Source organism: Ningiella algicola (assembly GCF_028401415.2).
GTDB lineage: Bacteria > Pseudomonadota > Gammaproteobacteria > Enterobacterales > Alteromonadaceae > Glaciecola.
Map to the genome: position 1 here is coordinate 4,075,515 of NZ_CP171821.2, position 101,986 is coordinate 4,177,500.

Sequence of the window (101,986 nt, forward strand, 5' to 3'; positions counted from 1 at the left end):
CGAACGAAGTGCACAGGTGACGCCTGAGTCCCTGTATCTTCAATATCAAATAGCCACTGGCCTAAATGACACGAAAACAGCAGTCGGCTATGGTGAAATTCTCAAATCCATGTTCCCAGAACATCCTAAAACGAAAGATTATGTCGCGGCGATGGGTAAGTTCAAACCCGCAGCAACCATAACCAGGAAGGTGCGTTCCCAGCCGTCTGAAGATGGCTTGCCTGATGCTGAACTTGCACGCAATGATATGATAGAAAATGATACCGCGAGCGCCCAAAGTAGCTTGAGTACCCCGCAGGTGAGCAGCAACATCACAGATTCTGGCGTATCAGACATTGCTGAATCATCGAGCAATAGCGCTGAACAAAGTGCGCAGCAAGTCAACGAGACTATTGTCCAAGCTAGTGATGAACTCGTGAATGACGTAGACGATACGATGGATTCAGACGCTTATCACACGGTCGTCAAAGGCGACAATTTATATCGTATTTCGCTTAAATATAACGTTAAGATGAACGCCTTGATAGAATGGAACAACTTAGATGACCCGGCTATTCAGTTAGGAATGGTACTGAGAGTAAAGGATCCAGTAGATAATGAGTGATAACGAAACGCTTGATCAACAAGAGCAGCCCAAGGAAACTAAAAGTTTAGGTGCAATACTTGCTTCTGCGCGCGAGCAACAAGGTCTAAGTCAACAGCAGGTTGCTGACAGCCTGCATTTGCGATTGAGCAGTGTGCATGCGATTGAGAGTGATAGTATCGAAGCTGACGTTTCGTTAACGTTTACAAAAGGCTATATACGACTTTATGCAAGATTGCTCGGTTTGAAAGTTGAGCCACTATTGCGCATGTTCGATAAGCTACACGCCCAAGACACGAAAGACGCGAAACTACAAAGCTTTTCAAAACGTGTCGCCAGAGAAGCGAACGATTCCCGTTGGAACATGGTGACCTATATTATTGCTATTTTGGTCATCGGCTCAGTGGTTGTATGGTGGGTAGATCAATCTCGGTTCAGTTTTAGCGATACCTTTAACGATGATGCCAGTAGTGAAAGCTCAGTGTCAGAGTCGTCTGGAGAGATTAGTATTTCTAACGACAATATTTCAGACAATAGAAGCAACATCGAAAGCTTGCCGGTGGATACTTTGCCTCAAGATGCGGAACAAAAGCTTGAGTCGCAAGGAACTGATTCAAGCCTAGACAATTCTGCTGATCCCTTTCAAATTGAAGACGCTTCGTCCGAAGACAGCCTAATCGTTGATGCAGATGACACTATACAAACGGGAGACACAAGCGCATCAGATGATGGCGTAATAGACGATACGCTTAATGCTGAAGTAGAAATTCGAGATCAATTGACGTCAGCACAAATCGCGTTGAGCGAGGGTACTGACTCAACGCCAGATGACATAGATAATGAAATTCGCGAAAGTAACGCTGATACGCTTGATAATGTCCAAAGCGAGCTGGACATGACGACAGGTGACGGTAGTGCCCTACAGAATGCAGACTTGCCCTATACCGTAAACGCTGATGGCACCGTCGATATGGTATTTACTTTTTCAAATGATTGCTGGGTTAGCGTCAAAGATGCCTTCGATGAAACGATTGCCGTTGGTGTGAAAGTAAAAGGAAGAGTGATGGAGGTGTCTGGCGTACCGCCAATTGCAGTCATCTTAGGTAATCCTCAATATGTAGAAATTGATTTTGGCGGTCAGAAAGTAGATATGAGCGGCTATGATGGAAGTCGTTCGGCCAATTTCCAATTGCCAATTCAGGGTGAATAATGTTTGCCGAAAACCCAATAGTACGAAGAAAATCTACCCGCATTAATGTTGGTTCTGTGCCAATTGGTGATGGCGCACCTATTGCTGTGCAGTCCATGACAAACACTGATACTTGTGATGTTGATGCGACGGTTAAGCAAATTAACCAAATTGTAGCAGTGGGCGGCGAAATTGTTCGGGTTTCAGTACCAACAATGGATGCTGCTGAAGCGTTTAAGCACATTCGCAAACAAGTGTCAGTTCCCTTAGTCGCAGATATTCACTTTGACTATAGAATTGCGCTGAAAGTCGCTGAATACGGCGTTGATTGTTTACGCATTAATCCAGGTAATATTGGCAATATGGAGCGTGTTAAAGCCGTCGTAGATTGCGCAAAAGATAAAGGCTTACCCATCCGAATTGGCGTAAACGGTGGTTCGCTGGAACGCGATTTACAAGAAAAGTACGGTGAACCTACACCTGAAGCACTTGTTGAATCAGCTATGCGTCACGTAGATATTCTCGACAAACTAAATTTTGACCAGTTCAAAGTGTCTGTAAAAGCCTCTGATGTGTTTTTAGCAGTTGGTGCCTATCGCCTTTTAGCAAAAAAAATCGACCAACCACTTCATTTGGGTATTACAGAAGCAGGGGGTTTGCGTTCGGGCTCAGTAAAAAGCTCCGTGGGCTTGGGCATGCTGCTTGCGGAAGGCATTGGAGATACCATTCGCATCTCACTTGCCGCCGACCCGGTAGAAGAAATCAAAGTGGGCTTTGATATTCTCAAATCTTTACGCATTCGTTCTCGTGGTATTAACTTTATTGCCTGCCCAAGTTGTTCCCGGCAAGAATTTGATGTGATTGCAACGGTTAACGCACTTGAGCAACGCGTAGAAGATATTTTAACGCCTCTGGACGTATCTATCATCGGTTGTGTTGTGAATGGTCCGGGTGAAGCTGAAGTGTCAGACTTAGGCCTCACAGGTGCACGTAATATGAGCGGCTACTATCTCGATGGAAAACGACAACGCGAACGCTTATCTAACGATGATTTAGTTGATCAGCTCGAAAAACGCATTCGCGCAAAAGCAACTGCTAAGGCCGCCTCGCTTGACCACGCGAAGCGTATACCGATAAAAAGCGCATCTCAATAGGCATTGTGTCCTTTCAATCATAATTAACTGTAAAACGAGTATCCAGTGGCAAAAACGATTCAAGCTATTCGAGGCATGAACGACTGTCTTCCTGACCAAAGTGGGACATGGCAAGTTGTTGAGCAACACATCCGCGATTTAACTAAAAGCTATCACTATAGAGAGCTTCGTACTCCCATTGTTGAAAGCACTGAGCTTTTTAAGCGCTCCATTGGAGAGGTGACCGACATTGTTGAGAAGGAAATGTATACCTTTGAAGATCGCAATGGTGACAGTCTTACGCTTCGCCCTGAAGGCACGGCCTGTGCAGTAAGAGCAGGTAATCAGCACGGCTTACTCTACAATCAGCAACAGCGCCTCTGGTACATGGGGCCAATGTTCAGGCATGAGCGACCTCAAAAAGGGCGATATCGACAGTTTCACCAATTTGGTGCCGAAGCCTATGGTTTTTCAGGGCCTGATATTGATGTCGAGATGATATTGATGGGCGCAAGACTGTGGAAAGCCTTTGGTATAGAAGATAAAGTTTCCCTACAAATAAATTCACTTGGCAGCAATGAAGCGCGCGCTGCATACAAAGATAAACTTACGTCGTTTCTAGAAACTATCGAAAGTGAGTTAGATGAAGATTCGCAACGACGCTTACGCAGCAATCCACTGCGTATATTGGATAGCAAACATCCTAAAACACAAGCATTGATAGCAGATGCCCCGCGGCTGATTGATCATCTGGATGAGACTTCTGAGGCGCATTTTTCATCGCTTTGCAAAATGCTCGATTACGTGGGCGTGAATTATACGGTGAACCCGTCGTTGGTTCGAGGCTTAGACTATTACAACTATACCGTATTTGAATGGGTCACTGATTTATTGGGTGCACAAGGAACAATATGCGCCGGCGGACGATACGACGGCTTAGTAGAGCAATTAGGCGGTAAGGCAAGCCCGGCAGTCGGTTTTGCCATGGGATTAGAGCGTTTAGTCTTACTGATAGAGGCAAGCCAAGACCAAAAGGCATTTGAAGTCATTACCGATGTCTATATTTGCTGCATGGGTGAGCAGGCGCAATTAATGGCCTTGGCACTGGCTGAAGAAATTCGTGATTCGCTTGCAACATTGCGTGTACAGCTTCATTGTGGTGCAGGAAACATGAAGAAACAGCTTAAAAAAGCAGACGCAAGCGGCGCACAGTTTGCACTCATCCTTGGAGAGCATGAAGTCGAAAATAATCGTGTTGGAGTTAAACATCTTCGCGATAACACTGCCCAGCAAGATATTGATAGACAAGGGCTGATAGAGTTGCTGTCGAAGATAGCCTAAAGATACGTATTTTGGCGAGATCGCATCGTCGAAATAGTATATACTTTCGCGAAATTTTTTGTGCCCTACGTTTTGGCGTATAAGCGTCAGCGTAAGCTTATGCAAAGATGGCGCACAAGCACTAGACATATAGTTAAAAGAATTGCTTAGAGGATAAAATGGAACGCTTTGAGACTGAAGAACAACAAATTGAAGCCATCAAACGGTTTTGGAAAGAGAATGGCACCATTATCATTGTGGGCGTGGTCATCGGTTTAGGCAGTCTATTTGGATGGCGCTATTACAATGACAGTGTCATCTCATCAAAAGAAACGGCATCCAGTGCATATCAGTCAAACCTTGAAAGCTTCATTGAGAGCGAAGACGCAAGCGCACTATCGAGTTTTGCATCGGAATTTGAGGATACCGGCTACGCGCCCCTTGCATCGTTGATTGTTGCACAAAAGGCTGTGCAGGACGAAGACTACGCAAGCGCGAAGACACATTTGAGCAAAGCGGCTGCTGGGAACGATGAAATTGCGGATGTGGCAAAACTGCGTTTGGCTAAGGTACAGCTTCAACTATCTGAATATGAAGCCGGTTTAAGCACACTGGATAGCGTTTTATCAGACGCATTCGCTGATCAAGTCAACGAACTGAAAGGCGACCTCTTATACGCCCAAGGTAAATTTGATGAGGCGAAATCTGCTTATAATCTTGCGCTAGCGGAACTTCCTAACGATCAATCGATCAAAATGAAAATCGATAATATTGCGTATGCAAAAACGCAAGCAGTGCAGTGAGCCCTAATTAGTGAATAAGAACTTATTGAACAAGAACTTAGTGGAAAAAAGCTTTGTGAATAAAAGTAGCGCAGTCCGCTTTTCTCTTCTCATTTGTAGCGTTTTCTTTTTAGGGGCATGCACAACCGTATCAAACTGGTTTAAAGACGAAGAAGAAATTGAAATACGCCAGTTACCCGAGATCACGCAGAGCTTCAGCACCGAAGTAGTCTGGGATACTGATGTTGGTGATGGGGTCGAAAATTACTTTTCACGCTTAAGTCCGGCAATCGGGAATGGTAAAATCTTTGCAGCAGATCGCGAAGGTACTATCGTGGCACTCTCTCCAGAAGACGGTGACGAAATTTGGGAAATTGATATAAGCATGCCGAGTAAAGAAAGCTCGATTGGCAATATGTATGGCCTATTTGCAGGAAGAGTGTCTGCCAAAATTTCAGGCGGTATTACGCTCGCCGGTAGTTCTCTGTATGTAGGCTCTGAGAATGGCGAAGTCATCGCCATTAACCAAGAAGATGGTGAAATTCTCTGGCGTACCAATGTCCCCAGCGAAGTTGTTGCCGCTCCAGCCGTTGATAGTAATGTTGTTGTCGTAAACACTGTCGCCGGAATTTTGCTCGGTTTAGATGCGAAAACAGGCGAAGTCAAGTGGCAAAATGAATCAGATGTTCCTCCCTTAACCCTTCGCGGGATTTCAGCACCTGCCGCTGCAAACGGAGGTGCAATTGTTGGTTTGGCAAGTGGGCGTTTGCAAGTGAGTATCTTAGATAGCGGACTTACCGCTTGGGAGCAGGTTATTGCAAAACCCGCAGGCGCCACTGAGCTAGAGCGAATTGTTGATATAGATAGTAAGCCCCTAGTATTTGGCGGAACGGTTTACGTAGTTAGCTACGGTGGTTCATTGTCTGCGGTTGAACTTCGTACCGGGCAGCCTGTTTGGACGCGCGAGTATGCTTCTTTTCGAGACGTCAGCATATTTGGAAATCGATTGTTCGTGACTGATAACAACTCAACCGTTTATGCCATTGACCGACGCAATGGTGTTGAGCTTTGGTCTAATAGTTCCCTGAGACGGCGTAACCTCACTGGCGCAACTCCGGTAGGTGAATATGTTGTCGTAGGTGATAAGTTCGGGTTCTTGCACTGGTTTACCCAAGACGAGGGTGAATATGTGTCGCGCATGGAAGTAGGAGATGACGATGAAGATGAGGGCATCTATATATCTCCAGTTTATCAATCTGGCCTTTTAGTGGTGCAGACTCGCGACGGTGAAATCAACTTGATTTCTACCCCCGAATAACTTGCCATGCTTCCAGTCATTGCCCTGGTTGGGCGGCCTAATGTAGGAAAATCCACGCTTTTTAATCGCTTTACGCACACCCGTGATGCTCTGGTCGCCGACTTTCCTGGTCTAACGCGCGATAGAAAATATGGTCAAGCTAAATACGAAGGTCGACAATTTATAGTAGTTGACACCGGCGGTATTACCGGTGATGAACAAGGTATAGACGCGGCCATGGCTGAGCAGTCTTTGCTCGCCATAGATGAAGCGGATGTGGTGCTATTTATGGTGGACGCACGTGCGGGCCTTACCCCAGCCGATACGGGCATTGCCAACCATCTTCGCAAACAAAATAAAACGATTCATGTTGTTGCCAATAAGGTAGATGGAATCGACGGTGACAGCGAAAGCGCCGATTTTTATGCGATGGGCTTTGAAAGTCTGTTTCAGATTGCTGCATCTCAGGGTAGAGGCGTTGCCCATTTACTCGACCGAGTGCTCGACCCTATTGAAAGCAAATTTCCGGATATGCAGGTACGGGCTCAAGAAGTGTTAGCTGAGGAAGACGCTCAAGCAAAGTTAGAGCGTTTGCAAAATCTTCCTATCAAACTTGCCATTGTTGGCAAACCTAACGTGGGCAAGTCTACCTTAACCAATCGCATTCTCGGCGAAGATAGAGTGGTGGTGTATGACGAGCCAGGCACCACGCGTGATAGTATTTTTATTCCCATGCAGCGAGACGAACGAGAGTACATTCTTATCGATACTGCAGGGGTGCGTAAACGCAAAAAGGTCAGTGAAGCGGTTGAAAAATTCTCTATCGTAAAAACCTTGCAGGCCATCGAAGAAGCGAATGTTGTTTTATTAGTAATTGATGCAAGAGAAGGGATATCTGACCAAGACCTCAGTTTATTAGGCTTTGTGTTAAATGCTGGACGTTCATTAGTGTTGGCAGTGAATAAGTGGGATAACCTAGATAGTGATGTAAAAGATGAAATCAAGCGCGAACTAGACAGACGCCTTGGTTTTGTGGATTTTGCGCGTTTGCACTTTATTTCAGCGCTTCATGGCACCGGTGTGGGGCATTTATTTGAATCGGTACAAGAGGCATATGCAAGTGCCACCGCACGTGTTAATACCGCAATGCTTACTGAAATCATGGAAATGGCGCAAGTAGACCACCAACCACCTCTGGTGAGAGGTCGCCGCGTGAAAATGAAGTATGCTCACGCCGGTGGATACAACCCGCCTGTGATTGTTATTCACGGCAATCAGGTAAATGACTTAGCAGACTCTTACAAGCGATATTTAATGAACTATTATCGAAAAGCCCTTAAAATAATGGGTACGCCGATAAAGATTGAGTTTCGCGAGGGTGCCAACCCGTTCGAGGGTAAAAAGAATCAATTAACACTTGCCCAGCAACGCAAACGCAAACGCCTGATTGGATTTCATAATAAGAAAAAGTAGTATTCGTCATAACCACTTAACTGGGAGTTAATGTATGGGACTGTTCGATGCAGTAATGGGCAACGCGAGTGAGGTTGATGCAGACGAAGTCGCACAAGAGCTGTCGCCAATATTGGCTGACAACGAAAGTGTGGTGAAAGCATATAAAATGGTACGAGACTTAAGCGTTTTTACCTCGAAACGACTTATCTTTATTGATAAACAAGGCGTGACTGGCAGAAAAGTTGATTATCTTAGTATTCCGTTTAAGTCTATCACTACCTTTAACATTCAAACCGCAGGGCGATTTGATACGGACTGCGAGTTGAAAGTTTGGACATCAGGACGCGACGAACCTATCGAGTTAGAAATTGCGGCTCGCCACGCCGCTGACATGCAAAAGTCTTTAGCGAATGCGATATTTGCGTAAACTAACTAAGCTCAACTTGGGATAAGCCACAGCGCCAAGTTGAGCTTAGTTAGAAAAACGTTAGCGCCGCATGGATTGCATAAAATCTGATTCAAGCGGCACGGCTATTTCAGTGATTGACTGCTCAACCAGAGCCAACATCATTTGCTTGGGTATATTGCCAGTAACTTTGACGAATTTATCGTGTTGTTTAAGCAGTATTTGCGTAGAGTAAATAGGGTCGATTTGGGTTTGTAAGGCAACTTCCATAGCGATGCCGTCTATCGACTTGTCCTTTGCAGCAAAGCGTGTTGTTTCAATATCAGAAATCACAAAATCGGTCAGCTCTGCCTCATCGATAAGTCTTTTTATTTCATCCCTTTCTAAAGTCATTTCAGAGCGCAGCAAATTCATGTCCTCATTATCAAACCCGTGAGCAGCACTTGTGTTCTTGGCGTCCTCATCATGAACAAAAGGGGAAACGGGATATACTGATATATCTACCACCGCATCGGCAAATTCTGGATGGACGTAGCGAGTGATACTTCCTTGGATCGGATCGTGAAACAGCGCGGTCTCTAGTAGGTGGAAGTCGCCCATATGTTCAGGTAGATGCATCTGGGTTAGATAGTCGCTTGCGCCAATACTGTTATATATACGCTGGGCTGAAAATACTTCTTCCGTTTGTGCCCGCTCTATCCATTGGTCGATGGAAGCCTGCAAGGCCTCGTTTAACCCGTCAACTTTCTCACCAACGTGCGCTTCTACGGTCATATCGTCGATAATAACGCCGCGCCAGCTAGTTGTTAGCTCTAGTATTAATACGGGATCTTTTTCGCCATTGGGCTCATGCTTCACGGCGCTACTGATCAACAATTCATAGTCTGAAAGAGAAAAGGCGTCGATCAACTCTTGACCAAGCGCGTGTTCAGAAAAATAATGTGCAAGCGATTCTGAGGTAAACACATTCAAATCGCAGCGGCGGGTTTTGCACTCGTTGATGGTTAGCTGGCTCAATTGCGCGGCATAGATTGGCCAATTATAAGTATTTTTGTGTAAAGGCGTATTTGATAGCGCAAAAAAGCTATTAATGCTTAAGGCGAGACAGCAGGCAATAGAGAATAAAATTCGAAATGATAACTGAGTAAACAACATAATGTACTACGTCCACTGTAATATTCTTCTAAGTGAAAGCACTTAGCCGAAATGATTGCGTTTATGTTCCTGAGCGCTCTTTTCAAAGCTTTGAAGATCTTAGCATTTGCAGCATTTTCACACAATCTTTACAATTTTAACTATTTCAATGTCTTAGCTTTTTGCCTCCGTTTTCATCACTTCGAGTACTTGTGAACGCAGTTCGCCATCTTGGATCTTAGTCACCAAGGTATCACCTTGAGATAGCTGTGACACGTGGCGCACAATTTCGTTTGACTCAGTAGTACTCGCTTGAGTTTGCTCTACTTCCTTGTAAGTGATGCTATAGCCGCGCGAAAGCGTCGCAAGCGGGCTAACTGAATTAAGCAAGGAAGATTGAGCTGCCAACTGTTGGCTTTTGCTCTCTAGCAACTCATTCTGATAACGGATAAGCGAAGTAAGGAGAGCACCTTGGCGCTGTTTTAATTCAGCGATTTTGCTGCTCGGTTCAAGCCTTGATAAGCGAGCACTTATGTTCCGATGTAACACACTTGCCGAGCTTATAGATGCTTCCATGGACCTACTCAAACGCGTACTAAGCTCAGCGTTTCGCCGCAATGATTGTTCAATGGCACGCTCTGGATGGCTCTGTTCAAGGCGCTGCGTTATATTGCGAAGTTTCAAGGCCTGTTTTTCAAGCATTCGGGCAGGGCTTATGCCGTCGGCCTTAGCCACTGCAATATCAAGACGCTGTTCGTTTTGTAATAGCCTTTGACGTACAGCATTGTGCAAGCTTTGACGCAGTTTTTCGATGCTGCGCTTTAACTCCTGACTGTCAGTGCTAATGGTTTCGGCCGCCGCACTTGGAGTAGGGCAGCGCATGTCAGCCACAAAATCTGCGATAGTGACATCCACCTCATGACCTACTGCTGAAACAATCGGAAGCTTGGAGTCATATATGGCGCGGGCAACGCTCTGTTCATTAAACGGCCATAAGTCTTCAAGCGAGCCACCACCGCGACCGACAATTAATGCATCCACTTCATTGCGTACATTAGCGATGCGAATTTGCTCTACGATGGTTTTCGCTGCTTGCTCTCCTTGCACCATAGAGGGATAAATAATCACTTCTATGGCTGGATTTCTGCGCGCAAGCACGTGCAGAATGTCGTGAATTGCTGCACCAGTAGGAGAACTGATAACGCCAAGCTTGGTAATGTGTGGTGGAATAGACTGCTTATGAGCCTGTTCAAATAAACCTTCTTCTTTTAAAGCAAGTTTTAGCGCCTCATACGCTTGCTTAAGTTGTCCAATTCCTTCTGGTTCAAGATGTTGAGCAATGAGCTGATAGTCGCCGCGTGCTTCGTAAAGGCTGATATTGGCTCGAACGACCACCTTATCGCCTGCTTTTGGCCGAAAGCTGCAGCGTTGGTTAGCGCCCTTAAACATCGCTGTTTTGACTTGTGCTTGACTGTCTTTTAGTGTGAAGTACCAATGCCCCGAGCTAGCCGCCACGAAGTTACTGATTTCACCACTTACCCACACTAAACCAATCTCGCTCTCAAGCACCCGTTTGGCGAAACGGTTAAGCTTGCTGACGGTTAAAATACTCACTTGACTTGAGGTAGCGAACATAAGCATGATTTTCCTGAATAATAATTCTTGATTGTAGTTTACCCGCCTATAAAAAAACACTACAATTACGTCGCAATTAAGCTCCTCCCAAAACAGGAAAAATTGCATGTTGCGCATCGAAAAAGAAGCACTCACCTTCGACGACGTACTATTGGTGCCCGGGCACTCAAATGTGCTCCCTCACACCGCATCACTTTCGACTAAACTTAGCAAAGGCATCACTTTAAATATGCCCTTGATGTCTGCTGCTATGGACACGGTAACAGAGGCGCCACTTGCAATTGCACTTGCTCAAGAAGGCGGAATAGGCTTTATACACAAAAATATGACGGCTGAGGCTCAAGCAGAGCATGTACTGCGCGTGAAAAAGTACGAAAGCGGTGTTGTTCAAGACCCCGTGACGGTCTCTAAAGATGCCACTATTGGGGATACCAAAGCACTTAGCAAAAAGCTGGGTTACAGCGGATTTCCGGTTATCGATAAAGACAACAATTTAATTGGTTTAGTGACAGGTCGCGATTTGCGTTTCGAAAATCGACTTGAAGAGCCTGTTAGCAAAGTTATGACGCCCAAAGACAAGTTAGTTACGGTTACTACTGATGCAAGCCCCGACGAAGTGATGCATTTAATGCACGAGCATCGAATTGAGAAAATTCTCGTGGTGGACGATGCCTTCAAGCTGACGGGACTTATCACGGTAAAAGACTTCCAAAAAGCTAAAAACAAACCCAATGCATGCAAAGATGCACAAGGCAGCTTGCGTGTTGGCGCGGCGGTTGGCGTAGGCGCAGGCACCGACGAGCGCATCAAGCTTTTGGTAGATGCTGGTGTGGACGTACTACTAATTGATACGTCGCACGGACACTCACAGGGCGTGATTGAGCGCGTAAAAGCCGTTAGGCAAGCATATCCTAACTTACAGTTGATAGCTGGAAACGTAGCCACTGCTGAGGGGGCAGCAGCGCTTGCTGCTGCTGGCGTAGATGCCGTAAAAGTCGGGATAGGCCCGGGCTCAATTTGTACAACGCGAATTGTAACGGGCTGTGGTGTGCCGCAGATTACCGCCATTGCGGATGCGGTTTCTGCAGTCGAATCAGAAGGTATCCCCATTATTGCAGACGGCGGGATTCGTTTTTCAGGTGATATTGCTAAAGCGCTTGCAGCAGGTGCAAGTTCAGTCATGGTTGGCAGTATGCTAGCAGGAACGGAAGAGGCGCCGGGCGAAGTAGAGCTGTATCAAGGTCGTTACTACAAGTCTTATCGTGGCATGGGCTCGCTTGGTGCGATGAATCAAAGTCATGGCTCATCTGACCGTTATTTTCAAGATAGCAATAACGCAGAAAAGTTAGTACCAGAGGGTATTGAAGGTCGAGTGGCCTATAAAGGGCCAATTGCTAACATTATCCATCAACAGCTTGGCGGGCTGCGCTCAGCAATGGGCTTAACCGGATGTGCAACTATTGATGAAATGCGCACAAAGGCGAAATTTGTCAAAGTGACCTCTGCCGGTATGGGTGAATCACATGTGCATGACGTGAGCATTACAAAAGAAGCACCCAACTATCGCTTGGGTTAAAACATCGGCGCTTCGCTTGACTTATGTTGATATGATTAGGTCTATTGATGTCATTAACTTGTTGTCTATCTGAAAGCGTTCAATCAGCAGCAAACTATCACTTACATTTTAGGAACACGCATGTCGGCAAATATCCATAGCCAGAAGATCCTCATTCTTGATTTTGGCTCGCAATACACTCAGCTCATCGCCCGTAGGGTAAGAGAAATAGGCGTCTACTGTGAGCTATGGGCGTGGGATGTAAGCGAAAAGCAAATTCGTGAGTTTGCGCCCGACGGTATTATTCTATCGGGTGGACCCGAGTCAGTGCCTGAAGCAAATTCACCGCGCGCGCCGCAGTATGTGTTTAACGCAGGTGTCCCCGTGCTGGGGATTTGCTACGGCATGCAAGTGATGGCGCATCAGTTGGGTGGAAAAGTACAAGGCTCTGATCTTAGGGAGTTTGGCTATGCGCAGGTCGAGCTACTCAAGACAACTCAACTATTTGACAAAATTGAAGATGAAATTGGTGCTAATGGCAATGCGCTGCTAGACGTGTGGATGAGTCATGGAGATAAGGTGGCGCAAGTTCCCACTGGATTTGAAACGATTGCGCAAACGCCTAATTGCCCGCATGCTGCAATGGCAAATACAGATAAACATTTTTACGGCGTTCAATTTCATCCGGAAGTGACGCATACCAAGCAAGGCTTGCGTGTGTTGGAGCATTTTGTGATGCAAATATGTGGCTGCGAGCGATTATGGACGGCCGGCGCAATCATCGAAGATGCGATCGAACGTATTAAAGCTCAGGTCGGCAGTGACGAAGTGATACTAGGCTTATCGGGTGGTGTGGATTCATCGGTAACGGCGATGCTTTTGCATCAGGCCATTGGCAAACAACTTACCTGTGTATTTGTTGACAACGGTTTACTGCGCCTTAACGAAGGCACGCAGGTCATGGAAATGTTTGGCGATCACTTTGGACTTAATATCATTAAAATAGATGCCGAACAGCGCTTTTTGGATGCACTTTCCGGCGAGACCGATCCCGAGAAAAAACGCAAAATCATTGGCAATCAGTTTGTGTATGTCTTTGATGAAGAGTCACAAAAGCTGACGAACGCAAAATGGCTTGCACAAGGTACGATATATCCTGACGTGATTGAGTCTGCTGGATCTGCCACAGGTAAAGCTCACGTAATCAAGTCTCACCACAATGTGGGCGGTTTACCCGAAAACATGAAGATGAGCTTGGTGGAGCCCTTAAGAGAGCTATTTAAAGACGAAGTGCGAAAAATTGGTTTAGAGCTTGGATTGCCCTACGATATGTTGTATCGACATCCTTTCCCGGGCCCTGGCTTAGGTGTGCGCGTACTTGGAGACATAAAAAAGGAATACTGCGATCTGCTGCGCAGAGCTGACGCGATATTTATTGAGGAGCTGCATGGCGCTGACCTTTATCACAAAGTCAGTCAGGCCTTTACCGTCTTTTTGCCTGTCAGGTCAGTAGGCGTGATGGGTGACATGAGAAAATACGACTGGGTAGTATCCCTTCGAGCAGTCGAAACCATTGATTTTATGACCGCTCGCTGGGCGCACTTGCCTTATGATTTCTTAGGGAAGGTGTCCAATCGCATCATCAATGAAGTTGACGGTATTTCTCGTGTTGTCTACGACATTTCAGGTAAACCGCCAGCCACCATAGAATGGGAATAACCTGATTCAGCTTGATTACAAGAATCGAAGCTTTATCCCTGCGCTTACGCGCTGCAGGTGTCGGTTATAGTCAATTAATGAGTCACCGTAACCGTTGAAGTACTGGAGCATAAAGTCGTATCTTTCAGTGATGGGATAGGAGAAGTTAAGCTCTATCCCGCTTCTGTTGTCGTCAAATGATAAGTTGTTACGGACTTTTGCAAAAAGCTCTACATCCCCTAGTTTATAAACGAAGCCAATTTCTACTCGCCCATAAAAGTCTAGTATGTCAGGGTTATCATCACCGGTTGGGTCGAGTGGATCGGTTTTGGCGTCTTCGGGTAGGCGATACCAAGTTTTTAAATAATAAGCTGCGTCTTCGCTACTAAACAGCGCTGTTGCGACAATTCTATTCCAGCTTCGCGACTTTAATTGGTCTTGACCATTGGACATGTGATTGAAGCCAATTTGTGCGCCGTTAAAGCGAAGGCCAAATACATCCCAGTTGGGTGCCCACTGATAAAACACTTCGGGCTCATAGTTGGTTTCACGAAAGGGCTTGGAGACATCTGAATTGTATACTTGCCAAAATGAGGTCGTGGTAAACCCAAAGAACACGCCGCTATTACCTTCGCCATTTTCTCCTTGAAGATAAAGCGGTAGCTGCACGCTGATTTGAAACTTTGCTTCGTATCTATCTACATTTGCGTCATTGAGTCCATCTACCGTAATGGTATTGGCAGAGGTATTGTAGCTAATCGGCAGCACGTAATTGAGCCGATGCTGAGAGATCGCAAAAGGATTTCGATTGGCTTGAGCGTCGGCTTGTTCTTTGTCATCCAACAATGATTTTGACGAAGGTGTAGTGTCCACATTTTGCTCGACGGTTTCTTCAATTGTCTCTTCAATTCGCTCAATTAGGCTTTCTTCCTCAGGCTTATCGACAGGCGGTTTCGGCTCTTGCGGAGGTTTGCTAGGCTGCTGAGCGTTCATCCCTTCAATCGGCAAATCCTGCTCAATTGCATTTGTAACACTTTGGCTTACACTTAAATAAGCTATTAGTACTAACTTTAAGCATCGTTTTGACATAACAAGTTCCTTTTTGAGCGCTGATTCTGCTAGTTAGAGTGGGCGATAATACCTTGGTTGGTACCACGCCGTTTCTTGTTCCCGAACAAGAATGACTTAGCAAAGATGATAGAAGAAACGTTTGAAAATGCGAACAAAATTATACAGCGAAGCTCAATAAGGCCGAAATAAGCATGAGGATACGCCAATGGAACTCGGACAATTTTCACTCAGCCTAAGCGTCAAAGATATTGAGGTATCAAAATCGTTTTACGAAAAGATGGGCTTTAAAGCGCTTGAGGGGCTAGGCTCTGTCGAAGAAAAATGGCTCATCATGAAAAACGATGCTGTGCTCATTGGGATTTTTCAAGATATGTTTGAACATAACATTATGACCTTCAATCCATCTGATGCTAGAGATATAGAGCAAAACTTAATTACAAAGGGTGTTGCAATAGAAACGAAAACGAAGGGTGAGTCAGGACCGACGCATTTTGTATTAAAAGATCCAGATGGCAATACCATTATGTTCGATCAGCATAGTGATTAAATTTAAGCACCAAAAGGTGTTGCAAATACGAAAAATAGCCCTGCAACAATGCTGCCGTTAAATGCTGCGTAACATAAGGAAGAAAGACAGTTTTTGCTACTAATATTAAAGCCCTCATATTTGTCCTCACATCACTTTTGTTGTTGTCGTGCTCAGTTTATAGCGACGAGCAGGAGAGGGTAAGCCAGCAATCTATGCCTCTACACATTGATATGCCTAGCTTTCAGTCAATAATGACTAAGGCAAATGTTAAAGGCGCTATATTAATCTATGACTTAAACAAGCAAAGATACTATTCAAACGATTTTGAGTGGTCCCGTATAGGCCAATTACCAGCGTCCACTTACAAAATACCAAATTCGATCATTGCCCTTGAAACTGGCGTGGTAAATGACCAAAGCAGCGTATTCAAATGGGATGGTGAACCACAAAGATTTAAAACTTGGGAGAAAGACCTCAGCTTTAATGAAGCCTTCCATTATTCCTGCGTGCCGTGTTATCAAAAAGTCGCTCGCCGCATCGGTGAAAAAGAAATGAATCAGTTCGTCAAGAAACTTGGCTACGGTAACATGGACATAAACGACAGCAATATCGATACATTTTGGCTTCAAGGTCGTTCTAAGATCACGCAATTTGAGCAAATAGATTTTCTAATGCGCTTCCATCGTATGCGTCTGCCCATTTCGAAACGCACTCAATCGATAATGAAGAGCTTGATGGTAATTGAAAGCAACGATGAATATCGTATAAGTGGAAAGACAGGCTGGTCAATAGTTCAAGACGTGAACAACGCCTGGTTTGTGGGCTATATTGAGTCAAATGGCAATGTTTACTTCTTTGCCAGCAATATTGAGTCTAAGCATGACACAGATATGTCTCAGTTTTCAAAAACCAGAAAGCAAATAACGTTTGAAGCGCTGAAAGAACTGAAGGCCCTCAAATAAGCTTCAGCACCAGCAATGGACACGGTGGACAATCAGCTTATTGATATTGTAGGGGGATCATGTTGCTTCAACATTCAATCGTTGGAAGAACGTAATACCGCAATATTTAAATCTTAAGTGTCTGTCCTTCGTACGCCCCGAAACATTCAGCGTCAGCGCCACCTATTTCAATAATGACACTGGCATCTTCAACGATTTCGTCAATGTCTTTGTCGGTGCGCTCTGGGTCATGACTATATAGTGCAAGTCGTTTTGCAAAGCTGGCTAATGCCAGTTTCACAGCTTCTTCTGCAACGGAATGTCCCCATCCTAGTTTTGCAGGCATATCTTTAACCACATATTGGGCGTCATGAATAAGCAAGTCAGCGTTTTTTGCAAACTCAACAAACTCTAAGAAGTCCGTGTCTTTTTTATACGGAGGATAGAGCTCGTTATCAGTGATATACGCCAATTTGCTGTCACCTTCTTGTATGGTGTAACAACTTCCGCCTCCCGGATGGTTCATTGGGTGTCGCTTTATTGTCGCGGAACCTAATGTCCACTCAGTGATGTCATAAGGAATACGTTTTATCAGGATATTTGACGCCAGCACATCTTTGCTAACAGGAAAGTAAGAACCTGACATTTGTTTGACAACGGCTTCTGGTTGTTCAAGCTTGGTCATCCCCGGCGTAATATTAATCTCACGGCCTGGCTGATAGATTGGGATAAAAAACGGGAAGCCTTGGATATGATCCCAGTGATTGTGACTTAACAAGAGGTTAATCGGCGTCTTCTTAGCGGCAAGCTTTTTCCCAAGCACACGAATACCAGTGCCTGCGTCCAACACAATATCGGTGCCGTCTTCTAGCTCAACATGCACGCATGCCGTATTTCCGCCGTATTTCATATACTCCGGCCCTGGCGTTGGAATTGAACCTCTCACACCATAAAATGTAACCTGCACCGCTACCTCACTGATTGGTTATAAAAGCAATGACCTCATCGATGTTAATCAGCGTTTTTTCTCCGGTAAGACGGTTTTTGTATTCAACTTGTTGGTTATCTAGGTTGCGCTCCCCAATAACAATGCTGTGGGGGATACCAATCAATTCCATGTCGTTAAACATCACACCAGGACGCTCTTTTCGATCGTCAAATAATACTTCAGTATTTTCTGCTAGGAAGTCTGCATACAATTTTAATGCCGTTTCCATAATTCTGTGTGATTTATGCATGTTCATTGGAATGATCGCCACTTGAAATGGCGCGATTGCGCTTGGCCATTTAATGCCAAACTTATCATGGTTTTGTTCAATTGCTGCTGCAACAATGCGCGTTACGCCAATGCCATAGCATCCCATTTTGAGTATTTCATGTTTGCCTGACTCAGAGAGCACTCCGCAGCCCATGGCTTTCGAGTATTTGTCTCCGAGTTGGAAAATGTGACCCACTTCAATGCCTTTGCGTATTTGTAACTTGCCTTTTCCATCTGGAGACGGGTCGCCAGCGACAACGTCTCTTAAATCAGCGACTTCGTATTCACTTATATCCCGGTCCCAGTTTACGCCTGTGAAGTGAAGGTCATCTTCGTTTGCCCCGCAAACAAAATCGGCACATGCTGCGGCGCTTCTATCTACCAACACAGGGATAGGAAGATTCACTGGACCTATAGAGCCGAATTGACAGCCTACTTGAGCGGCTACTTTTTCTTCATCAGCCATTTTCAACGGACTGGCTACTAAGGGATGCTTGCTAGCTTTAATATCGTTAAGCTGGTGATCACCCCGTAGCACGAGCGCAACAAATGGGTGCTCAGAGTCCTCAACAGCTTCCACTATCAATGTTTTTACGCATTGTGTGCTATCTACCCGTAAGTGCGCAGAGACATCGGCAATCGTCCTTGCATTTGGTGTGTCGACTTTCGTGAGTGTTTGCTTAGGTTCTGGCCTTTCATTTATGCTAATAGCTTCAGCAAGCTCGACATTCGCGGCATAGTCGGATGCATCGCTGAACGCGATATCGTCTTCACCTGAATCAGCAAGCACGTGAAACTCATGCGATACCGCACCGCCGATTGACCCGCTATCTGCAATAACTGGGCGGTATTCCAAGCCAATGTGCTCAAAAATATTGCAATAGGCTTGATGCATTCTTTGATATGTTTGTTCAAGCGATTGCTCACCTAAATGGAAGGAGTATGCATCTTTCATGATGAATTCGCGCGAGCGCATAATGCCAAATCGAGGTCTGACTTCGTCTCGGAACTTGGTTTGAATCTGGTATAAATTGAGCGGAAGCTGCTTATAGCTGCTAACTTCGTTTTTTACCAAAGTCGTGATCACTTCTTCATGAGTGGGACCAAGCACAAAGTCTCGCTGATGGCGGTCTTTAATTCTCAATAGCTCAGGTCCATACTCTTCCCAACGCTGTGACTCTTGCCACAGGTCTGCTGGTTGCACAACCGGCATGTTGATTTCTATTGCGCCCGCTTTGTTCATCTCATCGCGCACTATTGCCGCTACTTTATTGAGTACCCGCAAGCCAGTCGGCAGCCATGTGTACAGACCAGACGCGAGTTTACGCACAAGTCCGGCTCGAAGCATGAGCTGATGACTGATGATTTCTGCCTCGGCAGGCGTTTCTTTTTGAGTAGCGAGTAAATATTCAGATGTGCGCATAGATAAATGTTCGTTTTTTGTATTAAAAAGATATGAAGCGGAGTTTATCAGCGCTATAGAACGGACTAAACCTATTTATCAGTATATTTTTCGACTTTGTGCACTGTAGCCAGTGTGTTAACCACAGAAAATGAAATGTCATAGTCATATAGACGCACCGAATACGCTTTTTCATCGCGTTTATGTTGCTTATAAGCCGGGCGCGGATCTTGCGAGATAACGTTAAACACAAGCGCTTTAATGTCCGCAAACTCGGCTGCTGCGATACGCAGCAAGGCCTCGGCACTTGGTTCAAGCTTTACTTCAAGGCTAGCGCTGGGCGCATCTTTTGCGTAAGCGCTGTCAGCGTCATTGATACAATCTGAATAGGCTATATAAGGCTTGATATCGATAATGGGGGTGCCCGTGAGCAAATCCACTCCTTCAACTTCCAAACAGTTGTCTTCAAAGCCCAGCACTTTTACGACTGACATACCTATCCCGTTCGGTCTAAAACTTGAGCGAGTCGCAAATACGCCGATCTTTTGATTACCACCTAGCCTTGGAGGACGGACTCGTTCACTCCAGCTCTTATCAGCATGTTCATGAAATTGAAATAACAACCAGCAGTGAGAAAATGCAAGCAAACCCTCGCAGGCAAGCTTTGCATCGAGAGTTGGTTCAAACTTGATTCGGCCTTTGGCAATGCTAAGGCCAAGCCCTTGGCGCGGGATGCCGAATTTTTGTGAGAATGGCGTATGGATGATGCCGACCGCTTGAATTTGAATGATTTAGTCCTCGTGCAGAGTAAAAAAACTTGTCATATGCTGATGATAGAAAATCTTCAGTTTAAACTATATCGTGACTACAACAGTTGGGTATCGAATAGTGCGTCGGTAAACAGCTCTATGCATCAACGCGTCACATATTCAACATTGTGTCCAATTAATGGGCACATTCGCTCTACCGCGTTGCACAGCGATTATGAATTCTTGCCATACTTCTCAAAGAAACATTTCCCCAGTGTCTTTGCATGCTCTATGTTCCGTAAAGGAATTCGTTCCGGCTTGGAGAAGGACGTTAAAGCGCGTTCAATACTCGCTTCTCGAATGACATGTATCATGGGGTAGGGTGAACGATTAGTGTAATTGCTTGCGCAATTTTGAGGCGTGCCTTCAAAGCAGTAGTCGGGGTGAAAGCTTGCTAGCTGAAAAATACCCTCATAGCCTTCTCGAAACAGTAGCTCATTGCTAAATTCCAAGAAATCAAGGTAGTCATTGAAGTCCTCCAGTGCACAAGAGTAAACCACTAAACTTGTTTCGATGTTTTTATTTACAATTAAGTATTCGAGCTCTTCTAGCAAGTGTTGCAACATCAAAGCGGTATCAGATTCTTCTGCTACCTTCAGGCGAATGCTATTGTTAAGCCTTGGCGCTTTGGCAAAAGGACAAAAGTTTTCTTCAATTATCACCTTGTCTAGCCATCGATAAGTTGCTTTGTTTACTGAATCGATATGAATTGCCACCATACTAATTCTAAGCTTGACTGGAAGGGTTTTGCTTATGCTTATCATTGTTGACCACATGACTGTGATACTTAACGTAAGCCTCAAGCGTATTTTCAATTAAGCTGGCCACGGTCATAGGGCCAACACCGCCTGGTACAGGTGTTATCCATCCAGCGCGTTCTTTTGCGACGTCGTACTCAACATCACCTGTAAGAGAACCGTCCTCAAGGCGGTTGATGCCTACATCAATGACAATCGCACCTTTTTTAACCCAATCACCGGGAACAAAATTCGGTTTGCCGACGGCGACCACTAACAAGTCGGCGCGTCTGACGTGTTCCGCCAAATCCTTAGTGAACTTATGACATGTTGTAACCGTGCAGCCTGCAAGCAAAAGCTCAAGCCCCATTGGGCGGCCAACGATGTTTGATGCGCCAACAATGACAGCATGTAAGCCTTTAATAGGCTTTTTGGTTGACTCAATCATTGTCATGATACCCTTTGGCGTACAGGGGCGAAGCGCGGGCATGCGCTGAGCTAAGCGGCCTATATTATAAGGATGAAATCCGTCAACATCTTTGCTTGGATGAATTCGTTCTAATATTTCATCGGCATCAAGGCCAGCTGGCAATGGCAACTGCACTAAAATCCCGTCAATGCTGTTATCTTGATTTAGCTCGTCAACTAATGCTTCTAATTCACTTTGCGCGGTGTTGGGCGGTAATTTATATTCTTTTGAGACAAATCCAACTTCTTCACATGCCTTTGTTTTATTCGCTACATAAACTTGTGAAGCTGGATTGCTGCCAACTAGAACCACTGCAAGCCCGGGAAGGCGCTTGTTAGCTTCGGCCAGTGTTTCGACTTGGGCTGCAACCGTTTGTCGAACATATTTCGCTATTTTTTTTCCATCTATGAGTTGGGCTCGCATGGTCTCTCTGACTTTGTAAAAATGATAAGGAACAAGTGTTTATTGTAACGGATGCTGTTTTAAAGGTCATTGCTACATTTGGATATTTAAAACATGATAAAAAACGTTTGACGAGATTGTGCCAACTCGGTAATATGCGCCCCCCGTAGCGAAGGCCTTTTTTGCAGTATTTTCGTTACGTTGTCGGTGAGTGGCGCAGCTTGGTAGCGCACTTGGTTTGGGTCCAAGGGGTCGTAGGTTCGAATCCTATCTCACCGACCATTTTTGCTTTGTAAGCGATGAGAGATTGCGATTCGAAGAGCGTCCGTAGCTCAGCTGGATAGAGCACCCGCCTTCTAAGCGGGTGGTCGCAGGTTCGAATCCTGCCGGACGCGCCATCTTTGGCACATTCTCTGGCGACTTTCATTTGCTACGACAAAGCAAAAACAGAAATCAGTGGTGGGCGTAGCTCAGTTGGTAGAGCCCCGGATTGTGATTCCGGTTGTCGTGGGTTCAAATCCCATCGTCCACCCCATTTTTTCTTTTCAAATTTGCGGAAGTGGTGGAATTGGTAGACACGCTGGATTTAGGTTCCAGTGCTTCACGGCGTGAGAGTTCAAGTCTCTCCTTCCGCACCATCTTTTTAAAGTCTCTCCGGTGAGTGGCGCAGCTTGGTAGCGCACTTGGTTTGGGTCCAAGGGGTCGTAGGTTCGAATCCTATCTCACCGACCATTTAAATTATCTTTTTGTTTCCATTAACACAAGATTTGCGCACACGCTCGGGCCGCTATCGAATTTAAGGCGCTTCACAGCGAAGCTGTGACACATCCATGTGACGCTCAACAAACGACATCCTTGTCGTTTGATGCTTAAATTCGATAGCGGCCCGAGCGTGTGCGCAAATCTTGTGTTAGTGAAATGGTCAGTATATCGATTTGAACTTTATCACCAATCCGAAGTCTTTAAGTTTCTATAGAAACAAGGTTTCAACATGCTTTTCGATATCGCACTCATCGGCGGTTTGCTGTTTTTGAACGCAGTGCTAATGGCGATGATGTGCTATTCCTTCGCGAAAAATAAAACTGAAGCGCAATTTCAAGTGGTGTTTTTTTCACTTGTTTTGTCGTTCTTATGTTTTCCACTAAGCTGGTTACACTGCTGGCATTGGAGCAGACGATTACCAGATGTAGGGTTCATTAAGCTGGATTGAATATCGGCTTATTTGTGTGCTTTCAAAATTTAATAGCGAAATAGGGTCTCAAAGCCCTCGACTCGCGCATTCGGTCTCTGTATAATCTGGCGTCCTTTTTTATCACAGTGGCGCAGTAATTGAGTCTGAGTTCATTTAGATTTAATTTTTATCGCCTCTGCCATAGTAGCTTATGGGTTACATTAGATTTCACAACGCGCACATGGCGCATAGTTGAGGTAGAAGAATGCAAGTGTCTGTAGAGACGACTCAAGGGTTAGAACGCCGTCTTACTATTACCGTTCCTGCTGAATCGGTAGATTCTGCGGTAAAAGCACGTTTACAACAGTTGGCGAAAACGCAGCGTATCAACGGATTTCGTCCTGGCAAAGTGCCGGTGAGCGTAATTAAAAAGCGTTTTGGTTCTGCAGTGCGGCAAGAAGTTGCTGGTGACGTTATGCAGCGTCATTTCTACGAAGCTATTATGCAAGAGAAAATCAACCCTGCCGGTATGCCTGCGTTTGATTTGACGAAAGATGAAGACGGTCAAGACCTAGAATTCGCCGCTACCTTTGAGATCTACCCAGAAGTTGAAGTAAAGGGTGTTGATAAGATAGAGGTTGAAAAACCCACTGTTGACATTAAGGCAAAAGACCTTAATGAAATGATAAAGACCTTACAGAAACAGCACGCAACATTCAAAGAAGTGAAGCGTAAAGCAAAAGAAGGCGATAAAGTGTTCATCAACTTTGTGGGCACGATTGATGGTGAAGAGTTTGACGGTGGTAAGGCCGAAGATTTTCCACTCGAGTTAGGCAAAGGTCAAATGATCCCTGGCTTTGAAGAGCCGCTTGAGGGTGCGAAAAAAGGTGATGAAGTGGTCGCTAAGGTCACCTTTCCCGAAGATTATCATGCTGAAGCGCTTAAAGGCAAAGATGCTGAGTTTGCGATTACGGTGAACAAAGTAGAAGGCTTAAACCTACCGAAGGTTGACGACGAGTTTGCTCAGTTATTCGGTGTAGAAGAGGGCGGCGTTGACGCACTCAAAGAAGAAGTTAAAAAGAACATGCAGCGTGAACTTGATCAAACGCTAAAAACACAAGTTAAGGAAAATGTTATTTCTGCCTTACTTGCGGCGAATGAGCTAGACTTGCCCTCAGCGTTGGTTGAGCAGGAAGTAAACGCGCTTCGCGAGCAAGCTAAGCAGCGTTTTGAGCAGCAGGGCAATGCGGCTAATATGCCTGAACTGCCAAACGATTTATTTACAGACAATGCAAAACGTCGTGTAAGTGTTGGTTTGTTGTTAGGCGAAGTGATTAAATCTAACAAGCTAGAAGTCGAGCAAGCACGAGTTGACGCATTGATCGAACAAACGGCTTCAGCGTATGAAGATCCGAGCGAAGTAATTGAGTACTACAAGAACAATCAAGAGATGCTACAGCAAATTCAAAATCTAGCTCTTGAAGAACAAGCAATCGATGCCATATTAAAACAAGCGAAAGTAAAAGAAGTTAAAAAATCGTTTGATGAAGTTATGAACAAAAAGGCTTAATCAAAAGCCTCAGTGATTGACTTGATAGCTTATCAACTGATTAAATGCTCGGACGTTCCGGGCATTTTTTTTAGATTTCAATGTACTATACTTAGCTTTAGTAAAACAGCGATGCGCCTGATTCAGGTTTCCATACGTAACTTTCATAGAATATATAGATAAGAGTGCAAATGACAAACATCATTACTGACCCTAGCAACGCCCTTGTTCCCATGGTGGTAGAGCAAACATCTCGAGGCGAACGTTCGTTCGATATCTATTCACGCCTGTTAAAAGAGAACGTGATATTTTTGGTGGGGCAAGTTGAAGACCACATGGCAAACTTAATTGTTGCGCAGATGTTGTTTCTGGAGGCAGAAAATCCAGAAAAAGATATCTTCTTGTACATAAATTCACCCGGTGGTTCGGTTACAGCAGGTATGGCCATTTACGATACAATGAACTTCATCAAGCCAGACGTCAGTACTGTATGTATTGGACAAGCGGCTAGTATGGGCTCATTTCTATTGTCAGCAGGCGCAAAAGGAAAGCGCTATTGCTTACCGCATTCGAGGGTGATGATTCATCAACCTTTAGGTGGATTTCAGGGGCAAGCATCAGATTTTGAAATACATGCTAAGGAAATCCTGTCTATCAAAGAGAGATTGAACCGTTTATATGCAGATCATACCGGGCAAGATTATGAAAAAATCGCCCATGATACCGATAGAGATAACTTTTTAAGTGCACAAGATGCGGTAGACTACGGTTTAGTAGATAACGTGCTCACCAGCCGAGATGATGTTGGTAAAAAGTAGCGATAGCGACAAAGGCAAATACTATGAGTGATGACCATAACAAAGACGGCGATAACAAATTATTGTATTGCTCTTTTTGTGGTAAGAGCCAACACGAGGTTCGAAAATTGATTGCAGGACCGTCGGTTTTCATATGTGACGAGTGTGTTGAGCTGTGTAACGATATTATTCGTGAAGAAATTAAAGAAATTTCTCCCAAGCAAAAAAATGATGCGCTTCCAACGCCAGCAGAAATACATAAGCATCTTGATGATTATGTTATTGGTCAGGAGCACGCAAAAAAGGTGCTCGCAGTAGCGGTGTATAACCACTACAAGCGTCTGCGTAATGGCGATGTGCATGAAGGCGTTGAGCTAGGTAAAAGTAATATTCTGTTAATAGGACCAACGGGTAGTGGTAAAACACTGCTTGCTGAAACTTTGGCGCGTTTGCTTGATGTGCCTTTCACAATGGCAGATGCTACCACCCTCACGGAAGCGGGTTATGTGGGTGAGGACGTTGAGAATATTATTCAAAAACTGCTGCAAAAATGTGATTACGACCCGGAAAAAGCGCAACGCGGCATCGTGTATATCGATGAAATCGACAAAATATCGCGTAAGTCTGATAATCCGTCTATTACTCGCGACGTATCTGGCGAAGGGGTGCAGCAAGCTTTATTAAAACTCATTGAAGGTACCATTGCCTCAGTCCCCCCACAGGGCGGTCGTAAGCACCCGCAGCAAGAGTTTTTACAAGTCGACACTTCAAAAATTTTGTTTATTTGCGGCGGCGCATTTGCTGGGCTTGATAAAATAATTGAGCAACGTAATGCGACCGGCACCGGTATTGGATTTGGTGCAGAGGTGAAATCGCCCAACGAACATAATGCTTTGACCCAACTATTTAAAGACGTTGAGCCCGAGGATTTAGTGAAGTACGGCCTCATCCCCGAATTTATCGGTCGTCTCCCAGTTGTCACCAGTTTAGAGGAACTCAGTGAGGATGCGCTGATTCAAATTTTAAAAGAGCCTAAAAATGCAATTACTAAACAATACGGTGCACTGTTTGCAATAGAAGATGCTGAGTTAGAGTTTAGAGAAGATGCTTTACGCGCCATTGCGCAAAAAGCAATGTCTCGAAAAACTGGGGCGCGTGGCTTGCGCTCAATTGTAGAAGCGGTGCTGCTTGAAACGATGTATGACCTTCCATCGACACCCGAGGTATCTAAAGTCGTTATTGACGAAACCGTTATAAAAGGCGAATCTAAGCCGATTTTGATGTACGAAAACACAAACGACAAGAAGGCTGCATCTGAGTAAAGCGCCAATTGTTGATGAAAAAAAGGACCTCTCTAGGTCCTTTTTTTGACGCTGGCTTTGAACTTTGTAACATTATCCCCATATAAGTAATCATAGTAGAAAATAAGAGAGAAATATGACAGAGAGTACTCTGCTCAGAAGTATGCCAGTCTTGGCCTTGAGAGATGTTGTGGTTTACCCACATATGGTTATTCCTTTGTTTGTAGGGCGTGAAAAATCTATTCAGTGCCTTGAGGCCGCAATGGATAACGATAAAAAAGTATTTTTGGTGGCGCAAAAAGATGCCAGTATTGACGAGCCTGAAATCAAAGATGTATTCGAGGTAGGAACCGTTGCGACCATTCTTCAACTGCTCAAACTCCCTGACGGCACAGTTAAGGTATTGGTGGAAGGTAGCGTTCGGGGAAAAATTCTACAATACACCGATACTGACCCTTATTTCATCGGTGATGCTGAAGTACTCGACGATGAAGAAATAGATGACAGCGAACAAGAGGTATTAATTCGGTCTGCGGTTTCGCAGTTCGAGGGCTACGTTAAGCTCAATAAGAAAATCCCGCCAGAAGTACTTACTTCCCTCAATGGTATAGAAGATGCTGCGCGCCTCGCTGATACAATGGCAGCGCATATGCCACTTAAACTTTCTGAAAAACAGAAAGTACTTGAAATGCGAAGCGTAACCAAGCGTTTGGAATTTCTGATGGCGCTTATGGAGGGCGAAATCGACCTCTTGCAAGTTGAGAAGAAAATTCGAACGCGCGTAAAAAAGCAAATGGAAAAAAGTCAGCGCGAGTATTATTTAAATGAGCAGATGAAAGCTATTCAAAAAGAACTCGGCGAACTTGACGAAGCGCCTGATGAATTTGAGGCGCTCAATAAAAAAATCTCCGAAGCCAAAATGCCGGATGACGCGCAAGATAAGGCAAAAGCAGAACTTAATAAGCTTAAAATGATGTCGCCAATGTCTGCAGAGGCCACCGTTGTGCGCTCTTACATTGACTGGTTAGTGTCTGTTCCTTGGCATAAACGCAGCCCAGTCAAAAGAGACTTGGGCAGAGCAGAGGATGTATTAGATAGTGATCACTATGGTCTGGAAAAGGTAAAAGAACGGATCCTTGAATATTTGGCCGTTCAGCAACGCGTAAAAAAATTAAAGGGTCCAATTTTGTGTTTGGTCGGGCCACCGGGGGTTGGTAAGACCTCGCTCGGTCAGTCCGTTGCAAAAGCGACCGGGCGAAAGTATGTGAGAATGGCCTTAGGCGGTGTTCGTGATGAGGCAGAAATAAGGGGTCATAGACGCACATATATTGGTTCTTTGCCAGGAAAGCTTATTCAAAAGATGTCCAAAGTCGGCGTCAAAAATCCACTATTTTTGCTTGATGAGATTGATAAGATGTCATCAGACATGCGCGGAGATCCATCGTCTGCGCTTTTAGAAGTGCTTGACCCTGAGCAAAACTCAAGTTTCTCTGACCACTATTTAGAAGTGGACTATGATTTATCGGACGTTATGTTTGTTGCTACATCCAACAGCATGAATATTCCGGGCCCACTTCTGGATAGAATGGAAGTCATACGTCTTTCTGGATATACCGAGGACGAAAAGCTAAATATCGCTCAGCGCCATTTAATCGCAAAGCAAATTGCACGCAATGGACTGAAAGATAAAGAGCTCAAAATAGAAGAATCTGCAATTATCGGCGTTATTCGTTACTACACGCGTGAAGCGGGTGTAAGAAGTTTAGAGCGTGAAATATCAAAGATATGCCGTAAGGCCGTCAAGAACATTTTGTTGAAAAAAGAAAAAGCCCCAGTGCTTGTGAACCAAGATAACCTCAAAGACTACTTGGGCGTTCAGCGCTTTGATTATGGTATAGCAGATAAGAATAACCAAGTTGGACAAGTAACAGGACTTGCTTGGACAGAAGTCGGTGGCGATTTGCTTACGATTGAGACCAGTGTCGTGCCCGGTAAGGGTAAAGCCACTGCTACTGGTTCACTAGGCGACGTGATGCAAGAGTCGATTAAGGCGGCGCAAACGGTGGTGCGCTCGCGTGCAAAAAAATTAAGAATAAACGAAGACTTTTATGAAAAGCGAGATATTCATATACACGTGCCTGAGGGCGCTACGCCAAAAGATGGTCCAAGCGCGGGTATTGGAATGTGCACGGCGCTAGTGTCATCATTAACAGGCAATCCAGTTAAGTGTGATGTTGCCATGACGGGTGAAATTACGCTTAGAGGGGAAGTGCTTGCCATAGGTGGCTTAAAAGAAAAGTTGCTTGCTGCGCACAGAGGCGGGATAAAAACGGTTATTATTCCACACGAGAACGAACGCGATTTAGAGGAAATTCCGGAAAATGTGACATCCGACCTGGAAATCCACCCTGTAAAATGGATTGACGAGGTCTTGGATATCGCTTTGGTAAACCCTGTTGAATCGGTACAAGTTGCTTCTTAACCCGAAATTTGTTCATTTTTTAACACTAAATTTGCTAGTTTTTGATAAAAAGAGGAAAAATTTTACTTTTTTTATCATTTTGGGTATTCACATGCTCTCAACTTGTGCTACCTTAAACCCATGCGCTTCAAGCCTTGAATATAAAGGGATAGAAAGCGTTTCTTTGTAATAACAGTAGGCTCAAGCAATTGATCGTTTATTGCTACTTTGTGAGCCACTTACGTTAATTTCTAAAAGCAATATAATAACAATGAAGGGGATCATATTGTGAACAAGTCTCAACTTATCGACACCGTCGCTGAAAGCGCAGACATTTCTAAAGCAGCCGCCGGACGTGCTCTAGATGCATTTACTGACGCTGTAACCGCTGCTCTCAAGGATGGCGACCAAGTCGCTCTAGTTGGTTTTGGTACATTCTCAGTACGTGAGCGCGCTGCTAGAAGTGGCCGTAATCCACAGACTGGCGAAACAATCCAAATTTCTGCTGCAAAAGTACCATCTTTCAAAGCTGGTAAAGCACTTAAAGACGCTTGCAACTAAACGTCTACTTAATCATTTTGAAAGGCGATGGTTTACATCGCCTTTTTTTATGGCTAAACCTCTTAAAATCTCGCCTATTGCTTTCAGTACAGGTATAATCTGCGCGCTTTGTCGGTCTAAAATTTTGTTTGTCAAAATATATCTGTCCAAAATAATAAGGTTGTAAGAAACAATGTTAGAAAGAATTCGTGAGGGCGTACAAGGGCCTTGGGCGATTGCGATTGTCGCATTGATTGTCGTAAGCTTTGTATTTACCGGAGTCGGTGGGTATTTGTCATCGTCTGCTTCCACAGCAGCGGCAACGGTCAATGAGAAAGACATTCCAGCGTCAACATTAGAGATTGCATATCAGAATGAGCGGGCGCGCATGGAGTCTCAATTCGGCGAGGCCATTAGCAGTTTATTTGCAAGTGAGAGCTACCTTAATGACTTTAGACAAGGCGTTTTGGATAGACTCATTAATGAAGAACTTATTGCTCAAAAGGCAGATGCTTTAGGTTTACGTGTTGGTGATGAACAGATTAAACAAGCCATCACAGCGCTACCAGAATTCCAAATTGCAGGCCAGTTTAGTAATGATGCATATAATGCTGCTATCCAGCGCGCGGGTTTCACACCGAGTGAATTTGCCGAGTATATGCGCACTCAAATGACCCGTCAGCAATTAGTCCAAGCCTTAAACGGATCTTCATTTAACGTTTCTACTTTGGTGTCAAACATCCTTTCATTAAGAGCACAGCAGCGTGATATTTCCATTATCGAAGTGCCGTCGTCATCTTATTTGCCGGAGATTGAGTTAAACGAAGAAGAGATTGTCCAGTATTACAATGACACGATTAATCAGTATGACACAGAAGAAGAGGTTAAACTGGCCTATGTGAGTCTATCGGTGGATGATTTGTTGCCGTCAGTAGACGTTACTGAGGAAGAAGTCGCTGAGCAGTATGAACAGCAAATAGGCCTTTATCGAAGCGAAGAGCAAAGAAGTGTATCTCATATTCTTATCGAAATAGCAGATGATGCTGATGCTGCGCGCGAAGAAGCCGAGGCAATCCTTCAAGAGCTTCAGGCTGGCGCAGATTTTTCCAATCTTGCTGAACAGAACTCTGACGACATCGTTAGCGCAGAATCCGGTGGAGAGCTGGGTCAGGTAAATCCCGGAGACTACCCAGAAGATTTTGAGAGCGCAGTATTTGCATTAAGCGAAGAAGGTCAGATATCAGATGTTGTTGAAACAGAGTTTGGTTTTCATATCATTAAATTAGATTCCCTTATTGCCTCGGTAACCACGCCTTTAAGTGAAGTTGCTGAACAAATAAGAGACGAAATAAGACTGAACAAAGCGACTGATGTATTTTTTGAGCTTCAAGCTGAAATGCAGCGTTTAGCGTTTGAAGTGCCAGATACGTTGGAGGAGGTGGCAGAAGCGGTCAATCGCCCGATATTTGAAACCGTCTCATTCCCTGCGAGCCGCTACCCTTCGGCGGTGAATTTTCCGCAAGTTGAGAATGTAGCATTCTCCACAGAGTTAATAGAAGAAGGCGTGAACAGTGAGCTTCTGCAATTATCTGACGATAAGGTAATGGTGGTGCGCGTAATCGACCATCAAGCTCAGCGAACTAAGGGCTTAGACGAAGTGCGTGAGGGCATAGAGCAGCAAATGACTACAGATAAAGCGCAGCAAGCTGCGCTTGCTTGGTCGCAAGATGTGCAAAACACCTTATTAACGGGCGAAGATATTCAAGCTAAGTTGGACGAGAAATCGCTTGCATGGGAAGTATATGCAGATGTAACCCGAAACAGCGCACAGCTCTCTCCCGTATTGATTAATGCCGCGTTTGAACTTAGCACCGACCCGGCTAACAATACAGCGGTCGTAAATTTAAACAATGGTAATGTGGGTATTGTCAAGCTGGATGCCATCGACGCTTCCGCGCAGATAAGTAGCGAAGAAATTGAAGCTGCGTCGCAACAGCTTACTGGGCAATATGCGCAGAGAACGTATCAAAACTTTATTGATGCATTAAGAGCGGATGCTGAAATAGTGATCATGAACTAATTCGCAGCCGGTATCGTAAACCATCAAAGCCCCTAATAGGGGCTTTTAAATGTATTAACGGATATCAATATCCCCGTTTGAAGTAAGAACTGCGTTTAAACGACAGAATCTTATCAAGAACCTGCTTATTTTGTGACTAACATTGCGAAAGTAAAAAAGATCATCACTACCGCCGACAGTGCGATGATGTAGATAAAACCTTGTCTTCCCTGTGCGAGGCTGTACCCTCTGACGTTTAAATAGCTATACCAAATGGCACAAAGAATGACGGGCAGTAAAAACAAAAACTTCAACACTTAATATGCCTCTTGAACCTGCGATAAAATAGTATACGCATTTATATGCTTATTAGCTTAACCAAGATCTGAATAGGGAAAAGCTCATGGCAGGAAAATTCAGCAAACAGGCTTTGGCAAACAAAGATGAGGCTTTAGCAGATATAAAAAAACCGGCTAACAGCCGGTTTAATCATTCAGTGTAAAACGCTCTATTTATGCAATCGCTTTAATTTTAGCGTTCAAGCGGCTCTTATGGCGTGCTGCTTTATTTTTATGGATGAGCCCTTTAGTTGCCATTCTGTCCAGTACTGGAACAGCAGCAGTATATGCAGCTTGAGCGGCTTCTTTGTCGCCAGCTTCAATGGCAGCGATAACTTTTTTAATGCACGTGCGAGTTAGCGAGCGACGGCCGGCGTTGTGCTGGCGACGCTTCTCAGCTTGGATTGCACGCTTCTTAGCAGACTTAATGTTAGCCAAGGTGTAACTCCTAAAATAGATTCATGTCAAAATTGAGGGTGCGGATTATCTAAGTATTTACCGGCAATGTCAATTGAAACCGAGGAAATAAATGATAATTTAGCATGCTTTGTTAGTATACTATCGGCAATCATCAGCGTACGGGTGCGCTCAACAAGGAAACATCATTGGCAAAGAAGCTTCTTAAGGCTGGTATAATCGTGAGCAGCATGACGATGCTGTCTCGTATTTTAGGCTTGCTTAGAGATATTGTTGTTGCCAACATAATGGGCGCGGGAGCGGCAGCTGACGTTTTCTTTTTTGCCAACAAAATCCCTAATTTTCTAAGACGCTTGTTTGCCGAAGGTGCGTTTGCCCAAGCGTTTATTCCGGTGCTTACTGAAGTGCATGAACAAGCCAATCAGAACAAAACTAAAGATTTTGTGGCAAAAGTATCAGGCACGCTTGGCATTTTGGTGTTCATTACCGCAATTGTAGGCGTGCTTGGCTCGTCGGTATTAACAGCCTTGTTTGGTATGGGGTGGTACATAGCCTATCTTAATGATGAACCTGTAGGCGCCAAGTTTGAGCTTGCATCCTTGCTGCTAAAAATTACCTTCCCTTATATTTTCTTTATTAGCTTAACTGGGTTTGCGGGCGCAATACTCAATACCTTAAATAAATTTGCTGTGGCGGCGTTTACCCCAGTATTACTTAATATTTCAATTATTGCTTGCGCGTACTTCTTAGCTGATTCTTTCTCAGAGCCTGCTTTTGCACTTGCGTGGGGAGTGTTTATTGGCGGGGTCGTTCAATTGTTATTTCAACTGCCCTTTTTGCATCGAGCCGGTCTATTAGTGAAGCCGAAATGGGGTTGGCAAGATCCTAACGTTATCAAAGTTCGCACCTTGATGATTCCAGCACTATTTGGTGTGTCAGTAAGTCAGATTAACTTGTTGCTCGATACGCTGATTGCAAGTTTTCTAATGACCGGCTCAATCAGCTGGCTGTATTACTCCAATCGTCTTTTGGAGTTTCCCCTTGGTCTGTTTGGGATCGCAATCGCCACCGTCATTCTTCCCACGCTTTCGCGCAATCACGTGCAATCAAAAAACATCGATTTTTCAAAAAACCTCGATTGGGCACTACGGCTCATTGCTTGTATGGGCGTGCCCGCAGCAGCAGCGCTGTTCATCCTTGCTATGCCCTTGATGCTGGTGATCTTTCAACGCGGAGAATTTACAGTAGATACCGCTTACATGGCTTCGCTTAGCTTAATGGCGTATACCACCGGATTGCTTAGTTTTATGCTAGTTAAGATTTTTGCTCCAGCGTTTTACAGCCGCCAAGATACGAAAACGCCAGTGCGCTATGGCATTATGACCATGGCCGCAAATATGTTTTTCAATCTTGTATTGGCTATCCCGTTTGGTTATGTCGGTTTGGCACTCGCCACAGCTATTTCAGGCACCTTAAATGCGCTACTTTTGTATAGAAAACTATCCCAGCTAGGGGTCTATCATATCTCAAAAGACACATGGTTTTATCTGGGGAAAGTCGTTTTGGCGACTGTGCTGATGTCGTCAGTTTTGCTATGGTCAATGCCCGCGTTTGATTTTGCCGAGTCTAGCTTCGCAACGAGGCTAAAAGGCTTGGCTACTCTGATTGCACTTGGCTTGCTCACATACTCTATAAGCGCTTTCGTGCTTGGTATTCGACCTAAAGACTTTATTAGCCAAGCAAAAGCTTGAATAAGTACTGACAAATGCATGAAAGTACGTTGGTTATGCTCTCATAGTCGTTTATAATCAGGCGCTTTATGCCATCTGTAGAACCATTTGTGGCTTCAAACCGCATTGCACAGACAATGGCAACTAAGCGAAGACAAAAAATTAGTGCAAGGCATAGATAACAAGCTGTGGAATTAATTCGTGGTGTTCACAACATAAAACTGAGACACAAACACTGTGCGTTGACCATAGGAAAATTCGATGGTGTGCATAAAGGTCATCAGGCGGTGTTAGCTAGTTTAGTTAAACGAGCTAAGCAGCTGTCGGTGCCCTCGGTCGTTATGGTGTTTGAGCCGCAGCCCGAAGAAGTATTTATGCCAGAGCGTGCACCTGCTCGTTTGTCGCGATTGCGCGATAAGTATAATGCACTTAAATCCTTAGGCATTGATCGATTGTTATGTCTAAGTTTTTCAAAATCATTCGCTGCTCAGTCTCCTGATACCTTTGTTAGAGACCTTTTGATAGAAAAGCTCGGTGTGAAGTTTTTGGTTGTTGGCGACGATTTTAAGTTTGGGCACAATCGTGAAGGTAACTTTGAATTTTTAAAACGTGCAGCGAAAGAAAATAACTTCGATGTGGTTAGCACGCAAAGCTTCAGGATGGATGACTGCAGGATCAGCTCAACGGCGATTAGAGCAGCGCTTAGTGAAGGTGATTTCGAGCGTGCTAATTTTATGCTGGGCCGTCCTTTTTCTGTTTCTGGAAAAGTGATTCATGGCGAAAAGAATGGGCGTACGATTGGGTTTCCCACGGCTAACATTCTGCTAAAACGACATAAGACGCCGCTCCACGGAGTGTTTGCCGTTAAAGTCCGACTGGGTAATGAATATTACGGAGGTGTCGCGAATTTGGGTAGCCGCCCCACGTTAAATGGACAGCGCCTGCAGCTAGAAACGCATTTGTTTAACTTTGATCAACAGATATATGGTCAGCGGATTGAAGTGGAGTTTTATGAAAAACTGCGAGATGAGGCGAAATTTGACAGCTTTGACCAACTAAAACAAAAAATTCAAGACGATGCGAGACAAGCGCGAGCAATTCTCGAGGCTAATTGACCAGAAGCCGATGAGCACCGCAAAACATACTGAACATCGACAAAATAAAACAACACAATAATGGAAAATTCGAATGAGTGAATACAAATCAACGTTGAACTTGCCAGAGACCGCATTCCCTATGCGCGGAAACTTGGCCCAGCGTGAACCACAAATGCTAAAAGACTGGACAAGCAAAGATTTGTATCAACAAATTAGAGAGGCAAGGAAAGGCGCTGAACCATTCATTCTTCATGATGGCCCTCCGTATGCCAATGGTGATATTCATATCGGTCACGCTGTTAATAAAATCTTAAAAGACATTATCGTTAAATCCAAAACCTTATCGGGTTTTGATGCGCCATATGTGCCCGGTTGGGACTGTCACGGACTTCCCATAGAGCTGATGGTTGAGAAAAAGGTCGGTAAGCCAGGCAAAAAGGTTTCGGTTGCTGAGTTTAGAGAAAAGTGCAGAGCTTATGCTCAGCGCCAAATAGACGGACAGTGCAAAGACTTTATTCGTTTGGGGGTACTGGGTGAATGGAAAAAACCCTATAAAACGATGGATTTTGACTCTGAGGCAAATATCATCCGAGCCTTGTCTAAAATCGTCACATCTGGTCATTTAGAAAAAGGGTTTAAACCTGTCCACTGGTGCACAGATTGCGGCTCTGCGTTGGCAGAGGCAGAGGTTGAATATCAAGACAAGGTGTCAAGCGCTATTGATGTTGCGTTTAATTTTGTTGATGATGCGTCAGTGCAAAATGCCTTTGGAGTGTCAGTATCAGAAGCAGCCGTCGTAATTTGGACCACCACGCCTTGGACTATCCCTGCAAACAGAGCCATCAGTCTGCACCCTCAATTGGATTATGCCTTAGTGCAGTGTCAAAAAGAGGGAGCCACTGTGCATTATGTGCTCGCATCTGATTTAGTTGAAAGCTGCATGAAGCGTTACAACATTGATGACTTCAAAGTGCTTGCTCAGTGCTCTGGAAAAACTTTAGAAAATATCGCAGTAAAGCACCCACTTTTGGATTTACATGTGCCGCTCATTCTGGGCGAACACGTGACCACTGAATCGGGGACCGGTTGTGTTCACACAGCGCCAGCCCATGGTGTTGACGATTTTGTGGTCGGTAAAGCTTATAATCTAGAGGTATACAATCCTGTAGGTGCAAATGGCGTATACTTAGAAAACACACCATACTTCGCTAACCAGCATGTTTTCAAAGCCAATGACAACATCATCAAAGCCTTAAGTGATGCGCATACCTTGGTGTTAAACGTAAAATATGAACATAGCTATCCGCATTGCTGGCGCCATAAAACGCCTATTATATTTCGGGCTACGCCGCAGTGGTTCATTAGTATGGACAAGCAAGGTTTAAGAAAAGCTTCAATTGAAGAAATAAATAAAACCCAGTGGATCCCTGATTGGGGGCAAAATCGCATTACCAGCATGGTTGAACAGCGTCCTGACTGGTGTATTTCACGCCAAAGAACATGGGGGGTGCCCATTGCTTTGTTTATTCATAAGCACAGTGGGGAGCTACATCCACAAAGTGCTCAAGTCATGGAGAAAGTTGCCCTTGAGGTCGAAAAACGTGGCATTCAAGCATGGTGGGAGCTCAGTGCAGAGGACTTAATAGGTGCCGATGCAAACGATTATGACAAAGTCACTGACACCTTGGATGTATGGTTTGATTCGGGCGTGACGCACTACTTCGTTGTTGATAAACGCGAAGACATTCCTGCATCGGCAGATTTATATTTGGAGGGTTCGGATCAACACCGAGGTTGGTTCATGTCATCATTAATGTCTTCAGTTGCGATGCACGGACATGCGCCCTACAAGCAAGTGCTAACACATGGCTTTACGGTCGACGCGAACGGTAAAAAAATGTCTAAGTCTCTAGGGAACGTGGTAGCACCACAAGAGGTGACCAATAAACTGGGCGCTGACATTTTAAGACTATGGGCGGCATCAACAGACTATCGCGGCGAAATGACAGTCAGTAACGAAATTCTCAAACGCTCTGCCGATTCTTATCGACGCATCAGAAATACCTGTCGATTCTTATTAGCTAACCTAAATGGATTTGACCCTCAAACTGACTTGGTTGAACCCAAGGAAATGGTGGCTTTAGATGCTTGGATGTTAGCTAGAACGAAAGTCATCCAGACACAAATCCTTGAGGCTTATGAGCAATACGACATGCTGATTGTATGTCAATCGCTGATGCAGTTTTGCTCGATTGAATTGGGTAGCTTCTACCTTGATATCATTAAAGATCGCCAATATACGGCTAAATCCGACAGCGCAGCGCGCCGCTCATGCCAGACAACCTTGTATTACATTGCCGAGGCTCTTGTGCGCTGGATGGCGCCCATTATGAGCTTTACTGCACAAGAGGTGTGGGAGCAAATGCCTGGAGAGCGCTCGGAGTTTGTGTTTACCGATAAATGGTTTGATTCACTTCCGAGCGTCGAGACGAATATGGGCGACGATTTTTGGCAGGCAGTATTGGAGGTGAAAACGCAAGTCAATAATGCGCTTGAGCAGGCTCGAAACGACAAAGTGATTGGGAGCTCACTAGACGCAAAAGTCACCCTATATGCAAAAGGCGAGCTGAAAGCCAAACTCCAATGCTTGGGCGATGAACTTAGGTTTGTACTGATTACATCCGAAGCCGCAGTTGACGATATTGAGAATAAAACGGAACAGGCACGACTATCTGAAGATCAGGCGCTAGCGGTCGAAGTAAGTTCTGCAATAGGGAGTAAATGTACCCGATGCTGGCATATTAAGCCTGAGGTAGGTAGTGATTCAAAGCATCCAGAGCTGTGCAATCGTTGCATTGAGAATGTTGATGGTAATGGGGAGAGGCGCCAGTATGCGTAGTCTATTGCCAGGCTTTGTTCGCGACACGGGCTTACGTTTTACATGGATAAGCGCGATAGCTCTGATTTTAGATCAGTGGACAAAACAAACCGTAGTTGGGTCTATGGAGCTATATCAGTCCATTGAAGTCACATCATTCTTTAATCTCACTTATGTCCACAACTATGGAGCCGCGTTCAGCATTTTGTATGATGCGGGCGGTTGGCAGCGTTACTTTTTAAGTGCACTTGCCCTCATTGTTAGTGCCATTATTGTGTGGTGGTTAAAAAAGTCGCCTAAAGACCAAGTGCTCCTGCCAGTAGCATTCAGCTTTATTCTAGGTGGCGCATTCGGCAATGTTGCTGACAGAATCATGTATGGCTACGTAATTGACTTTTTAGATTTTCATTATGCCAATTACCACTGGCCAGCTTTTAATATTGCCGATTCAGCGATCTTTTTGGGCGCTAGCTTGCTAATCATTGATATGTTTGTGAACAACCAAGGCAAAGAAAATGAGTGAATCCCAACAAGTTATTGGTGATAAAAGTGAGATAATTTTACATTTTGACCTCAAACTAAACGATGGTTCTGCCGTAGACAGCACGCGTGTAAATAACAAGCCAGCCAAAATGATCATGGGAGATGGTAGTCTCACACCGAATTTCGAAAAGTGTTTGATTGGATTAAAGGTGGGTGATAAAAAGGCCTTTAGTATCAACGCAAATGATGCTTTCGGTATGCCCAATCCAGATAATATTTATCATGTTGATCGCAGTAAGTTTGCCGCAGGCGAAGAATTAAAAGAGGGGATGATAATGGGCTTTGCTCAACCTGATGGAAGTGAACTTCCGGGGGTAATTCGCAGCACTGCCGGACATTCCGTCACGGTAGATTTTAATCATCCATTGGCGGGTCAAGACATTATCTTTGACGTTGAAATAATAAGCGTAAGTTAGGGAGTAATTGTGCAGATACATTTGGCAAATCCGCGAGGTTTCTGTGCTGGCGTTGACCGCGCGATCACTATCGTTGAAAGAGCTTTGGAAATTTTCGGACCACCGATTTATGTTCGCCATGAAGTGGTTCATAACAAATTTGTGGTCGATGGTTTGAAATCCAGAGGTGCGCTTTTTGTAGATGAGTTAAACGAAGTACCCGATGATGCTATTGTTATTTTTTCAGCTCACGGCGTGTCTCAAAAAGTACGAGGTGAAGCAGGCGAAAGAGGTCTTAAAGTATTTGATGCCACCTGTCCTCTGGTGACTAAAGTGCATATGGAAGTCATGCGAGCGAGCAAGCGCGGCACCGAATGCGTGCTTATTGGGCATCACGGTCACCCAGAAGTAGAGGGAACGATGGGCCAATATAGTAATGCTGATGGCGGGATTTATTTGGTGGAGTCCATTGGTGATGTGCAGGCACTAGAGGTCAATAATCCAGATGAACTGTATTATTGCAGCCAAACCACGCTTTCTGTCGATGACACCGCCGATGTGATTAGAGCATTGCGTCAAAAATTTCCAAAAATCGATGGGCCTCGCAAAGACGATATTTGTTATGCCACCCAAAATCGTCAAGACGCAGTTCGCGAGCTGGCCGGTGAGTGTGATGTACTTCTGGTTGTAGGCGCGCAAAATAGTTCAAATTCAAATCGATTACGCGAATTAGCGCAAAAGATGGGGGCAGTTGCCTACCTCATTGCCGACAAAGACTGTATACAAAAAGACTGGTTAAAAGATGCTCTGCATATTGGCGTAACAGCGGGTGCATCTGCCCCTGAGGTTTTAGTACAGGGTGTGGTTGATAGATTAATTCAGTGGGGAGCGAAAGCGGCGAGTGAGCGTCCAGGGCGAGCTGAAAATATAGAGTTTGCCGTGCCAAAGGAATTGCGAGTAAAACAAGTTTCTTAGTCAATCACCATTAACAAAGACGTCGTCCATTCTGGGCGACTTCCATACTTGCGTTCAGTTTCGTTCTAATTTTAATACCTTAGACTCCAAGAAAATAACTTAATCTTGATAACCGCCGTTAAGATAGGTACGCGTGGAAAAAGTCATAATCAAGATAACAGGCATTTTAACTTTGATCTGCGCAGCAGATAATGGGTTAACACATTGGTAAAGCGAGTGGGCGTAAATGAACCAAGTTATAAATAAACAGCGTGGCGTAGGCATGATTGAAGTGCTTATCACATTATTTATCCTATCTATAGGTTTGTTGGGTGTTGCTTCGATGCAGTTTGTCGGCTCATTTTCAAACAAAGACGCGTTGGCCCGCACGCAGGCAGTTATGGTGGCCCAGCAATTCAGTGAGCGCTTGCGCGCCAGCGTAGTGCCATCAGATACGTCAGATGGCTTTATTGTTGACAATGAATACTACGACCCAAGCAATTACAATTTTGCTGGTATGAGCTGCCCGTCTGGCGATATTTTTGCCTGTCACTGTGAATCCATCCCCGCAAGCGTTCCCGATTGTGAAACAAATCAGTGTGATGCTGACGAAGTAGCTCAGTTCGACGCTTATCAAATGTCATGTGCAACCGTTCAGTCCAACCCTTTTTCGCGAATCGAGCTTCAGTGCAACGACCAAATTCTGGGCGACGCTGACCTTTGCTCAGCAGGGTCAATTCAGTCTATTGTTGTTACCTGGCCATCTTCCGCTTGGCAAGACAATGACCGCGTGAAAAATGCAGAATGTAATCCTGGTGATAGCGATGATAACGATTGCGTCATTGTACAGGTGGCATTATGAGGATGAAGCGACATAGTCAGCAAGGGCTGACACTCATAGAGCTAATGATTTCAATGGCGCTGGGCTTGGTAATAGCAGCAGGCGTCATTCAGGTGTTGGTGAGTAACAGCGTGACTGACTCACTTAACCGCGCTATAGCTAGCACCCAAGAGAGCGGCCGATTTATCGTATCACGTATGCGCCAAGAGCTAATGATGGTTGGACTGTACAATAAATTAGATCCTAATTTGAATGAACTTGTGGATGTGGTTGAGGAAGAAGTATTTGTCAGAAGCAATCCAGTACCAATCCCAGGAGATTTTGTCGCGCGTATGGGTTTAGGTTCGTTGCAAGGAGCAAGCGGCGCAAACGATACCCTTGTGGTCAGCTTGCAAGCACCGCGAGATTGCAGGGGATTTAAGCTTGGCTACCCAGCCGACGACGAGTTTTACGTGGTCAATGAGTACTTTGTTGAAGATAACAAGCTCAAATGTCGCGGGTTCGACGGACGTGTGCTTCGCGGACAAAAAGCCGCCGAAGCTCACAGCGGTCATAGCGCCTTCACCTTGCTGGACGACGTAATTAGCTTTCAGGTGTTATATGGCGTAACCAATCCACTGGACCCAAATAATTTAGCGTTACCCGTTCGATATATTGACGCATCGGCGCTACCGGCGGCTTATGCAGTGAACGCACAAGTGGTCGCTATTCGACTCGCCTTGGTAGTGAAAGGAGAGGGCGAAGTGAACTTGGATGCCCCCGCTACTTTCAAGCTGCTCAATGAAGACACAATCACTGCGCCAGATAATGCCCTATATAAGTCTTTTGAGACAACGGTGACCTTGCGCAACATGAAAAACTTTACTCGAGGAAGTGCCCTATGAATAAGCAAAATGGCCTGGTGATGGTGTTTGCGCTTTTAGTGTTGCTGTCAGTCACTATTTTAGGCGTATCTGCTGTTTCAAGCTCGTTGTTACAAACAAAAATGGCCTCGTCAATGGAGCAAAAGTCGGTGGCGTTTGATGCTGCTGAAGCCGCCATTGCAGGGGTTGTGTTTGAATCTGAAGATGAAATGGTGCTTTCAGATCCTGGTTTAGAGGACCCTTTAACCGTAGCTCGGCGCGTTGGTGAAATTGATTTGACAGCTGAGGAGCTAAGCTGTTATGCCGACGACCGAACAAGACGCGAAGTTACATCAGCCGGTCTAGATACCAACACTATGCATACAGTCGCCGGCCAGTTTAGTCCACAAGGTGCGGTCGACGCATGGTCACAGACCGCTTACGTTCGTGAACAGGCCTGCCGGGGATCGAGCAATGTGATTGGTGGTTCCAATGTTACGTGTCATGTATTTATTATTCGCGGTTGCGGTCAAGCCGATGGAAGCAGTTATGCAGTTGCCAATACACTCACGGCAGCTGTTTTTGCGCCAGCAACGAATTAGTTAGGAGTAGAGCATGTTATTGAAAAAAATAAGTATTTCGTTCTCGGCCTTAGCACTTAGTTTCTTAATTAGTTTTAGTGCTTTTGGAGATGATCTTGAGATCTATCTTGGGGCAGGTGACGTTGAGGTTGCTTATAATCCGAACGTTCTTTTTATAATGGACACTTCGGGCAGTATGAACAGTAATGACGGTACGAGCGAATCAAGGATGCAGCGCGTACAAAGAGCGCTCAATCAAACGCTGGCTGAAGCGACTAATATTAATGCGGGCTTGATGCGTTTTTCAGATCATGGTGGTCCGATTCTTTATCCTGTTACGGATATAGATAAGCCGCTTCCTGCTGAAATTCTTACCAATACTAAATCATCGGGCGATGATGCCTATGAAATAGACAACGTTGTTAAAACTAATTCGGATGAACTGACAATAGCGAGCGGCACCAAGCGTGTTTATACAGGGTTGCGATTCACCAACATTAATATTCCGCAAGGAGCGACAATTACAAAAGCCCTATTACGTTTTACTAGCGCAAAGCTTGACACTGAAGAAACTGATATAAAAATCTACGCAGAAGACACTGGAAATTCTTCACAGTTTGAGGTGCGAAGAGAAGACATCTCCGGCAGAGATGCAACGACCGCTGAGCTTTTATGGGATAGTGATACAGAATTTCCATTAGCGGATGAGACCAAATTAAGTCCTGACTTAAGCTTTGTTATTCAGGAAGTCATTAATCGTCCGGACTGGTGTGGCGGTAATGCGCTTAGTCTCATATTAGAAGCAAAAGGATCTGCGGGTACCAACCGCAAGGCTTATGCGAGTGATTTAGGTGAAAGCAGCTCGCCGCAACTGATTTTGTCTTACGATGAATCTACAGCAAGCGGTTGTGTGGCTGGTACCAATACCTATCAAGTCCAAAGCCAAAAAAACAATATTGAAGAAAAACCGAATGGCGAGAACAGTACCTTAAACCAATTGAATTTTAACAACAGTGGTAACGCATTTATCGGTCTGCGTTTTCAAAATGTATTAATTCCACGAGGTGCCAATATCAAGCGCGCATACGTTGAATTTACAGCGGCTGACAGTAAAGGAGGAAGCGCATCTCAAATGACTATCAAAGGGGTCGCAAGGGATGATACTGATGAATTTGAAACGGGTGTGAGATATCAGTTAAGGGACGAGCCGAAAACAGGCGCGGCTGTCTCATGGACAAATATTGGGCGTTGGAATAAAGACACAGAATATACAACACCAGAACTTAAAACTGTTCTGCAGGAAATTATTAATCGCTCAGGTTGGGTGAGTGGAAATTCACTTACGCTATCATTCTCAAACTTCGGTTGGGAAGATATAGCTGCTTATACACACCGTGGGACTGCATCAAAATCTCCTAGGCTCTTTATAGAATTCGAAGGTAATGCAGTGCCTGGCAGATCGTCAACAGTTCGCGACTATCTGACAAGCCGCGTGAATGAGTTAACGACAGATGGTTGGACACCTATCGTTGATACTTTATACGAGGCGGCGATGTATTATGGTGGGAATGATGTCTATTACGGGAGAGAGCGCGGAACCGCTGACGTTAATACCTCAGTGCGCAGAAAGACGCGCGTTAGCCATATTGATTCTTACATAGGGGATGCGCCAATCCGTCCAAGTGGCTGTACTGATTTTGATCTATCCAGTCGTAACTGCGTTGAGGAGCGTATACCCGTCGGTGCAAGATATATCTCTCCAGTCGAAGACTTGCAGTGTCAAGTAAATAACCACATCGTATTATTATCAGACGGTATTGCGAATAACAATCATAGTGTAGACGAGATTGAAGCCTTACTTGGAAAATCATGCACAGGCGCAGGTGGAGAGAAATGCGGCGTTGATTTGGTTAAGAACATTACGGATGGCGGCACGTCAAAAATTGGCGCTCAGGTCAAAACTCACACTATTGGATTTGCTACTGGTGATGATGCAAATACGTTTTTGAGGAAACTTGCTGAAGATGGAGGAGGAAGCTTCAATACCGCAAATGATAGCGAGTCTTTATTGGCAGCATTTACCAAAATTCTTCGACAGGTAACCGACGTAAATACGACCTTCGTTTCACCGGGTGTTGCCGTCAACCAAAACAATCGCTTGACACATAGAGATGAGCTTTACTTTGCGCTGTTTCGTCCAGAGGAGGGCACTATGTGGCCTGGCAATCTGAAAAAGTACAAAGTGAGAGGTGGAGTTGTCGTTGATAGCAAAGGAGTTTCAGCGGTTGACAGCGGGACAGGATTCTTTAACGTGAACGCTCACAGCTATTGGTCAATGAATCCAGATGGAAATGACGTTCGAAAAGGCGGAGCGGCAAGCCGTATTGACTTACTCAGAAATTTGTACGTATTCGATGATTCACCCGGCACCATTGTGAAGTCTGCAAATCGATTCAACGAAAGTAATGCAAGTATTACAGTTGAAGATCTTGCATTAACGCATTTAGATGATCCTGATGCGCGGCGTGAACAGTTGTTAAAATGGGCGCGTGGAGTAGACGTGAGAGACGCAGACGGGGATGGTTCGAGTACCGACATTAATCCTTTTATGGGCGATCCAATCCATTCACAGCCAATCATCATCAATTATTCGGATACTGATAGCGCTATATTCGTTGCAACTAATCATGGTTTTATTCATTCCTTTAATGCAGAAACGGGCGAGGAAAACTTTGCCATAATGCCCCGTGAGTTACTGGAGAATATGCATGAATTTTACATCAACAACACCACCTTTAATCATATATATGGGATCGATGGCGATTTAGTCTATCGTGAAGCCGATGATAGAAAAATACTTTACGTCGGTATGCGCCGCGGTGGAAATAATTATTACGCCTTTGATGTAACGAATAAAACTAATCCCAAATTAATGTTCACCATTGATGGTGGGGAAGGTGTTTTCGAGAATTTAGGGCAGACATGGTCGCGACCAGTGGTTACTAAAATCAATATTGGCGGTAGTGTAAAAGATGTCCTCATCTTTGGCGGCGGGTATGATGAAGACCAAGATACAAAAATAACGCGTTCACCAGATGATGTAGGTAACAGTGTATTTATTGTTGATGCAGATAATGGAGATCTGTTGTGGTCGGCGAGCGATGCCGGCGCTAACCTCACTATTGCTGAGATGAAATATAGCATTCCTGCAAGTATCTCAGCCATTGACCGCGATGCAGATGGACTGGTTGACCATATGTATGTGGCCGATATGGGCGGGCAATTATTCCGCCTTGATGTTGTAAACGGTGCGTCGGCAGGCTCACTTGTAAGTGGCAAAATACTTGCAAATTTAAGCGGTGAAGCAGCCATAGATAACCGCCGTTTTTATTATGGTCCCGATGTGTCAGAAATAGTATTAGGCGATGAACAATATTATGCAGTAGCGATAGGCTCCGGCTATAGGGCAGGCCCACTAAATACCACCATTAACGATAATTTTTATATGGTAAAAGATAAGGGCGTGTTTACTCGTGACGACGATGGAAACTTTACGCACCCTGAAACACCCTTTGTGTTGGAAAGTCTTTATGATGCGACTGACCATCTATTGACGTCAGAAGACGAGGCTGAACGAGATATAGCCGCAGCAAGCTTCGCTACAAAAGATGGGTGGTATATAAGACTAACGACTAATGGTGAAAAAGTGTTATCGGCGCCGTTGATTTTGGATTACAAAGTGTTCTTCTCAACTTATATACCCTCTGCGTCTTCAGAAAGTCTGTGCGCGCCCCCATCCGGTAGCAGTAGAGCCTACTTAGTAAACTTGTTTAATGGAAATGCCATTGCAGATATAAACGTTAATCGGCAGCTCGAGGCCTCTGACCGCACTGCCGATGCTCCACAGCCAGGTATTGCGCCTAGCCCAATTATAACCTTTACGGAAGATAATGACCCAATATTTTGTTTAGGTGCTAACTGTGAGTCTGCTCGCATCGACCCAGAGGATGGACCAGACAGTTGTGGCTCGGATTTTGAATGCTTAATTCAAAACGTATTCGGTGACGCTGAGCGTGTGCGTAAAGATGTGTGGCAAACAGAAATTGAACGAGAGTAGTTTAATAGAGCATTAGAACATAGCTAAGCTGAAGGTGAGTCTCAGCTTAGCTTTTTATTTTGAGGCAAAAACATGCAAGTGCAAAAAGGCTTTACCCTAGTTGAATTAATGATTGTCGTGGCTATTGTAGGCATCATCGCTTCTATTGCCTACCCTAGTTACCAATCAATGGTGGTTTCAAGTGCAAGAAGCGCAGCGCAAGCTGATTTAATGGCATTTGCTAGTGCTATGGAGCGTCATAGTGCATCCAACTTTACATACGGCGGTGCGGCAACAGGTGGCTCTGATACGGGTAAACCGACAATCTTTGCCACTCATTCTCCTGCAACTGAGCCGGCAGCAAACAAGCGGTATGATTTAACGATTGCAGTTGTTGGTGCATCTGGTCGAAGTTATGAATTGAAAGCCACACCGGTAAGCGGAAGCGTGACAGACGAAGATGGCGAGTTGGTGCTATACAGCGACGGACGCAAGGCTTGGGATAAAAATAATGATGGCAGCATTGCAACTGCTGAATTTTGCTGGGCCTGTTAAATAGTAATATCCAAAGGACTGTTAAACACTGCAAACCAGTTTAAAAAAACCGCCAAGGTTGGCGGTTTTTTGCTGTTCGTTCAATTATTACTCGCGTTCTATGAGCACGCTAATGAAGTGCCACTTGAATCCTCATGAAATCCGTCATCTGATTCATCACGGCTGAGCCTTGTTCTTCCTTGCAAACTCACGATAAGGCCTCGTGCAAATTTAGCGTCATTGTTCTTAGGGCATAAAACGATATCCGCCGCTGCGGTGGTGCCACCTGATTCGTTAAATTCGACAAGATTTTGCGAGCTGGTCATTTTATTACCACCAGAAATAGCCTGACTCGATTGCAATAACTCTTCCGCACCATCGCGCGAACCATTGCCGTTGAGATCTAAAAAAACGATTTTGGGATTGTTCCAGTCGTTGTTGCAGGTTGCAAAGTTGCTCGATGGGCACACTACAACCTGGCTTTGCTCATCTATTGCGGTATAACGAGCAAACTGCAATAACGCACTGGTTTCGTTTATTTCAGCGGTGATTCGATTGCTTGTCAATATAGACTGAATGTTGGGAGCTACTACCGTGAGCAGAATTGCGGCCACTGCTAAAGTAATCATCATTTCTAATAATGTCACGCCTGCTTGACGCTTACTTGATAAAGAAAAATTTACCACTTCAAACCCCTTTTTATAGTCAGTACACTATATTACATAGGACAATGCACTAAGGTATGTGTCACCGAGCATACTAATTGTAAGATATACCTACAACAAGTAACTGTAAATTATGACTATTTTTGGAGAAACACAGTGAAGCAGCAAATCATCGAAGAAATGAGAGTGTCTGCCACGATAGACCCTGCACAAGAAATAGCCCGGCGAGTTGGATTTATCAAAAAGCAACTATTGTCGTCTGGCATGTCTAGCTTGGTACTAGGGATCAGTGGCGGTATTGACTCCTGCACGCTCGGGCGTTTGGCGCAGTTGGCAGTTGATGAACTCAACCAAGGCGCTGGTGAGTACCGGTTTTTCGCAGTTCGCTTGCCTTATGATACCCAGGTAGATGAGGCGGACGCTAAACTGTCATTAGATTTTATTCAGCCTTCTGTGCAGTTAACCGCAAATGTAAAGCCGGGCGCAGACGCCATACATGAGCAGGCTCAAAATGCATTGAGAGCCGTGGGTGCCTTTACGATGGATGCATCTTTAGATGATTTTGTAAAAGGAAATACAAAAGCGCGCACCAGAATGGCGATACAATTCGATATCGCGGGTCTGGTTCAGGGCTTGGTATTGGGTACTGATCATTCAGCAGAAAACATTACCGGGTTCTACACCAAATATGGTGACGGTGCCTGCGATTTAGCGCCGCTGTTTGGTTTAAGTAAGCGCCAAGTGCGACAAATTGCCGCTTTTTTGGGCGCTCCGGAGCGTATTATTCACAAAGCGCCTACAGCTGATCTAGAAAGTTTGAATCCTCAATTGGAGGACGAAGCGTCCTTAGGCCTGACTTATGAGCAAATTGATGACTTTCTGGAAGGAAAGAGTCACGATAGTCAAGCTGATGCAAAATTAATCGATATCTATCAACGCACACAACATAAACGCGTTCCTATTCCAACGATTTACGATGACGAGTAATTAGATGAAAAAAGTGGAAGCGATAATCAAGCCTTTTAAGCTCGACGATGTCAGAGAGGCATTGTCGGATATCGGTATTTCAGGACTTACCATCACTGAAGTTAAAGGGTTTGGCAGGCAAAAAGGCCATACTGAGCTTTATCGAGGCGCTGAATACAAGATTGATTTTTTGCCGAAGGTTAAAATAGAGCTAGTGGTGAGTGAAGATTTGCTAGCGCGAGTGATTGAAACCATCACAGACGTTGCGCGTACCGGCAAAATAGGTGATGGTAAAATTTTTGTGCAAAACGTTGAGCACGTAATTCGAATACGCACAGGAGAAGAGGGTGATGACGCGCTCAGTTAGGCTTTGCTAGTTCCTCACACAGAAGAGAGCGTAAGCGCAGATTAATATTGTGTTCTAATGTGAATGGCCGCAACCGTCTGGGCCGTGCACATGCCCATGATCAATTTCATCTTTGGTAGCGTCTCTCACATCTTCAATTGAAACGTCAAACAATAAGGTTTGACCTGATAACGGATGATTGCCATCGACCGTAATGTGCTCGTCGTCTTTGTCAACAATTATTACTGATTGCTCACCTTGGTCGGTAGTCGCTCTAAAGCTCATTCCTACCTCTACATCCATGCCTTCAAACATGTTGATGGGCACTTTTTGCACTAATTGCTCATGGCGCTCGCCATAGGCTTTTTCTGGCTCCACCATCACCTCAAATTTATGACCTTTGTCTTTATCGTACAGGGCCTCTTCTAAGCCTTGGATCATATATTTTGAGCCTTGAATAAAGCTTAACGGTTCGCCGTTTCGAGATGAGTCTATTTCATCTCCGTCGCGCGTTTTAACGGTATAGTGAAGGGTAACAACGTGGTTGTCGGCTATTGGCATAAGATTTCCTGTGTAAGCGCTTTTTTTGCGCTGTTTTTTAAACAATCTGCTTAAGAAGGCGTTGTTTCCAGTGAATAGGGTAGCGCTTCTAAGTTAAGCGGCACCTGACTCTCTTTTAAGCGTAACACATCAGAATTGCTGGTGTCATTTGAAAGCACAGCGAGAAGCTTTGTCTTCCCATTTGCCTTAGCGCATCGAACCACGACACCGCCTCTTCTAAAATTGTTACCCACTGCCTTTTCTATTATGTCTCCAGGCTGAATATCCAAGGAATCGCTGCCCCGAGCGCTCAACAGAAATGATGCACGTTTGTTTTTGCCCAAGAATTTAGTGCGGGCGATGACTTCTTGCCCCATGTAGCAGCCTTTTCCAAAATCAATTGCATCTAAACATTGCAAGTTGAGCATTTGTGGCACAAATTCGCCTATGTTCTCTGGCGCCTCTAATAGCGCAATGCCAGCCTCAATTTCTAGCATTTGCCATAATGCGATATCATCATCAAAGTCATTAGCAGCAAGGCTTTTAAGATGTTCATACTCGTGGATTTTAAGCACGGTTAAGTATCGTAATGAGCTATCGTTAAACGTAATTGCATATCCAAATTCATTTGCGCTGACATGCAAGTGTTCATCACTTAAGTCACTGAAAAGCGCTTTTAGATGTATTGTTGCCCGCTTACCGTGAACGCCTATAACCTTGAAGTCTGTCCCCACATTATCAATCTCGACTTTTGAAAACACGCCATACTTTTTTAATTCGGTCATAGAGCTACTTGCACTTGCTGTGGGCAAAATCATATGAAAGCTATTTTCAAACTGCGTAAGGTAAAAGGCTGACCACATTTTTCCTTTAAAATCACAGTGTGCCGCATACTTAGCTTTATCCTCGGGTATACTTTTGGTATCCACCGTGACTTGACCGTGCAGATAGTCATGCCTTTGCTCCCCCGCGATACGAATAATCTCAAGCTTGGGAAGGTCGACCAAAAAATCGCTCATATAAACTCCGGTTGCACTTAGTTTTTTATCTTCGCATTGCCCCTATATGTGGATGTCTGCTCAACATTGCAAGTTCGATTTAACTTAACCTGAGTCCTATTTAAGAAACGGCGCTCAGTACCGCTAGAATTGCGAATTACTGCGTTGCAAAAGCCAGCAATAGAATAACTATTACGTGACTGTTGCGCCTTGTACTTCACAATTCTAGCAGCACTGAGTGTAAAAATTAATTTACGTATGTAAAACAATCGCTTGCACCATTCCTTAAACAGGATTCAGGTTAAATTATGAAAGGGCATAACAAACAATAGGACTTAAGGATAGTAGGGATAATAAAGAGAATATGATAGTCTCTGGTGAGATAGAACGAACACTTAGGTTACAAAAACGATGTTTGAAGCTAAACGCTTAGCGCGACTCAAATGGGCATGCAGAAGAGGTATGCTTGAATTAGATGTGCTCTTTCTTCCTTTTGTCGAACAAGCTTTCGATGATTTAAGCGATGCACAAAAGTTGACCTTTGAGAGACTGTTGACATGTGATGACCCAGACTTGTTTGCTTGGTTTATGGGCCATCAGCAGTGCCATGATCCTGAGCTATCTCAGATGGTTGAGACGGTCTTAAGTCGCGTTAAAATTTCTGTCGAATAGCGCTACATTCTTTGAATTAGGATCAAGGCGCTTTTCTCACAGTGAACATGGAAGTTAAACAATATCCTCTATCGCTGAATAGCGTGATCAATATTACCGTTTTAGGTGTGTGCAGTGCCATTTTTGTATATGCATTCGCACCTGAATTTTCAATCATGCGCGCAATCAGCGAGCAAACTTCGCTGTGGTTCTTTGTTGTCACGATAGTAACAATTGGTCTTACCTTCTTCATTAATTATGTCGTAAGCTGGCATAAACAAACAAATGTTCTACGCTTAAGGCTTAGTCACAAGACGAATGAACTGCAGGTTTTTTCAGCGAGCGAAGAAGCCATTTCAGACCGTGTCTGCGTTTATCGCGTGGAGCCGTCATCTCGAGCTAACAGCATTGGAATTTGGCTGGAGCTTGCTGAGAAGAAAAACGAACACGCTTATAAAGTGAACAAAACGCTTTTCATTGGATGTTGGCAAATAAGCAAAAGAGGGTTTAGAGCTTTGCATCGCCACGTAATTTGGTTTGTGTAAGGCATATTATTATGACAATGCTATCGATGTTGGCAAAAGCTGCGATTTATCAGCCGCCGCGTACTCACAGTGTGAGTGGTTTGGGCGATCGTATGCTGGTGCAAAAACATCATATTAACCCGGAGCAAGTCGCGCAGTACAATGAGATAGTTGAATGGCCTCAAGAACAATCTCATCTACTCCATCCTAACTACATTCAAGTGATGTCTTTGCCGATGCAGCTTGATTTAATGACATCATCACCTTTCCCATTTAAGGCGCTAGGCTTAGTTCATATCGCCAATCGCATTAACATTGTAAAGCTTCCTGAACTTGAAAGTCAGCTGACAATTTCTTGTTACTTTGGGCATCTTTACTCACATAAGCGGGGGGCGGTGTTCGAAGTGCACACAGATGCAAGCTTAAATGGCGTTGTAGCGGTTAAGGCCACAAGTTACTACTTAGCAAAAGCCAATAAGAAGACGAATTTTACTTATGGTGATGGTTTATCCACCTTTAGTCCTTCCGTTTTTTCTGACCCTTCGCACAAGGCAGTTAAAGCTCAAGCACAAGAGGATAGCCAACATACGCAATATGCTCATGATTTAAGCTTTTCAGCGCAGTGCGGGCGACGATATGCGGCAGTATCAGGAGACTATAATCCAATTCATCTATGGCCGGCAACATCGAGACTCTTTGGCTTTAAAAACACGATTGCTCATGGCATGTATTCCCATGCGCGCTGCATTTCTGCTTTGCAAGCAAATGCTAGTGTGCAATGTCAGAAAATGTCTACAATTAAAGTACTGTTTAAACAAGCCATTGAGCTACCCGCTAAAACGACCTTACATTCATCAAGTGATAATCATGGGAATACTCACTTCACTTTGAGAAAAGTCTACCCAATAGAAAGCCACGCACAGTCTGTGACGCGAGGCAAACTTCATTTACAGGGAAGCATAAGTCGCTTGTAGTATCAGGCCTTAGTCTTTTTGTATTACCGTGGGTCCAGAATTTTGAAGCAAGTTCGGATAGTCCAAATTGTAATGAAGGCCTCTGCTTTCTTTTCTTTGCATTGCACATTTCACAATAAGTTGAGCAATACAGACGAGGTTTCGCAGCTCCAACATGTTATTACTGACTTTAAAGTTGCTATAGTATTCGTCAATTTCTTGCTTCAGAAGATTAATCCTTCTCATCGCACGCGCTAAGCGTTTGTCTGAACGAACAATCCCAACGTAGTCCCACATAAATAATCTAAGTTCATGCCAGTTATGCTGGATGATAACAGCTTCATCTGAGTCAATGACTCGGCTCTCATCCCATGGCAGGATTGTGGAAGTGTCATGCGCTTGTTCGAAGTTATCTAAAATGTGCTTGGCGCAAGAATGGGCAAATACAACGCACTCTAGCAGAGAGTTGCTTGCCATTCTGTTGGCGCCGTGCAGGCCTGTGTAGGCTACTTCACCAATCGCATATACATTGTCTAAATTCGTCCTTGCATTCAGATCGGTCATGACACCTCCGCAGCTATAGTGCGCTGCCGGGACAACCGGAATGGGCTGTCGAGTGATATCAATACCGAGTGAGCGACATTTGCGATAGATATTGGGAAAATGCTTCACGATAAAGTCGGTCGGTTTATGACTAATGTCTAAATACATACAGTCTTCACCCAAGCGCTTCATTTCGAAATCGATAGCGCGTGCCACAATATCCCGAGGCGCTAAATCACCGCGTTCGTCGAATTTTTTCATAAAGGCGTTGCCATCTTTATGGCATAAAAATGCGCCTTCACCTCGAAGCGCTTCGCTTATTAAGAAGTTACCTGCGTCAGGATGAAATAGACAGGTAGGATGGAACTGATTGAATTCCATATTGGCAATCCTACAGCCTGCTCGCCAGGCCATGGCAACGCCATCACCGCTGGATACATCTGGATTAGATGTATATTGGTACACCTTACTGGCACCGCCGCTTGCAAGGGTGATAAAACGAGAACGAATGATCTCTACCCTTTCTTTTTTACGATTCCAAACATAGGCTCCAGCGCATTTTGATCTTGCGTTTTCTGACTTAATTAAGTCAATTGCATTGTATCGCTCGAAAAGATGTATGTTCGGGTGTTCAAGCACACTCTCGCTTAGCGTCGTTTGTACAGCCTCGCCGGTGGCGTCGGCTGCATGCAGAATGCGGCGATGACTGTGCCCACCTTCGCGGGTCAGATGAAATCTAGGCTTGCCTTGTTCGTCCTGTTCTTGGTCAAAAGGCACGCCTTTGCCAATCAGCCATTGCATGCTTGATTTTGCGTTCTCTGCGGTAAAGCGAACAACTTTCTCGTCGCAAATTCCTGCGCCTGCTTTTAGGGTATCTTGTATGTGGCTTTCGATACTATCGTCGTCATCAAATACAGCGGCGATGCCGCCTTGCGCATATCGAGTACTGCCTTCATTAATATCACTTTTACTTAGCACAATGACATTACATTGCTCAGCCATTTTCAGGGCCAAGCTTAAGCCTGCTGCTCCGCTACCGATAACTAACAAGTCGCAGCGGTGCTCGATTGTGCTCGGTACATCGTTAGGCATAAAACCATTGGGCATGTAGAGTATAATCCGCGAGTCTGAGGTGTTGATGTTTGTACAATATTAAAGTTTCATGAAGAAAATACAAATAATGAAATACTTATCTGCTATCTCCTGTCCTTTTTTGTTTATAATGATGACTTTAACGAACTATTTTAGATTCGGTCGGTCAATACAAGCACTTGCCAAAGCCATGGTAATGAGCGAATAAGGAGTAATGGCTTTAAATGAGCGAGCAAAAAACAGATCAGGATTTGGTCAGACTGGTTCAAGCAGGCAACAAGAACGCATTTAATCTCTTAGTGGTGCGGCATCAAAATAAGGTTATGAATATCGTTTCTCGCTACGTCAAAAACAGCGGGGATGTTGCCGATGTAACGCAAGAAGCGTTCATTAAAGCATACCGAGCGCTTCCGAATTTTAGGGGCGATAGTCAGTTTTACACGTGGCTATATCGTATTGCAGTAAATAGTGCGAAGAATTATTTGACTTCGCAAAGTCGAAAGCCACCCGCAAGCGATGTTGATGCTCAAGAAGCCGATTTTTATGAGGGCAGTGACGCGCTTAAAGAAAATGCGTCGCCTGAACGTACTCTCTTGTCAGAAGAGCTACAGAAAAAGCTTTTTGCAACGATTGAAGGCTTACCAGACGACCTGAGAGCAGCGATTACCTTGAGGGAAATCGAAGGTTTGAGTTATGAAGAAATTGCAGCGGTAATGGAGTGCCCAGTGGGCACGGTGCGTTCTCGTATTTTCAGAGCGCGTGAAGCAATAGATAAGGTTATTGTGCCGCTAACTGAAAATTAATGAAACTTAGTGTGCAATGCTTGGTCAGATATTTTGATTGGGTGTTCCATTGTTTTTATGTACTATTGAGTACGCAAGTCATTGTCACTGAACGTGAGTAATGGATTGCACGCAGTAAGTACAAATGAGCAATCAGTGCGCTAGAAATTAAAAATGCTGGAAAAGCAGGAACTCGTGTATGATACAAGAGATTGAAAATATATCATCGATGGTTGATGGTGAAGGGGATAGTGCGGAACATGCAAAAGCAATCTTAAGCGATGCGCTTTTGCAACAAAAATGGAAGCGATATCACCTCACTCGAGATTTGATGCGTAATGATATGTCATCGGATATCAACTTCGATGTCAGTAGTAGGATTGCCAAGGCACTTGAAAATGAAATGCCCATAGTTGCGCCAAAACCGTCTTGGCGAGATCTTCCAGTCGTGTCTGCGGTTATTCCTATCGTTAAGCAAAGCAGTCAACTGGCAATGGTTGCATGTGTGACAGCGATGGTTATTTTTGGTTATCAGACGTACAATCAGCCAGAAATCACGCAACCATTTACTACTGCTCCACCCGTTATTGGTCCTCAAGGGGGACTTGCACCGGTGAGTTTGCAGCAAACTCGTAATTTAGAAGAAGACCGGTTAGAACGCCTCCTTGAGCAGCGCAAGCAAATTAACGCATTAATTGAAGACCATCAGCGTCAATTAAAATTTAAGCAAGTTCCAGAAATAGTAAAAGACGCGCAAGAACCGCGCTAATATGTCTTGGTATAGGGCTCAAAACCACCGCATTCGACCATGCTTCGTGTCCGGTGGTTTTTTATTGCTATTTTCAATGATTCAGGCCTCGTTCGCATTTGCGCAAGACCTTTCCTTGCAAGATGCTCCCGCAACCAATGGCCCGTCGCAAGACTCGCGCTCTGATTCTAATGTTCAGAACAGTCGCTTCGATAGAATGTCCGCCCTGTCTTGGATGGAACGTTTAATTAATGAAGTTCAAAGCAATTCTTTTGAGATGGTTTTTGTGGTCTCATCCAATAAACGCGAGACCTTGCCGTATATGTGGCGCAAAGGAAAAATGCCTGATGATAGTGTAATAGAGCAACTCAGTTTGTTAAACGGTCCGGGCTTTGAACAAGTGTCGCATAACAATCAGGTAAGTATTTTTGAGCCAGGTTTTGCGCCCTACAGTGTTCACGGAACCGCAGTAAGAGGGCCCATTCCGCGCGCATTAATCTATGACGGTATTGACTATACCCAAGCATATGACGTGCTGCTGATGGGACGAAACCGAATCGCCGGACGCATGGCTCAACAAGTGCGCATTATTAGTAAAGATAAGTCTCGTTTCGGCTACCACATATGGTTAGATGAACAAAGTGGGCTTTTGCTGAAACTTGATATGCATGACCTCGACGGCAGTCTTTTACAGCAAATTCAGGTGACACAACTATCGGTTTCAAATCAAGTTAATGAGGTATTTAGGAATTTTTCTGTAGACCAACTTCCCGTTCCAAGTGCCAGTGTTTCAGCTAATAACCAAGATTTAAATTGGCGTGTGGATTACATGCCAAAAGGTATGAAGGTACTCAAGCAAGATATCCATCGCATTGAACGGACGGGGCAGTTAACTGAATATATGCTCCTGTCGGATGGTTTGGTGGATGTGTCTGTATACGTGATGCGAGCTAATAATGCCTTTACAGAGGATGTCGCTATTGCGTCTAACTCTCACGCTGTGGTGTCAAAAACAGACGGGCGGGTGCAGGTCACAGTTGTTGGCGAAATTCCAGTTACCACAGCCGATAAAATTGCTGAATCTATAGTGCTGATAGAGCCTGCAAGTGACCTTGAGCAAGGGGCAAGCGACTCCGGCGCTGGAAATTCATAGGCAGAAATGATGCGATGATTGAAGAAATCGGCAAAGTTGTTGCGGTAGAACCGGGTTTTGCTTGGGTAGAAACAAGAGTCAAAACCACATGCGGTGCTTGTGCGGCAAACGATAATTGCGGCACCGGCTTAGTTGCAAAGGCCTTCTCACCAAAGCCGGAACACCTTCGCGTCTCAACTCCCAGTCCACTCAGTATCGGCCAAAGTGTAAAAATTGGTATCCCAGAGCAACATTTGTTAAGTGCTTCTATGTGGCTTTATCTCGTGCCCGTTTGTGTACTCATGTTCAGTGCACTAGTGTTTCAAGCACTAGTTTCATTTGAATGGCTTGTAATTTTATGCAGTTTTTTATGTACTTTCGCGTCTTACTGGATAATTTCCAAACGCTTTAAATCTGACATTCGCAAGCAAGAATTTGCCCCTGTTTTTTTAGGTGCTACGCTCGAGCCAATGATGACTAAGAAGCATGAAATTCCTCTCAAAAAGCTATAGCTTCACTTTTGGTTCGCATGCCACCGCCTTTGCGCAGCCGTAAGGGCAATAATACGTTCAAAGCAGGTGTAAAGCGCGACATTAACGATAGTTTAGTCGCAATTTATGTGCGAAATCTGTAATATCCGCCTACTAAACAGAAAGCACTATAAAGGCGCGATTTTGCGCAGCGTAATTAGGGTTTGTCGTCACATATGCAATTAAAACATATTCGTAATTTTAGCATTATCGCTCACATCGACCATGGCAAGTCCACCTTGTCTGATCGCTTAATCCAAGAATGCGGTGGCTTAACGCAGCGTGAAATGGCTGAGCAAGTTCTAGACTCAATGGACATTGAGCGCGAACGCGGAATTACTATCAAAGCGCAAAGCGTTACCCTTTATTACGATGCGCAAGACGGTGAGCGCTACCAGCTCAACTTTATTGATACTCCAGGCCACGTCGATTTTACCTATGAAGTTTCGCGCTCACTTGCGGCATGCGAGGGTGCACTGTTGGTAGTTGATGCAGGTCAGGGCGTTGAAGCGCAAACGCTTGCAAATTGCTACACCGCTATCGATATGGATATGGAAGTGGTTCCTATTTTGAACAAAATCGACTTGCCGCAAGCGGAGCCTGACAGAGTTGCCGAAGAAATTGAAGATATCGTAGGCATTGACGCGATAGAAGCAGTGCAGTGTTCAGCAAAAACAGGCGTTGGTATTATTGATGTACTGGAAGAAATTGTAAATAAAGTACCGCCCCCAGAAGGTGATGCAGATGCTCCACTTGAAGCCTTAATTATTGACTCGTGGTTTGATAACTACCAAGGCGTAGTGTCATTAGTCCGAATTGTAAATGGTGAACTGCATTCAAAAGACAAAATTCAAATCATGTCAAACGGTGCAGTGCATCAGGCTGACAAGATTGGCGTATTTACCCCAAAACAAACCGAAACCAAAGTGCTAAAAACAGGTGAGGTAGGTTTCATTATTGCTGGTATCAAAGAGATTCACGGGGCGCCAGTGGGAGACACGATTACGCTTTCAAAACGTCCAGCTGAGAAAGCACTTCCTGGATTTAAGAAAATCAAACCGCAAGTTTATGCGGGTTTATTTCCAGTCAGCTCTGACGACTATGAAGACTTTCGTGACGCCCTGGCAAAATTAAGCCTAAACGACGCATCGCTATTTTATGAACCAGAAAGTTCAGCAGCGTTAGGTTTTGGATTTAGAATTGGATTTTTGGGTATGCTGCATATGGAGATTATCCAAGAGCGCCTTGAGCGAGAATATGATCTAGATTTAATCACTACCGCTCCTACCGTAGTGTATGAGGTAGTGACAACTAAAGGTGAAACGCTAAAAGTTGACAATCCCTCTAAGCTTCCAGCAGTGAACGATATCGAGCAAATTAGGGAGCCTATTGTAACTGCCAATATACTCGTTCCTCAGGAATTTTTAGGAAATGTGATAACGCTATGTGTCGAAAAGCGCGGCGTGCAAACCCATATGTCATATCATGGCAAGCAAGTTGCCATCACCTACGATATGCCGATGGCGGAAGTTGTATTAGACTTTTTTGACCGCTTAAAATCTACCAGTCGCGGTTTTGCTTCTTTGGACTATAATTTTAGCAAGTTCGAAGCTGCAGATATGGTACGTTTAGATATCCTGATAAACGCGGAACGTGTGGACGCTTTGGCTCTGATTACGCATAAAGACAATGCGCAATATCGTGGTAGAGAGCTTGTTGAAAAACTGCGTGAGCTTATTCCGCGACAGATGTTTGATATCGCGATTCAAGCCGCAATTGGCAATCACGTAATTGCGCGAAGCACAGTAAAGCAGTTGCGTAAAAACGTTATAGCAAAGTGTTACGGCGGCGATGTAAGTCGAAAGAAAAAGCTTTTGCAGAAGCAAAAGGAAGGTAAAAAACGCATGAAGCAAGTTGGCAATGTTGAGTTACCCCAAGATGCATTTTTAGCCATATTGAAGGTTGATAATTAATGGCGAATTATTTCTCTATATTTTTAGTATTGGTCAGCGCTGTAACAGGCTTAGTCTGGTTGGCATGGGCCTTTTACTTAGCACCCAAAAGAGCTGCAGAGCTACAGCATACTTCTAGCGCCAGTGTATCTGGGGCAAGTGAGTCAGGCAGATCCGCGCTTATTCAGGACGAGGTGGAAATGCCGGCTTGGGTGGACACCTGTGTACAAATGTTCCCAATATTTTTTGGTGTGATGATTTTTCGGTCCTTCATTTACGAGCCTTTCCAAATCCCATCTGGCTCAATGATGCCGACCTTACTAGAAGGTGATTTTATACTGGTTGAAAAGTTCGCATATGGTTTAAAGGACCCCGTTTTTAGATCTGAGATTGTCGAAACTGGAGAAATCCAACGCGGTGATGTTGTCGTGTTTAAATACCCACTCGATACTAATATCGATTACATTAAACGCGTAGTAGGTCTGCCCGGTGAAACCATTATTTATAGTAACAAGCAGGTCTTTATCCAAGCACCGTGCGAGCCTGGAAAGCTTTGCGAGCGTCCACAGCCAGTTTCACTCGAGTCCTTAGGCGATAGCGAGTTTATTCAACGTGGCGTTGCATTAGATCTTTTCAACGAAAAGTTGGGTGATGTAGAGCATCAGATTCTTAGAAATCCCGGTAACCCTTCTCCTGCCTATAAATACGATGTACCGGATGGTCATTACTTTGTGTTAGGTGACAACCGCGACAATAGCCAAGACAGTCGTTTCTGGGGCTTTGTGCCCGAAGAAAACTTAGTCGGCAAAGCGACGTTTATTTGGATTAGCTTTGATTTCGGGCGTCAAGAGAAGGATTTTCTTCCTACATGGGTGCCCACCGGAGTGCGCTTTGAGCGCGTGGGTTCAATAAAGTAAGACTTGCCAAAGTATTAATAGGGTGCAGACTCTGAATAAAATAAACTACGCTCCCTTATATGAGAGTATTGGTCATGTATTTAACGACATCTCCTTATTAGAGCAGGCTCTAACGCATAGAAGTGCAGGAAAGCGTCACAACGAGCGACTCGAATTCTTGGGTGACGCCGTGTTGGGCATGTGCATTGCAGATTCCTTGTATGAAAAATTTCCAGAGCAGCCCGAGGGTACACTAACGCGTATGCGGTCAAATTTGGTTAAGGGCGCGACGCTGGCCGACATTGCGCGTGAGTTAAATATCGGTGGCCTTTTAAAATTAGGCTCTGGCGAAATGAAAAGCGGTGGTCATCGCCGAGACTCCATATTGGCAGATTGTGTTGAAGCATTGCTGGGTGCTATTTATCTGGAATCTGGTATTGATGCGGTTAGGGGAGTCATTGCTAAGTTATACAAAGAGAGAATTGAGCAGTTAGACCCTAATGTACAAATAAAAGACAGCAAGACTCAACTACAGGAATACCTACAGTCGCGAAGGCTAGAGCTACCGGCTTACAACGTGGTTAAAGTGACGGGTAAAGACCATGCTCAGACCTTTACCGTATCTTGCGATGTGCATGAACTTCAACTAAATGCGCAGGCCATCGGAAAAAGTCGCAGGATAGCTGAGCAAAAAGCGGCACATTTGATAATCGAAAAACTATCAACCGAGAAACACCCAAAATGATCAATACACACAGCGGTATGGTAGCAATAGTAGGGCGACCAAATGTTGGTAAGTCTACTATTTTAAATGCCATTCTCGGGCAAAAAGTGAGTATCACCTCGCGCAAGCCGCAAACGACTCGTCATCGTATAATGGGTATAGACACGCAAGATAACAAACAAGCAGTTTATGTTGATACACCGGGTCTTCACATTGAAGAAAAACGCGCCATAAATCGCCTAATGAATCGAGCAGCTGCAAGCTCTTTAGGTGATGTGTTTTTGGTGCTGTTTGTGGTGGAGGGAACGCGTTGGACTGAGGACGACGAGCTAGTCCTGACTAAGATCAAGCAGTCGGGACTCCCATGTTGGTTGGTAGTGAATAAGATTGACAAAGTAGAGCCGCAATCGCTTTTGCTGGAAACCTTGCAAACGCTGAGTGAGAAACACGATTTTGACAATATACTGCCCATTTCAGCGAAGCAGGGGAAACAAATAGAAAATCTTCGGCAACTCATTTTGTCCAAGCTGCCAATCAGTGAGTTTTATTTCCCTGAAGACTATATCACGGACCGTTCTAGCCGCTTTATGGCGGCAGAGATCATTCGCGAAAAGTTAATGCGTTTTACAGGTGATGAGCTTCCTTATTCTGTTACGGTAGAAATTGAGCAGTTTAAACTAACCGCTAATGGTATATACCATATTCATGGCTTGATTTTGGTAGAAAGAGAAAGTCAAAAACGTATGGTAATCGGTAAAGGCGGTCAGCATCTAAAAACCATAGGCGCTGAAGCACGCAAAGACATGGAGGCGCTTTTTGACAACAAGGTGTTTCTCGAATTATGGGTGAAAGTGAAGTCTGGCTGGGCAGATGATGAAAGAGCGCTAAGATCCTTAGGGTACGATAGCGATTATAAGCGCTGAGCTTACATTCTTATGCTTGAGCTAAATATGTGTTGGTGATGAACTAGGTGATGGTATGAAAGCACTGCATGAGTTTCGAAAAGAATATACGCTTGGCCGACTGACCGAGGAACAATTGACCAAAGCACCAATCGACTTATTTCGAACGTGGCTACAGGATGCTATTGACGCCAATTTACCTGACCCAAACGCAATGACGGTGGCAACAGTTGATGCAAACGGGCGTCCATCACAGCGCATTGTGCTGCTCAAAGATGTTTCGGATGACGGTTTTGTGTTTTATACCAACCTAGGGAGTAATAAAGCAAAAGATTTAGCTAAAACACCAGCGATATCAATCCACTTCCCATGGTATTTTTTGGAGCGACAGGTTAGCGTACAAGGCACAGCGCAAAGACTCACCAGAGCACAAGAAGCAAGCTACTTTTTGTCTCGACCAAAAGAGAGTCAACTTGGTGCATGGGCCTCGCAGCAAAGCCGCCCCATTTCGACGCGAGAGCTACTGCTTACTCAGTTTCATCAAATGAAAGAGAAATTTGCAAAAGGTGATATACCGTTACCAGACTTTTGGGGTGGATATTTGGTGAAACCTCATAGAATAGAGTTTTGGCAAGGTGGCGAGCATAGGCTTCATGACCGTTTTGAGTATATGCGACAAGAAGATAACTCATGGACCACTCAACGATTAATGCCCTAGCAAGGCCGTTGTTATGCCGGTTTACCAGCACATGATTAATTGTGACAATGATTGATAGCCATTGTCATATTGACCTTCCTGCATTCGATAAGGATCGCGACGAAGTCATTAGAAGCGCCCAAGCGAATGGCGTTTCCAGAATCTTGGTACCCGGCTTAGATTTCACTCAAGTCCAAAAACTGCTTGTTCTCAAGAAAACCTTCCCCCTGTTGGATATTGCGGCAGGCTTTCACCCTTATTATCTAGACGCGATAGGCGAAGAGAATTTTGAATCACAACTAGGCTTGATGAGCGATTGGATAGCTCAACATATTGCGCATATAGTCGCCATCGGTGAGTTTGGTATGGACGGCAGTTTGAGATTGAATAAGGCATTCCAGGAGCGAGTCTTTGTTAGTCAGCTCAGACTAGCTTCTGCTTACAAATTACCCGTGATTTTGCATCATAGGCAATCCCATAACGATCTGATACGTTTGTTAAAGCAAGAGAAATTTGGCTACGGCGGCGTCGTTCATGCATTTTCAGGCAGCGAGCAAATAGCGCAAACATATATTGATATGGGATTTTGTCTGGGTGTAGGAGGCACTATTACCTATCCTCGAGGCGCTAAGACTCGCCTGACACTTGCAAAGGTATCTGTAAATGCATTAATGCTGGAGACAGACGCTCCTGATATGCCGATTTATGGTTATCAAGGCCAGCGTAATACGCCACAACGTTTGGGTTTAATTGCAGATGCAATAGCCGATGTTATGCAGATGGCGCGTTCTGAGCTAGTTGAAGTAACGACGGCAAACTATCTGCGCGTGTTTTCTTCTGGGCCATCGTGGGCATCAGCGAGTCCATCCGAATTAAGATAGCTGTATTTAAATTTATAGAAAAATCGCGTTAGCAACACGCTAATGATAATCGTCATCACGATGGTCAGTATGCTTTGCGATAGCTGGTTGCGATTAAATTCCTGATGATGCTCGGTGATCTCATCTCTATTCAAGATAAGCTTTATATAACCTAAGGTGGTGTTATCAAGTACAATGTCTTCAACAAAAACAAGGGGCTCATATTGCTTTTCTGACATCATTTCAATGACGGAAAAACGATTATCCTCATCCGATAGCTTAACGCCCATCTGATCAAATACTACTGCGCCTTCAATGAACATACCGCTATTTAGCATATCAATATACTGATTGAGTGCTACATTGTCTTTATCAGACATAGGCTGCGACAATAGTTTTGCTGCTTGCAGGGTTAAGCTTCGCCCTAATTGCTCAGATTCAATTTCATACCATTGCTGAGCACTTTTCGCATGCATAATGTATAAATTAATCGCAATCGCCACGCTACACACGAGCAAAACTAAGCTAGATAAGCGTTTGAATATTGACTTATTATGCTGCGTGATCACCGTTGCCAAAGTAGGCTGTGTCCTTCCATTGTATTTGTCATAAGACCTCAGACCGTAACGGAAAATCCAATTTTTGCCAAGATAAATAATAAACAAAGACAAACACGCTCTAGTTTACTCTATTTAATCTCAACTCGGGATAAGCGATAGTGCAAATGTTTGTTTTAACGATGTATTTAATAAATTATCACTACTTGGCGCTGTCGCTTATCCCGAGTTGAGGTTATTTATCAAATCGGTATGATTGCACTCCCTGTTCTCGATTGTAGTTAAATTGCATGCTTTACGCACACACCATAGCCAACACATCGCTTTGTCAGCAACGGGATATTGCAAAAGACACTGACGCCTTCGATAGTAACGCGGTGTTGTTAACCTGCTTATCAAACGGCGCAGAGGTCTTTGTGGATGTTCTAGCTAACGAAGATAAATGGCTTCTTCCCGTTTCTTTGGGTAGTGCAGCATCATGCACTGTAATTCAAGCAGCTGCACCAAATATAAACACTGACAACCTAAGTGCAGTATTGTCGCTTGCGGGTGAAAGCATCTCTTTTGGAGCGATTTCACAAATATTACGCGCCTTATTCGGTAATGAAACTTTATTTATGTTGAAGTTAAACCCCTTGTGCGAAAAATTTGGTAACACAGCGGTCGATGTCTGGGCAGACGCAAAAACACTTGTGAGCATCAATCCTCATATCAGAGCGCAGCTGTCGCAAGAACATCGTATAGACATTATTCGTAAAGCAAATGCCAAACTTCATGAGCCTGGCTTGTTGGTGATGGATATGGATAGCACGGTCATCGCAATGGAGTGTATCGATGAAATTGCAGGTCTAGCGGGTGTGAAAGAGCAAGTGTCTGCAGTGACTGAGCGTGCTATGCGAGGCGAGATTCCGTTTACGCAAAGTTTACACGACCGCGTCGCATGTTTAGAGGGCGTAAAAGCCTCAGATTTACTGACCATTCGCAAACGCATACCTTATATGCCAGGCTTTATCAAAAGTATGCTCATTCTTAAAGCGTTTGGATGGCGACTGATTATTGCGTCTGGAGGATTCACCTTCTTTGCTAACTATGTAAAACAAAGCGCCGATCTGGATGATGCCTTTAGCAATGACTTAGAAATTGTTGATGGCACGCTAACAGGTAAAGTAAAAGGAAAAGTGGTTGATGGTCAAGAAAAAGCCAATATCCTTTTGCACTGCAAACAGAAGTTTAAAATAAGTGAAATGCAAACGGTTGCGATTGGCGATGGTGCGAACGATTTAATGATGATGGCCAAGGCAGGCACTTCAGTCGCCTTTCGAGCAAAAGCTACCGTCGAAGAGAAAGCCGATAGTGCGATTTTTCACTGCGGTTTTGAAGGGCTTTTGTACGCTCTAAACTAAATAACCTGAATCCTGTTTAAGGAATAGTGCAAGCCCTACCAAAAGTTATTGGTAGCGCATCCTAACTTCATCCGAGATCTCGGTTAAAAAGATGCAACCTGCAATATCCCACATTTTTTCTTCAAAATGCGTGGCTTTGTGAATGGCGTATTGTCCCAGATAAAACAATTCGTGCTCGACCTTTTCAAGGTCTGGCTTTAACGCTTTATTTATGGTGACCTTGAAGGCATAAAACGCACCATTGTGCTTGGCTTTTTGCATGAACTGCTGCTTCGCATGATGGGTTCGTAATTGATAGTGCCAACGTGCGTTAATCTGGCTTACGCGACCGGTCTTATCAACTTTGCAGGCCAGGTATATTTCTGTGCTAATGGGCTTTGGATCTATCCTTAATAGTTTTAATGCTTGTTTTACAAAGGGTTCGGGTAAAGTATCATCTTGATATAGCCAACTTAAGTCTGTCGCAGTGCTGTCGTGCTGGTTATCGAGTATTTGCATCCACTGTGCTCTGGGTGGATTAAGCGTGGTCATTGATGGCAGAAAACCTTGGGGCTTTTTTTCTACATAGGCACAAAACTGCGTGCTTGCGCGGGCATGAATTGCCCGCAGAGCATGACTCATGCCGGGCATTGACTCTTCAGTGTTTATCGCGGGTAGGCGGTCGATGTTGCTGTCAATCAACTCTGCAAAAAACTGTTCCGCAATGCTATTTTCATCCTCTGAAACGGCCTCTAAATGCAATATATGCTTATCCGCGCTGCTGTGCTTGACCCTATAGTGTAAGTTGGTTAACTCAAAGTCTTGCGTTAAGCCTTGCAATTTAACAAAACTGACTTGCACTTTTGAATGAAGTCTGTGCATATAAGGCTCATTTAGCTCAAGCTTTAACCCGCTGACTGAGACATCTTCGGTCACGCCTTCAATCACATGCAGCGAGGTTTTTACGAGTACGGAGGTTCTAAGTACATATCTAGTCTGGCGTCTAAGTTCGGTGGCTTTGTGCCTGAAGCTGTCAATCGCAAGCGGCGGTTTGTTGCGCGGATGTCCGAACACGCTCAATCGCTTTATAAAGTCTTTTTTCAACGCACGTTTTTGATAGCTTTCTTGAGCATGTTGGTCGGTAATATCACTGACAGAAATCATCGATGTGATTGCACAAAGTCTTCCTTGCAGTCGCGGCGATGGTGGACGATTGAGTGCATCTATATCTTTGCTTATGCCATCTGGAACAGATGATGGATTGATGCCTTGACCGGCAACAACGTCAGAGAAGGTGAGTTTATAGACTCGCCAACTGACTTTTCGCGCGCCATAGGCTAAAAAAGTGTCCATTAACGCCATCTGAGATTCGAGCTCCTGCTGGGAGGCGCTGTAAAAATACACTTTATTATCTTTGACATGATTAAAGCAGTACACCAACATCGATGCATGTGGGCTATCATCTTGCGCCAAAACGGTTATTCGCTCTTGATTAACGAGGTAGCCAAGCACCAGCTCCATCTTTTCAGTTTCCCAGTATTCTAAAATCTGCGCGCTATTGGAATTGGTGCTCACATACCTTGCTTGTGCTTTCCCTTGTGCATCTGTTTCTATAAATACTGGTAGGGTTGGTGTATTGTTGGCAAAGCTTTGCTCATAGATTTTGCTTGATACCGCCATTTCTACATTATCTAAATTCACTTTATAACGACGCTTATACAAGCTTAGAAGCTGACTTATATAAGCATCAAGCAGGTGGCCGCTTTGAACAGTGCTTCTGCTGGGGTCGTTTGTCATCATAGGTGCGTCTGCACGCTTTAGATGAATTTGAGTCTTAACGTGGCTACCACTGACACCAAGCACGTGGTAGCTAAACGGCGTCTTGTTAATTTTGCTGTCTCTGTCGGCAGAGCGGAAAATAATTGAGACGCGTTGTTGAGCTTTTAATAGCTTAAGCTCAGACGCCTCCTTTAGGCGTATTTTCAAACCGTTGATGGATATATCCAACGTGGTTGCGTGCACGCTTGTATTGTCCTCAAAGAACAGCTCTATTGGCGTGACATAGTTCAAGCGCTCTTCAATTCTAACCGGGTAATTCAACAATGCCTGACACGCTGTCACATATTGCTGTTGAGGCAGTGATATTTCGCTATGCGCCATCGCTGGAATAAGAGCTTGTTGCTCAAATCGCTGCTTTTCAGAAATGGCGAAGTCTTGCATTCCCCCGTATACCGCAAAGTTATACAGTCCGTATCGCTTGATCAGTTTTTCGAAATGCAGAATACCGTTAAGATGCAAAAAATGTTCGATACCTTGAAAGCTGTATAGCCTGCATTCGTCTTTTACTTTGCTTCTAAAATCAATCACCCGAATGCAAGGCTTTGCTAATCGCTTCGCCTCCATTTTGATTAAAAATCGAGTCTCGTTGCTCAAGCGTTGTGTACGCCGCTTCAATTCGACATCAAAATTGCTTTGATTGACTAAGGGTGTGAGTGAGTGAATGATGTCTGTATAGGGGACAAGGTCTGGACTCATCATGAATAAGATCAGCGCTCATAGGGTTAAACTGCTATATTGATAATGTATCGGAAAAATGATGAAAAACTGTAACAAACTCGCATCTTTGTATTTTTAACGAGACATGAGGTCATGGCATCAATATGGCAAAAAAGAAAACCGCATTCGTCTGTAGTGATTGTGGCAGTGAACATCCGCGTTGGCAAGGTCAGTGCAAAGATTGCCGCGCATGGAACACCTTGAGCGAGATTGTCTTACAAAGCAGTAATGAAGTTCAGAGTCAAGTTAGGAGCGGATTTGCGGGCGCGACAGCTGCTAAAATAGAAACCCTCAATCAGATTGACTTATCAGCATTACCTCGCTTTACTTCTGGCCTAAAGGAGCTCGACAGAGTATTGGGTGGCGGCATTGTCCCTGGCTCTGCAATACTGATTGGCGGCTCACCTGGCGCGGGGAAAAGTACGCTTCTTTTGCAGGTCATGTGTTACTTGGCACAAGGCTCAAGTGTGCTGTACGTTACCGGTGAGGAGTCACTTCAGCAGGTCGCGATGCGCGCTAAACGCCTGCAGCTTCCTGACGACAAACTGCAATTACTTAGTGAAACCAACGTAGACACCATCTGTCATCTGGCACTTCAAAATAAGCCAAATGTGATGGTGATTGACTCTATACAAGTAATGCATATGTCTGATATTAGCTCAGCGCCGGGCGGAGTATCTCAGGTAAGAGAGAGCGCCGCTGCATTAACCCGTTTTGCAAAGCAACATCATATCGCCATGTTCATTGTGGGTCATGTCACAAAAGACGGCTCTCTCGCCGGGCCCAAAGTGCTAGAGCACTGCATTGATTGTTCTATGATGCTTGAGGGTGAATCTGACGGACGCTTTAGAACGCTCAGAGGCATAAAGAATCGTTTTGGTGCAATTAATGAGCTAGGTGTATTTGCGATGACTGAAAAAGGCATGCAAGAAGTCTCAAATCCATCCGCAATATTTTTAAATCGTCAGCAAGAACAATCTGCGGGCAGTATCGTCATGTCAGTGTGGGAGGGAACACGTCCCTTACTTGTCGAAATCCAAGCTCTCGTTGACTACAGTCAGATATCTAATCCTCGACGAGTAGCGGTGGGGCTGGACCATAATCGACTCGCCATGTTGCTGGCCATTATGCATCGTCACGGGAATATACAAATGAACGACCAAGACGTGTTTGTAAATGTCGTGGGCGGTGTTAAAGTGAGCGAAACCAGTGCTGATTTGGCTGTCTTATTAGCCATGCTTTCGAGTTTTCGAAGCCGCATACTCCCTAAAGGCTTAATTGCCTTCGGTGAGGTTGGCTTATCTGGGGAAATTAGGCCAGTACCAAACGGTACTGACCGATTGACAGAAGCGGCTAAGCATGGGTTTACCAAAGCTATCGTACCGAAAGCCAATCAGCCAAAAAAAGCAATCCAGGGAATAGAAGTGATAGCGTGTGCGCGATTATCTGAAGCCTTAGAGGCCATTTAAGCCTCTAAGCCAAGTATTCATTTCTAGCTAATCTTTTTATATTTCAAACGATGAGGCTCTACCACATCTTGACCATAGGTGTCTTTGAGCCAAGCCGCATATTCCGTATAGTTACCCTCATAGAAGTTGATCTTACCTTCGTCTCGGTAATCCATAATGTGCGTTGCAACACGGTCTAAAAACCAGCGATCGTGCGAAATCACCATCACACATCCCGGGAACTCTAATATGGCATTTTCTAAGGCACGCAAGGTTTCCACGTCAAGATCGTTGGTTGGCTCATCTAGCAGTAGGGTATTTCCACCCGCTTTAAGAAGCTTTGCCAGATGTAGACGATTGCGTTCACCGCCTGATAAATCTTTGACAAACTTTTGCTGATCGGTGCCTTTAAAATTAAAGCGAGAGCAATAAGCACGACTGTTAATCTCAAAGCTGCCTATGCGTATAATATCTTGGCCCTCGGATAGCTCTTGAAACACCGTGCCGGTCTCATTCATATTGTTTCTGAACTGGTCGACACTGGCAATTTGGACGCTTTCGCCAATTTCAATCGTGCCTGAATCTGGTGTTTCTTTGCCGGTAAGCATTTTAAACAGGGTCGATTTACCTGCGCCGTTGGGTCCAATAATGCCAACGATTGCACCTTTGGGTACTTTGAATGAAAGGTCGTCGATGAGCAGGCGATCACCATAAGACTTTTTCAAATGGCTAACTTCGATCACTTTATCACCCAAGCGCTCCCCGGGGGGAATAAACAGCTCGTTGGTTTCGTTCCGCTTTTGATAGTCATTGGTATTTAGCTCTTCAAACTTCGCCATTCTTGCTTTGCTTTTTGCCTGGCGACCCTTGGGATTACTTCGCACCCATTCAAGCTCTTGCTTAATCGACTTTTGGCGCGCGTTTTCTGCTCGCTCCTCTTGCTCAAGTCTCGCGTCTTTTTGCTCCAACCAGCTAGAGTAATTACCTTCCCAGGGGATCCCTTCTCCCCTGTCGAGCTCTAAAATCCAACCAGCGACATTATCCAGAAAATACCTATCGTGCGTAATGGCAACAACGGTTCCTTCGTAATCATGTAAAAAGCGCTCTAACCAAGCGACTGATTCAGCATCTAGATGGTTTGTCGGCTCATCGAGAAGCAGCATTTCAGGCTTTTCTAACAGCAACTTACATAGGGCGACTCGGCGTTGTTCGCCGCCAGAAAGTTTGCTGACGTCTGCATCCCAAGGTGGAAGGCGCAAGGCGTCGGCAGCCCGTTCGAGCGCGTTGTCGAGATTATGCCCATCTTTGCTTTGAATAATAGCTTCAAGTTCGCCTTGCTCTTTGGCCAGTGCGTCAAAATCTGCACCGTCTTCCGCATAGGCGGCATAGACCTCATCTAAGCGTTTGAGAGCATGAACGACATCTTCGACCGCCTCTTCAATATTTCCGCGCACATCTTTACTCTCGTTTAACTTAGGTTCTTGAGCCAGATAACCGACTTTTAACCCGGGCTGCGGCCGTGCTTCGCCCTCAATGTCGGTATCAAGACCGGCCATGATTTTAAGCAGTGTTGATTTACCCGCGCCATTTAAACCTAAAACCCCTATTTTGGCGCCTGGGAAAAAACTGAGGGAAATGTTCTTGAGAATGTGACGGTTAGGAGGCACGACTTTGCCAACCCTATGCATACTATAAACAAATTGGGCCATAATTAACTCTTAAAAGCTCATGAATATTGAAACGCCTTGCAAAGACATGGTGGTCTCATATGCAAGCGAAAAGGTTATTGTAGTCGACTTAGACTGCAGATAACACTATTGAAGGTATTCACCGGCAACAAACTTGTTTGCAAGATATTGTTTCGCATCACATAATGATGCTTATCATACATGCTTGCGTTCATCGTCAGGCATCTCATCTTAGATATTCTTAACAGGACATGCGTATGCCTTATTCATTATTAGAGCTTGCCAAACATATCGGTGGTCACGTTGTTGGCGATAATGACCATCAGATTTCGTCAATGGCGACTCTGGCAAGTGCCAATAATGAGCAATTATCTTTTTTATCCAATAGCAAATATGCAAGTGAGCTGGAAAACACACAGGCAGGTGGCGTAATACTCAACGAAGCGCAGGCAAAAGCGTACAAAGGGAATGCCATTGTCTGTCAAAATCCTTATCTTGGATATGCCTTGATATCGCAATTATTGGACCCAAGTCCTAAACCCCAGCCAGGAATTTCAAAATTAGCAAACATCCATGATAGCGCTAAGTTAGGAGAGAATGTATCTATTGCAGCAGGCGCTTACATCAGCGAAGAGGTCACTATTGGTGACAATGTTTCGATTAGTAGTGGCGTATTTATCGGTCCTGGCGCTCGCATTGGCGACGGATGTCACTTGCGTGCAAACGTAAGCATTTATCATCACGTCATACTTGATAAAAACGTATCCATTCATAGCGGAACGGTTGTAGGTTCCGACGGATTTGGATATGCAAATGACAAAGGGGCATGGATAAAAATCCCTCAAACCGGCTCAGTACGTATCGGTGCAAATACCGAAATTGGTGCAAACGCTTGTATTGACCGCGGCGCGTTAGACGATACCGTTATTGGCAAAAACTGCATCATAGATAATCTAGTGCAGATTGCGCATAATTGCGTGATTGGCGACTATTCGTGTATTTGTGGCCATACCGGCATAGCCGGGTCGGTGTCCATTGGAAAGCATGTCGTAATTGCTGGGAGTGTGGGGATCAACGGCCACATTAACATTTGTGACAATGTGCAGGTCACCGGTTTTTCTATGGTAACTAAGAGCATTACCGAGCCCGGTGTTTATTCATCAGGTATCCCAGTGTCGCCCACTCGGGAGTGGCAAAAAAATACAGTTAAACTGCGAAACATCGACAAACTCTACGAGCGCGTAAAGTCTTTAGAGCGTCAAGCGAAAGTCTAACGATATGCTACCAATCTGCTTGTCAAAGCAGTAAAGAATCACGCGCAAATGATTGTGGTTTATTTTGCTTTTCACCCTATACAAAAGTCTGAATTGTTTTAGAATAGCGGCTGATTTTTAGTGTCGTTATTAAATAACCTCAACGCAGTACTTCACGTTTTTATCACTACTTGGTGATAATTTAATAAATACATTGATAAAACAAGCATTTGCACTATCGCTTATCCCGAGTTGAGGTTAAATAAGAATTTAGGGTAAAGGTCTTGTGCTTAGCGTGCGCTCTACCTGTGCGAGGAAAGGAGAATTTGTGTTATCCAGTAAAATGACTATCGAGCAGTTCGATCCCGAATTGTCCGAAGCAATGGAAAAAGAAAAACAGCGCCAAGAGCATCATATAGAGCTTATTGCATCTGAAAACTATTGCAGTCCTCGTGTACTGGAAGCACAAGGCTCGCAGCTTACTAATAAATATGCAGAAGGCTACCCCGGTAAGCGCTACTACGGCGGTTGCGAATATGTAGATATCGCAGAAGAGCTTGCCATTGAGCGAGCAAAAGAGCTGTTTGGATGTAGCTATGCGAACGTCCAACCACATTCAGGCTCACAAGCTAACACCGCCGTTTTTATGGCTTTAATAGACGCCAACGATACAGTACTTGGTATGAGTCTGGCGGATGGTGGGCACTTAACTCACGGTTCACACGTCAACTTTTCTGGCAAAACTTATAACGCAGTCCAATACGGTTTGCACCCAGATACTGGTGTCATTGATTACGAGCAAGTTGAAAAATTAGCGCTTGAACACAAACCCAAACTAATTATTGGCGGCTTTTCTGCCTACTCGGGTGTGGTTGACTGGGCACGATTTAGAGAAATCGCTGACAAAGTCGGTGCATATTTGCTGGTTGATATGGCGCATGTAGCTGGACTTGTCGCTGCTGGTGAATACCCAAGCCCAATTCCTCATGCCCATGTTGTCACAACCACAACTCACAAAACACTCGCAGGCCCACGCGGTGGCTTAATTCTTTCAAACTGCGGTGACGAAACGCTTTACAAAAAGTTCAACAGTGCAGTGTTCCCAGGAAACCAAGGTGGACCGCTTTGCCATGTGATTGCAGCTAAAGCCGTAGCATTCAAAGAGGCCTTGTCTGAAGACTTTAAGGTATATCAAAAGCAAGTGCTTAAAAATGCAAAAGCAATGGTGTCAGTGATGCAGGAGCGCGGCTACACTATCGTTTCAAACGGAACTGACAATCACCTATTCCTGCTGGATTTAATTAACAAAGATATTACCGGTAAAGATGCAGATGCAGCTTTAGGTCGCGCAAACATTACGGTAAATAAAAACTCTGTTCCAAACGACCCGCGCTCACCTTTTGTGACTAGTGGCCTTCGCATCGGTTCGCCCGCTATCACGCGCAGAGGCTTCACGGAAGCTGAAGCTAAGCAAGTGGCAACGTGGATTTGCGATGTGCTTGATAACATGGGCGATGAATCTGTGATTGATAGAGTAAAGGGCGAAGTTGTCAGCTTGTGCGAAAAATTCCCGGTTTACGGTTAATTTAAATGTTTTGTCCTTTTTGCACGGCGCAAGAAACCAAGGTCATTGATTCAAGGCTTGTGTCTGACGGGGCTCAAATCAGGCGCAGGCGCCAGTGTCTGGAGTGCAGTGAACGTTTTACCACCTTTGAGGCAGCGGAGTTGGTCATGCCTCGCATCGTCAAACGCGACCATACTCGAGAACCATTTAATGAAGAAAAGCTAATGGCGGGTTTGCAAAGGGCCCTAGAAAAACGCCCTGTGAGTATTGAGGCGATTGAGCAGTGTGTGTTTCAGATAAAAGCGGCGCTTCGAGCAACAGGTGAGCGGGAAGTCAAAAGTGAATATGTTGGCGAGCTGATCATGGAAGCGCTTAAAAAGCTTGATAAAGTAGCCTATGTGCGTTTTGCTTCGGTCTATCGTTCTTTTGAAGACGTAAAAGAATTCGGCGAAGAAATAGCGAGATTAGCTGAAAGCAACAAATAAGCATTTGGCGCGGCTCTATGCCCTGCAATAGGAACTTGTAGATGAAAACGTCCGATGACTTCAGTGCCCAAGACGCCGCCTTTATGGCGCACGCACTTTCACTTGCCGAAAAAGGTCGATTTTCAACCACACCAAACCCCGCTGTCGGTTGTGTCATTGTTGACGATGATAACGAGATAGTAGCCCAAGGCTACCATGAAGTTGCTGGCGGTCATCATGCCGAGGTGAATGCACTCAACCAAGCGGGCGATAAGGCAAAAAACGCAAGTGTTTATGTAACCCTTGAACCTTGCGCGCACCATGGTCGCACAGGACCATGTGCTGAAGCGCTTGTAAACGCAGGTGTGCGCAGAGTGACTATTGCATCCATTGATCCTAATCCTCTTGTTGCTGGCAAAGGCATGGATATACTAACGCGAGCTGGCGTAGATGTTAGGTTTGGTTTGATGCAATCTCAGGCGTCAGCCCTCAACCGCGCTTTTTTTCACCGTATGCAAAACCAACGGCCTTACGTGGTGTTAAAGCTCGCATCAAGTTTGGATGGCAAAACAGCGCTTCAAAACGGCCTGAGTCAATGGATAACCAGCGAAGACGCGCGCAAAGATGTGCAAAAAGAGCGAGCACTTTCTTGCGCCATTTTAACCGGTTCTGGTACCGCCCTTGTTGACAACCCCCGATTAAATGTTCGTCCAGACCAACTTCCTGATAAAGATAGCCTTGCTTTCAAAAGTCGAAATAAACAGCCCTTGAGGGTGGTTATTGATGGTAAAGGGCAGCTGCATAGTAATTTGACGCTTATCGAAGATGGCGCCGCTACTTTGATATACAATCGAAAATTTAATCATGCCCTTGATTTTGAGCATGTGACCCAAGTGCAAATAATGCCTGAAAAGGATGAACGCCACCTTAACTTATCGCGTATTTTAGCTGACATTGGCAAACGCAATATTAACCGGCTTTTTGTGGAGGCGGGCGCGAAGTTAGCGGGTGCTTTGCTCGAGGCAGGTTTGGTGGATGAGTTGTTGCTGTATATTGCGCCAAAGATGCTTGGAGGCGGGGCGCGAGAATTAATATCTGGCGACGCAAAAACATCTTTGGATCAAGCGCTTGAGACTCAAATAAGTGAATTGCGACACATAGGGAAGGATATAAAGATTAAATGTACTTTCCCTATGAAAAAGGTGTCTTGAGTTAGGCTTTGCTTAACTTAAATTTAGGCGAAAACGCATTTCCCACAATTCAGGGAACTCAATAAAAGTGAGGCAATATGTTTACCGGGATTATAGAAGCCGTTGGTGAAATAAGTGCATTGGATAATAAAGGTGATGACATTCGCCTCACCGTGCAGTCTAAAACGCTTGATATGTCTGATGTCCACCTAGGCGATAGTATTGCAACCAACGGAGTATGCCTAACCGTGGTTGAGAAAGGCGATGATTACTATCGGGCCGATGTGTCTGCTGAAACAATTAAGTACACCGGCTTTGCAAACTATTCAGCAGGCAGTCGTGTCAACCTCGAAAAGGCAATGCGCACTGACAGCCGATTTGGCGGCCACATTGTTTCTGGACATGTTGATGGTGTAGGTCATGTTGAATCGATTGTAGAGCACACGCGTTATGTTGAAGTATGGGTAAAGGCACCTGATTCGCTTGCTAAATATATCGCACACAAGGGTTCCATCACAGTGGATGGCGTCAGTCTGACTGTAAATGAAGTGAAAGGCGCTTCATTTATGCTTTGGCTCATTCCACACACGCTAAAAGAAACGGTGATTGGAGACTATAAAGTTGGGACTGCCGTTAACTTGGAAGTTGATGTTATTGCCAGATATTTAGAGCGTTTGATGCTCGGCGATAAGGCGGCACACACAGACACTCACGATATCAGCCTGAACTTTTTAGCGGAACACGGGTATTTGAAGTAGCAAATTGTTTTCTAAAGGCATATTGCTCAATCGTCATACAGGCGACTAATTTTAAGGTAAGGCATTAGATGGCATTAGACAGCACAAAAGACATCATCGAGGATATCCGTCAAGGTAAAATGGTTATCCTGATGGATGATGAAGACCGAGAAAACGAAGGTGACATCATAATGGCAGCTCAGCACGTGACGCCGCAGGCCATTAATTTTATGGTCACGCATGCACGCGGCCTAGTGTGCTTGCCGATGACAACCGAAAGATGTCGCAAACTTAAATTACCGTTGATGGTAGACAAAAATAGCGCTCAATTCTCCACTAACTTTACCGTCTCCATTGAAGCGCGAGAAGGCGTCACAACTGGTATTTCTGCAGCAGATCGCGCTACAACCATTCAAGCTGCGGTGGCAAGCGATGCAGTGGCAGATGATATCGTACAGCCTGGTCATATTTTCCCCCTTATTGCCAAAGAAGGTGGTGTACTCAACCGTGCCGGACATACTGAAGCGGGTGTCGATTTAGCGCGCTTGGCGGGTTGCGAACCTGCAGCGGTTATAGTGGAGATCCTAAACGAAGATGGATCAATGGCAAGACGCCCTGAGTTGGAGAGGTTTGCTGAACAACATAATTTAAAAATTGGCACTATTGCAGACTTAATTGAATATCGAAATTTAAATGAAACCACTATTGAGAAGGTTGCAAGTTGCAAGCTGCCTACGACTCATGGTGAGTTCGAATTAATTACCTTTAAAGATGTGATTGATAATCAAATTCACTTTGCGCTGAAGAAAGGCGAGATTGTTGCTGAAGAACCCACATTAGTGAGAGTGCACTTGCATAATACACTCAGCGATTTATTAGGCTCAACGCGTGCTATTAATCGCTCGTTATCACTCGAAAAAGCAATGAAGCGCATTCATCAAGAAGGTGGGGTGTTAGTGCTTCTTGGTAAACAAGAAGATATAGAGGGGCAGGTTAAGCAATTTGAGGCCGAAGATAAGCAGCAGATTGCAAAGGGTAAGACTTGGCAGGGCTCGTCGAGAACGGTAGGTGTGGGCAGTCAAATCTTGGCAAGTCTCGGTATTCAAAAAATGCGCTTGCTTAGTAAGCCTATCAAATACAGTGCATTATCAGGCTATGGTTTAGAAGTCACCGAATATATTCACGATTAGCTTTGCCTCTCTTGGACGCTTAGAAAGAGGTCGGTTGGTCATAATCAAAAATGCGCAAAGGCCCAGAGTTCTATGCTATACTTCGCGCCGATTTTTACAGGAGCTTATTGCATGAAGGTAATTGAAGGTAATGTACGCGCTACGGGCAAAAAATTTGCAGTGGTAGTTGCTCGTTTCAACAGCTTTGTTGTTGAGAGCCTTCTCGAAGGTGCCCTTGACACACTAGAGCGGCACGGAGAAGTAAACCCTGACGACATTACCGTCGTGCGTGTCCCCGGTGCATATGAAATGCCGCTGGCGGCTAAAAAAGTAGCGGAATCTGGAAAGTTTGATGCAATCATTGCATTAGGCGCAGTCATTCGCGGCGGCACCCCCCACTTCGATTTTGTTGCAGGTGAATGTAATAAAGGGCTTGCTCAAGTTTCACTTGATTCTAGCATCCCGGTTGCCTTTGGCGTGATCACTACGGACAGTATTGAGCAAGCGATTGAGCGTTCTGGCACTAAAGCCGGCAATAAAGGGGCGGAGGCTGCATCAACTGCACTAGAGATGGTTAACGTACTTAGCGAAATAGACGGAAGTCTCTAGTGAAGGCATCGCATCGAAAAAAGGCGCGTGAGCTCGCGCTTCAGGCCTTGTACAGCTACCTGATGAGTGGAAACGATATGAAGCAAGTTGAGCTGCATATTGCTACAACTAACGATATGGCCAAAGTAGACGTAGCATATTTTCAGGATATTTTACAAGGGATTGCGAAAGACCCTGATGCAATTGACAAGGCGTATAAAGCTTATTTAGGAAGACTGCCTGAAGAGCTAGATCCGATTGAAAAATCCATTATGCGCTTAGCTACCTTCGAGCTTGTTCATCGAATCGACACGCCGTTTAAGGTGGTGATAAATGAAGCGATAGAGCTTGCAAAAACATTTGGTGCAGAAGAGAGCCACAAATTTATTAATGGTGCCTTGGACAAAGCAGTGAAAACCTTACGAAAAGACGAACGAGCTTAGGTTTGGACGAATTTTCAATTATCGAGCGCTACTTCAAGCAAGCAAATTCCTCTCGTAAGGATGTGATCATCGGCATTGGTGACGATGCCGCCATCACGCAGGTGCCTCAAGGACAGTATTTAGCGACAACAACAGACACATTATTATCTGGTGTACATTTTCTACCTGACACCCTACCTGACGCTATTGCGCATAAAGCCATCGCAGCCAATTTAAGCGATTTAGCGGCAATGGGTGCAGAGCCCTCATGGATAAGTCTCTCTGTCTGTATGCCGAATGCTAATGATGCGTGGTTAAGCGCATTTTCAGAAAAGGTCGCGCAACTGTGTGATTATTACTCAATGCAGTTGATTGGTGGTGACATGGTAAAAGGGCCGCTAGCGGTTACGATAACAGCTCAAGGATTCGTTCCGCCCGAAAGTATTATTACTAGAACCGGCGCGAAACCAGGAGATTGGTTATTTCTTACTGGCACGGTGGGCGATGCTGCGGCAGGGTTGGCCTATCTGCAAAACAAAATTCAAATTGCCGAACAGTCGAAAGCACAAGAACTTTCGCAGCGATACTTTTGCCCGACTCCTCGCGTGCTGGTTGGCACCACATTACGTCGACTGGCAAGCGCCTGCATAGATGTTTCTGACGGACTATTGCAAGACTTGCAGCATGTCCTTGACGGCTCTAGTGAAAATGGTCATGGTGTGGGTGCAATCGTGCATTTAGATCGCCTGCCTATCTCTCAGGCGCTAGGCAGCAGTATCGTTGAGCTTGAACAAGCGCTTGCATTTGCCTGTACAGGCGGAGACGATTACGAACTGCTCTTTACCGTATCTGAAGAGCATCGAGTGAGCATGGAGACAGCGATGGCTAGTTACAATTTGCCTATTACCTGTATCGGACAAATTACTGGCGCGGCGAGTAAGCTTGATTTGCGTCTCAATGAGCAGCCGTTTTCGCCTTCATCATTTGATAAGGTCGGATATCAGCACTTTTAAAACCGCAAATCACACGACACGGACAAACCTTACCTTATGGATAAAGAGCTACGTAAGCGAGTCTCACTGCTGAATCCGGACCACTTTTTTGGCCTTGGTTTTGGATCGGGTCTAGTGCCTATTATGCCTGGTACCTTTGGCTCGCTCGCCGCGTTGCCTATCTTAATACTGATGGCATATCTTCCGCTCAGCTACTTTTTGATGGTAACCGTGATATCCGCAGTTGTGGGCATTCGATTTTGTCAAAAAACCTCTGATTCGCTCAAGCTGCATGACCACGGTTCTATTGTTTGGGACGAAATTGTGGGCATGATGGTGGTGTTTATTGCCATCCCCATCACAACTGTCAACTTATTGATTGGCTTTTTATTATTTCGCTTTTTCGATATTTTAAAACCATGGCCAATAAGGTTATTTGATAAGAAAGTGCATGGTGGCTTGGGTATTATGCTCGATGACATCGTTGCAGGCCTTATTGCATGCGCTTGCATGCATGCACTGATGTATAGTGAACTACTTAACCTGAATTCTGTTTGAGAAACGGCGCTCAGTACCGCTAGAATTGCGAATTACTGCGTTGCAAAAGCCAGCAATAGAATAACTATTACGTGACTTTTGCGCCTTGTCCTTCACAATTCTAGCAGCACTGAGTGTAAAAATTAATTTAAGTATGTGAAACAAGCGCTTGCACCATTCCTTAAACAGGATTCAGGTTACTTAGCGTTTAATTCAATTGCGCCTGAACACTGGCAACAATGCCTTTTGCATCAATACCTAATGTTTCATACATTTGTGCTTGAGTGCCCTGCATTACAAACTCGTCTGGTAGCCCTAAACAATGAACTAAGCACATTACTTTGTTTCGATGAAGAACTTCCATGACGGCGCTACCGGCTCCGCCCGCAATAGCGCCATCTTCAAGTGTAACAATAATGTCATGAGTGTTAGCTGCATCAACTATAGCGTCTTCATCTATAGGCTTTACAAACCGCATGTCAATTAAACTTGCGTCTAATTGCTCGGCGGCGAGAAGGGCTTCACCGTAAAGTGCACCGAAATTCAAAATAGCCACACGACGATGCGCTTTATTTTCACTTTGAATATCTCTCGTTCGCCGTGATTTACCTAAAGGTATTAATGACATCTCATCCTCTGGCTCCACGCCAATGCCAGCGCCACGAGGATACCTTACGGCAGCTGGAGATTGGGCTAGGTGGCCTGTGTATAGCATATTTCTGCATTCAGCCTCGTCTGCGGGCGTCATAACAATCATATTTGGAATACAGCGTAGGTAGCTTATATCAAATGCGCCTTGATGAGTTGGGCCATCAGCGCCGACAATACCTGCTCTATCAATAGCAAACAATACCGGTAAGTTTTGGATAGCCACATCATGAATAAGCTGATCATATGCACGTTGCAGAAACGTTGAATAAATGGCCACTATGGCATGCTTGTTTTCTCTTGCCAGCCCTGCGGCTAGGGTTACTGAGTGCTGTTCGGCGATGGCAACGTCAATATACTGCTCAGGGAAACGCTGAGAAAACTTAACCATGCCAGACCCTTCTCGCATCGCCGGTGTGATGGCGACCAGGTCTCTGTCGCGCTCGGCCATATCACATAGCCACTGGCCGAAGATCGCTGAAAAGCTTGGTTTGCCCGGTTTACTGTCTGGAAATTTTTCGGTGGTGTGGTCAAATTTAGGTACTGCATGCCACTTAATAGGATCTTGTTCGGCTTGTTCATAGCCTTTACCCTTCTTGGTCACAACGTGCAAAATCTGGGGACCGGATATCTTGCGCATGTTTGCAAGCGTGTCTACCATGGCATCTACGTCATGGCCATCAATTGGGCCGATATATCTGAATCCTAACTCCTCAAATATGGTGCCTGGCACCACCATTCCTTTAATGTGCTCTTCCGCCTTACTGGCAAACTCTTTTATCGGGGGTAAATTGCTTAATATCTTTTTCCCGCCATCGCGAATTGAGTTAAAAAACTCACCCGTTAATAGTCGTGCTAAATGACTGTTCAGTGCACCCACGTTTTCTGAAATAGACATCTCATTATCGTTCAGGACAATCACTAAGTCTTTTGCAATATCGCCCGCATGATTTAGCGCCTCAAACGCCAAGCCTGCTGTCATTGCGCCATCACCGATGACCGCAACAACCTTTCGGTTAGCGCCTTCTTTTTCTGCCGCAATTGCCATGCCTAAGGCCGCCGAAATCGAGGTGGAAGAGTGACCCACGGCAAAGGTGTCATACTGACTTTCCGGTGGCCATGGGAAGGGGTGCAACCCGTCTTTTTGGCGGATGGTGGTCATTCGCTCGCGCCGTCCTGTCAATATTTTATGCGGGTAAGCTTGATGGCCCACATCCCAAACAATGCGGTCAAATGGCGTGTTATAAACGTAGTGCAAAGCGGTGGTGAGCTCCACTGTGCCAAGCCCAGACGCAAAGTGACCGCTGCTTTGACTGACGCAGTTGAGCAAAAATTGGCGCAGTTCATCTGCCAGCAAACGTAAATTTTGACGCGGCTGCTTACGCAACTCTTCTGGTGTGTTTGCGAGTGCTAAATGAGGATACTTCGAAAGGTCTAGCGTCATGCTTTAAGGTCTTCTTTATGCTACGTTTATGTGAGTATTACAGGCCGTCTCATTAGTATGAGGTTTAACCTTAAAAAGTTCGCGTCACCATGTAATCTGTGAATTCGCGAAGTCCGTCGGTATTGTACGGTAATCTGTCTAATGCTTGTAGCGCTAGATGATGGTGATGGGCTAATTCTTTGCGCGCGCCTGCCAGTCCTAATTTACTCACAAAAGTGTTTTTTTCCATGTCTTGGTCAGAACCTTGCGGTTTTCCTAAGGTTTCTGTATCCGAAACCACATCTAAAATGTCATCTTGTATTTGAAATGCCAGCCCGATATTGTCTGCAAAAGTGCTAAGAGTTGCTAATTCGTCTTTATTTGAATTTGGGCAGACTAATACAGCCAAGCGCACGGAAGCTCTGAGCAGTGCGCCTGTTTTAAGCGTATGAAGGGTCTTTAGGGACTCAAAGCTAATGTCTTTTTTAGTTGACTGCAAATCAAGCGATTGGCCTTGACACATTCCCCTCAGGCCACTTGCCAAGGCAAGCTCTTTCACCAGCATAATGCGTCTAGCATTCGCAAATTCTGAAAGTTTCGCATCGCTGAGTATTTCAAATGCAAGGGTTTGCAAGGCGTCCCCCGCTAATATCGCGGTAGCTTCATCAAATTTGATATGACAGGTGGGCTTTCCACGTCTGAGCGTGTCATCATCCATTGCGGGTAAATCATCATGTACGAGGGAGTAAGCGTGTATACACTCAATGGCAAGCGATATTGTATCAGCATCTTGTTCTTGTGCCCCCAGCATTTCGCAGACAAGGCTAATCAACAGTGGTCTAACGCGTTTTCCACCATTGAAAAGCGAATACTCAACCGCTTTAAAAAGCGCGGTGCTGCTTAAATCAGAATCGCCGCGATCGCTAATGTAGCGTTGAAATGCATGTTCAATGCGAATCTTGGTAGCTGTTTGTAAGTCGTGCAATGATGTTTGCATATAAGGAATCTAATTCAAGCTGCAAGTCAGTCAAAATAAAACCAGGAACGTGTGTTGATAGCTTACTTACTCATGTTTTCGGGTACAAGCTTACCTTATTGAGGTTCTTGAAAATCTTGCAGTGAATGACCGTCTTCGCTCTGGGTCAGTATTTTCACTTTTTGTTGAGCTTGGTTGAGTAAGCTTTGACTGTGTCTTGCCAATGCAATACCACGTTCAAAACTCTTCAAAGAGCTCTCTAAGGAGATGTCGCCTTGCTCCATCTTAGTCACCAATGTTTCTAGCTCTTCCATTGCCTGTTCAAAGCTTAAATCTTCTGCGCTCATGACGTTCTTTTTATCTGATTATTTGCTCGGAACATTACCGAAGATAGCCTTGAAATACAATCATTATCAGGCCTAGGTCATGTGTGAATAAAAACATCCCAATAATTCCCATAAAGGATATGCCGCTTATGCCGTTAACCTGAGCATAGAAAATCTTTAGTCAACCTTTGTATTTGGGTATAGGAGTCAACGTGGATTTAGCAACACTAATCGGCCTTATTGGCGCGCTTGGTTTTGTCATCATGGCGATGGTTATAGGCGGTGACCTAAACATATTTTTCAACGTTCCATCAGTGCTGATTGTATTTGGTGGCTCTATTTTCGTAGTGGTCATGCAGTACCCCTTGGCTCAATTTTTAGGTGCCGGTAAAATTGCTGCAAAAGCTTTTACCTTTAAAATTCAATCTCCTGAAGAACTTATTGAGAAAGTCGTCGATATGGCTGATGCTGCTCGCAAAGGCGGCTTTTTAGCCCTTGAAGAAGCAGAAATTGACAACAGCTTTATGCAAAAGGGCGTCGACATGCTCGTTGATGGTCATGATGTTGAGGTTGTACGTGCGACCATGGCCAAAGATATTACAAATACCTCAGACCGACACGAGGCGGGTAAAGTTATCTTCAAATCCTTAGGTGATGTTGCGCCAGCAATGGGTATGATAGGCACGCTAATCGGCTTGGTAGCCATGCTCTCGAACATGGATGATCCGAAAGCCATTGGACCTGCAATGGCAGTTGCACTATTGACCACTCTATACGGTGCAATGCTAGCAAACATCGTTTGTTTGCCGATTGCTTTTAAACTAGGTATCAGAGCGGATGAAGAGAAGCTGAATCAGTGTTTAATTTTAGATGGTATTTTGGGCATTGCCGATGGACAAAACCCGCGAGTGATTGAAGGTGTGTTGAAAGGCTATTTGGCAGAAGGTAAGCGATCGACGACTGAGGAGCCAGCGTAGTGGAAGACGAATGCCCCAAGTGCCCCCCCGAAGGATTGCCGGCGTGGATGGGCACCTTCGCTGACTTAATGTCGCTTTTAATGTGCTTTTTTGTACTTTTGCTTTCATTTTCTGAAATGGATGTAAAAAAGTTCAAGCAAATTGCAGGGTCGATGAAGTTTGCATTTGGCGTTCAGAATAAAATTGAGCTCAAAGACATTCCAAAGGGAACCAGTGTGGTTGCTTTAGAGTTTAGACCTGGTAAGCCAGAGCCCACTCCAATTGAAACGGTGCAGCAGGTGACGCAAGAGATCACCAAGCCAATGCTTAACTTTCAAGAGGGCGAGGATGAGTCAGCCGGTGGTCGACAAAAGCAGCGCGGTGATCAGCGCGGTGGTCAATCTCCAAACACTGCTAACGAAGCCGCAACTGCGGCTGCAGCGGCTGCAAATAAAGATCAGATTGAAAAACAGCTGAAGAAAGTTCAGGAGCTCCTGCAAAAAGAGATTAAAGATGGCGCAGTAGATGTTGAGAACCTTGGTCAACAGATAGTGATCCGCATTAGAGAAAACGGATCGTTCTCAGCCGGTTCAGCATTTTTGCAGCCACAGTTTGTTCCGGTGATACGCCAGCTAGGTGTATTGGTAAACGATATGCCAGGTCAAATCGAAATATCGGGGCATAGCGATAAAATACAAATTTCGAATGAATTATATCGCTCCAATTGGGACTTAAGTGCACAGCGCGCGGTAGCGGTGGCTGAAGAGCTTAGAATGGCGCAAAATTTCGATGAGTCTCGCATGCAAGTGATTGGCAAAGCGGCGACCGAGCTTGCTGATGAAGGCGACAGCGATGAAGCAAAAGCGCGAAATCGTCGTGTTGAAATCCGAATTAGTCAAGGTGATCCCAAATATACTGATCCTATTTCAATCATGCAAAGAAGCGAATAAGGCTAAAATATGCATCAAAAAACGCAGCTCATGCTGCGTTTTTTCTATTTAAAAAGCGCTGTTACCAGCCTCGATTTAGCCATGTTTTGTGTTCGGGTTTAGACAAAACCAATTGTTCAGTACTGATAACGCGTTCTAGAAAGCCGCCTTCACAGTAGTTCAGATAATATTGCCACATTCGCATAAAGCGTTCGTCGTAGCCGTCTTCATTCAAGGATGTCTTTTGACTCATGAAGGCTTCAAACCAGTGTTTTAAGGTTTGCGCGTAGTCTAGCCCAATGTCGTGCACGTCTCGAATACTCATATCTGTGAATTTTTTTACATGTTTATTAATAGCAAATTGAGAGGGCAAAAACCCACCGGGAAAAATATGTTTTTGGATAAAATCTACGCTATCGGAATAGCTGTCATATCTGCGGTCGTCTATGGTAATTGATTGCAATAGCATTAAACCGGTAGGCTTTAACAACGATGAACACTTACTAAAAAAGTTGGCTAAGTACTTTTTACCCACTGCCTCAATCATTTCAATCGACACCAGCTTATCAAATTGCCCTTCTAGCAAGCGGTAGTCTTTTTTCAATAGGGTTATTTTGTCGCTCAAGTCTTCTTTTGCAACCCATTCCTGTGCCCAAGAATATTGTTCTTCAGAAATGGTTGTTGTGGTCACCTTGCAGCCGTAATGCTTGGCAGCGAATACTGCCAATCCGCCCCAACCGGTGCCAATTTCTAAAAGATGGTCGCTTTCGCTTAACTGTAACTTATCGCAAATGGTTTTCAACTTGATATGCTGTGCATCCGCGAGCTCGGTATTGGGATCAGGGTAGATTGCAGCGGAATACATCATCGAATCGTCCAAAAACTTAGTATATAGACGATTTCCTAAGTCATAATGTGCCCCAATGTTCTTCTTCGCTTGAGTCTGTGAATTGTTGTTTGCTATGTGTTTAATTTTGTTCAGAGGCATGGTGAGCCACTTAAAGCGATTTTCCCAATTGTCCAAGGTTGATAAATTTCTTGCGAAGATTCGAATCACGCTTGTCAAATCAGGCGTATCCCAAAGCTTGTCGGTAAACGTTTCGCCTGACGCAATGCTTCCGCCCAACAACAGCTTAGGATAAGCAGCATAGTCAAGAATATTGACAATTGCCTTCAAATCAGAGCTGCTGTCACCTAATTGGGCAACCGTATGACCGTTTTCTTGTATTGTTAAATGCCCTTGAGGCAGCTGCTTGAGTGCGCCAATAAAAAGTGAGCGACAAATCTTTTCCCACATTGATATTGAGAAGTTCGACTGAAGGCTTTGTTCACCATGTGACATTGTTTGTTTTCCTCAACTTCATGGATGCGTATATATCGGAACGCGTTTAAAAAATAGCTTCAATGCTTGCCAGTAAATCCCGCCGACGGTTTTAAGCGTCATGCTGGGTATACTCCTTAGCATTTTCTTTAGCTGTCGAGAGTCCAAAGTAAGCTTTTGCATATCAATGGAGGCCTCAAAATGTTTTGTCTGCTTTAAGCACGACAGATGCAGGCGAAGACTGTCGCTGGGTTGTTGAATCTGCCAACGGTAGGTCATGTCTATTGGATTAAATGGTGAAACATGAAAAGCCTTTTCACAATCTTTCTGCTTGCTCAAATCGACCAAATAGCAATGCCTTTCATTCCAAGGTGTATTGGATACTTCCGCCAGCATGTGCGTAAATTGTTTATGTGCGTTTCTCAAGTAATAGAAATTGACAGGGCTAAAGTACAAACCAAAGGTGCGAACTTGGCCCAGTAGAAATACATCGCCTTCTAAACGGCTTGGTAGCTCGTTTATATTGCATTTGTCATTGGCGCCTGCGCTGTTTAATGCATTCATTTTGGCGAGAACGGCGTCTTGCAAAGGTATGTTTGGATCGCCAAGATAATCGCTGCGTCTAAATCTGACGCTTGACCACTTGTCGCTGTCAAATACACTGAAGCTAGTAATCTCTTGGGACAGTCTTTCAAGCTCAGCCAGTTTCAGCCAGTATAAGAAGATTTGGTATTCAAAGGCGTGCACTTTGGGCACACTGCGCCGGTGATACACTTTTCCTTTATAAATTGCGCTTTCCAACGCCCCTTTCAGACTAGGCTCATTCATAAAGTGACACCAAAACGCTGACAAACATCCAGTGCACTGCGCACGCCATCTTCATGAAAGCCGTTGTACCAATATGCCCCACAAAAATGCATTCCATCCACGCCACATACTTCCTTGCGACGCCCTTGCGCTTCTACCATTTGAGGACTGAACTGGGGATGAGCATAATAATAGGTACCAAGTATCTTATCCCTATCAATCTTAGCGGTATCGTTTAACGTCACGCAAAATGTCGTTTCAGCGTTTAGTCGCTGCAATATATTCATGTTATAAGACACCGCAGCAGGCGCCAAAGACTCTCCTTCAGTGCCTTTAATCCGGTAATTCCAACTTGCCCACGCTAGCTTGCGTTCAGGTAAGATGGAAGTGTCAGTATGCAAAACTACCTCATTCATAGAATACGGTATCGCGCCTAAGACATCATGCAGTTCCTCAGCATTTTCGAAGCTTTCTAAATCAAGTAACTTGAGAGCTTGGTCGCTGTGGCAGCTCAATATCAGCTCATCAAAGTGCTCATCACCTTGGGCGCTAACAACACCAAACCCGTGATCTGTTTTATAAATATTTGATACTGGGCAATTCAGATGTATTCTGTCCTTGAACGATTCCGTTAATGGCGCAATATAACTTGAAGAACCACCCACTAGGGTGTACCACTGAGGCCTATTACTTACATTGAGCAAGCCATGATTATTGAAGAATTTCAAAAAGAAACTTAAGGGAAAGTTTGCGGATGCTTCTAGACTTGTTGACCAAATTGCCGCGCACATTGGCAGAATATAATTATCGATAAAGTGCTGGCTAAGCTCGTGCTGGCGAATAAACTCAATCAATGTGATGTTTTGCGTATCCGCTTTATCCTCTATCGCTTGTTTGCACACTTTGTTGAATTTCAGAATATCCAGCACCAGTCTCCAGAAGCGCGGAGATAGTAGATTACGGCGTTGTGCGAATAAGCTATTTAAATTGTTGCCATTGTACTCAAGTCCGTTGCTTTCATTGTGCACACTAAAGCTCATTTCGGTCGCTTGAGTCTGAACATTGATGGCCTTCATCAATTTAATGAAGTTAGGATAGGTCCAGTCGTTGTAGACGATGAATCCCGTGTCAATCTTATATGATTGATTGTCTATACTAACTGCCTTAGTCGCAGTATGACCGCCGATATAGTCATTGGCTTCAAATAGGGTAATGTCATGGTGTTTATTCAGTAAATAAGCGCTGGTTAAACCTGATATTCCGCTGCCGATTATAGCGATGCGTTTGCTCATTGACTTCGCTTCGCTTTGCTGCGCATGCCGATACAAATCTTGCGCTGAACAAATTCAGGCATCAGGTTAAGGAAACGGATAAATAAACTAAAACGCCGAGGAAAGTAAACGCTCGAACGATTACTCAAGATGCCGTCAAGCATATATTGTGCGGCTCGTTTCGACGAAATCGCCATGGGCATAGCAAAATCGTTTTTGTCAGTAAGAGGGGTTTTGACAAATCCCGGCGAAACGCTTTGAACATCAATTCCTTTGGAAGCAAGGTCAACCTCAAAGCTTTTTGCGATATAGTTTAAAGCTGCTTTACTCCCGCCATAGGCTTGGCTGCGAGTAAAGGGTAACAATCTAGCTAAGCTATCGACAAAGACAATTTTGTCACCGCGCTTTGCCCTGCCAATGAGAGTTGATGCGACATTGACCGCACCAAACACGTTTATCTCAAACACTCTTCGGAACATATCAGCTTCGATGTTTTTTATGTCGACATATTCACAAGTCCCCGCATTGATGACTGCAATGTCAAAATCAATGTCGCTAAGTGCAGCCTGAGTAGCATCAAGGTCGCTAGCGTCGAATTTGCAGGTAGTGATATTTGGATTCTCTGCAAGCTCAGACAGTTTTTGTTCGTTTCGTCCGCATGCAATAACACGGTATGAATGACTGGCTGCATGTATAGCTAAGGCTTCACCGATTCCAGATGTGGCTCCTGTAATAAGAATACGTTTCATTAACTTAGCTTTCCTTTAATTGCTTTTATAAATCGACCTAGTAGCGGCACGTGCTCATATACCATTTGACCAAGGTCATAATAATCGCGGTGATAGGATATTTTTTCATCCGTGATTCGCAACACAGTGAGGCCATCCACCGCAACCGGCTTGCCCTTATTGATGCGTTGAGAAGTGAATCGCATTGTCCACACAACTACATAGCCGCTGGGTCCTGTTGCCTCTTTGCTGTGGATTTCAAATTCACAAAATTTGGCGTTATTGAGCAGTTTTGAGAAATAGTGTTTCACCGCTTCAAGTCCGTTGTGAGAAGCGATCGGATCTATAAACTCGACATCTTTAGCATAAATATTTTGAAGGTGGCCAACCTGCATACTTTGCAAGTCAGTGTAAAATCTGGAGAATTCGTCAATCAGCTGCATATTATTAAATTTAATGATTTTTAGAATTTACTTGACTGATTATAGTCAAGATCAGCAAATTAACTTTTTTTAATTCATATAGCTATGGATCTAATCGAACTTCTAAATAGTACAAAAATCAGATATGTCAAATTAGGTCAAAAGTTATGCAATTCCCGCTGTTTCCCCTGTCTTCACATATTCTACCCGAGGGACGGATGGCGCTAAGGATTTTTGAGCCGCGCTATACACGAATGGTCAAAGAAGTGTGCGAAGCCGACACGGGTTTCGTGGTGTGCATGATTAACAGCAGTGGTGACAAAACGAATAACACACACATTTTTCCGTTGGGTACATTTTGCAAAGTGATTGATTTCGACATCTTAGAAGACGGATTGCTTGGTGTAACAATTGAAGGGCAATATTGCGTATCGATAAACAATATTGAAACGCAATACGACGAGCTTAGGATAGGGCAGTGCACAACCTGCCCAGACTGGCACTGTGAGTCAGACCCTGAGGAATTAGCGCCAATGACGGAGCGATTGATCGAAGTGTTCGAGCGATATCCTGAAGTAAGTAAATTATATGACAATGCTAAATTCGATGATTCTGTCTGGGTAGTTAACCGTTGGCTCGAGTTGTTACCGGTGGGCGCAGAGCAAAAACAACATTTCATGGCGCAGCGTGATTGTAATCGCATAGTAGAATATCTGTCGCAGCTCATTGACTAAGGGGCGATCGCTTTCCCAGCTCCTTCACTTAGTAGCTGTATTGCTTAGTCGACGTTTACCCTGAAATCCAGCTAAGACTTCAAATTTCTTCATTACAAATATTTCACTTATTGGATCAAAAACTTTCGCTATACTCAATCTCTACTATATTACAAGTATGACAGGGTGAATTAGATGCTTATCGGAATTTCGTTGGAAGACAAGAAACACGATTCAATAAAACCAAAAGATTGTGCTGCTGAAATGTCCGCATACTTGAACACGGTGGCCGCTGACCGATGCAAAGTATCGTTTTCAAAAGTGTTCGGATACTTTGCACCCAGACTGCGTTCGTACGCGCTTAAACAAATGGGTAACGAAGCACTAGCAATGGAGCTTGTGCAGGACACCATGTCAAACGTTTGGCAGAAAGCCCATCTTTTCAACTCCGATAAAGGTAGTCCATCTACTTGGATCTTTACGATCGCACGTAATATTCGATTTGATATGCTTCGCAAATTGCAGAATCGCAAGGAAGATGTGTGTTCTGATGATCTTTGGCCAATTTTGTGCGAGCAAACAGCCGATTTAAACGAAGCACCTTTAGACGAGCAAATTACCTTGGAAGAGGTTGGTCAGTATTTTGAGAATCTTCCGGTTAAGCAACAAGCGGTTGTTGAGGCTATCTATATCGATGGGAAATCTCAGCAAGAGGTTGCAGATGAGCTGGCAATTCCGTTAGGAACTGTAAAATCCAGAACACGACTTGCTCTTCAGCGATTGAAGGAAATGCTTAAAGAACATGATTAGATTTCACCCAACTAATCAGACGCTGATTAGTTTTGCTGAAGGGCTGATTGCGCCAAATGAATCATTAATAATATCCGCGCATTGCGACTTGTGCGTCTGCTGTCAATCAAAAGTTGACAGCATGATTGATTCAGCTGCTGAAAATGTATTCGATGTCGAAACAATTACTCCAACCACTATCGATAATGAGTTGGGTAACATGTTTGATGCGATTACGAGTCGCCCATCTAGTACGTTGACCTCATCCTCTCCCCCTGAACTGCTTGCCACCTTAGAACTAAACGGTATGGAATTTTCAATTCCTAATAGCCTGCAAAGATTGTGTGCTCACGCTGGCAACTGGACTCAGATTGTTGGGCATTTATGGCAAGCACCGGTTGCCATAGGCGGAAAAAATATTGCTAATTTCATATACATGGAAAAAGGGGGCAGTGTTCCAGAGCATACGCACATTGGTCATGAGCACACCTTGGTGTTGGATGGTCATTTTAGCGATGGCATTAACGAATATGATACAGGCGATTTCATAAGCCTTAATGAAAGCAATAAACACGCACCGTTTACAGAGAATGACGATGGGTGTTTGGTATTTAGTGTGATAGATGAGCCACTGCATTTTACCTCAGGGTGGGCAAAAATTATCAACCCACTCAGTCATCTTTATTTCAAGGTGTCCACTAAATAGCCTTTGAACACTTGGGTTTTCGTTTAGTCGATAAATTCGCTTTGCGGAAAGTTTAAAACCAAGGTCTTCATCGCATTCTCTTTTAATTCTTCCAGCCCAAGTTGGTCATAACTAGATACCATTATTTCCAGAGCATTTTGAATTTGAGGTGTATCTGGATAGTGCTCTAGCACATATCGCCCGCGATTTGCAGCTGCTACATAGGCTTCTCGCCTCATATAAAAGCGAGCAACTTCAATTTCGTATTTTGCTAAACGGTTTTTGATTGCCAGCATGCGCTGTTTGGCATCAGTCGCGTATTTAGACTCAGGGTATTTTTCTAGCAGCCTTCTGAAGTCTTCAAATGCTTCTTTGGACTTGGACGGATCACGGTCAGAACGGTCTACCCGAAGTAGGCTTTGAAACAGGTTCGCATCCTGCTCCATGTTGGTGACACCTCGCATATACAGAGCGTAGTCAACATCCGTATGATTTGGATTTAACCTGACAAAGCGATCAACGGTTGCTAAGGTTTGCTCGGTGTTGCCTGATTTATAGTAACTATATATAAGATCCAATTGCACCTGATGTGACAAAGGACCAAAAGGAAATCGTGAGTCAATGGCACTCAGTATGGAAGCGGCTGCAGTAAAGTTGCCCACTTCCATATTTCGCTTAGCATCCTCATAAAGGGCAGTCGCTCCCTGATTCGCGACCAGTTCTCGCTGATCCTCTTCTGAGCTACTACAGCCGCCTAATCCAAATGCTGCAATTGCGACCATGGCAAGAGCCCAATATCTAATTTCCTTCATTATTTTATTTATCTCACACTACAAGTTGGGGATATTTTACTACAAATACGCGCTGGCAAACACTTATATACTCTGCTTTTGTGCTCGTTGCTTGTTATACTGATGCGAAGCCAACCGATGATGTAATTTATGCCTGAGCAAGTCAACTCAATTTCACTTAATGCTGAAGTTCCGCCCGAAGCATTTAACACAAGACTAGACCAATGCATTGCGCAATTGTTCCCCGAATATTCTCGCTCTAAATTGAAGGAGTGGATACTTGCTGGCAACGTGTGTGTTGATAAAAAAGTGATAGACACCCCGAGACAAAAGTTGAAAGGTGGGGAACATATTGCCATTTTTGCTGAGCAAAAGGTGCAGGTTCACGATAAAGCAGAGCCGATTGCTTTGGATATTGTCTTTGAGGATGATGACATTTTGGTGATAAACAAACCAGCCGGTCTGGTTGTCCATCCAGGCGCAGGAAATCAATCTGGTACACTCTTAAATGCGCTTCTTGCTCATGTACCAGATATTGATAATGTGCCGCGAGCAGGTATAGTGCATCGCTTAGATAAAGACACGACTGGTTTAATGGTGGTTGCGAAAACTATGTCCGCGCAAACTCATCTGGTTGATCAACTACAGTCGCGAGAGATGGGCCGTGAATATGAAGCAATCGTATTAGGTAATCTGATAGCCGGCGGAAGCGTTGATGCTAGTATCGATCGCCACCCTACCAAACGAACGCTCATGGCAGTAAAAGAAAGTGGGAAAAATGCAGTCACTCACTATCGAATTAAGAAGAAGTTTAGGGCACACACTTATTTACGGTTGAAGCTTGAGTCTGGTCGAACCCATCAAATTCGTGTGCATATGACGCATATTCGCCATCCTTTGGTGGGTGATATTCAGTACGGTGGAAGAACTCGACTGCCCAAGCGAGCAGACGATGCCTTTATCCAGGTTCTGCGTAATTTCAATCGCCAGGCGCTACACGCTATTCAATTGACGCTCATTCATCCAAGAAGCAATGAAAAAATGACATGGCAAGCACCTCTTCCTGAAGATTTCTGTCAATTACTGCACGCGCTTGATGAGGATGGTCAGCTTAATGGGTTTGATTCGTAGTCATGAATGTGATTCGACCCGAACGCAAGCTTGCACCTAATGTAGAGTGTTTTACAAGTACTCGGCAAGGCGGGTTAAGTAGTGCACCGTATGAATCTATGAACCTTGCGAAGCACGTAAATGACACGGTTGCAAATGTGGAAGAAAATCGCAAACGCTTGCATGCATTTATCTTAAATCAAACAAAGCACGGCACAGCCACCCATATTCATCGGCCCGTTTATTTAACTCAGTGCCATTCTTCACGCGTTGCAGATTTTGATAAAAGCTCAGATATAGATACGCAAAGCTATGACGCGGTCATAAGCCATCGAGTAGGCAACCCCTTGCTTATCATGACAGCAGATTGCTTGCCCATAGTGATTGTCGATGGGCATTCCCCAAACCAGCACCAAAGCGAGTTTCGGTATGCGGCGATTCATGCAGGCTGGCGAGGACTTGCTGACAATATTATTGCAAAGACGCTTGCATCTTTTGACCGCCCCCTAAACAATCCAAGGGTATGGATTGGTCCTCATATTTGCGCAAAACACTTCGAAACGGGAGGGGATGTCGTGGATCAGCTTTCTCCCTATACTCAGAGCGTTGCTCGTAATCAACAAACGCAAAAGTATCATGTGGACCTAGCGGATATTGCATCACAGCAGATGCGCCAAGAAGGTATTAAAGACATACAAGTATCTCAGCAATGCACGTATTGTAATGATATTTTGTTCTCGTTTCGGCAAGCCCATCATATGAAACAGGCCGATTGTGGACGCATGGCAACGGTCGTTTTAGCTTATTAAGCGTGCCAAATTAAACCAATTAAATAAATGGCTTGAAATGACCCCCTGTATACCCATATCCATTGCATATACGCTTTAGGAGAATACAAATGCGTTTAGACAAATTCACAAGCAAATTTCAGCTTGCTATATCCGACGCCCAGTCTCTTGCTTTGGGCAGGGATAATCAATACATAGAGCCTGTCCACCTTTTATCTGCGCTGCTTAATCAGGAAGGGGGAAGTGTTCGCCCACTTTTTGATCAGACAAACCTGAACGTCAATAGCCTGCGCTCTACCTTAGCTGAAGCCATTGACAAGCTGCCAAAAATTCAAGGTTTCGGGGGCGATGTTCAGCTAGGTCGTGAGACAGTCAAACTGCTAAACATGAGCGATAAAATATCTCAGCAGCGAAAAGATGACTACATTACATCTGAAATATTTGTGCTGGCAGCCGTTCAAGATAGCGGCTCACTTGGCAATTTACTCAAACAGCTCGGACTTAATCAAAAACAGGTTGAAGACGCCATAGAGAAAATTCGTGGCGGTCAAAAGGTCACGGACCAAAATGCCGAAGATGTGCGTCAAGCACTCGAAAAGTACACCTTAGATCTCACTGAAAGAGCAGAGCAAGGAAAACTCGATCCCGTGATTGGTCGGGATGACGAAATACGACGAACCGTTCAGGTGCTTCAAAGACGCACCAAAAACAATCCCGTGCTGATTGGGGAGCCTGGTGTGGGCAAAACAGCAATTGTTGAAGGTTTAGCGCAGCGCATTATTAATTCGGAGGTACCAGAGGGGCTCAAGAATAAACGAGTTCTTTCGCTTGACATGGGTGCCTTACTGGCAGGGGCGAAGTACCGAGGCGAATTTGAGGAACGATTAAAAGCGGTCCTCAATGAACTTAGTAAAGAAGAGGGGCGGGTTATTCTCTTCATTGATGAGTTACATACGATGGTTGGCGCAGGTAAAGGTGAAGGGGCAATGGACGCGGGTAATATGCTTAAACCAGCCTTGGCTCGAGGAGAGCTTCATTGTGTTGGCGCAACCACGCTAGATGAGTACCGACAGTACATTGAAAAAGATGCAGCCTTGGAAAGACGGTTTCAAAAGGTTCAAGTCGATCAGCCTAGTGTCGAGGATACAATAGCCATTCTCAGGGGCTTAAAAGAGCGGTATGAACTGCATCATTCAGTTGATATAACCGATCCGGCTATTGTTGCCGCTGCTAGCCTATCTCACCGCTACATCAGCGATAGACAACTACCCGATAAGGCGATTGATTTAATCGACGAGGCTGCATCGAGTATTCGCATGCAAATCGATTCAAAGCCAGAAGAGATGGATAAGCTCGAGCGCCGAATTATTCAACTTAAACTTGAGGAGCAAGCGCTCGCCAAAGAAACAGATTCTGGAAGTTTAAAACGATTAGAAAGTATTGAACTGGAGCGTGAACAGCTTGAATTCAAATTTGCAGAGCTAGAGACAGTTTGGAATAAAGAAAAAGATGCAATGCAGGGCGCGCAAGGCATCAAAGCTGAATTAGAGCAGGCAAAACTGGATTTAGACATTGCTAGGAGAGCATCGGACTTGAGTCGAATGTCTGAATTGCAATACGGTAAGATTCCTGAATTAGAGCAGCGCCTTGAAGCCGCTAATGAGTCAGACACGTCTGAAAATTCACTACTGAAAAACAAAGTGACAGATATAGAAATTGCGGATGTGTTGTCTCGATGGACTGGCATTCCAGTGAGTAAGATGCTCGAAAGTGAAAAGGCAAAATTACTTGCAATGGAGGAAGTCATTGGCAACCGAGTGGTAGGTCAGCGCGAAGCAGTAAATGCGGTATCTAACGCAATCAGACGCTCTCGTTCTGGACTTGCTGACCCAAATAAACCTACGGGCTCATTTTTATTTCTGGGGCCAACGGGGGTGGGTAAAACCGAGTTAAGTAAAGCGTTGGCCAGTTTTATGTTTGATTCTGAGCAAGCACTTATTCGAATTGATATGTCTGAGTTTATGGAAAAACACTCGGTTGCACGTCTAGTTGGCGCGCCTCCCGGCTATGTTGGGTATGAAGAGGGTGGCTATTTAACTGAGGCAGTTCGTCGTAAACCGTATTCCGTTATTTTGTTGGATGAAGTGGAAAAAGCACACCCCGATGTATTTAATATTTTGTTACAGGTGCTTGACGATGGTCGACTGACAGATGGACAAGGGCGAACCGTCGACTTTAAAAATACGCTGATAATCATGACATCGAACTTGGGCTCTGATCGAATCCAAGCGCAAGTAGGAACAGATGAACAGAATGAGGCCAGTTATGCTCAAATGAAAAGCAGCGTCATGGAGGTGGTTGGCAGCCATTTCCGACCAGAATTTATTAACCGTGTGGATGATATTGTCGTCTTTCATTCGTTAGATAAAGCACAGATAAAAGCCATTGCAAAAATACAGTTAGCAGGGTTACGACAACGCGTACACGAAATGGGTATGAAGTTTGAGATAAGTGGCGCTGCCTTAGATAAAATCGCTGAGGCAGGTTTCGACCCTGTTTATGGCGCCAGACCGTTAAAGCGAGCTATTCAGACTAATATCGAAAATCCATTGGCAGAAAAGTTACTTGCAGGGGAGTTTTCTGGAGACCATGGGATACGAATTGACGCGGAAAATGGGCAGGTCATCATTAACTGATGAACTGCTTTTAGCTTAAATCTACATTAGGTCATCAAGCGCTTTTTGTGCTTTGTCTCGGTCTAAAAATCTATCTTTAGATTGCACAGCTTCGGTAAGCAAGTTCTTGGCTTCAGTATGGCGTTCTAGCATTTTTAGCGCTAAAGCTAGGTGATATTGAATTTGTGGATTATTTGAATCTAAGGAATATGCCTGCCTGAGAAGCTTAAGCGCAGAAGCAGGTTCATTCGCCTGTATTTCAAGATATCCCATCGTATCCAAAATGTTTGCTTGATCACCGCCTAAGTCAGATGCCTCGGAGACAAGCTGCTTTGCTAGCGCCAAATTTGAATCACTTTTAAATGCAATTAATGCTAGATTGTTGAGCACCGCAGCACGGTTTGGATAGCTTTCGATTTTAGCGATAAACTCATATTGTTCTCTCGCTGATGCGTAGTCTTGCATTAGCATCGCAATATCGCCAACAAGATTCCGGGTTACGATGTTATTTGGATATTTTTCAAGATGTAATTTTGCAAGGGTAATGAACTGCTCTGTTTCAACATCGTTTTCAATAGCAAGCTGGTATAGCTTGGTTAGGGCGAGTAAATAAGTATCATCGAGCTTGTAGGCTTCGAGGTAAAACCGATGTGCGGTTTCATAATCATTGTTTTTTCTTGCCAATTCACCGGACAATAGCTGAACAATTGGATTTCTTCCCCAATCACGCCTAAGGTTCGTCGCCAACGATTCGGCGCTTTCAAAATCCTGTTTTCTCATCAGCAATTTAAGCTGTTCAAGCTTAGCGAGAAATGTATACTCTTGCTGCTTTTCTAGCTCGACAAGTGTTTTCATCGCGCCGTCAAAGTCTGAAGCTTCCACTTGCAACCTTGATAGTCTGACTAGCTTTTCAGGTTGTTTGCTCCAAAGACCATACAATATATTTAGCTGCGAGATGGCTTTATCAACTTTTCCCGTTTGGATCAGAAGGCGCGCTTGCTCTTCCAAGTAAACAGGAGCGAGGAAATGATTTCTTAAAAGTGCGTTTAGCTCCTTTATCGCTCCATCCAGGTCTCCTAATTGCTTGTAGGTTTGCACAAGTAACTCAGAAACGAACCGGTTATCCACTGTCAAACCAGCGGCCCTATCTAATACTTCTTTTGCAGGCTCTGGCTTGGCTTGTGCCAAAAATGCTTGGGAGAGAAGCAAAGCATACGCAACGCTATCTCTATTGGCGGAATAGAGCGCTTCTGCAATTTTTTCTGCTTCCTCAAACTTCCTTAAACTAAGCATGCTTAAAGCTTTTAGCTCCAGAGCGTTAGCGAGTTTAGGCTGGGTAGCAAGTATCTGGTCTATAATAATGCCTGCCGAAACCGGCTCACCAGAAGCGATAAGAATTTCAGCCTTTTTAAGCAAACCGTCCATATCATCAGGGTTTTCGCTCAGAAATGTAGCTAAGCGTTCCAATGCCTTTTCATAATCACCAATCTGCTGCAACAGGTTTACGTGGAACAGTACAAAGAGCTTAGCGCTTTGATTACCAAAATTACGGTTGAAGATTCTAAGTGCCTGTTCATTTTCATTTCGAACCTCAAGTGAACGAATTTGTGCAAAAAGAATGTTTGGTTCATCTCTTCCAAACTCATCATCAATTTCTTTCAACAATAAATCGCATTTACTGGCTCTTGGCGAGCGCATGTACAAATTGCAAAGCTTCAAATTAAGATTTAAATCGTTTCTGAATAGTGTTCGGTTTTTATCTAATAAATTTAGGGCTTGAAATTCTTGATCCATCGCGATGTAAGTATCGGCTAAAAGACTTATCGCATTCACATCTGTTTTACGTTGTGACAAATACGATTCGAACTGCTGTGCCGCTTGCTCGTACTGACCATTGAGATAGGTAGCTAATGCTTGTACAAAAGATAACTCGGCCAAATCCGCTTTAATCTCGTCTGGTAGCAGTGATAACTGTTGGTTAATTTTGTCAAGAACACCTGTGGGCAGATTGCCGTCTATCTTTTCGTCTAGTTTGGCGAGCAAAACCAATGCAAAAGGGTCGTCGGGAGTGTTTTCGACAATTTGTTTGACCACCGTTCGGGCATCGTCGTGCCTGCCTGCTTTGATATAAGCGTTGGCAAGTGAGCGCTGAACTAGGGGGTCTGATACTGACATAAAGTTAGCCTGCTCAAACTTCTCGATGGCAAGCCCAAGGTCATTGTAGCTATTTGCTAGAACGCCCTGAGCATAAACCGTTTTGTAATCATTTGGTGCTAATTGAGTAAGCTTCTCAATCAAAGTTAATGCTTTTTGTTCTTGACCAGTAAAAATATAATGATAAAAGACTGACTGCAGCACTCTATTATTATCGCCAAAGCGCAATAATGCTTCCTCGTAGTATTTATCTGCACTGCGTTCATCATTTATAGCAATCGAAGTGGTTGCTTTTACCAAAAGTAAATCGAGCGCGTTAGCTTCATTTAAGGATGCATCATCAATGGAGAAGACTTCATTTGTATCATCAACGTACAGGTAGGACTTTGCCAGAGTACTGATGATAAGGTTGGGATCTGCACCGGCTTGTAAAGCCTCCTCTAATTCTGTAATTGCAGCTCGAGCAAAGCCTTGTAAATACAATACTTTACCCATTAAAATCTTAGAAGGTAAATGATCATTATCCTCTTGCAAAGCATTCTTTAAGTGAATATACGATGCTTCAATGTCACCATCGTTATATTCAAGTAATGCTTTTTCATAATTACTCGATGCTTGGGCAAACCCATATCCACAAAAAGCAACCATTAAAACCAAATAAACGACTTTCAATATATTTACCTCTAATTCAATTCGTCTATAGTATATTCGTGTTGAAGGTCGAAAACAAAAAAGGCCTCCGAAGAGGCCTTTTGAGCATTTTTACTTTTTATCGAAACTTACGCCCTGCTAGCAAGCCCACAGAGAACAGCATCAGCAATCCGATCGTGGCTGGAGAGCTAACCATCCCGACTGGAGATGTTTTCGCGAATACCAAATTATTGATGGCGCCAGACCCTGGCATGTTAACGACAAGTTTAGTTACATTAAACATGTTGCTGTAACTAACTCGTTCGTAGCCAGCATTACCTGTATTAGGCACACCCGCTTCTACAATGCTGTTGTCTGCCAAATGGAAATATAAGCGAGTCGCAGCAGTAGGATTAGACCAGCCAGCTTCTACGTGCTCTATATCAAGAAAATCAAGACTTAAAATGCTTACTGGGTCAGCAAATTCAAACGTAAAGAATCCAGCTGGACGTTCACCTTCATCATCAGGAGCGGTGCACACGGTGCCTGAGCAAGTGTCGTTTTCATGAATAATCATTGCGTTGCCGGGACGATTCCATACGTGTTCTAATGACTCGTACCAAGCTAAGCCGTCGCCGTTGTTTGGAAAATCAGCGTTTAGGTCAGCGTAATAGTCTTGATACTCTGTTAGTGGCTGATAGGGGGCGTCAGCCTCGCGAGTAAAATGATTGTTGCGGCTGCTATCCCAGTAAAACTCTAGGTCGTTATCTCGAGATGCCCAATTATGAGTATCAAATGCCGATTGACGACCTGAGACATTATCACTGCCTGACTGTTCACATCCGCTGCCTTCAACTTGATTAGCTCCGTCTACGTCGCCATTCAAATTACATCCAGATATGCTCACACCCCAAGCGGCGTATTCGTTATCAATGATTTGTCCGTCTGCGATATGGTTACCGTTAGCGTCAAAATCAAAATCAACGATATGGACTCCTGCATGCGCTGCGGTTACTGTCGAAACACTTAATACGACCGCGAGTATGTTTCTAATGAGCGTCATTTTTTAGTAACTTCCTTTATCTATTATTAATTTTAAGCCAGCTAGCAAAAACCGAACCAATATTTATTTTCCATATTTTTCAGTAAGTTAGATCTTTCAAATATTAGGATCATGCATTGCTGTAAAAAAGATTGACAGATGTTACCAATGTGCAACACCTAAGTCAGCTTATTTATAGCAATCGAGGGGAATATTTTGACAGCAATGTTGCGCATTACATTATTTTGCTGTTAATAAATACGGTATACTACCCAAAAGGGGGAAACATGACCGACGATAAACAAAAGCGACGAGGCATTTACTTATTGCCAAATTTATTGACAACAGCTGGCTTGTTCTCTGGGTTTTATGCTGTCGTAATGTCGATGAATGCTAATTTCGAAAATGCTGCAATCGCAATATTTGTTGCTATGATCTTTGACGGCTTAGACGGAAGAGTCGCAAGAATTACTAATACTCAGTCAGCGTTTGGGGCAGAATATGATTCAATGGCCGACATGGTATCCTTCGGTGTCGCTCCTGCTTTGGTTGCCTATAATTATGGATTAACTGATCTCGGTAAAATAGGTTGGTTAGCCGCGTTTATATATGTCGCTGGCGCAGCTTTACGATTAGCTCGATTTAACACGCAAGTTGAAACATCCGATAAACGTTTTTTTCAAGGGTTAGCGTCTCCCGCTGCAGCAGCGCTCGTTGCCGGGATGGTTTGGTGTGGCATGGACTATGAGATTAATGGCGACGATTTTGGCTGGTTGGTTGCAATAATCACTGGGTTGTCTGGTTTGCTAATGGTTAGCAACTTTA

At 44.5% G+C, this 101,986-nt stretch carries 92 protein-coding genes and 5 tRNA genes (2 of these 97 only partly in view); 70 read left to right on the plus strand and 27 right to left on the minus strand.

From position 1 onward, the window contains the following. The 8 genes from pilW to PN836_RS17755 form a co-directional block, all read left to right on the plus strand. Positions 1-604, plus strand: the end of a protein-coding gene (gene pilW, locus PN836_RS17720) for a type IV pilus biogenesis/stability protein PilW (protein WP_395340858.1). It extends 605 nt beyond the left edge of the window; only the last 604 of its 1,209 coding nucleotides appear in the window; its start codon lies off the left edge, out of view; it ends in the stop codon at positions 602-604. After that, complete coding sequence (locus PN836_RS17725) at positions 597-1,793, plus strand: RodZ domain-containing protein (RefSeq protein ID WP_395340861.1); 1,197 nt, start codon at positions 597-599, stop codon at positions 1,791-1,793. Before pilW ends, PN836_RS17725 begins: the two co-directional genes overlap by 8 nt. Further along, on the plus strand, positions 1,793-2,926 hold the full coding sequence (ispG, locus tag PN836_RS17730; protein ID WP_395340863.1) for a flavodoxin-dependent (E)-4-hydroxy-3-methylbut-2-enyl-diphosphate synthase: 1,134 nt from the start codon (positions 1,793-1,795) through the stop codon (positions 2,924-2,926). The genes PN836_RS17725 and ispG overlap by 1 nt, the downstream gene beginning before the upstream one ends. Positions 2,927-2,971: 45 nt before the next feature. After that, complete coding sequence (gene hisS / locus PN836_RS17735) at positions 2,972-4,246, plus strand: histidine--tRNA ligase (protein WP_395340865.1); 1,275 nt, start codon at positions 2,972-2,974, stop codon at positions 4,244-4,246. A gap of 158 nt (positions 4,247-4,404) precedes the next feature. Then, positions 4,405-5,028, plus strand: coding sequence for a YfgM family protein (locus PN836_RS17740; RefSeq protein WP_395340868.1), 624 nt, complete (start codon positions 4,405-4,407; stop codon positions 5,026-5,028). A 55-nt stretch (positions 5,029-5,083) separates the two neighbouring features. After that, on the plus strand, positions 5,084-6,325 hold the full coding sequence (gene bamB, locus PN836_RS17745; RefSeq protein WP_395340869.1) for an outer membrane protein assembly factor BamB: 1,242 nt from the start codon (positions 5,084-5,086) through the stop codon (positions 6,323-6,325). 6 nt (positions 6,326-6,331) lie between these two features. Further along, positions 6,332-7,777, plus strand: coding sequence for a ribosome biogenesis GTPase Der (gene der, locus PN836_RS17750; protein WP_395340872.1), 1,446 nt, complete (start codon positions 6,332-6,334; stop codon positions 7,775-7,777). A gap of 34 nt (positions 7,778-7,811) precedes the next feature. Beyond that, entirely contained in the window at positions 7,812-8,186 is a 375-nt protein-coding gene (locus tag PN836_RS17755; RefSeq protein ID WP_395340874.1) for a PH domain-containing protein, read from the plus strand. Positions 8,187-8,246: 60 nt separating this feature from the next. Here PN836_RS17755 and PN836_RS17760 read toward each other — a convergent pair whose 3' ends face one another. Further along, positions 8,247-9,182: a hypothetical protein gene (locus tag PN836_RS17760; protein WP_395340876.1), complete on the minus strand. Its 936-nt coding sequence runs from the start codon at positions 9,180-9,182 to the stop codon at positions 8,247-8,249. A gap of 291 nt (positions 9,183-9,473) precedes the next feature. Then, entirely contained in the window at positions 9,474-10,934 is a 1,461-nt protein-coding gene (xseA, locus tag PN836_RS17765) for an exodeoxyribonuclease VII large subunit (RefSeq protein ID WP_395340879.1), read from the minus strand. A gap of 106 nt (positions 10,935-11,040) precedes the next feature. Between xseA and guaB the strand changes: the two genes are divergently transcribed. Together guaB and guaA are read left to right on the plus strand one after the other, a co-directional pair. After that, the gene (gene guaB / locus PN836_RS17770; RefSeq protein ID WP_395340881.1) at positions 11,041-12,510 is read left to right on the plus strand and encodes an IMP dehydrogenase; all 1,470 of its coding nucleotides are present in this window, start codon (positions 11,041-11,043) and stop codon (positions 12,508-12,510) included. 120 nt (positions 12,511-12,630) lie between these two features. Continuing rightward, positions 12,631-14,208 carry a glutamine-hydrolyzing GMP synthase gene (gene guaA, locus PN836_RS17775; RefSeq protein ID WP_395340884.1) on the plus strand — a complete coding sequence of 526 codons (1,578 nt, stop codon included), beginning with the start codon at positions 12,631-12,633 and terminating at the stop codon, positions 14,206-14,208. A 15-nt stretch (positions 14,209-14,223) separates the two neighbouring features. On the opposite strand, the gene PN836_RS17780 is transcribed toward guaA, so the two are convergent. Further along, positions 14,224-15,276: a phospholipase A gene (locus PN836_RS17780; protein WP_395340886.1), complete on the minus strand. Its 1,053-nt coding sequence runs from the start codon at positions 15,274-15,276 to the stop codon at positions 14,224-14,226. 187 nt (positions 15,277-15,463) lie between these two features. Here PN836_RS17780 and PN836_RS17785 point away from each other — a divergent pair, with 187 nt between their 5' ends. Then, on the plus strand, positions 15,464-15,805 hold the full coding sequence (locus PN836_RS17785) for a VOC family protein (protein WP_395340889.1): 342 nt from the start codon (positions 15,464-15,466) through the stop codon (positions 15,803-15,805). Between the two features lie 194 nt (positions 15,806-15,999). Further along, entirely contained in the window at positions 16,000-16,749 is a 750-nt protein-coding gene (gene blaOXA / locus PN836_RS17790; RefSeq protein WP_395340891.1) for a class D beta-lactamase, read from the plus strand. A 106-nt stretch (positions 16,750-16,855) separates the two neighbouring features. On the opposite strand, the gene PN836_RS17795 is transcribed toward blaOXA, so the two are convergent. The 5 genes from PN836_RS17795 to folD all read right to left on the minus strand — a co-directional run bounded on the left by PN836_RS17795 (position 16,856) and on the right by folD (position 21,826). After that, positions 16,856-17,695, minus strand: a complete 840-nt coding sequence (locus PN836_RS17795) for an MBL fold metallo-hydrolase (protein ID WP_395340894.1) — start codon at positions 17,693-17,695, stop codon at positions 16,856-16,858. 7 nt (positions 17,696-17,702) lie between these two features. Next, positions 17,703-19,409 carry a proline--tRNA ligase gene (locus PN836_RS17800; protein WP_395340897.1) on the minus strand — a complete coding sequence of 569 codons (1,707 nt, stop codon included), beginning with the start codon at positions 19,407-19,409 and terminating at the stop codon, positions 17,703-17,705. A gap of 71 nt (positions 19,410-19,480) precedes the next feature. Continuing rightward, positions 19,481-20,179: a tRNA (N6-threonylcarbamoyladenosine(37)-N6)-methyltransferase TrmO gene (gene tsaA / locus PN836_RS17805; RefSeq protein WP_395345732.1), complete on the minus strand. Its 699-nt coding sequence runs from the start codon at positions 20,177-20,179 to the stop codon at positions 19,481-19,483. Positions 20,180-20,370: 191 nt separating this feature from the next. Then, complete coding sequence (locus tag PN836_RS17810; protein ID WP_395340899.1) at positions 20,371-20,961, minus strand: DUF1415 domain-containing protein; 591 nt, start codon at positions 20,959-20,961, stop codon at positions 20,371-20,373. Then, positions 20,924-21,826: a bifunctional methylenetetrahydrofolate dehydrogenase/methenyltetrahydrofolate cyclohydrolase FolD gene (gene folD, locus PN836_RS17815; RefSeq protein ID WP_395340901.1), complete on the minus strand. Its 903-nt coding sequence runs from the start codon at positions 21,824-21,826 to the stop codon at positions 20,924-20,926. Before folD ends, PN836_RS17810 begins: the two co-directional genes overlap by 38 nt. A 184-nt stretch (positions 21,827-22,010) precedes the next feature. On the opposite strand from folD, the gene PN836_RS17820 reads away from it, so the two are divergent. The 11 genes from PN836_RS17820 (at position 22,011) to PN836_RS17870 (ending at position 31,704) form a co-directional block, all read left to right on the plus strand. Continuing rightward, positions 22,011-22,087: transfer RNA gene (locus tag PN836_RS17820), tRNA-Pro, on the plus strand. 39 nt (positions 22,088-22,126) lie between these two features. After that, positions 22,127-22,203, plus strand: a tRNA-Arg gene (locus PN836_RS17825). A 61-nt stretch (positions 22,204-22,264) separates the two neighbouring features. After that, positions 22,265-22,340: transfer RNA gene (locus PN836_RS17830), tRNA-His, on the plus strand. Positions 22,341-22,358: 18 nt separating this feature from the next. Beyond that, a tRNA-Leu gene (locus PN836_RS17835) sits at positions 22,359-22,443 on the plus strand. A gap of 17 nt (positions 22,444-22,460) precedes the next feature. After that, positions 22,461-22,537, plus strand: a tRNA-Pro gene (locus PN836_RS17840). A gap of 704 nt (positions 22,538-23,241) precedes the next feature. Further along, positions 23,242-24,546, plus strand: coding sequence for a trigger factor (gene tig / locus PN836_RS17845; protein WP_395340903.1), 1,305 nt, complete (start codon positions 23,242-23,244; stop codon positions 24,544-24,546). A gap of 170 nt (positions 24,547-24,716) precedes the next feature. Next, on the plus strand, positions 24,717-25,343 hold the full coding sequence (gene clpP, locus PN836_RS17850) for an ATP-dependent Clp endopeptidase proteolytic subunit ClpP (RefSeq protein ID WP_395340905.1): 627 nt from the start codon (positions 24,717-24,719) through the stop codon (positions 25,341-25,343). A gap of 23 nt (positions 25,344-25,366) precedes the next feature. Then, on the plus strand, positions 25,367-26,644 hold the full coding sequence (gene clpX, locus PN836_RS17855; RefSeq protein ID WP_395340908.1) for an ATP-dependent protease ATP-binding subunit ClpX: 1,278 nt from the start codon (positions 25,367-25,369) through the stop codon (positions 26,642-26,644). A gap of 115 nt (positions 26,645-26,759) precedes the next feature. After that, entirely contained in the window at positions 26,760-29,105 is a 2,346-nt protein-coding gene (gene lon, locus PN836_RS17860) for an endopeptidase La (RefSeq protein ID WP_395340911.1), read from the plus strand. 267 nt (positions 29,106-29,372) lie between these two features. Continuing rightward, entirely contained in the window at positions 29,373-29,645 is a 273-nt protein-coding gene (locus PN836_RS17865; RefSeq protein ID WP_395340914.1) for an HU family DNA-binding protein, read from the plus strand. A 172-nt stretch (positions 29,646-29,817) separates the two neighbouring features. Beyond that, complete coding sequence (locus PN836_RS17870) at positions 29,818-31,704, plus strand: SurA N-terminal domain-containing protein (RefSeq protein WP_395340916.1); 1,887 nt, start codon at positions 29,818-29,820, stop codon at positions 31,702-31,704. A 491-nt stretch (positions 31,705-32,195) separates the two neighbouring features. Here PN836_RS17870 and rpsT read toward each other — a convergent pair whose 3' ends face one another. Next, positions 32,196-32,459, minus strand: a complete 264-nt coding sequence (rpsT, locus tag PN836_RS17875) for a 30S ribosomal protein S20 (protein WP_395340918.1) — start codon at positions 32,457-32,459, stop codon at positions 32,196-32,198. A gap of 167 nt (positions 32,460-32,626) precedes the next feature. On the opposite strand from rpsT, the gene murJ reads away from it, so the two are divergent. From murJ to PN836_RS17930, 11 genes are all read left to right on the plus strand, one after another. Next, positions 32,627-34,189 (plus strand): murein biosynthesis integral membrane protein MurJ, encoded by a 1,563-nt coding sequence (gene murJ, locus PN836_RS17880; protein ID WP_395340920.1) that lies wholly within the window; start codon positions 32,627-32,629, stop codon positions 34,187-34,189. 167 nt (positions 34,190-34,356) lie between these two features. After that, entirely contained in the window at positions 34,357-35,283 is a 927-nt protein-coding gene (gene ribF, locus PN836_RS17885) for a bifunctional riboflavin kinase/FAD synthetase (RefSeq protein ID WP_395340923.1), read from the plus strand. A gap of 73 nt (positions 35,284-35,356) precedes the next feature. After that, a complete protein-coding gene (gene ileS, locus PN836_RS17890) occupies positions 35,357-38,164 on the plus strand; it encodes an isoleucine--tRNA ligase (RefSeq protein ID WP_395340925.1) in 2,808 nt (935 codons plus the stop codon). Beyond that, positions 38,157-38,666, plus strand: a complete 510-nt coding sequence (gene lspA / locus PN836_RS17895) for a signal peptidase II (RefSeq protein WP_395340928.1) — start codon at positions 38,157-38,159, stop codon at positions 38,664-38,666. The genes ileS and lspA overlap by 8 nt, the downstream gene beginning before the upstream one ends. Then, the gene (gene fkpB / locus PN836_RS17900; protein ID WP_395340931.1) at positions 38,659-39,102 is read left to right on the plus strand and encodes an FKBP-type peptidyl-prolyl cis-trans isomerase; all 444 of its coding nucleotides are present in this window, start codon (positions 38,659-38,661) and stop codon (positions 39,100-39,102) included. Before lspA ends, fkpB begins: the two co-directional genes overlap by 8 nt. Before the next feature lie 9 nt (positions 39,103-39,111). Then, positions 39,112-40,056 carry a 4-hydroxy-3-methylbut-2-enyl diphosphate reductase gene (ispH, locus tag PN836_RS17905; protein ID WP_395340933.1) on the plus strand — a complete coding sequence of 315 codons (945 nt, stop codon included), beginning with the start codon at positions 39,112-39,114 and terminating at the stop codon, positions 40,054-40,056. A gap of 226 nt (positions 40,057-40,282) precedes the next feature. Further along, positions 40,283-40,897: a type IV pilus modification protein PilV gene (gene pilV, locus PN836_RS17910; RefSeq protein ID WP_395340935.1), complete on the plus strand. Its 615-nt coding sequence runs from the start codon at positions 40,283-40,285 to the stop codon at positions 40,895-40,897. Further along, positions 40,894-41,760: a PilW family protein gene (locus PN836_RS17915; RefSeq protein ID WP_395340937.1), complete on the plus strand. Its 867-nt coding sequence runs from the start codon at positions 40,894-40,896 to the stop codon at positions 41,758-41,760. The genes pilV and PN836_RS17915 overlap by 4 nt, the downstream gene beginning before the upstream one ends. After that, the gene (locus PN836_RS17920; RefSeq protein WP_395340939.1) at positions 41,757-42,320 is read left to right on the plus strand and encodes a pilus assembly PilX family protein; all 564 of its coding nucleotides are present in this window, start codon (positions 41,757-41,759) and stop codon (positions 42,318-42,320) included. The genes PN836_RS17915 and PN836_RS17920 overlap by 4 nt, the downstream gene beginning before the upstream one ends. A gap of 13 nt (positions 42,321-42,333) precedes the next feature. Then, positions 42,334-46,416: a PilC/PilY family type IV pilus protein gene (locus tag PN836_RS17925; RefSeq protein WP_395340940.1), complete on the plus strand. Its 4,083-nt coding sequence runs from the start codon at positions 42,334-42,336 to the stop codon at positions 46,414-46,416. 72 nt (positions 46,417-46,488) lie between these two features. Continuing rightward, the gene (locus PN836_RS17930; RefSeq protein WP_395340943.1) at positions 46,489-46,950 is read left to right on the plus strand and encodes a type IV pilin protein; all 462 of its coding nucleotides are present in this window, start codon (positions 46,489-46,491) and stop codon (positions 46,948-46,950) included. Positions 46,951-47,048: 98 nt separating this feature from the next. Here PN836_RS17930 and PN836_RS17935 read toward each other — a convergent pair whose 3' ends face one another. Continuing rightward, on the minus strand, positions 47,049-47,615 hold the full coding sequence (locus PN836_RS17935; RefSeq protein WP_395340946.1) for a GspH/FimT family pseudopilin: 567 nt from the start codon (positions 47,613-47,615) through the stop codon (positions 47,049-47,051). A 159-nt stretch (positions 47,616-47,774) separates the two neighbouring features. Between PN836_RS17935 and nadE the strand changes: the two genes are divergently transcribed. After that, positions 47,775-48,581: an ammonia-dependent NAD(+) synthetase gene (nadE, locus tag PN836_RS17940; RefSeq protein ID WP_395345734.1), complete on the plus strand. Its 807-nt coding sequence runs from the start codon at positions 47,775-47,777 to the stop codon at positions 48,579-48,581. A 4-nt stretch (positions 48,582-48,585) separates the two neighbouring features. Further along, positions 48,586-48,927, plus strand: a complete 342-nt coding sequence (locus tag PN836_RS17945; protein ID WP_395340948.1) for a P-II family nitrogen regulator — start codon at positions 48,586-48,588, stop codon at positions 48,925-48,927. A gap of 54 nt (positions 48,928-48,981) precedes the next feature. On the opposite strand, the gene PN836_RS17950 is transcribed toward PN836_RS17945, so the two are convergent. Both PN836_RS17950 and ygfZ read right to left on the minus strand, forming a co-directional pair. Beyond that, positions 48,982-49,467, minus strand: a complete 486-nt coding sequence (locus PN836_RS17950; protein WP_395340950.1) for an FKBP-type peptidyl-prolyl cis-trans isomerase — start codon at positions 49,465-49,467, stop codon at positions 48,982-48,984. 50 nt (positions 49,468-49,517) lie between these two features. Beyond that, a complete protein-coding gene (ygfZ, locus tag PN836_RS17955) occupies positions 49,518-50,465 on the minus strand; it encodes a tRNA-modifying protein YgfZ (RefSeq protein ID WP_395340953.1) in 948 nt (315 codons plus the stop codon). A gap of 390 nt (positions 50,466-50,855) precedes the next feature. Between ygfZ and PN836_RS17960 the strand changes: the two genes are divergently transcribed. The 3 genes from PN836_RS17960 to PN836_RS17970 are packed head-to-tail and all read left to right on the plus strand — an operon-like array spanning position 50,856 to position 52,593. After that, complete coding sequence (locus tag PN836_RS17960) at positions 50,856-51,116, plus strand: succinate dehydrogenase assembly factor 2 (RefSeq protein WP_395340956.1); 261 nt, start codon at positions 50,856-50,858, stop codon at positions 51,114-51,116. A gap of 47 nt (positions 51,117-51,163) precedes the next feature. Continuing rightward, complete coding sequence (locus PN836_RS17965; RefSeq protein WP_395340957.1) at positions 51,164-51,640, plus strand: hypothetical protein; 477 nt, start codon at positions 51,164-51,166, stop codon at positions 51,638-51,640. An 11-nt stretch (positions 51,641-51,651) separates the two neighbouring features. Then, complete coding sequence (locus PN836_RS17970; RefSeq protein WP_395340960.1) at positions 51,652-52,593, plus strand: MaoC/PaaZ C-terminal domain-containing protein; 942 nt, start codon at positions 51,652-51,654, stop codon at positions 52,591-52,593. Between the two features lie 9 nt (positions 52,594-52,602). Here PN836_RS17970 and nadB read toward each other — a convergent pair whose 3' ends face one another. After that, entirely contained in the window at positions 52,603-54,222 is a 1,620-nt protein-coding gene (gene nadB, locus PN836_RS17975) for an L-aspartate oxidase (protein WP_395340963.1), read from the minus strand. Positions 54,223-54,431: 209 nt separating this feature from the next. Between nadB and rpoE the strand changes: the two genes are divergently transcribed. The 10 genes from rpoE (at position 54,432) to PN836_RS18025 (ending at position 63,451) form a co-directional block, all read left to right on the plus strand. Continuing rightward, positions 54,432-55,010 (plus strand): RNA polymerase sigma factor RpoE, encoded by a 579-nt coding sequence (gene rpoE, locus PN836_RS17980; protein WP_395340965.1) that lies wholly within the window; start codon positions 54,432-54,434, stop codon positions 55,008-55,010. Between the two features lie 178 nt (positions 55,011-55,188). Continuing rightward, positions 55,189-55,758 carry a sigma-E factor negative regulatory protein gene (locus tag PN836_RS17985; protein ID WP_395340967.1) on the plus strand — a complete coding sequence of 190 codons (570 nt, stop codon included), beginning with the start codon at positions 55,189-55,191 and terminating at the stop codon, positions 55,756-55,758. Between the two features lies 1 nt (position 55,759). Then, entirely contained in the window at positions 55,760-56,890 is a 1,131-nt protein-coding gene (locus tag PN836_RS17990) for a MucB/RseB C-terminal domain-containing protein (protein ID WP_395340968.1), read from the plus strand. A gap of 14 nt (positions 56,891-56,904) precedes the next feature. Further along, a complete protein-coding gene (locus tag PN836_RS17995; RefSeq protein WP_395340971.1) occupies positions 56,905-57,381 on the plus strand; it encodes a SoxR reducing system RseC family protein in 477 nt (158 codons plus the stop codon). 194 nt (positions 57,382-57,575) lie between these two features. Then, entirely contained in the window at positions 57,576-59,372 is a 1,797-nt protein-coding gene (gene lepA / locus PN836_RS18000; protein WP_395340974.1) for a translation elongation factor 4, read from the plus strand. Beyond that, positions 59,372-60,268, plus strand: coding sequence for a signal peptidase I (gene lepB / locus PN836_RS18005; RefSeq protein ID WP_395340976.1), 897 nt, complete (start codon positions 59,372-59,374; stop codon positions 60,266-60,268). Before lepA ends, lepB begins: the two co-directional genes overlap by 1 nt. Before the next feature lie 22 nt (positions 60,269-60,290). Continuing rightward, complete coding sequence (rnc, locus tag PN836_RS18010) at positions 60,291-60,992, plus strand: ribonuclease III (protein ID WP_395340978.1); 702 nt, start codon at positions 60,291-60,293, stop codon at positions 60,990-60,992. After that, the gene (gene era, locus PN836_RS18015; RefSeq protein WP_395340981.1) at positions 60,989-61,894 is read left to right on the plus strand and encodes a GTPase Era; all 906 of its coding nucleotides are present in this window, start codon (positions 60,989-60,991) and stop codon (positions 61,892-61,894) included. Before rnc ends, era begins: the two co-directional genes overlap by 4 nt. Before the next feature lie 55 nt (positions 61,895-61,949). Then, positions 61,950-62,591 (plus strand): pyridoxamine 5'-phosphate oxidase, encoded by a 642-nt coding sequence (pdxH, locus tag PN836_RS18020; RefSeq protein WP_395340983.1) that lies wholly within the window; start codon positions 61,950-61,952, stop codon positions 62,589-62,591. A gap of 47 nt (positions 62,592-62,638) precedes the next feature. Then, positions 62,639-63,451, plus strand: coding sequence for a TatD family hydrolase (locus PN836_RS18025; protein WP_395345736.1), 813 nt, complete (start codon positions 62,639-62,641; stop codon positions 63,449-63,451). On the opposite strand, the gene PN836_RS18030 is transcribed toward PN836_RS18025, so the two are convergent. Beyond that, a complete protein-coding gene (locus PN836_RS18030) occupies positions 63,388-63,999 on the minus strand; it encodes an AhpA/YtjB family protein (protein ID WP_395345738.1) in 612 nt (203 codons plus the stop codon). The two genes, PN836_RS18025 and PN836_RS18030, sit on opposite strands and share 64 nt — an antisense overlap. A gap of 278 nt (positions 64,000-64,277) precedes the next feature. On the opposite strand from PN836_RS18030, the gene serB reads away from it, so the two are divergent. Continuing rightward, positions 64,278-65,390, plus strand: coding sequence for a phosphoserine phosphatase SerB (gene serB, locus PN836_RS18035; RefSeq protein ID WP_395340985.1), 1,113 nt, complete (start codon positions 64,278-64,280; stop codon positions 65,388-65,390). 45 nt (positions 65,391-65,435) lie between these two features. Here the strand turns inward: serB and PN836_RS18040 are convergent, their stop codons facing one another. Beyond that, positions 65,436-67,907, minus strand: a complete 2,472-nt coding sequence (locus PN836_RS18040; RefSeq protein ID WP_395340987.1) for a PilZ domain-containing protein — start codon at positions 67,905-67,907, stop codon at positions 65,436-65,438. A 122-nt stretch (positions 67,908-68,029) separates the two neighbouring features. Here PN836_RS18040 and radA point away from each other — a divergent pair, with 122 nt between their 5' ends. Beyond that, the gene (gene radA, locus PN836_RS18045; RefSeq protein ID WP_395340990.1) at positions 68,030-69,394 is read left to right on the plus strand and encodes a DNA repair protein RadA; all 1,365 of its coding nucleotides are present in this window, start codon (positions 68,030-68,032) and stop codon (positions 69,392-69,394) included. 23 nt (positions 69,395-69,417) lie between these two features. Here radA and ettA read toward each other — a convergent pair whose 3' ends face one another. Continuing rightward, positions 69,418-71,082, minus strand: a complete 1,665-nt coding sequence (gene ettA, locus PN836_RS18050; protein WP_395340991.1) for an energy-dependent translational throttle protein EttA — start codon at positions 71,080-71,082, stop codon at positions 69,418-69,420. A 230-nt stretch (positions 71,083-71,312) separates the two neighbouring features. Here ettA and lpxD point away from each other — a divergent pair, with 230 nt between their 5' ends. From lpxD to PN836_RS18100, 10 genes are all read left to right on the plus strand, one after another. Further along, positions 71,313-72,335 carry a UDP-3-O-(3-hydroxymyristoyl)glucosamine N-acyltransferase gene (lpxD, locus tag PN836_RS18055; RefSeq protein ID WP_395340993.1) on the plus strand — a complete coding sequence of 341 codons (1,023 nt, stop codon included), beginning with the start codon at positions 71,313-71,315 and terminating at the stop codon, positions 72,333-72,335. Between the two features lie 322 nt (positions 72,336-72,657). Continuing rightward, positions 72,658-73,899: a serine hydroxymethyltransferase gene (gene glyA, locus PN836_RS18060; protein WP_395345740.1), complete on the plus strand. Its 1,242-nt coding sequence runs from the start codon at positions 72,658-72,660 to the stop codon at positions 73,897-73,899. A 5-nt stretch (positions 73,900-73,904) separates the two neighbouring features. Continuing rightward, the gene (gene nrdR / locus PN836_RS18065; RefSeq protein ID WP_395340995.1) at positions 73,905-74,363 is read left to right on the plus strand and encodes a transcriptional regulator NrdR; all 459 of its coding nucleotides are present in this window, start codon (positions 73,905-73,907) and stop codon (positions 74,361-74,363) included. 41 nt (positions 74,364-74,404) lie between these two features. After that, positions 74,405-75,553 (plus strand): bifunctional diaminohydroxyphosphoribosylaminopyrimidine deaminase/5-amino-6-(5-phosphoribosylamino)uracil reductase RibD, encoded by a 1,149-nt coding sequence (gene ribD, locus PN836_RS18070; RefSeq protein WP_395340997.1) that lies wholly within the window; start codon positions 74,405-74,407, stop codon positions 75,551-75,553. A 77-nt stretch (positions 75,554-75,630) separates the two neighbouring features. Further along, positions 75,631-76,290 carry a riboflavin synthase gene (locus PN836_RS18075; protein WP_395340999.1) on the plus strand — a complete coding sequence of 220 codons (660 nt, stop codon included), beginning with the start codon at positions 75,631-75,633 and terminating at the stop codon, positions 76,288-76,290. A gap of 68 nt (positions 76,291-76,358) precedes the next feature. Then, entirely contained in the window at positions 76,359-77,459 is a 1,101-nt protein-coding gene (gene ribBA / locus PN836_RS18080) for a bifunctional 3,4-dihydroxy-2-butanone-4-phosphate synthase/GTP cyclohydrolase II (RefSeq protein ID WP_395341000.1), read from the plus strand. A gap of 111 nt (positions 77,460-77,570) precedes the next feature. Further along, positions 77,571-78,047, plus strand: coding sequence for a 6,7-dimethyl-8-ribityllumazine synthase (ribE, locus tag PN836_RS18085; RefSeq protein WP_395341002.1), 477 nt, complete (start codon positions 77,571-77,573; stop codon positions 78,045-78,047). Beyond that, positions 78,047-78,469 (plus strand): transcription antitermination factor NusB, encoded by a 423-nt coding sequence (gene nusB, locus PN836_RS18090; protein WP_395341004.1) that lies wholly within the window; start codon positions 78,047-78,049, stop codon positions 78,467-78,469. Before ribE ends, nusB begins: the two co-directional genes overlap by 1 nt. Before the next feature lie 2 nt (positions 78,470-78,471). Continuing rightward, the gene (gene thiL, locus PN836_RS18095) at positions 78,472-79,461 is read left to right on the plus strand and encodes a thiamine-phosphate kinase (RefSeq protein ID WP_395341006.1); all 990 of its coding nucleotides are present in this window, start codon (positions 78,472-78,474) and stop codon (positions 79,459-79,461) included. A gap of 36 nt (positions 79,462-79,497) precedes the next feature. Next, the gene (locus tag PN836_RS18100; protein WP_395341008.1) at positions 79,498-79,998 is read left to right on the plus strand and encodes a phosphatidylglycerophosphatase A; all 501 of its coding nucleotides are present in this window, start codon (positions 79,498-79,500) and stop codon (positions 79,996-79,998) included. Positions 79,999-80,185: 187 nt separating this feature from the next. On the opposite strand, the gene dxs is transcribed toward PN836_RS18100, so the two are convergent. From dxs to PN836_RS18115, 3 genes are all read right to left on the minus strand, one after another. Continuing rightward, entirely contained in the window at positions 80,186-82,069 is a 1,884-nt protein-coding gene (gene dxs / locus PN836_RS18105; RefSeq protein WP_395341010.1) for a 1-deoxy-D-xylulose-5-phosphate synthase, read from the minus strand. Between the two features lie 70 nt (positions 82,070-82,139). Further along, positions 82,140-83,045, minus strand: a complete 906-nt coding sequence (gene ispA, locus PN836_RS18110; protein WP_395341012.1) for a (2E,6E)-farnesyl diphosphate synthase — start codon at positions 83,043-83,045, stop codon at positions 82,140-82,142. Between the two features lie 95 nt (positions 83,046-83,140). Next, a complete protein-coding gene (locus tag PN836_RS18115) occupies positions 83,141-83,371 on the minus strand; it encodes an exodeoxyribonuclease VII small subunit (protein WP_395341014.1) in 231 nt (76 codons plus the stop codon). Positions 83,372-83,562: 191 nt separating this feature from the next. On the opposite strand from PN836_RS18115, the gene pomA reads away from it, so the two are divergent. Then, positions 83,563-84,327, plus strand: coding sequence for a flagellar motor protein PomA (gene pomA, locus PN836_RS18120; protein WP_395341017.1), 765 nt, complete (start codon positions 83,563-83,565; stop codon positions 84,325-84,327). Beyond that, on the plus strand, positions 84,327-85,256 hold the full coding sequence (locus PN836_RS18125; RefSeq protein WP_395341020.1) for a flagellar motor protein MotB: 930 nt from the start codon (positions 84,327-84,329) through the stop codon (positions 85,254-85,256). Before pomA ends, PN836_RS18125 begins: the two co-directional genes overlap by 1 nt. Before the next feature lie 61 nt (positions 85,257-85,317). Here PN836_RS18125 and PN836_RS18130 read toward each other — a convergent pair whose 3' ends face one another. From PN836_RS18130 to PN836_RS18150, 5 genes are read right to left on the minus strand one after another with little or no spacing between them, the layout of a single operon-like run. After that, positions 85,318-86,577 (minus strand): class I SAM-dependent methyltransferase, encoded by a 1,260-nt coding sequence (locus tag PN836_RS18130; RefSeq protein ID WP_395341023.1) that lies wholly within the window; start codon positions 86,575-86,577, stop codon positions 85,318-85,320. An 18-nt stretch (positions 86,578-86,595) separates the two neighbouring features. Further along, complete coding sequence (locus PN836_RS18135) at positions 86,596-87,384, minus strand: DUF1365 domain-containing protein (protein ID WP_395341025.1); 789 nt, start codon at positions 87,382-87,384, stop codon at positions 86,596-86,598. Continuing rightward, positions 87,381-88,655, minus strand: coding sequence for an NAD(P)/FAD-dependent oxidoreductase (locus tag PN836_RS18140; protein WP_395341028.1), 1,275 nt, complete (start codon positions 88,653-88,655; stop codon positions 87,381-87,383). Before PN836_RS18140 ends, PN836_RS18135 begins: the two co-directional genes overlap by 4 nt. Continuing rightward, on the minus strand, positions 88,652-89,383 hold the full coding sequence (locus tag PN836_RS18145) for an SDR family NAD(P)-dependent oxidoreductase (RefSeq protein ID WP_395341031.1): 732 nt from the start codon (positions 89,381-89,383) through the stop codon (positions 88,652-88,654). The genes PN836_RS18140 and PN836_RS18145 overlap by 4 nt, the downstream gene beginning before the upstream one ends. Beyond that, positions 89,383-89,805: a nuclear transport factor 2 family protein gene (locus PN836_RS18150; protein ID WP_395341034.1), complete on the minus strand. Its 423-nt coding sequence runs from the start codon at positions 89,803-89,805 to the stop codon at positions 89,383-89,385. Before PN836_RS18150 ends, PN836_RS18145 begins: the two co-directional genes overlap by 1 nt. A gap of 146 nt (positions 89,806-89,951) precedes the next feature. Between PN836_RS18150 and PN836_RS18155 the strand changes: the two genes are divergently transcribed. From PN836_RS18155 to PN836_RS18165, 3 genes are all read left to right on the plus strand, one after another. Further along, entirely contained in the window at positions 89,952-90,518 is a 567-nt protein-coding gene (locus PN836_RS18155; protein ID WP_395341037.1) for an LON peptidase substrate-binding domain-containing protein, read from the plus strand. Positions 90,519-90,692: 174 nt separating this feature from the next. Next, a complete protein-coding gene (locus PN836_RS18160; protein WP_395341039.1) occupies positions 90,693-91,307 on the plus strand; it encodes a sigma-70 family RNA polymerase sigma factor in 615 nt (204 codons plus the stop codon). After that, a complete protein-coding gene (locus PN836_RS18165) occupies positions 91,300-91,992 on the plus strand; it encodes a ChrR family anti-sigma-E factor (protein WP_395341042.1) in 693 nt (230 codons plus the stop codon). Before PN836_RS18160 ends, PN836_RS18165 begins: the two co-directional genes overlap by 8 nt. Positions 91,993-92,015: 23 nt before the next feature. On the opposite strand, the gene PN836_RS18170 is transcribed toward PN836_RS18165, so the two are convergent. Continuing rightward, positions 92,016-92,783 (minus strand): outer membrane protein assembly factor BamD, encoded by a 768-nt coding sequence (locus tag PN836_RS18170; protein ID WP_395341044.1) that lies wholly within the window; start codon positions 92,781-92,783, stop codon positions 92,016-92,018. Between the two features lie 129 nt (positions 92,784-92,912). Between PN836_RS18170 and rluD the strand changes: the two genes are divergently transcribed. The 3 genes from rluD to clpB all read left to right on the plus strand — a co-directional run bounded on the left by rluD (position 92,913) and on the right by clpB (position 97,356). After that, positions 92,913-93,893 carry a 23S rRNA pseudouridine(1911/1915/1917) synthase RluD gene (gene rluD, locus PN836_RS18175; protein ID WP_395341046.1) on the plus strand — a complete coding sequence of 327 codons (981 nt, stop codon included), beginning with the start codon at positions 92,913-92,915 and terminating at the stop codon, positions 93,891-93,893. Positions 93,894-93,895: 2 nt separating this feature from the next. After that, positions 93,896-94,681 carry a polyphenol oxidase family protein gene (locus PN836_RS18180; RefSeq protein WP_395341049.1) on the plus strand — a complete coding sequence of 262 codons (786 nt, stop codon included), beginning with the start codon at positions 93,896-93,898 and terminating at the stop codon, positions 94,679-94,681. 89 nt (positions 94,682-94,770) lie between these two features. Continuing rightward, positions 94,771-97,356, plus strand: a complete 2,586-nt coding sequence (clpB, locus tag PN836_RS18185) for an ATP-dependent chaperone ClpB (protein ID WP_395341052.1) — start codon at positions 94,771-94,773, stop codon at positions 97,354-97,356. Positions 97,357-97,377: 21 nt separating this feature from the next. Here clpB and PN836_RS18190 read toward each other — a convergent pair whose 3' ends face one another. Then, entirely contained in the window at positions 97,378-100,161 is a 2,784-nt protein-coding gene (locus PN836_RS18190) for a tetratricopeptide repeat protein (RefSeq protein WP_395341053.1), read from the minus strand. Positions 100,162-100,258: 97 nt separating this feature from the next. Beyond that, a complete protein-coding gene (locus tag PN836_RS18195) occupies positions 100,259-101,182 on the minus strand; it encodes a hypothetical protein (protein ID WP_395341054.1) in 924 nt (307 codons plus the stop codon). A gap of 266 nt (positions 101,183-101,448) precedes the next feature. On the opposite strand from PN836_RS18195, the gene pssA reads away from it, so the two are divergent. Next, positions 101,449-101,986, plus strand: the 5' portion of a protein-coding gene (pssA, locus tag PN836_RS18200) for a CDP-diacylglycerol--serine O-phosphatidyltransferase (protein WP_395341056.1). It continues 263 nt past the right edge of the window; only the first 538 of its 801 coding nucleotides appear in the window; it begins with the start codon at positions 101,449-101,451; its stop codon lies beyond the right edge, outside the window.

Excerpts from the sequence above, each read along its gene's own strand:
- PN836_RS17725 (WP_395340861.1), top strand. The coding sequence starts at position 597 with ATGAGTGATAACGAAACGCTTGATCAACAAGAGCAGCCCAAGGAAACT.
- ispG (WP_395340863.1), top strand. The coding sequence starts at position 1,793 with ATGTTTGCCGAAAACCCAATAGTACGAAGAAAATCTACCCGCATTAAT.
- PN836_RS17740 (WP_395340868.1), top strand. The coding sequence starts at position 4,405 with ATGGAACGCTTTGAGACTGAAGAACAACAAATTGAAGCCATCAAACGG.
- der (WP_395340872.1), top strand. The coding sequence starts at position 6,332 with ATGCTTCCAGTCATTGCCCTGGTTGGGCGGCCTAATGTAGGAAAATCC.
- PN836_RS17755 (WP_395340874.1), top strand. The coding sequence starts at position 7,812 with ATGGGACTGTTCGATGCAGTAATGGGCAACGCGAGTGAGGTTGATGCA.
- xseA (WP_395340879.1), bottom strand. The coding sequence starts at position 10,934 with ATGTTCGCTACCTCAAGTCAAGTGAGTATTTTAACCGTCAGCAAGCTT.
- guaB (WP_395340881.1), top strand. The coding sequence starts at position 11,041 with ATGTTGCGCATCGAAAAAGAAGCACTCACCTTCGACGACGTACTATTG.
- guaA (WP_395340884.1), top strand. The coding sequence starts at position 12,631 with ATGTCGGCAAATATCCATAGCCAGAAGATCCTCATTCTTGATTTTGGC.
- PN836_RS17780 (WP_395340886.1), bottom strand. The coding sequence starts at position 15,276 with ATGTCAAAACGATGCTTAAAGTTAGTACTAATAGCTTATTTAAGTGTA.
- PN836_RS17785 (WP_395340889.1), top strand. The coding sequence starts at position 15,464 with ATGGAACTCGGACAATTTTCACTCAGCCTAAGCGTCAAAGATATTGAG.
- blaOXA (WP_395340891.1), top strand. The coding sequence starts at position 16,000 with ATGCCTCTACACATTGATATGCCTAGCTTTCAGTCAATAATGACTAAG.
- PN836_RS17800 (WP_395340897.1), bottom strand. The coding sequence starts at position 19,409 with ATGCGCACATCTGAATATTTACTCGCTACTCAAAAAGAAACGCCTGCC.
- PN836_RS17810 (WP_395340899.1), bottom strand. The coding sequence starts at position 20,961 with ATGATAAGCATAAGCAAAACCCTTCCAGTCAAGCTTAGAATTAGTATG.
- folD (WP_395340901.1), bottom strand. The coding sequence starts at position 21,826 with ATGCGAGCCCAACTCATAGATGGAAAAAAAATAGCGAAATATGTTCGA.
- tig (WP_395340903.1), top strand. The coding sequence starts at position 23,242 with ATGCAAGTGTCTGTAGAGACGACTCAAGGGTTAGAACGCCGTCTTACT.
- clpP (WP_395340905.1), top strand. The coding sequence starts at position 24,717 with ATGACAAACATCATTACTGACCCTAGCAACGCCCTTGTTCCCATGGTG.
- clpX (WP_395340908.1), top strand. The coding sequence starts at position 25,367 with ATGAGTGATGACCATAACAAAGACGGCGATAACAAATTATTGTATTGC.
- lon (WP_395340911.1), top strand. The coding sequence starts at position 26,760 with ATGACAGAGAGTACTCTGCTCAGAAGTATGCCAGTCTTGGCCTTGAGA.
- PN836_RS17870 (WP_395340916.1), top strand. The coding sequence starts at position 29,818 with ATGTTAGAAAGAATTCGTGAGGGCGTACAAGGGCCTTGGGCGATTGCG.
- ileS (WP_395340925.1), top strand. The coding sequence starts at position 35,357 with ATGAGTGAATACAAATCAACGTTGAACTTGCCAGAGACCGCATTCCCT.
- lspA (WP_395340928.1), top strand. The coding sequence starts at position 38,157 with ATGCGTAGTCTATTGCCAGGCTTTGTTCGCGACACGGGCTTACGTTTT.
- fkpB (WP_395340931.1), top strand. The coding sequence starts at position 38,659 with ATGAGTGAATCCCAACAAGTTATTGGTGATAAAAGTGAGATAATTTTA.
- pilV (WP_395340935.1), top strand. The coding sequence starts at position 40,283 with ATGAACCAAGTTATAAATAAACAGCGTGGCGTAGGCATGATTGAAGTG.
- PN836_RS17915 (WP_395340937.1), top strand. The coding sequence starts at position 40,894 with ATGAGGATGAAGCGACATAGTCAGCAAGGGCTGACACTCATAGAGCTA.
- PN836_RS17920 (WP_395340939.1), top strand. The coding sequence starts at position 41,757 with ATGAATAAGCAAAATGGCCTGGTGATGGTGTTTGCGCTTTTAGTGTTG.
- PN836_RS17925 (WP_395340940.1), top strand. The coding sequence starts at position 42,334 with ATGTTATTGAAAAAAATAAGTATTTCGTTCTCGGCCTTAGCACTTAGT.
- PN836_RS17930 (WP_395340943.1), top strand. The coding sequence starts at position 46,489 with ATGCAAGTGCAAAAAGGCTTTACCCTAGTTGAATTAATGATTGTCGTG.
- nadE (WP_395345734.1), top strand. The coding sequence starts at position 47,775 with ATGAGAGTGTCTGCCACGATAGACCCTGCACAAGAAATAGCCCGGCGA.
- PN836_RS17945 (WP_395340948.1), top strand. The coding sequence starts at position 48,586 with ATGAAAAAAGTGGAAGCGATAATCAAGCCTTTTAAGCTCGACGATGTC.
- PN836_RS17950 (WP_395340950.1), bottom strand. The coding sequence starts at position 49,467 with ATGCCAATAGCCGACAACCACGTTGTTACCCTTCACTATACCGTTAAA.
- ygfZ (WP_395340953.1), bottom strand. The coding sequence starts at position 50,465 with ATGAGCGATTTTTTGGTCGACCTTCCCAAGCTTGAGATTATTCGTATC.
- PN836_RS17960 (WP_395340956.1), top strand. The coding sequence starts at position 50,856 with ATGTTTGAAGCTAAACGCTTAGCGCGACTCAAATGGGCATGCAGAAGA.
- PN836_RS17965 (WP_395340957.1), top strand. The coding sequence starts at position 51,164 with ATGGAAGTTAAACAATATCCTCTATCGCTGAATAGCGTGATCAATATT.
- PN836_RS17970 (WP_395340960.1), top strand. The coding sequence starts at position 51,652 with ATGACAATGCTATCGATGTTGGCAAAAGCTGCGATTTATCAGCCGCCG.
- nadB (WP_395340963.1), bottom strand. The coding sequence starts at position 54,222 with ATGCCCAATGGTTTTATGCCTAACGATGTACCGAGCACAATCGAGCAC.
- rpoE (WP_395340965.1), top strand. The coding sequence starts at position 54,432 with ATGAGCGAGCAAAAAACAGATCAGGATTTGGTCAGACTGGTTCAAGCA.
- PN836_RS17985 (WP_395340967.1), top strand. The coding sequence starts at position 55,189 with ATGATACAAGAGATTGAAAATATATCATCGATGGTTGATGGTGAAGGG.
- PN836_RS17990 (WP_395340968.1), top strand. The coding sequence starts at position 55,760 with ATGTCTTGGTATAGGGCTCAAAACCACCGCATTCGACCATGCTTCGTG.
- PN836_RS17995 (WP_395340971.1), top strand. The coding sequence starts at position 56,905 with ATGATTGAAGAAATCGGCAAAGTTGTTGCGGTAGAACCGGGTTTTGCT.
- lepA (WP_395340974.1), top strand. The coding sequence starts at position 57,576 with ATGCAATTAAAACATATTCGTAATTTTAGCATTATCGCTCACATCGAC.
- lepB (WP_395340976.1), top strand. The coding sequence starts at position 59,372 with ATGGCGAATTATTTCTCTATATTTTTAGTATTGGTCAGCGCTGTAACA.
- era (WP_395340981.1), top strand. The coding sequence starts at position 60,989 with ATGATCAATACACACAGCGGTATGGTAGCAATAGTAGGGCGACCAAAT.
- pdxH (WP_395340983.1), top strand. The coding sequence starts at position 61,950 with ATGAAAGCACTGCATGAGTTTCGAAAAGAATATACGCTTGGCCGACTG.
- PN836_RS18025 (WP_395345736.1), top strand. The coding sequence starts at position 62,639 with ATGATTGATAGCCATTGTCATATTGACCTTCCTGCATTCGATAAGGAT.
- serB (WP_395340985.1), top strand. The coding sequence starts at position 64,278 with ATGCTTTACGCACACACCATAGCCAACACATCGCTTTGTCAGCAACGG.
- PN836_RS18040 (WP_395340987.1), bottom strand. The coding sequence starts at position 67,907 with ATGATGAGTCCAGACCTTGTCCCCTATACAGACATCATTCACTCACTC.
- radA (WP_395340990.1), top strand. The coding sequence starts at position 68,030 with ATGGCAAAAAAGAAAACCGCATTCGTCTGTAGTGATTGTGGCAGTGAA.
- ettA (WP_395340991.1), bottom strand. The coding sequence starts at position 71,082 with ATGGCCCAATTTGTTTATAGTATGCATAGGGTTGGCAAAGTCGTGCCT.
- lpxD (WP_395340993.1), top strand. The coding sequence starts at position 71,313 with ATGCGTATGCCTTATTCATTATTAGAGCTTGCCAAACATATCGGTGGT.
- glyA (WP_395345740.1), top strand. The coding sequence starts at position 72,658 with ATGACTATCGAGCAGTTCGATCCCGAATTGTCCGAAGCAATGGAAAAA.
- nrdR (WP_395340995.1), top strand. The coding sequence starts at position 73,905 with ATGTTTTGTCCTTTTTGCACGGCGCAAGAAACCAAGGTCATTGATTCA.
- ribD (WP_395340997.1), top strand. The coding sequence starts at position 74,405 with ATGAAAACGTCCGATGACTTCAGTGCCCAAGACGCCGCCTTTATGGCG.
- PN836_RS18075 (WP_395340999.1), top strand. The coding sequence starts at position 75,631 with ATGTTTACCGGGATTATAGAAGCCGTTGGTGAAATAAGTGCATTGGAT.
- ribBA (WP_395341000.1), top strand. The coding sequence starts at position 76,359 with ATGGCATTAGACAGCACAAAAGACATCATCGAGGATATCCGTCAAGGT.
- ribE (WP_395341002.1), top strand. The coding sequence starts at position 77,571 with ATGAAGGTAATTGAAGGTAATGTACGCGCTACGGGCAAAAAATTTGCA.
- PN836_RS18100 (WP_395341008.1), top strand. The coding sequence starts at position 79,498 with ATGGATAAAGAGCTACGTAAGCGAGTCTCACTGCTGAATCCGGACCAC.
- dxs (WP_395341010.1), bottom strand. The coding sequence starts at position 82,069 with ATGACGCTAGACCTTTCGAAGTATCCTCATTTAGCACTCGCAAACACA.
- ispA (WP_395341012.1), bottom strand. The coding sequence starts at position 83,045 with ATGCAAACATCATTGCACGACTTACAAACAGCTACCAAGATTCGCATT.
- PN836_RS18115 (WP_395341014.1), bottom strand. The coding sequence starts at position 83,371 with ATGAGCGCAGAAGATTTAAGCTTTGAACAGGCAATGGAAGAGCTAGAA.
- PN836_RS18130 (WP_395341023.1), bottom strand. The coding sequence starts at position 86,577 with ATGTCACATGGTGAACAAAGCCTTCAGTCGAACTTCTCAATATCAATG.
- PN836_RS18135 (WP_395341025.1), bottom strand. The coding sequence starts at position 87,384 with ATGAATGAGCCTAGTCTGAAAGGGGCGTTGGAAAGCGCAATTTATAAA.
- PN836_RS18140 (WP_395341028.1), bottom strand. The coding sequence starts at position 88,655 with ATGAGCAAACGCATCGCTATAATCGGCAGCGGAATATCAGGTTTAACC.
- PN836_RS18145 (WP_395341031.1), bottom strand. The coding sequence starts at position 89,383 with ATGAAACGTATTCTTATTACAGGAGCCACATCTGGAATCGGTGAAGCC.
- PN836_RS18150 (WP_395341034.1), bottom strand. The coding sequence starts at position 89,805 with ATGCAGCTGATTGACGAATTCTCCAGATTTTACACTGACTTGCAAAGT.
- PN836_RS18155 (WP_395341037.1), top strand. The coding sequence starts at position 89,952 with ATGCAATTCCCGCTGTTTCCCCTGTCTTCACATATTCTACCCGAGGGA.
- PN836_RS18160 (WP_395341039.1), top strand. The coding sequence starts at position 90,693 with ATGCTTATCGGAATTTCGTTGGAAGACAAGAAACACGATTCAATAAAA.
- PN836_RS18165 (WP_395341042.1), top strand. The coding sequence starts at position 91,300 with ATGATTAGATTTCACCCAACTAATCAGACGCTGATTAGTTTTGCTGAA.
- PN836_RS18170 (WP_395341044.1), bottom strand. The coding sequence starts at position 92,783 with ATGAAGGAAATTAGATATTGGGCTCTTGCCATGGTCGCAATTGCAGCA.
- rluD (WP_395341046.1), top strand. The coding sequence starts at position 92,913 with ATGCCTGAGCAAGTCAACTCAATTTCACTTAATGCTGAAGTTCCGCCC.
- PN836_RS18180 (WP_395341049.1), top strand. The coding sequence starts at position 93,896 with ATGAATGTGATTCGACCCGAACGCAAGCTTGCACCTAATGTAGAGTGT.
- clpB (WP_395341052.1), top strand. The coding sequence starts at position 94,771 with ATGCGTTTAGACAAATTCACAAGCAAATTTCAGCTTGCTATATCCGAC.
- PN836_RS18195 (WP_395341054.1), bottom strand. The coding sequence starts at position 101,182 with ATGACGCTCATTAGAAACATACTCGCGGTCGTATTAAGTGTTTCGACA.